Genomic DNA, 88010 nt, shown 5'->3' on the forward strand with positions numbered 1-88010 from the left:
TGCCGCCTCCGGAGGACTGGGTGGGGGTCTCCTCCCAGCGTTCCACGGGCCGGCTCCGTACCGTCAGAGCCAGCCGCGCCTGCGGAACGCGCGGTGCAGGGTGAAGCAGATGCCGGCGATCACGCAGAGCACCGCCGGGTAGCCGTACGTCCAGCGCAGCTCCGGCATGTGGTCGAAGTTCATGCCGTAGACCCCGCAGACCATCGTCGGCACCGCCAGGATCGCCACCCAGGCGGAGATCTTGCGCATGTCCTCGTTCTGCGCCATCGACACCCGGGCGATGTTGGCCTGGAGGATCGACAGCAGCAGCTCGTCGAAGCCGTTGATCTGGTCCATCGCCCGCGACTGGTGGTCGGCGACGTCGCGGAAGTACGGGCGTATCGCCGGGTCCACCGCCAGCATCGGCTTCTCCGCCAGCTGCTGGAGCGGCCGGGCCAGCGGCGCCACCGCCCGCTTCAGCTCCAGCAGTTCGCGCTTGAGGTGGTAGATGCGCGCCACGTCCGCCAGGGCGTGGTTGTCGCCGAAGACGTCCGTCTCCACCGTGTCGATGTCGGTGAGGATGCCCTCGCCCGCCGTCAGGCAGTCGCTGACCACCTGGTCCGCCACCGCGTACAGCACCGCGCTCGGCCCGTGCGCCAGCAGCTCCGGGCTGGCCTCCAGCCCCTCGCGTACGGGCCCCAGCGTGCCGTGCCGGCCGTGCCGGACGGTGATCACGTAGTCCGGGCCGGTGAGCACCGTGATCTCACCGGACTCCACCACCTCGCAGGTGGCGGTCAGCTCGGCGTGCTCGACGTAGGCGACGGGCTTGAAGACCGCCAGCGCCATGTCCCCGAACACCTCCAGCCGGGGGCGCGGGCCGCCCTCCAGGGCGGCCGACACCGCCAGCGGGTGGAGGTCGAACAGCTCGGCGATCGGGGCGAACGCGCGCTCACTGGGCTCGTACAGCCCGATCCAGACGAAGCCCTCGCCCTTGGTGCGCACCAGCCGCACCGCGTCCTGCGGCTCCAGGTCGCCGGGGCGGCGGGCGCCGTCGACGTAGACCACGCAGTTCTCGACCGCGCTGCCCAGCGGGGAGCGGACGGGATGGCTGAGGTCCACCGGTCGGCGGCGCCCCGGCAGTTTGACGACGGAGCGGAGGGTGCGGCGTACGACGGACAAGACTTCCCCTGGGCTGTGGCCTGTAGTGCGCCCAGTGTGCTGTCCGACGGCGGTCGCGGGCAAGATCCGGCCTGCGCGGCCGGACCGCGGCCCCCGCTCAGGCGGCCGGGCCGCCGGCCGCGGCGGCCGCCTCGACGTCCATCCACATGTACGACCACAGGTGGCCGTCGAGGTCGGTGAAGTTGCGCCCGTACATGAAGTCACCCATCTCCTCGGGCTGGCCGTGCTCCTTGGCGCCCGCCGCGATGGCCCTGTCGACGATGGCGTCCACGGCCTCGCGGCTCTCGGCGCTGAGGCAGTTGATGTTCCCGACGTGGGTGGCGGGGTCGGGGATCTCGCGCTTGGTGAAGGTCTTGAAGAAGGGCTCGGTCAGCAGCATGAAGTAGATCGAGTCGCTGATGACCAGGCAGGCGGCGTTCTCGTCGGTGAACTGGGGGTTGAAGGAGTACCCCAGCTCGGCGAAGAACTCCTTCGCGCGGGGGAGGTCCTGGACGGGGAGGTTGACGAAGATCAGCTGCTGGGACATGAGGGGTCCTCCGTTTGCGGTGCGCCCGTGCGGCGCCGGGGTGTGCTTGCACAGGGGTAGACCGGGGGTGGGCGGGGAAGTCATCGCGTTCGGGGAGGGAATCTTCCGCCGGTTCTACGGGACCGGCCTCACGGCTCGGTGAAGACGGTGCGCCGGCGCTCCGTCTCCGGCGCCGCGAACTCCAGCAGCTCCGCGGCCCGCTGCTCCAGCGCCGCCCTCTCCGCGCGCGTGAACGTACGGAACGCGGTGAACTCCACCGTCGCCTCGCGGCGCTTGAGCACCGGCTTCCACAGCCCCGCGACGAATCCGTCCAGCATGATCGCGCCCCGGACGATGCCGTTGTGGGTGAAGACCTTCCGCTCGTACTCCTTGGCGATGATCCGGCTGCGGTCGGCGTGCGAGAGGAGCGCGTTGTCGAAGGGGCCGAGCAGGAAGGGCTCGATCTCCCGACCGGGATCGGGAAGTTCGGTGCCCGCCAGGTCGAACAGCTCGCGCCCCGCCTCGTCGCGGTACGACACCAGCCGGGGCCGCAGCCGCTCGAAGACCGCCCGCAGCCCGGTGAGCGAGGACCACTTCTGGGCGTCCGCGACGGAGGCCGGACCGAAGGCGGCGAGATAGCGCAGGACGAGGTCGTCGGGGGTGGCGTCGGTAGCGGGATCGGCGGCGCGGCCGGTGCCTGCCTCGACGTCGAGCCACTGCTCCGCCAGCGCGTACACCAGCCCACCGCCCTGCCCCCAGACCCCGCGTGGCGGCACCTGAACCAGCGGCAGCAGGCAACGGGCCAGGTACGCCAGCGCGTTGCCCTCATATCCCGGCAGCCGCCCGGCCAGCCGCTCGCCCAACTCCTCGTTGGCCAGTGGACCGTCGGCCAGCACCTCGCGCGCCGCCGCCGTGACGGCCGCCGGATCGACGCCCGCCACCTGCTTGCCCGCCGTGCTGTGGAAGAGCACCGTGTCCAGGAACGGCTGCACGACCGTCCGCATCGGCAGCACGTCGCGGGCGCTCACCAGATGGATGGTCCCGCGCATCAGCACCACCCGGGCCGCCGCCCGGTCCGTCAGGGCATCGGAGAGCGCCCGGGGCGTGAAGCCGTCCAATCGGGCGTGGAGTTGGTAGTACGGCGCGTCCCCCGCCTGCGCCTGCATCCCCGCCAGATGCTCCATCGCCGCCACGGGCCCCACCGCCCCCGCATCCCGCCGCGCCGACAGCCACTGCCGCTCCAACAGCGCCCGGTTCAACGCCCGCCCACCCAGCACGTCCGCCACCACACCCTCCGATCAACCATCGCTACGAGCCGACCGTACGGGGACACCCAAGGAACGGGTGGAGCAGTCGGGCAACGAGTCCGGCAAGGCACCGAACATCCGGGTCGCGGCCTGGGATTCCACGCTGGCGACCACCCCTGTCAGGGGCCCTCGGCCACACATCTGCCGTCACCGCGCGGCGGATAGTGTCCAGGCGCAGGGCAGTCCGAACGGTGTCGGCTACGTTCTGGGCGTGTCCCGAGTCCGCATCGGCCAGCTCTACCATGGATGTTGTCATGAGCCGCGTACGAATCCAGAGCTACGTGCGGATCGGTGCGGAGTTCCAGCCGATCCAGGACGTCGCGGTCGCGTATGCGGGGTTGGTGTTCTTCACCGAACCGCAGCGCATCTGCTCCGAGTATGACGGGGCCGACCCGGAGATCGACATGCTGCGCCCCTGGCCGAGAGCGGCCTGACCTGCCAACGTCCGCATTCGATGTCCACCGAAGTGTCCGCCCTCGCTGTTCCCGCGAGGAGCCGGAGCAGAATCCTGGAGGAGTGTGGGGTCAGTGAGCCAGAGTCCGGCGTCTCTCGCAGAGCTCCTCATCCGGTCGGTGGACTGGGCCGAGTTCGAGCTGCTGACGGGACCCGCTTACGGGTTCGGTGAGAGCCTTGTTGCGTTTGTCTCGCCTGATTCGACTTCGGCGCGAGGCGAGCTCTGGCAGGCCATGGAGAACCACGTCTTTGCGCAGGACGACGTGTTCAGCGCTGCCGAGCCGACGATCCGGGTTCTCCTTGCAGCGCTGGTCGAACCCCGTCCAGACGCTGTGCGGATCGCAGTGCTGGACTTGCTCTTCCACCTCGTGCAGGCCGCCAGTTTCCGAGCCGACGCTCTCGGGCGGCGGTGCATGGAGGCGGCGGCTGAGGGTGGATGGCTCCTGGCTCGCGAGTCCTTGACCGGTGGTCCGACTATTCGAGATGCCTGCCTTGAAGTACTCGACATCTGCGCGCCTGATTGTGCTCGGGCGGCAAGATATCAAGATTGTTAACGTCAGTGAACGACGGCCGCGGCGGGTGGAGCGTCGGGGTCGTCGTTGGGCTGGCTGAGGATGCTGCCGAGGGTGTCGATGGCTTGGCGTTGGAGGCGCAGTCGGACGTGTAATGGCGGCGTCGGGTATTGGAGCTGTCCGAATGCCCTGGTGGCAGCGGTGAAATGGGAGTGCGTCCAAGCGGCGGTCGCGGCAGGATGCGATCATGGTTACCCCCTTGGATGTCCCGCGCTTGGTTGCAGGCGACCGTTTCGTGCTCCGCCCCTGGGAGTTCGGCGATCTGGCTCTCGTTCGGGAGGCGTCGAGCGACGAGCACATCCCGTTGATCACGACTGTTCCCTCGACGTACTCCCAAGAGGCGGGCGAGGCATTCGTCCGGCGGCAGTGGGAGCGGGCATCTGCTGGTAGCGGGTATCCGTTTGTCATCGTGCGGGTTGAGGACGGTCAGCCGCTTGGGACGGTCGGCCTGTGGTTGAAGGATCTGAACGAGGGCCGTGCGTCGTTGGGCTATTGGGTGGTCGAGTCGGCTCGTGGGCAGGGGGTTGCTGCGGAAGCCCTTAGAGCGGTTGCCGCCTGGGCCCTTGGTGACCTGCAGATTCCTCGGCTTCAGCTGTATGTCGAGCCGTGGAATATTGCGTCCCGGCGGACGGCTGAGCGTGTCGGCTTCCAGCGTGAGGGCCTGCTCCGCAGTTGGCAGCGGGTGGGCGAGGCGCGTCGGGACATGATCATGTATTCGATGCTGGCAGTCGACCTGCCGTGATCGGCCGCTGGGTGAGTCGGCCGGTGCTGATCGGGCATCCGGGCCGGCCGCCGGGGAAGAGCCAAGGGGAGGGTGCCGGGCAGCGTGCTGAGCCCGCCATCCCCGCAGCCTCGCCTCGGCCCTCGCGTCCTGCGGACGCAAGACCGCACCCGGTCCGTCATGGACGCCGTTGTCGGCGGCATGCGGGCCGGGTGCGGGCCGGGGGACCGTGTGGTCGAGGAGACCGTGGGTCCGGGGGTTGGTCTGCGGTCAGGCCTTCTTGGTCTCCCAGAAGATGTCCGAGACCTGGGCGATCAGGTCCAGGGCCTTCTGGCCCGTGGCCGGGTCCTTGGACGCCTTCGCCGCGCTCAGCGCCTTCAGCGTCTCGTTGACCAGCTCGCTCAGCTGCGGGTACTTCTCGAAGTGCACGGGCTTGAAGTAGTCGCTCCACAGCACCGAGATGTGATGCTTGGCGAGCTCGGCGCGCTGCTCCTTGACCACGGTGGCCCGGATGGTGAACTCCAGGTCGTCGTTGGCCTGCATCTTGTCCTGGATCGCCTTGACCGACTCGGCCTCGATCCGGGCCTGGGCGGGGTCGTACACGCCGCAGGGGAGGTCGCAGTGGGCGCTGGCCTTCACCTTGGAGCCGAACAGTCGAGAGAACATGGGAGTCCTTCCTTGTGATCCTTCTTGGGTAGGGACACTACTCGCTACGGGTGGCAACGCGCCGGGTGCCCCGGGGGGCTTAGGCCGAAAGTCCGGTGCGAGGGTAGTACGGGGAGGACGATGGACCGAGGAGGTCGAGACCATGCCGCAGCGGATGGACGAACGTGAGCGGGAGGCCGGGCGGCGCGGGCCGCGGCGGCTGGGGCTGGTCGAGGTCTCCGGCCCGTCCATGACACCGACCGTCAACTCCGGCGACACCCTGCTCGTCCGCTACGGGGCGGTGGTGCGCCCCGGTGACGTGCTGCTGCTGCGCCATCCCCTGCAACAGGACCTCTTCATCGTCAAACGCGCGGTGGAGCGGCGCGACGGCGGCTGGTGGGTGCTCAGCGACAACACCCTCGCCGCCTTCGCCAACGACAGCCGCGACTTCGGCCCCGTACCGGACGAACTGGTCCTCGCCCGCGCCCTGTTGCGGCTGCGCCCGCCGTCGGACGTCGCAGCTCAGCGCACGGTGCGCTCGGCGGTGTCCTGGGCGGCCGGGGCCGTGCGGCCGCTCTCCAGGCGCTTGCGGGCGCGGTAGGCCGCGACGTTGGCGCGGGTCGCGCAGCGGTCGGAGCAGTAGCGGCGCGAGCGGTTGGTCGAGGTGTCGAGGTAGGCGTTCTGGCAGGGCGCGGCCTGGCAGATGCCCAGGCGGTCCAGGCCGTGGTCGGTGAGGTGCACCGCCAGCCCCATGCAGGCGCTCGCGGCGTAGCCCGCGCCCGCGTTGACCGGGGCCTCCGCGATGTGCAGGTGCCACTGGGGGTGCCCCTCGCCGTCGCGGTGGTCGTGCCCGGAGATCTGCGGGCTCACCGGGAACTCCATCAGCAGCGCGTTGAGCAGGTCCACCGCGCGCAGCTCGTCCCCCTCGCCGGCCGCCTCGAAGACGGCGCGCAGCCGGGCCCGTACGGCACGCAGCCGCGCTACGTCCGCCTCGGTGGCGCGGCGGGCGGCGTGCCGGCTGGGGCCGAAGAGGTCGCGTACGGCGTCCAGTGAGGTGAGGGTGTCGGTGCCGCGGGCGGGCTCCTCGGTGTTGACCAGGCGCACCGCCAGCTGTGAGTAGTAGGCCAGCTCCACTTTTTGTCCTTACGGGAAGGGGTCTGGGGTCTGTGCCGGGTTGTAACGGGCGACTATTGGTTCAGGGTATTACATGTCGGGGGTGGTGGTCCCGTCGCGCTGCGGGGGCTTCGCCCCCGGGCCCCGGATCGCCGCTTCGCGGCTCTGGCCTCAAACGCCGGCCGGGCTGGAATGGCGCTGCGCGCCTCGTCCTCAAACGCCGGACGGGCTGTGTGGTCGGTTCTTGCTGACAAGTTCGGCCAGAACCGACCACACCGTGCATCCGTGCATCCGCATGCCGAACATCGCGCAACCGCACACCGCGTATCGCCCACCGCGTCGACATACACCCCCCTACCCCTGCGGCGGCGTCCCCCCTCCGCGCTCCCGCGCGTCAGCGGCGGGCTACGCCTTCCGCGCGGGCCGCCGCCGCCACCGCTGCCGTGACCGCGGGGGCCACGCGGGGGTCGAAGGGGGAGGGGATGACCTTGTCGGGGGACAGTTCGTCGGCGATGACGTCCGCCAGGGCCTGGGACGCGGCCAGTTTCATGCCCTCCGTGATGCGGGAGGCGCGGACCTGGAGGGCGCCGGCGAAGATGCCGGGGAAGGCCAGGACGTTGTTGATCTGGTTGGGGTAGTCCGAGCGGCCGGTGGCGACCACCGCGGCGTACCGGTGCGCCACGTCGGGGTGGATCTCCGGGGTCGGGTTCGCCATCGCGAAGATGAACGCGCCGGGGGCCATCGAGGCCACCGCCGCCTCCGGGACCGTACCGCCGGAGACGCCGATGAAGACGTCCGCGCCCGCCAGTGCCGACTCCAGGGAGCCGGTCAGTCCGGTCCGGTTGGTCAGCTCGGCGATCTCGCGCTTGGCCGGGTTCAGGTCCTCGCGGTCGGTGGAGACGAGGCCCTTGCGGTCGGCCAGCGCCACGTCGCCGATCCCGGCCGAGACCAGGATCTTGGCGATGGCGACCCCGGCCGCGCCCGCGCCGGAGATCACCGCGCGCAGCTCGCCCAGCCCGCGGCCGGTCAGCTTCGCCGCGTTGCGCAGGGCGGCGAGGGTGACGACGGCGGTGCCGTGCTGGTCGTCGTGGAAGACCGGGATGTCCACCCGCTCCTGCAGCCTGCGCTCGATCTCGAAGCAGCGCGGGGCGGAGATGTCCTCCAGGTTGATGCCGCCGAAGGACGGGGCCAGCCGGACCACCGTCTCGACGATCTCGTCCACCCCGCGGCAGTCGAGCGCGATGGGGACCGCGTCCACGCCGCCGAACTGCTTGAAGAGGATGGCCTTGCCCTCCATCACCGGAAGGGACGCCTCGGGACCGATGTCCCCGAGGCCGAGCACCGCGCTGCCGTCGGTGACCACGGCCACGACCTGGGACTTCCAGGTGTAGTCGTGGACCAGCTCAGGGTGCTCCGCGATGGCGCTGCAGACCTTGGCCACGCCCGGCGTGTAGGCGAGGGACAGGTCGTCCTTGTCGCGTACGGGCACGGTGGCCTGGATGGCCATCTTGCCGCCGCGATGGAGTGCGAACGCGGGATCGAAGAAATCGTCCTGCGAGGCGCCGGTGTCACTGGGAGGGTTGACGATCTCCGCTGCCACTGTGTTGACCCCTTGGTCTGAAGTGCTGTCGAGGGTGTGTCCGCCTCCTGGTTGCGGAGGCGGGGCGGGCACAACGTCCGCTCGGGCCCTGGGGTTCAACGTGGGGCCCATTGACGCGGACACGCGGACGCGCCGCACACGCGTCCTGCCCCGGATGAGGGGTGTAAGGGTCCTGTCTACCGCAAGATCGCTACGGCTGGCGAGCAAGTATCGGTCACGTCACGCCGGTGAGCGGTGCGGACGCGCTGTCCGGGATTACCGATCCGTGCGCAATCGCTCGTGGGGGCCGGTCGCCTCCGTGCCGGATCGGCGCAGGAAAAAGTGGGGGTAGGGAGTGGTCTGTCCTAGCGTGGTGGCATAGGTGAGGTGCGCTCCGTGATCTAGCTCTCGTACGAACGCGGGCGGTGCCCGTATCGCCTTGTCATGGGGCGTCTCCCGCACTCACGGCGAAAGCCCTGTTATCGGATCTTGATGCGGGCGGCTCACTGAATGCTCAACTCCGGATGTAAAGATGCCCTCAATCACACCGGGGTTCGATTGTTCGCCCGCGCAGTCGGGAGCCACATCGGGCCACGCTCATGATCTGCAGGAGGAACCAGCATGACCGCAAGCACCACCCGGCGTACCACCGCTGCGAAGTCGCGTCTGGCAGCGGTCGGCGCCCTCGCGGCGGCCGGCGCTCTCGTCCTGTCGGCCTGCGGAGACCAGACGGACAAGGCCGAGAGCGGCGACGCGGGCACGAAGGACTCCTCCGCCTCGGCCCCCGCGTACGACCTGCCGCAGAAGATCAAGGACTCGGGCGTCGTCAAGGTCGGCTCCGACATCAACTACGCGCCGATGGAGTTCACCGACAAGGACGGCAAGGCGACCGGTGTCGACGTCGCCATCGGTGCCGCCCTGGGCAAGGAGATGGGCGTCGAGTTCGCGTTCGAGAGCGGCGTCTTCGACAACCTGATCCCGTCCCTGGACACCGGCCGCTACGACGTGATCATGTCCTCGATGAGCGACACCAAGGAGCGCCAGGGCAAGGTCGACTTCGTCGACTACTTCACCGCCGGCGTCTCCATCCTGGCCCAGAAGGGCAACCCGAAGGGCGTCCAGAGCCTCGACGACCTCTGCGGCAAGACCATCGCCTACCAGCGCGGCACCGTCAGCGCCGACGTGGCGAAGGCCCAGAACGGCAAGTGCCCCGCGGGCAAGAAGATCAAGACCCTTGAGTTCGAGACCGACACCGAGGCGCTGCTGCAGGTCAAGCAGGGTCGCGCGGTGGCGGACCTGAACGACTTCCCCGTCGCCGCGTACAACGCGAAGACCTCCGGCGGCGGCAACGACTTCGAGGTCGTCGGCGAGCAGGTCGACGCCGGCCCCTACGGCATCGCGGTCACCAAGGAGAACAAGCAGCTCCGCGACGCCATCGCCAAGGCGCTGGACGCGATCATCGCCAACGGCGAGTACGAGAAGGTCCTCAAGGAGTGGAACGTCGAGCAGGGCGGCGTCGACAAGGCCGCCGTCAACGGCGGCTCCGAGTAATACCCCCGTCGGAAAGTTCTCCCCGTGACTGACAAGAACGCCCCGGACCCGGCCGACACCCCCCCGGCCGGGTCCGGCCCCGCCAAGGCCGACGCCGCCACCCCGGTGCCGGCGCAGGCCATCCGCGCCATCCCCGTACGGCACCCCTGGCGCTGGGTCAGCGCCGTGGTGGTGCTCGGCCTGCTCGCCATGCTGGGCCTCGCGTTCGCGAACGCGAAGATCCAGTGGAGCGACGTCCCCGAGTACCTCTTCAACGACCGGATCATGACCGGCGTGCTGAACACGGTCAAGATCACCGTGTACAGCTTCGTCCTCGGCGTCGTCCTCGGCGTCGTCCTGGCCGTGATGAAGCTGTCGAAGAACCCGGTGGTCTCGCTCTTCGCCAACGGCTACATCTGGCTCTTCCGCGGCACGCCCGTGCTGCTGCAGCTGCTGATCTGGTACAACCTCGCGCTGATCTTCCCGGTCCTCAACCTCGGTCCGATCTACAAGGACGAGATGACCGAGGTCATGACGCCGTTCCTGGCCGCGCTGCTGGGACTGGGCCTGAACCAGGCCGCGTACATGGCCGAGATCGTCCGCTCCGGTATCCAGTCCGTGGACGAGGGCCAGACCGAGGCCGCGCACGCGCTGGGCATGAGCTCGGGCCGGACGATGCGCCGCATCGTGCTGCCGCAGGCCATGCGCGTGATCGTGCCGCCGACGGGCAACCAGTTCATCGACCTGCTGAAGACCTCCTCGCTCGCGATGGTGATCACCTATCCCGAGCTGATCTACGTGGCCAAGTCGATCTCCACGGGAACGCTGAACGTGATGGAGATGTACTTCGTCGCGGCCATCTGGTACCTGGCGCTGACCACGGTCTTCAGCATCGTCCAATTCTACGTCGAGCGGCACTTCGCCAAGGGGTCCGTCCGCAACCTGCCGCCCACCCCGTGGCAGAAGGTGAAGGCGAACCTGCGCACCCCGCCGCGCCTGCTCGGAACGAGGTCCCCGCGATGACGACACCCATGGTCAGGGCCGAGGGCGTCCACAAGTCCTTCGGCGCCGCGCACATCCTCAAGGGCATCGACCTGGAGGTAGCGCCCCGCGAGGTCTTCTGCCTGGTCGGCCCGTCCGGCTCCGGCAAGTCGACCTTCCTGCGGTGCATCAACCACCTGGAGAAGATCGACGGCGGCCGGCTCTCCGTCGACGGGCACCTGGTGGGCTACCGCCAGAAGGGCGACAAGCTCTACGAGCTGAAGGAGAAGGAGGTCGCGGCGCAGCGCAAGGACATCGGCATGGTGTTCCAGCGCTTCAACCTCTTCCCCCACATGACGGCCCTGGCGAACGTCATGGAGGCCCCCGTCCAGGTCAAGGGCGAGTCCCGGGCGGTCGCCCGCGAGCGGGCGCGCAAGCTGCTGGACCGGGTGGGCCTGGCCGACAAGGCCGGCCACTACCCCTCCCAGCTCTCCGGCGGCCAGCAGCAGCGCGTCGCCATCGCCCGTGCGCTGGCGATGGAGCCCAAGCTGATGCTCTTCGACGAGCCCACCTCGGCGCTCGACCCGGAGCTGGTCGGCGAGGTGCTGGACGTGATGCGCGATCTGGCGGAGTCCGGGATGACGATGATCGTCGTCACCCACGAGATGGGCTTCGCCCGGGAGGTCGGCGACTCGCTGGTCTTCATGGACGACGGCGTGGTGGTCGAGTCGGGCCGTCCCCGCGACGTCCTGGGCAATCCGCAGCACGTGCGCACGCAGGCGTTCCTGTCGAAGGTGCTGTAGGCGGCTTTTGCATCCTCACGTCCGGGGGCGGTACGGATCCACGTGGTCCGTGCCGCCCCCGCGGCGTTGTGCGGCAGTGACCTACACCGCTTCCGTATCCGGGGTGTGGAGCAGACCCCCGTACAGCGCGTAGTTTCGGCCCCATGTTCGCCGCCTACGCAGCCCGCATCGACCCTGCCCAGCCGCTCGACGGCCTCGAACTGGGCGAGCGCCCCGAACCCGACGTGCCCCCCGGATGGCAGGTGGTCGACGTCCGCGCCGCCTCCCTCAACCACCACGACCTGTGGACCCTGCGCGGCGTCGGCATCACCGCCGACCGGCTGCCGATGATCCTGGGCTGCGACGCGGCGGGGGTGGACGCCGACGGCAACGAGGTCGTGCTGCACTCCGTCATCGGCGAGAGCGGCCACGGCGTCGGGCCCGGCGAGCGGATGTCGATCCTCACCGAGAAGTACCAGGGCAGCTTCGCCGAGCGGGTGGCCGTCCCCGCGTGGAACGTGCTGCCCAAGCCGAAGGAGCTGAGCTTCGAGGAGGCGGCCTGCCTGCCGACCGCGTGGCTGACGGCGTACCGGATGCTCTTCACCAACGGCGGTGTGCGCCCCGGTGACAGTGTGCTGGTGCAGGGCGCCGGCGGCGGGGTGGCCACGGCGGCGGTCGTGCTGGGCGCGGCGGCCGGGCTGCGGGTCTTCGCGACCAGCCGCGACGAGGCCAAGCGCCGCCGGGCCGTGGAGCTGGGCGCCGAGGGCGCCTTCGAGCCGGGCGCGCGGCTGCCGCACCGGGTGGACGCGGTCATGGAGACGGTGGGCGCGGCGACCTGGTCGCACTCGGTCAAGTCCCTCAAGCCCGGCGGGACGCTGGTGATCTCCGGCGCGACCAGCGGCACCACGCCCGCGGTGGGCGAGCTGGAGCGGATCTTCTTCCTGCAGCTGAAGGTCGTCGGCTCCACCATGGGCAGCCGCGACGAGCTGTCCTCGCTGCTGAGCTTCTGCGCCGCGAAGGGCGTCCGGCCGGTGATCGACAGCGTGCTGCCGCTGGAGCGGGCGCGCGAGGGCCTGGCGCGGATGGCGGGGGGCGACCTCTTCGGCAAGGTCGTGCTGACGAACGGCTGACCTCCGGCCGTACGCCCGCACCCGCATGTCAACCGAAGTTGACACACCTCCCGGTGTCAATGTAGGTTGACATGCATGACAGAGGCAACGGATCTCGCGGAGCGCGCCGGCGACCGCGACCCCCGGGTGGGGCTGCGGGCCGTCGCCGCGCTGCGGCAGCTGCTGGAGCGGCTGGAGGCGGTGCAGGTGCGCTCGGCGCGGGCACAGGGCTGGTCGTGGCAGGACATCGCCGCCGAGCTGGGCGTGAGCCGGCAGGCGGTCCACAAGAAGCACGGGAGGCAGTGATGTTCGAGCGCTTCACCCAGACCGCGCGCGACACCGTGCGCGGTGCGTGCGAAGGGGCCGAGCGGGCGGGGGACCGGCGGGTCACCGAGGAGCACCTGCTGCTCGCGCTGCTGCGGCAGGACGCCCTCCCGCTCCTCGGCGGGCGGCGCGCGGCGATCGAGGAGGGGCTCGGCGCCGCGCGCCGCCGGGCCGGGATCTCCCGGGCGGACGCGGCGGCGCTGGCGGAGATCGGGATCGACGTCGAGGAGATCGTCGGCCGGGTCGAGGAGACCCACGGAGCCGGCGCGCTGGCGCCCCGCGGGAGGTCGCGCGGGCAGCGCAGCCGTTTCAGCCCCGAGGCCAGGAAGGTGCTGGAGCGCTCGCTGCGGGTGGCGCTGGGGCGCCGCGAGAAGCACATCGCGGCGGAGCACCTGCTGCTCGCGCTGATCGGCGTCCCCGGGGTGGCGGCGGAGGTGCTGGCCGAGAACGGCGTGACGTACGCGGCGGTGGAGGCCGCGCTGGACGGCGGGGGGCGGCGGGCCTCGTAGCACTCAAGGGGCGCGAGGTGTACGGGGCCGGGCGGCCGGGACGGGCTGCCCGGCCCCGTACGTCCTACCGCTCTTCCGGGCCTACCGCTGCCCCGGCGTCTTCAGCAGCGCCACCACGTGCGCCGCCGCCGTCGACACGTGGCGCCGGGCCTCGCGCAGTTGGCCGGCGGAGACGCCGTGGTCGCGGGCCGCGTCGCGGACGTCGTCGCGGAAGCGGTCGAGCAGCCGCTCCAGTTCGCGGATGCGGTCCGCGGGGGAGTCGGGTGCGGCGCCCTCCTTCGCCCAGCCGGGCAGGTCGACCGGAGCCGCAGCCTGCGCAGCCTCCGGCGTCCTCGCCGCCTCCGGGACCTCTGGCCCTTCCGGCGCCTTTGGCCCTTCCGGCGCGGGATGGCCCGCGCGGCGGCCCGTGAAGGAGCCCATCTCGCGGCTGAACTCCGCCATTCCCTCGCGCAGCGCCCCCTGCCAGTCGCCGGAGCGCACGTGCGTCTGCACCTGCTCCTGGACCCGGCGCGCGATGCGCTGCATCTCCTCCTGCGACTCGGCCCGCGCGTCCTCCTTCGCCCGCCGCACCTGCTCCTTCCACTCCTGCTTCGCGCGCCGCAGCTCGTCCTTGGCCACCCGCCACACCTCCCGCTCGGTGTACGGGGCGCCGGAGCCCTTCGCGGCGCCGCCGCGCGCCTCCTTGGCGGCCTGGCGCATCTCGCGGCGCAGATCGCGGGCGGAGCCGCTGACGTCGGCGCGGATGTCGGCGGCCAGCTCGGCGACCGACTCGCGGATCTCCAGCTCCAGCTCGGCCAACTCGTCCTGGCGCGCGGCCAGTTCCTCACGGCCGGCCCCGGTGAGGGAGTAGACCTTGCGGCCCCCCTCGGAGGTGTGGGTGACCAGGCCCTCGGCCTCCAGCTTGGCCAGCCGGGGGTAGACGGTGCCGGCCGAGGGCGCGTACAGGCCCTGGAAGCGCTCCTCCAGCAGCCGGATCACCTCGTAGCCGTGCCGGGGCGCCTCGTTGAGCAGCCCCAGCAGATAGAGCCGCAGTCGGCCGTGGGCGAAGACGGGGGCCATGGCTAGAGCACCTTTCCGGAGGCGGGGGCGCTGCCGTCGGGAGCGCTGTCGTCGGGAGCGCTGTCGTCGGGGTCGGCGTGCGGTGGGCGGCGCAGCAGGGCGACGGCGCCCGAGACGGTGGTGACACGCACCTTCCCCCTGCCCCGGCCGATGCGCCCGCTGACCTGCCGGGCGCCCCAGCGCCCCGAGACGTCGAGGCCCTCGAAGGCCACCGAGACCGGGCCGCCGGTGGTGTGCGCCTCGACCTCCAGGTCGGCGCTCTCCGGCAGCCGCAGCGCCGCGTCCCCGGAGACGGAGTTGACGGTGACCTCGGCGGCGCGGGCGGCCGGCACGAGGTCGACCAGGATGTCGCCGGAGACGGAGGCCGCGCGCACCTGCGCACTGCCGCCGTCGATCACGGTCAGCTCGCCCGAGACGGAGTTGAAGGACAGATCGCCGCTGACGGCCTGGGCCTCCACCCGCCCCGAGACGGTCCCGGCGCGCACCTCGCCGGCGATCCCGACGAGCGTCGCGTCCCCGCTGACGGAGCGGACCTCGACGGGGCCGGCGATCCGGGAGACGACCGCGGCGGCGTCCACGACGCCGACCTCGACCCGGGTGCCGGCCGGCACCACCAGGCTGACCGTGGCGCGGCGCCGGCGCATCCGGTGCGCCAGGGGGCTGCCGCCGCCGTCCAGCCAGCCGAGGAAGCCGTGCCAGCTCAGGTCCTCGTACGCGACGGTGAGCGTGCCCTGCTCGCGGCTGACGCGCAGCGGCGGCCCCTTGATGTCGCGCACCTCCAGGCGTGCACCCGGCGTGCTGGAGCCGACGATGTTGACGGCGCCGCTCACCAGGCGGACCTTCAAGGTGTCGATCGGCGCGTCCTCAGCCGTCCAGTCGATCGTCGCCGGCCCCGCCACCTGCTGCTCGTCGGGCATCCGCCGTCCTCCCCGGGCACTCCCGGGACGCGCTGTATCGCGTCCACTGCATTTTCACGATATATCGCGGATCGGCGGGAGGGAAGTGGGTGCCCGGAGCGCCTGCGGACCTACTCCTCGTCGTCCTCGTCGTCCAGCCGTGCCAGCCAGGTGGCCAGGCGCTCGACGGGGATCTCGAAGTCGGGGTTGAGGTCGACGAAGGTGCGCAGCTGCTCGGCCAGCCACTCGAAGGTGACCTCCTCCTCGCCGCGGCGCTTCTCCAGCTCTTCGATACCTCGGTCGGTGAAGTACATGCCTCGCGCTCCGTCGGTTCGTGGGTACGGGCCAAGCGTATGGGGTGTCCCCTGGGGCAATCCCCGGGCGGGCGGCGCCGAGGGCCGCTGTGGTACGTGGCGGAGCCGCGGTAGGTAACAGAGCTGATGCGGTGGCGGGGAAGTCCTTGCCGCGCCCCCGGCGAGCGCTGAATGCTTGGGAGCGGACAGGCCAAGGGGGAGGAGGGGTACGAAGTGCCCTATGAGATCCGTGAGTTGGAACTTCCTGACGGGCAGCTGATCCTGGCCAGGGTCAGCCTCGCGCAGGAGGCCGAGCTGCCCGGTGAGCAGAGCGGCGGGGAGGGGGGCGCCTTCCAGGACGTGGGGGCCCGCGACCGGCTCGCCGCCTGGGCGCGCCAGCTCGACCGGCTCATCGCCGGCGTCGGGCGCTCCGTGCACGCGGCGGCCCTGCGCAGCGCCCCGCAGGAGGTGAGCGCGACCTTCGGAGTGGAGCTGGTGGCCAAGCCGGGCAAGGCCGTCGCCGCCGTCATCGCGGATGCCGAGGGCAAGGCCAGCATCTCCGTCACCCTCACCTGGCGTCCCGGTGAGACCTGCCGGCCCGAGCGGCGTCCGCCTCCCGGCGCGCAGCCGCACACCCCGCCCGTCCCGGCCCAGCCGCCCCGGCCGGCCCCGTGACGGATCCCCGCGAAGATCCCGGGCGCCTGCTCGAAGACCCGGTGCGCCGGGGCGTGGTGCGCATCGTAGGGACGGCGGCCGGGTATGAGCGCCCAGGTGGCTCCTTCTGGGGCAGTGGCTTCTTCATCGCACCCCAGTTGGTGGTTACCTGTGCGCATGTGGTGGGGAAGGGGGGCTCCGGCATGGGAGGCACGGGGGACGCACTCGAGGGTCGGACCGTCGGCGTCGTCACGGCGCAGGGCCGCCGGCTCGCCGGCTCCGTACTGCATGCCCTGCCCGCCGCCCGCGGCGGGGAGGGTGCCTGGCCCATGCCTGATCTGGCCCTTGTCCGCGTGCCCGCCGCCATGGACGCCGACTGCCTCTGGCTGGCCGACCGCTACAGCGGCCCTGACGACCGCATCCGCTGGTACGGGTGGAGCGTCGAGGTCGACGGAGGGCCCGCCTTCCTCAGCGGCGGCGGCACCCTCACCGGCTCCCGCGACATGCCGCACGTCCTGCGCACCACCCGGGGCAGCCCGGTGCTGCACGGCATCTCCGGCGGGCCCGTCCTCGACGAGCGCACCGGTGCCGTCATCGCCGTGGTGAAGGGCGCCGGTCGGGAGGACAGCAGCCTCGCCACCCCCGTCACAGGACTGCGCGCCCTGTGCGACGAGGGCACCGAGGCCGCCGCCCACTGGCACCGGGCCGTCGCCGCCCACGACCGCCACCACCGTGCCCGCTACCTCGGCGGCAGGGGCTGGCCGCGCCTGCAGCGCCGGCTGGCCGCCGGGCAGAAGGGCGGGTCCGCCCCCGCCGCGGGCGGTCTGGACCCGGGCGAGCGCACCGAGCTGTACGCCGTCTTCGCCCAGTTGCCCCCGCCGGCCTGCGCGGGCGACGTACTGGAGCTGGTCCGGATCGCCCGGCGCGAGGTCCTGCGCCCGACGTACGACATCAACGACCACAACCCGCGCTCCTGGCGCGACGGCGCCGCCCTGCTGCGCATACCGCGCGACAGCAGCGCCGAGGGCGCCCAGCTGGCCCTGGAGGCCGTCGCCGTCTACGCCGCCCTCGTGCACGACTGGGTCGGCACCTGGGTCGGTACTCCTCTGCTGCCCGCCGGTACGCGTCCGCCGCCGGCGCTGGCCGCGCTGCGGGAGTGGATCCTGCGGTTCGTCCCGCGGCTGGACAACGAGGTGATCCAGGAGCGGATTCCGGCCATTCTCGACGGCGCGCGCCGCCCCGCCGGCGCCCACGCGAACGTACTGGTCGAGGTGGAGGCGGAGCCGGGGGAGCCCGGCGCGGACGTGTACGGCTGGCGCGTGCAACTGCTGGACGCGCAGGGCAGGGTCGTCAGCACTCAGATATCCGCCCGCTCCGTCCCCCGCGAGTGGCTGGAGGAGGAGCTGCGGGCCGCGCTGCGGCTCCAGTTGAGCAAGGGCGACCTCGGCGTTGCCGCGGCGCGGGTGGACTTCATGCTGCCCAGGGAGCTGTTCGACGAGCCCGTGGAGCGCTGGACGCCGCACCCGGCCACGGGGGAGCGGGTGCCGCTGGGACGCCACCGGGTGGTCGTCCTGCGGGATGCCGAGCGCCGGGCGAGTGGCTCGTACGAGCGGTGGCGGGCACGCTGGGCGGGCCTGGCGGCCGGTCCGCTGCTGCCGTTCACACCCCCCGACCCGGAGGCCGAGTCCCGCAACGGCGCCGGAGCCCCCGTCCCCGTCGACAGCGCCGGCATCACCAGCCAGGAGGGTGCCCGGCGGCTGGCCGCGCTCCTGGACGGCGGCCATCCCGCGGCCCTGTGCGTACGGCACCGGATCGACGGCGCACGGGGCGAGACCTTCCACCGCGAGGCCCACTCCCTCGTCACCCGTGCGGGTGACGGCGCCGGGCTCTGCGCACAGGCGTGTGCGCTGCGCACAGCGGCACAGGACGGCGCGGCGGACCATCCGGCGGCGTGGGCCACGGATCTGATCGTCCTCTATGATCCGCCGCACAGCCCCCCACTTCCCGCCGAGGACCTGCTCGAACCCCCTTTCCCCCCTGGGCACTTGTCATGACGACCTCGCGATCCCGCACGGACCGAACCGTGAACGGCTGGAGGAGCGCACCGTGAGCGACTGGCGTATCTACCGGGGAGCCGGCACGCCCCACGAGGGGATCTCCCGCCTGCCCAAGCCGCCGCCCTGGCGGGACTTCGCCCCGCGTGCCGAGGCAGGGGAGCGCGACGACACGGCCCGGCGCCTGGGCGTGCAGCGGCGACTGGTCGAGAGCCTGCACCCACGCCAGCACGAGGTGGAGGCCGTCAACGCCGCCCTGTACCTGCGCCGCCCGCTGCTGGTGACCGGCGACCCCGGCACCGGCAAGTCCACGCTTGCCCACGCCGTGGCGTACGAACTGGGCCTGGGGCGCGTCCTGCGCTGGCCCATCGTCAGCCGTACCACCCTCCAGGACGGCCTCTACCGCTATGACGCGATCGGCAGACTCCAGGACGTCCAACTGGACCGCGCCCGCGCCGCCGCCCGCGAAGCAGCCCCCGTCCCTGCCGTCGAGGCCCTTCCCGCCCCCGCGTCCGGGGAGGCACCCCCCGGTGGGGAGGCGGCCGGACGCCCCTCCATCGGCGACTACATCCGCCTCGGCCCGCTGGGTACCGCCCTGCTGCGCGCCCCCGAGGGCAGCCAGCGGGTGCTGCTGGTGGACGAGCTGGACAAGGGCGACACCGACTTCCCCAACGACCTGCTCAACGTCCTGGAGGAGGGCGAGTTCACCATTCCCGAACTGGAACGCTCCCCCGAGGAGCGGGTCCGGGTGCGCACCGACGACGGAGAGTGGGCCACCGTTGAGCGCGGCCGGGTGCGCTGCGAGGCGTTCCCCTTCATCGTGCTCACCTCCAACGGCGAACGGACCTTCCCCGCCGCCCTGCTGCGCCGCTGCATCCCCCTCGAGCTGGTCGCGCCCGACCCCCAGCAGCTCGCCGCGATGGTCACCGCGCACCTGGGGCCCGACGCGCTCAGCGACGGCGCGGAGCTGATCGGGGAGTTCCTGCGCCGGGAGCCCGGCGAGGTCATCGCCAACGACCAGCTCTTCAACGCCCTGTTCTTCAACCAGCGCGCCCATGGTGCCGAGCCCGCCACACGGCGTCGGATCGCGGAGATGCTGCTGCACCGACTCGACCGTTCGAGGTGAGTCGGTATGGGGACGCCCGCGGACCGCGGGCCCGGCGGGGAGCCGGCACGGGACAGCGCTGAGGCGGAGCGGGGCGCGGCCCCGGCGCCCGGCTGGCTGACGGCCTTCCTCGCCGCGCTGCGTGACACCACCGGGGGCGCGCCGGCCGCCTGGGAGGTCGCGGACTTCCTGTGGCTGGCCGCCCGTACGGGCTCCGGCACGTCCGCCCCCGGCGGGGCTGTACGTGCCGGCGACACGGAGACAGGGGATCGCCCGCGCCCCGGCACCGCCCCCGCCGACCAGCCGGCCCCCCGTCCCCCCGCCGCGGGAGCCGGGCCCCGCGTCCCCACCTCCTTCGGCCTGTACGTCACCGCCCCCGCCGGCCGTACCGGCACCGCCCTTCCCGTCCGCGCCCCCGCCCCACCGCCCGAGTCCGCACTGCCCGCCGGCCGCAGCCTGGAGCGCGCCCTGCACCCGCTGCGGGGCTACCGCCCGCCGCTGCCGCCGGGGACCGGCGCGCTGGACGAGACGGCGACCGCCGAGCTGAGCGCCCGCAGCGGCACCCTGCTGCCCGTCTACCACCCAGCCCGGGAGCGGCGCAGCGAACTGCTGCTCCTCATGGACGCCTCCGCCACCAGTGCGGTCTGGCAGGACACCTTCGAGGCCCTGCGCTTGAGCTGCGAGCGCCTGGGCGTCTTCCGCGACGTCCAGGCGCTGTACCTCTACGACCGGGAGCACGACCGGCAGCACGACCGGGAGCACGAGCGCGACCGGCAGCACGACCTCACGCGCGCCCCCGGAGCCGGCCGGGACCCCGCCGAGGCGGCCGGCGGTCTGCTGGTGGGCACCCAGCCGCCGCCCGAGCCGGGTCGGCTGCGTCCTGTGGAGCAGTACCGCGACCCCGCCGGGCGCCGGGTCGTCCTGGTACTGAGCGACTGCGTGGGCCCGCTGTGGCGCAGCGGACGCGGCCACCGGCTGCTGCGGGAGTGGCTGGCGGACGCCCCGCTCGCCGTCGTGCAGCCGCTGCCCTTCCGGATGTGGCGCCGCACCGCCCTGCCGGCCGTTCCGGGCCGGCTGAGCCGCACGCCCGGCACCCCCGTCCTGGGCTTCCGCGCTTCCGCCGCCGGCGCACCCCCGGCCGGCCCGCGGGCGGTGCCCGTGATGGCACTCGACAGCCGCCAACTCGGCGGCTGGGCACGGCTGGTGGGGGGACTGGGCGCCGACTCCTGCAAGGGTGCCGCCGCCTGGCTGCCCCCCGGCGGACAACTGCGCAGGTCCGACGCCGGGGCCCGGCAGCACCCCCGCCCCGAGCCCACCCCCGAAGAGCTCCTCGACGCCTTCCGCGCCACTGCCTCTCCGGTGGCCCTGGAGCTGGCCTGCGCGCTGGCCGCCGCACCGCTGGTGCTGCCCGTGATCCGCCTGGTCCAGGCGGCCGTACTCCCCGGCAGCGGCTCGGCGGAGCTGGCCGAGGTGCTGTTGGGCGGCCTGCTGCACCGCCTCCCCGACCCCGAGGGACTGCCCGGGCCGCGCTACGAGTTCCGCCCTGGGGTACGGGGCCTGCTGCTGCAGTCCCTGGACCGCGGCGCCGCCATCCTCGTCAACAAGTACGTCTCCGACTACGTCTCCCGCCGCTTCCACCGAAGCGCCCGCAACTTCCCCGCCCTGGCTGTCGCCCGCCTGGAGCGCGACACCGCCGTCCCGTACGAGGCCCGGACGGCCCCGGACGGTGCGGACGGTGCGGACGGTGCGGACGGTGCGGACGGGACGGTGGACGACACCGACGACGAGCTGTTCGCCATCGTGGCTGCCGAAGTGATCCGCTCCTACGAGCCGCCGCCCGACCCCGCCCCGGACCTCCAGGAGGCCGAGCAGCTGCTGGACCTGTGGTGGACCCGCCGCGACCGCCCCTCGCTGGAGCGCGCCCGCCGGCGCGCCGAGGACGCCGTGCGCTCCGGCGGCGGCGAGCGGGCCCGCCTGGTGCTGGCCCGCGCCCTGCGCGCCCTCAGCCGCTCGGACGCCGCGCCCTCCCTGCTGCGGCGGTCCGAGGGACTGCTGAACGGCACCGACCCAGCCACGCTGCGGGAACGGGCAGAGGTCCAGCGGGAGTTGTGGGAGCTGAGCGGCGATGTCGCCCATCTGCGGGACTCGGTGGCGACCCTGCGCGCCGCCGCCCCACCCCCCGGCTCCCCCCACCCGACGGGCACGGCCGCGGACGACCTCGCCCCGGACCTCCGGGAGGCCGAGCGCCGCACCCGGCTGGGCCGCGTGCTGCTGGAGCTCGCCCGCACCGGGACCGACCCCTCACCCCACGCCCGCGAGGCCCTCACCGAACTGGCAGCCGCCGAGGTCCGGTACACCGCCTGCGGCGCGGCCGACCAGCGCCGCCGCCTCTGCGCCGTCCTGCGTCTGCAGGCCGCCGCGCTGCGGCTGCTGGGCGCCCCGCCCCAGGAGCTGCTCCCCGTCCTCGAACGCGCCCTCACCGCCGCCGGCGACGACCTTCCGCAGCGGCTGCTGTGCCTGGGCGACATCGCCCGCGTGCACTGGGAAGCCGGCGACCACGAGGCCGCCGACCGCGCCTACGCCCAGGCCGAACCGCTCGCGCCGCCCGACAGCTGGCAGCGCAGCGAACTCCTTGCGGACTGGGGCGAGTCACGGCTGGAGGACCCCGGCCGCACCCGCAGCCCGGAGGGCGTCCTGCGTGAAGGGCTGGCCACCGCACCGGGCGCCGGGCCCGTCACCGCGCGGCTGGGCCTGCTGCTCGGCCGCGCCCTGCTGCGGCGCTGGCAGGAGGAGCACTTCCTGCCCGACCTGTACGAGAGCTGCCACCAGCTGGAGCGCGCGGCGAACTCCGCCGCCGGGCCCGGGCTGCGGGCCGAGTCGTGGCGGCGGCTGGGCCAGGCGCACGCCGCCTTCCCCGACCGCGAACGCGACACACGCGCCGCGGTGGAGGCGTTCCGCGCCGCGGTGGAGAGCGCCCGCGAGACCGGGGAGGGGGAAGGGGAGGCGCCAACCCCGCGGACGGTGGAGGGCGCCCGGGCACTGCACGCACTGGGCGGGCTGCACGAGCGCGACGGCCGCCGTCCCGAGGCGCTGGAGGCGTACCGTGCCGCCGCCGCCGAGTGGGCGCGGCTCGGCGCTGACGGCGGTGAACTGCCGTGGTCCGAGGTGAGGGAGACGCGGCGGCAGGTCGTACGGCTGGAGGCCGGGTAGCGTCCACCGGTGTTTCCGCGCGGGGGCGTTCGGGGAATGAGTCAACAGCCGCGGGGGGACCGCGTGGAGCGGTGGAGGAGGGACGAGCGTGCGGATGAACACAGACGCCGGGCGAGCCGACGCGGACGGCGCCCTGGCACCCCCGCTGCCCGACCTCTCGGGCGTCGGCCTGGTCGCCCTGCGGGATCTGCACACCCCTCAACTGGCCGCCGCCGTCGACTGGATACTGCTGCGTGGAGCAGCGGCCGAGGAGGGGTACGAGCAGCCCTACGACCAGCCGGACGCCGAATAGGCGGGAGCGTCGCCATGGCATCGTGGATAGCGCGCCTGGGGTCCACCCGCCCGGGCCCCGGCGACGTGGCCGACTGGGAGTGCTGGCTGCACCACCGCAGACTGCTGCTGCTCAGGGCGGTCCACGAGCAGACCACCCGCCCCGGCACCCCCGCCGCCGCCCGTGCGGCGTTCGCCTGCGCCTGGAGCCGGCTGGAGCGGGCGGAGCGCGCCTCGCCGGCGGCGGTCCGCGAGCTGCTGGGCTATCCCGCGACGGGCAACCGCCTCAGCCGCCTGCTGCGGGTCGCGGGCGGCGAACTGGTAGCGGAGACCGCGGAGTTCGCCGAACTGGCGGCCCGCCACGACCCGGCCACCGCCACCGCTGCCGCCCCCGCCCTGCCCCGGCTCCCCACCGCGCGTGGCCTCCTGGACCGCGTGGACCCCCATCGCACCCCCCGGGACGCCGCCGGCCGCCCCCGCTGGCCGGTCGCCACCCCGGCCGAGGCGCCCGCCGTACCCTGGCTGGCGCAGTGGGAGCAGGCCCTGCGCTGGCTCGGCGCCGTCGACCCGGCCCGTGCCGCCGAGGTGCGTGCCCTCACCCGCAGCCTGGTCCCCCTGCGCCGCGCGCCCGGCCCCGGCAGCGGGACCCCCAACAGCGCCACCGGCCGCGCCGCGCCCGGCGCCGTACTGTGCGTACCCCAACCCGATGCCCCCGCGCTGGCGGCCTTGCTGGTGCACGAGATCCAGCACACCAAACTCGCCATCCTCTTCGACGTCCTCCCCCTCTACCGCCCCGGCGGCGCCGCCCACCACCGGGTCGCCTGGCGGCTGGACGACCGCCCCGTGCAGGCCGTGCTCCAGGGCACGTACGCGCATCTCGGCCTGGCGGACCTCTGGCACCGTGTCGCGTGCGCCGCCTTTGAGCGGCCACCCGCCGGCGCCGAGGACGCCCGCAGCGGATTCCCGGGCCGAACTGTCGCGCAAAGCGAGGCACACGACCGCTGCGAGGACTACCGTGAGCAGGTCGGACAGGCCCTGGCCCTCCTGCACCGCACTGCGGAACTCACCCCCGCCGGTGTGAGTTTCGTCCAGGGCATGGCAGACCACCACGCCCGCCTCGGGAGTGGTGTCGGGACGGTCTACCGGTGAGGTCGTGTGAACAAATCCCGCTCGTCCGCGCCCGGCGCGGACGTGTACATGGGCACTGAGACAGGCGAGTTGGAGACAGTGCCGCAGCAGGCCGCCGGTGAGCCGCGGGAGTACCTCGTGGTCTTCCCCGGCTTCCAGCGCCACTGGGCCACGTGGGTGCTGCGGGTCCTGGAGAGCCACGGCCACCAGGTCGGCATGCAGCGCTGGGACCCGCCGCGTGAGCACTCCCTGGAGGAGGCGCTGAGCGACCTGCTGCTGGGCGACGCGCAGGTGGTGCTGGTTCTCAGCAAGTGGTTCTTCCAGCTCGGCCCGCGCCCCGACGGCGACTGGGAGGCCGTGCTGCGCGGCTTCGTCCACGAGCACAAGGACCGCTTCGCCGCCGTCAACGTCTCCAGCGGTGCCCTTCCCACCCCGGCCCGGGTGCTGAGCCCCACCGAGCTGTGGGGCGTGGACGCGGAGGAGGCCGAGCGCCGCCTGCTCACCCGGCTGCGCCTGCCCACTGAGCCCCAGCGCGCCCTGGCCGGCCGCCGCCCCTTCCGCTACCCCAGCGACCCGCCCGAGGTCTGGGGCGACGTCCCCCGCCGCAACCCCTCGTTCACCGGCCGCGACGAGCTGCTCAGTGACCTCTACCAGAGCCTCACCGACGCCCCGCCCGGCGCCGCGCTGGCCGCCCTGGTCGGGACACCGGGCATCGGCAAGACCCAGGTGGTCGCCGAGTACGCCCACCGCTACAGCGCCGAGTACGACGTGGTCTGGTGGGTGAACGCCGAGAGCGCCGCCATGCGCCGCGAGCGCTTCGGCCAGCTGGCTACCCGGCTGGCGCTGCCCACCGACACCGCGAGCCCCGGCGAGCGCATCCGCGCGGTGAAGGAGGCGTTGCGGCTGGGCTCCCCGTACCTGCACTGGCTGATCATCTTCGACGGCTGGGACGACCTGCGTGACCTGGAGACCCTGCTGCCGGCCGGCTCCGGCCACGTACTGGTCACCACGCGCAACCGGCACTGGGGTGAGAGCGCCGAGCTGGTGCCCGTCCCCGCCTTCAACCGCGCCGAGGCCACCGGCTTCCTGATGCGCCGCGCCCGCCGCATCACCTCCCGGGAGGCCGAGCGGGTCGCCGAGCGGCTCGATCACGTACCCCTGGCACTGAGCCAGGCCGCCGCCTACCTCGACGAGTCCGACCTGCCGGTGGAGGACTACCTCCGCAAGACCGAGTCCGCCTACAGCGACGTGGACTTCGAGGGGGAGGAGGCCCTGTCCTATCCGGCCTCCTCCCTCGTCTCCTGGTCCCTGCTGATCAACCAGCTCCGCCAGGAGCACCCCCGGGCGGTGGACCTGCTCGCCCTGTGCACCGGCTTCGCCTCCGGCCGCATCCCGCTGGGCCTGGTGCGGATGCTGCCGGACCGGGACCTCCCCGAGGAGCTGCGCTGGCTGGTCCACGACCAGGCGGCCTGGTCGCAGGCGCTGGACGCCCTCGCCAACTTCTCCGTCATGACGCTGGAGCCCACCCAGCGCTCCGGTCCCGACGAGGTGGGCCCGGTGGAGATGGCGGTCCGCATGCACCGCCTCGCCCACGGGATCGTCAGCCGCCTGCTGGCCCCGGAGGGCCGCGCCTGGCACCAGCGGGTGGTACGCCGCGCACTGGCCGAAGCCGATCCGGGCCGTCCGCAGAACATCGCGGACTGGCCCCGTTACGCCGACCTGATGTTCCACCTGGAGCCCAGCGACGCGCTGCACAGTACCAACCCGCGGGTGCGGCAGCTGGTGATCAACTGCGTGGCCTACTGCATGCACAGCGGCGAGTTCACCCTCGGCGCCGCCCTGGCCGCCCGGGTCCGCGAGAGCTGGCACGGCAAGGTCGACCCCGACGATCCGCTGTGGTTCCAACTCACCGACTACCAGAGCCGGATGCTGCGCGACAGCGGCCGGTTGAGCGAGGCGCTCGCCCTGGACGAGGCCCAGCTCCTCCGGCTGGAGGCCCAGGCCCCGCCGCCCCGGGCCGACCTGGCGCGCGCCCACCGCAGCGTGGCCGCCGACCTGCGCCGCCTGGGCCGCTTCCAGGAGGCCCTGGAGCACCAGGACCGGGGACTGGAGCTGGCCGAGGGGCTGTACGGGCCCGACGACCCGGTCGCCCTCAACATGCGCGACAGCTACGCCGTGACGCTGCGCCTGCTCGGACGGTACGCGGAGGCGTACGAGCTGGACATCCAAGTGCTGCGGGCGCTCGAGGTGGTCCTGCCGCCGCGCGACGCCACCACCCTGCGCGTGAGCAACAACTGCGCTTTCGACCTGCGGCTGCTGGGCCGCTTCCAGGAGGCCCTGACCCGCCAGCAGCAGGGCACCCGACTGCAGGTGCAGGTCCTGGGGGCCGACCACGTGCAGACCCTCGCCGCCAGCCGCCAGCTCGCCCTCTGCCAGTACCGCGCGGGCGGTCCCCGCGAGGAGGTCGGCGTGGTGCTGGGCACGCTGCTGGACCGCTACCGGCGCGCCCACGGGCGTCGCGCCTACCGCACGCTCATCCTCACCAACGACTACAGCGCCTTCCTGCGCGAGCAGGGCCGGCTGGACGACGCGCTGGCGCTGGCGAAGGAGGCGGAGGAGGGTTTCCGCGCCCTGCTGGGCGCCGCCCACCCCGTCTCCACCGGCATCGTCTCCAACGTCGGGCTGATCCTGCGCGCGCTGGGCGACCGCACCGGCGCGCTCAACCTCTTCGAGCAGTCCCTCGCCGGCATGCGCTCCCTGCTGGGCGACCGCCACCCCTGGACCCTGGGCTGCGCCCTCAACGCCACCATGGGCCGCAACGCCGACGGACGGCTGACCGAGGCCGCCGAGTTGTCGGAGCAGACCCTGGCCCACGCCGACGAGGCGCTGGGCGGGAAACACCCGCTGACGCTTGCCGCGATGACCGCGATGGCCGCGGACCTACGGGCACTGCAGCGGCTGGCGGAGGCCGCGTCCTACGAGGAGCAGGCGCTGGAGATCCTCAAGCAGACCATGGGCGTCCAGCATCCGCACACGGTCGACGCCCGCAAACGGGTGCGCCCGCACTGGGACTTCGAGGCGAACCTGGGCTGAGGCAACACCATGGCCGGGGCCCGTGCGGCTCTCCGCACGGGCCCCGGCCATGGTGGGCGCTCGAACCGCTCAGAGGTCGAAGACCTCCGCCACCAGCGCCGCCTGCTGCGCCTGGTGGCGCTTGGCGGAGCCCACGGCGGGGGAGGACGACGAGGGGCGCGAGACGCGGCGCAGCCGGTCGGCGTTGGGCACCGGGTCGGAGCCCAGGACCAGGTCGAGGTGGTCGATCAGGTTCAGCGCGATGAACGGCCACGCGCCCTGGTTGGCCGGCTCCTCCTGGGCCCAGACGAACTTCTCCGCGTTCGGGTACTTCGCCAGCTTCGCCTGGATCTCCGCGCTGGGCAGCGGGTAGAGCCGCTCCAGCCGGATGATCGCCGTCTGGGTGTCCCCGCGCTTGACCCGCTCGGCGTCCAGGTCGTAGTAGACCTTGCCGGAGCAGAAGACGACCTTGCGGACCGCCTGCGGGTCGACCGAGTCGTCCCCGATCACCGGACGGAAGCCGCCGGTGGTGAACTCCTCCGCCTTCGAGGCGGCGGCCTTCAGGCGCAGCATCGACTTCGGCGTGAAGACCACCAGGGGCTTGTGGTGCGGGTTGTGCGCCTGCCAGCGCAGCAGGTGGAAGTAGTTCGACGGGAGCGTGGGCATCGCGACCGTCATGTTGTTCTGCGCGCACATCTGCAGGAAGCGCTCGATGCGCGCGGAGGAGTGGTCCGGTCCCTGGCCCTCGTAGCCGTGCGGCAGCAGCAGCGTGACGCCGGAGGTCTGGCCCCACTTCTGCTCGGCGGAGGAGATGAACTCGTCCACCACGGTCTGCGCGCCGTTGACGAAGTCGCCGAACTGCGCCTCCCACATCACCAGCGACTCGGGGCGGGCGAGGGAGTAGCCGTACTCGAAGCCCATCGCCGCGTACTCGCTCAGCAGCGAGTCGTAGACGTTCAGGCGGGCCTGGCCCTCGGCCAGGTAGTTCAGCGGGGTGTAGTCCTCGCCGGTCACCTGGTCGACCAGCACGCCGTGGCGCTGGCCGAAGGTGCCGCGGCGGGAGTCCTGGCCCGCGAGGCGCACCGGGGTGCCCTCCAGCAGCAGCGAACCGATGGCGAGGGTCTCGCCCATGCCCCAGTCGATCGTGCCGTCCTCGACCATCGCCGCGCGGCGCTGGAGCTGCGGCTGCAGCCGGCGGTGCACGGTGACGTTGTCGGGGACGTTGACCTGGGACTCGGCGATCCGCTTGACGACCTCCTGGGAGATCGCGGTGTCCGAGGCGACCGGGAACTCCGGCAGTACGGGCGGGGTGTGCACCGGGGCGGGCGCGGCGGAGGCGTCGCGGACCTCGGTGAAGACCTTCTCCAGCTGGCCCTGGAAGTCCTGGAGCGCCTGCTCCGCCTCCTCCATGGTGATGTCGCCGCGGCCGATCAGGGACTCGGTGTAGAGCTTGCGCACCGAGCGCTTCTTGTCGATCAGCGCGTACATCTGCGGGTTGGTGAACTCCGGGTTGTCGGACTCGTTGTGCCCGCGGCGCCGGTAGCAGATGAGGTCGATGACGACGTCCTTGTTGAACGCCTGGCGGAACTCGAAGGCCAGCCGGGCCACGCGGACCACGGCCTCCGGGTCGTCGCCGTTCACGTGGAAGATCGGCGCCTCGATCATGCGGGCCACGTCGGTGGCGTACATCGAGGAGCGGGCCGACTCCGGGGGGGCGGTGAAGCCCACCTGGTTGTTGATGACCACGTGCACCGTGCCGCCGGTGCGGTAGCCGCGCAGCTGCGACATGTTCAGCGTCTCGGCCACGACGCCCTGGCCGGCGAAGGCCGCGTCGCCGTGCAGGGCGATCGGCAGGACGGTGAAGTCCGTGCCGCCCTTGCCGATGATGTCCTGCTTGGCGCGGGCGACGCCCTCCAGGACCGGGTCGACCGCCTCCAGGTGCGAGGGGTTGGCGGTGAGCGAGACCTTGATCTGCTCGCCGTCCAGGCCGGTGAAGGTGCCGTTGGCGCCCAGGTGGTACTTCACGTCGCCGGAGCCGTGCATCGAGCGCGGGTCGAGGTTGCCCTCGAACTCGCGGAAGATCTGCGCGTACGACTTGCCCACGATGTTCGCCAGGACGTTGAGCCGGCCGCGGTGGGCCATGCCGATGACGGCCTCGTCGAGGCGGGCCTCGGCGGCGGCGTCGATCACGGCGTCCAGCAGCGGGATGACGGACTCGCCGCCCTCCAGCGAGAAGCGCTTCTGGCCCACGTACTTCGTCTGCAGGAAGGTCTCGAACGCCTCCGCGGCGTTCAGCCGGCGCAGGATGCGCAGCTGCTCCTCGCGCTCGGGCTTGGAGTGCGGGCGCTCGATGCGCTCCTGCAGCCACTTGCGCTGCTTGGGGTCCTGGATGTGCATGTACTCGACGCCGGTCGTGCGGCAGTACGAGTCGCGCAGCACGCCGAGGATGTCGCGGAGCTTCATCATCGACTTGCCGGCGAAGCCGCCGACGGCGAACTCGCGCTCCAGGTCCCACAGCGTCAGCCCGTGCTCGGTGATGTCGAGGTCGGGGTGCTTGCGCTGGCGGTACTCCAGCGGGTCGGTGTCGGCCATGACGTGGCCGCGGACCCGGTAGGAGTGGATCAGCTCGAAGACGCGGGCGGCCTTGGTGACGTCGTCGTCGTGGGAGGCGTCGATGTCCTTGAGCCAGCGGACCGGCTCGTAGGGGATGCGCAGCGCCTCGAAGATCTCGTCATAGAAGCCGTTCTCGCCGAGCAGCAGGTTGGCGACGACGCGGAGGAACTCGCCGGACGCCGCGCCCTGGATGACCCGGTGGTCGTACGTCGAGGTCAGCGTCATGACCTTGGAGATGCCCAGCTTGTTCAGGGTGTCCTGGGAGGTGCCCTGGAACTCCGCCGGGTACTCCATCGCGCCGACGCCCATGATCACCGACTGGCCGGGCATGAGGCGCGGGACGGAGTGGACGGTGCCGATGCCGCCGGGGTTGGTCAGCGAGACCGTCACCCCGGTGAAGTCGTCCATCGTCAGCTTGTTGGTGCGGGCCCGGCGGACGATGTCCTCGTACGCCTGCCAGAACTCGAAGAAGTCGAGCGTCTCGGCTTCCTTGATCGCCGCGACCACGAGCTGGCGGTCGCCGTTGGGCTTCACCAGGTCGATGGCCAGGCCCAGGTTGACGTGCTCGGGCTTGACGAGGGTGGGCTTGCCGTCCACCTCGGCGAAGGAGTTGTTCATCGACGGCATCAGCTTCATCGCCCGCACCATGGCGTAGCCGATGAGGTGGGTGAAGGAGACCTTCCCGCCCCGGGCGCGCTTGAGGTGGTTGTTGATGACGATGCGGTTGTCGAAGAGCAGCTTCACCGGGACGGCGCGCACGGACGTGGCCGTGGGCATCTCCAGCGAGGCGTTCATGTTCTTCGCGACGGCGGCGGAGGGGCCCTTGAGCGGGACCAGCTCGGCGCCTCCGACGGCCTTGGGCGCCTTGACGGCGGCCTTCGGCGTGGGCGCCGGGCGCTCGGCCGGGGCGGCGCTCTGGGCGGGCGCGGCCTTCGGGGGCGCGGCCTGCGGCGCGGGCGCGGCGGCCGGGCCCGCGGCGGGCACGGCGGTCGGCGCGGCGTTGGCGGACTCCGCCAGCTCGGCGGGGGACGCGCTCGGCTTGTAGTCGGCGAAGAAGTCCCACCAGGCCCGGTCGACCGAGTTGGGGTCCTGGAGGTACTGCTGATAGATCTCGTCTACCAGCCACTCGTTCGGCCCGAACGCGGTGGCCGGGTCCGGGCCCTGGCTGGGGTCTTCGGTCGAGACGCTATTCAGAGACTGTGACGACACGGCGGTATCCGCCCTCTTCCGCTTCACATAGGTGATGGACAGCGGAGAACAAGGCTACGCCTCCCCGCCGGGTCCGTGCAGGCCCCACCCGCCTCCAGTCGCCTAAGTCACAAAGAATTTATGGTTTGGTTCGCAAACAGGCCGGGAAACACATGAGGTTTGCCTACGCGTCGCAACGCAGCGTAGGGACACCGCTTCCCGTAGTCCTCCCGCGACCGGCCCTGGGCGACCGGTCTCCCGCGGCCGGCCCCCGGCTCAGTCCGCGCTGACCGGCCTGACCGGCCTGCCCGGTCTGCCCGGCAGGCTGACCTGGATACGGCAGCCGCGGGGGGACTCCGCCACCCCGATCAGGCCGCCGTGCAGGTCCACCGCCCAGCGGGCGATGGCCAGCCCCAGCCCCGTGCCCCCGTCGCGCAGGGCACCCGGACGGGTGGCCTCGGTCGAGCCCCGGGTGAAGCGCTCGAAGACCCGGTGGCGCTGCTCCTCCGGTATGCCCGGGCCCTCGTCCAGCACCTCCAGCGCCAGGCTCGTCGGCGTCGCGCCGCGGCGGGCGCTGACCGTGACGCGGCCGTGCGGCGGGCTGTGCTTGACGGCGTTGTCGACGAGGTTCGCCACGACCTGGTGGAGGCGCTCGGTGTCGGCGTGCGCGGTCAGCCCCGGCGGCTGGACGTCCAGGTGCAGGCTCACGTCGCCGCGCGAGGCGGGCGTGCTGCGCGAGGAGCCGGCGGCGGCCATGCCCGCCTCGCGCAGCACCCCGGAGAGGTACGGCCAGACCTCGAAGCTCCGCGCCCGCAGCGGGACCGCGCCGGAGTCCAGCCGCGAGAGGTCGAGCAGCTGCTCCACCAGCCGGCCGAGGCGCTCGGTCTGCCGCAGCGCGGTGCGCATGGTGTCGGGGTCGGCCGTGGAGACGCCGTCCACCACGTTCTCCAGGACCGCGCGCAGGGCGGTGATGGGGGTGCGCAGCTCGTGCGAGACGTTGGCCACCAGCTCCTTGCGGTGGCGGTCGACCGCCTCCAGGTCGGCGGCCATGCGGTTGAAGCTCCGCGCCAGCTCGCCGAACTCGTCGAGCCGCCCCGCAGTCATCCGCCGGCTGTAGTCCCCGTGCGCCATGGACCGGGTCACCTCGGTCATCTCGCTCAGCGGGGCCGTGAGCCGCTGGGCGACGAACTGCGTGAGCAGCAGGGAGGCGACGAGGGAGAAGACCGTGATGATCCGCAGCTGGGTGGAGGAGACGATCGCCACGTACACCAGCCCGGTGGCAATGATCACAGAGCCGATGACCAGGGCGCTGAGCGCCGCCTTCACCGAGCGCATCGGGTCCACCGGGCGCAGCGCCACCCACAGGCGCCGCAGCGCTCCGGGACACTGCCTGCCCGCGGCGGGCGCGGGATACCCGCGGCCCGAAGAGCTCGGCACGGGGTATCCCCTCCTCGAAGAGCTGGGCGTGGGGTATCCCCTGCTCGAAGAGCTTGGGGAAGAGGCGCGCGCGCTCACGCCGGGTCCACTTCCAGCGCGTAGCCCACGCCGTGCACGGTGCGGATGCGCTCGGCGCCGATCTTGCGGCGCAGCGCCTTGATGTGGCTGTCGACCGTCCGGGTGCCCGAGGCGTCCGCCCAGTCCCAGACCTCGACCAGCAGCTGCTCGCGGGAGAGCACCGCGCGCGGCCGGCAGGACAGGCAGACCAGCAGCTCGAACTCGGTGGGCGTGAGGTGGACGTCCTCGCCGGCCACCCGCACCCGGCGCTCGGCGTGGTCGATCTCCAGCGCGCCCAGCCGCAGCACGGCTCCCGGGCGCGGGGCGGCGGCCGCCGCGGCGGCGCGCTCCACCCGGCGCAGCAGCACGTGGACCCGGGCGGCCAGCTCGCGCATGGAGAAGGGCTTGGTCATGTAGTCGTCGGCGCCCACGCCGAGGCCCACCAGCATGTCCGTCTCGTCGTCGCGGGCCGTGAGCATCAGCACCGGCAGCGGCCGGCGGGCCTGGACGCGCCGGCAGACCTCCAGCCCGTCGAAGCCGGGCAGCATGACGTCCAGGACCAGCAGGTCCGGCTCCCACTCCGCGGCGGCGGCGACCGCGGCGGGACCGTCCTGCGCGCCGCGGACCGCGAAACCCTCCGCCTTCAGCCGCGCGACGACCGCCTCACCGATCGTCGGATCGTCCTCCACGACCAGCACGCGCCGCTGCGGGACGCCCGCCGGCCCGTCGGGCGGACGGGCGTACGGCTGGGTGTGTGCCTGTGTCATGGCCTGCCCCCCGGTCTCGCGGTGCCTGTGGTGCCGTGCCTGTGGTGCTGACACGCAGGGTATGCGGCGCCCCGGGCGCGCGGCTACGGCCTGTGGACAACCCTGCGCCGGCGGCCGTCCGCCCAGGTGGCGGCGGTCCTCCGGCCGGGCCCGTACCGGGGGTTCGGCTACCGCTTGCGTCACGGACGGTGCTCGAAGAGGTGCGTACGGCGACGTTCGCTCCCTGCGAATTCCCTGTGAAGGCCCCGTCCGGGTCCGTTCACCCGGAGTCCGTCCGGCCTTCAACTTGACGTGAGCGAAGCCACCCCGTTCGCCGGAACTGTCTGGCTCGTCAGTGAACCCGGACGTGTGGCACCGGGCTCCGCCGACGGACCTCCGCCGCGGGATGTACCAGCGACGCCCGGCACGCACGCTGCACGCACGCGGCGGAGGTCCGCCGAGGGGGCTTGGCGCGCGTACCGGCGGCGGAGGGGGTGGGGCCCATGGCTGGACCGCGTTTTCTGTACGTACCGACCGTCGCGACCGGCGAGGACGGCGGGGGGGAGCCGGTCACCGGGGTGACCTGGCGGCTGGTCGGCGGCAACAACCGCGAACTGGGGCGCGCCGCCGCCGCGTTGGCCGACCTGGCGACCTGCCGGGCGGAGGTGGCGGAACTGCGCGCGCAGGCGGCGCGGCTGTGCCCGGTGCTGGCGATGGCCGGGGGCATGGGCATGTGGGCCTGGCGCGTCGCGCTCGACAAGCGGCTGGTGGCCGTCGCGCCGCGCCCGTACCGGCGCCAGCGCGAGGCCCAGTACAACCTCGGCCAGTTCCTCGCCGCGCTGCCCGCTGCCGTACTCCCCGAGGGGGTGTCGGTGCGGCCCCGGCTGCGCGACCTGCACCTGGGCACCCGGCTCAGACCGGCCCCGGGCGACGGCCGCGCCCCGCGCTCGCTCGCGGTGGGGGAGGGCCGATGAGCAGGCGCACCGCGCAGCCGCCCGTCGTGTGGGACGGCCCCGGCAGCCCCGGCAGCCCCGGCAGCCCCGACGGGGCTGCCGCCGACCGGCCGCGGGCGATACGCGGCGCTCTGGGACCGGCCGACCGGGCCTTCAGGGTGCTGGCCGGCGGCAGCGGCAGCGCGGTACTGGCGATCATGCTGCTGGTCGGCGGCTTCCTGGCCTACCAGGCGTCCAGGGCCCTGGACGTGGCCGGCTTCTCCTTCCTGACCACCGCCGAGTGGAACCCCGACTCGGGGCGGTTCGGCATCGCCGCGGTCCTCACCGGCACCTGCCTGATCGGCCTGGTCGCCGTCTCCTGCGCGCTGCCGCTGGCGCTGGGCACCGCGCTCTACATCTCCGAGTACGCCCCGCGCCGGATCCGCTCCACGCTGATCAGCCTGGTCGACCTGATGGCCGCGGTGCCCAGCGTGGTCTACGGGCTGTGGGGGTTCTTCTTCTTCCAGACCCACGTGGTGGGCCTGGCGCGCTGGATCTCCACGTACTTCTCCTGGATCCCCCTCTTCGAGGTCGACGGCGCCGACCCGCGCGACCCGCTGGCCACCGCCACCGTCTACACCTCCTCCACCTTCATCGCCGGCCTGGTGGTGGCGCTGATGGTCACCCCCATCGCCTGCTCGGTGATGCGCGAGGCGTTCTCCCAGGCACCGTCCGGGGAGCGGGAGGGGGCGCTGGCGCTGGGCTCCACCCGCTGGGGCATGATCCGCGCGGTCGTCCTGCCGTACGGGCGCGGCGGCATCATCGGCGGCACGATGCTGGGCCTGGGGCGGGCGCTGGGCGAGACGATCGCCGTCTACATGATCATCTCGCCGGTCTTCGAGATCCAGCCGCACCTCCTGCAGAACGGCACCAACTCCGTCTCCTCGCTGATCGCCCTGCGCTACGGCTCCTCCAGCCCCGAGGGGATCTCCGCGCTGATGGCCGCCGGCCTCGCGCTCTTCGTCCTGACGCTCGTCGTCAACTTCATCGCTTCCTCGATCACCGCGCGCTCCCGCGCCGGGGCGGGGGCGGAGGCCTGAGATGCCCGAGACGCTGACCGACCAGACACCGCCCGGCACGGCGCCGTCCGGCACGGCGCACCCCAACGGGGCCGCACCGGACGGGAGTCGGGCCAAGGTCACCACCATCGTGGTCCGCCCCGCCCGCCCCGCCGGCGAGGAGCCCCGGCGCAGCACCGCCACCGTGCACCGGGAGGACGTCCTCGCGCTGCTCGGCGCGCTGGCGGCCGCGCTCTCGCTGACCTGGCTGGTCTTCGCCCGCATCGCCCCCTTCGACGCCCCGCTGGGCTTCACCGCGGTGGCGTACACGCTCTTCGTCCTGGCCTACGGGGCACTCGTCTCCTTCGACAACAACCGGGTGACGGTACGCGACCGGATCGCCGCCGTGGTCTGGCACAGCCTGGCGCTGCTGCTGCTCGCCGCGCTGGCCTTCGTCATCCTCTACGCCCTGTGGCGCGGCCACCGTGCGCTGGGGCACCTGAACTTCCTCACCCAGGACCTCTCCTCCGCCGGCCCCCAGGACCCGCTGACCAGGGGCGGCATGCTGCACGCCGTCGTCGGCACGCTGGAGCAGATCGGCCTGGCGCTGGCGGTCACCATCCCGCTGGGGATCGCCTGCGCGGTCTTCCTCAACGAGATGCCCGGCCGCTACGCCCGCTTCGTGCGCACCATCGTCGAGGCGATGACCGCGCTGCCGTCCATCGTGGCGGGCCTGTTCGTCTACGCGGTGATCATCTTCACGCTCAAGCAGCACCAGGCCGGCAACCTCTTCTTCCACCTGGACAAGTCCGGCTTCGCCGCCGCCCTGGCGCTGTCGGTGATGATGCTGCCGATCATCATCCGCGCCTCGGACGTGGTCATCCGCCTGGTCCCCGGCTCGCTGCGGGAGGCCTCGCTGGCGCTGGGCGCGAGCCAGTGGCGCACCGTGTGGACGGTCGTGCTGCCCACCGCCCGCTCCGGGCTGACCACCGCCGTCATCCTGGGCGCCGCGCGCGGTATCGGCGAGACCTCCCCGGTGCTGCTCACGGCGGGCTACGCGGCCGGACTCAACGCCGACCCCTTCTCCGGACCGCAGGTCTCGCTGCCGCTGGCCACGTTCGAACTGGTGCGCTCGCCCCAACCCGACGCCATCGCCCGCGGCTTCGGCGCCGCCGCCCTGCTGCTGGCGCTGGTGCTGGTGCTCTTCGTGGTGGCCCGCCTCATCGGCGGGCGCGCCCCCGGCCACCTGAGCCGCGGCCAGCGCCGCCGCCGGGCCCGCCGCTCCTACCGCGACGCGCGGCGCATCGCGGGCCGCGCCCGGGCCCGTACGGCGGCCGACCCCCCGCCCGCCCCGACCGGCGGCGACGGCTGAGCCGCGCCCCGTACGAGCCCGCATCCGCCCCCGCACCACCGACGACCGGGAGTCACCCCTCATGTCACGAACCGCGCCTGCCCGCCGGGCCAGGGCGGTGGCCCGCCCACTGCTGACGGCCCTGCTGGCCGCCCTGGTCGTGCTCTGCCACCAGCTCCCCACCTCGCCCGCCTTCGCGGCGGGCTACGTGAAGGTCTCCGGCGCCGGCTCGACCTGGAGCCAGAACGCGCTGGACCAGTGGCGGGCCAACGTCAAGCAGTACGGCATGACCGTCAACTACTCCGGTACGGGCTCCTCCGACGGCCGCAACCAGTTCCGCAACGGCACCGTCGACTTCGCCGTCTCGGAGATCCCGTACGGCATCAAGGACAACGGCGTCGTCGACCAGCCGCCGCCGCGCAGGTACGCGTACATGCCGATCGTGGCCGGCGGTACGGCGTTCATGTACAACCTGAGGATCGCGGGGAAGCGGGTGACGAACCTGCGCCTGTCCGGCCAGGTCATCGCCAAGATCTTCACCGGCGGCATCCGCACCTGGAACGACCCCGCGATCAAGGCCGACAACCCGGGCCTGGCCGCCGCGCTGCCCGCCCGCCGGATCGTGCCCGTGGTGCGCTCCGACGGCTCGGGTACGACCGCGCAGTTCACCACCTGGCTGGCCGACCGGCACGGCGGGATCTGGGACGCGTACTGCAAGCGGGCCGGCGTCAGCACGATGCCCTGCGGGACCACCTCGAACTACCCCACCGCGAGCGGGCTGGGCTTCGTCGCCCAGTCCGGCTCCAGCGGCGTGGCCGGCTACGTGGCCGGCCCGGCCAACGTCGGCACGATCACCTACGTCGAGTACTCCTACGCCAAGGAGACCACCGGCTTCCCGGTGGCCAAGGTGCTCAACGAGAACGGCTACTACGTCGAGCCCACCGCCTCCAACGTGGCCGTCGCCCTGACCCACGCGCAGATCGAGACGGACAGGTCCTCGCCCCGCTACCTGACCCAGAAGCTGCACCCGGTCTACACGCAGAGCACCGACCCGCGCGTCTACCCGCTCTCCAGCTACAGCTACATGATCGTCCCCACCGCGGTGGAGAACAACTTCAGTGAGGCCAAGGGGCGTTCGCTGGGCGCCTTCGCCTACTACTTCCTCTGCGAGGGCCAGCGCAACGTCGACGACCTCGGCTACTCGCCGCTGCCCGTCAACCTCGTCAAGGCCGGCTTCGAGCAGGTCAAGAAGATCCCCGGGGTCGACGCCCAGCGCATCAACCTCCAGGGCTGCCGCAACCCCACCTTCTCCTCCGACGGCACCAACACCCTCGCGCGCACCGCCCCGCGCCCGCCGGCCTGCGACAAGAAGGGCCCCACGCAGTGCTCCACCGGCACCGGCGGCGCCACGCAGCCCACCCAGGTCAACGGCTCGGGCGGCGGCAACGGGGGCTCGGGCGGCGGCTCCTCGAACGGAGGCTCCGCCACCGGCGGCTCATCGGGCGGCGGCTCCACCACCGGCGCGGACGGGGGCGGTACGGGCGGGGCCGACGGCGGCGGCACGGACGGCGGCTCCGCCACCGGCGCCATCGACCCCGACACCGGCCTGCCCGTCAACGGCGCGGACACGGGCGGCGGTTCGCAGGACGGCGGCGGTGAGGCGTTCGCCGTACCGGTGACCACCTCCGCCGCCATCAGCGGCGGCCTGCGCACCGCACTCATGGTCATCGGCGGCGTGCTGCTGGTGGGCCTCACCTTCGGTCCGCCGCTGCTCGCCCGCCGCCTGAAGGGAGGACAGCGATGAAGCGCCCCGCGCTCCGCCGCATCCGCGGCCCGATCCGCCGCCCGATCCGCGTTCTGCTCCCCGCCCTGGCCGCCTTCGCGCTGGCCCTCCCGGCGGCGCTGCTGGCCCCCGGCCCGCAGGCGCTCGCCGACAGCGGCTCCGCCCGCACCGTACGGGGCGCCGGCGACTTCGCGGACCTCGAGGTGACCGTCGCGCAGACCAGGCAGCTGGTCAACCAGATCGTCAAGGTGTCCTGGAAGGGCGCCGCACCCACGATCGACGACACCAGGTACGCCGCCGACTACCTGCAGATCATGCAGTGCTGGGGCGAGAAGGAGAGCGGCCCCGACCCCGAGCAGTGCCAGTTCGGCGGCAGCGCCGCCGCCGGCCCCGGACTGCCGAGCCGGCAGGCGGGCGCCTGGACCAACACCCGCCAACTCGACTACGGCGGCCTGCGGGACACGGCCTGGCGGGACGGCGAGGCACCACCGCGGTGGATGCCGTTCCGCACCCCGGACGGCGAGGAGCACGAGGGCAACTACAACGCCTTCTACGACCTCAACTCCACCAACGAGGTGCCCTACGCCCGCACCGGGAACTCCGGGAGGGGCGAGGTCTTCTTCGAGATGCAGACCAGCGCCGAGGCCCCGGGCCTGGGCTGCGGGGAGGTCGCCGCGGCCGGTGCGAAACCGCGCGGCTGCTGGCTGGTGGTCGTACCGCGCGGCGAGAAGGAGGTCAGCGGCGGCCCGTACCGCACCGACGGGGACAACGGCATGCTCGCCTCCTCCCCGCTCAGCCCCAGCAACTGGGCCCAACGGCTGGTCGTACCACTGGAGTTCGAGCCGATCGGCATCCACTGCCCCCTCGGCGCGGCCGAGCGGCCCACCTCCGGGCACGAGCTGATAGCGGAGGCGGTGCTGCGCTGGCAGCCCACCCTGTGCGCCGGCGCGCGCAGGACCGTCTACGGCTTCAACCAGCTCTCCGATGACACCGCCCGCTCCCGGCTCGCCTCGGACGACCCCCGGCTGGTCTTCCTCAACCGCCCCGCCCCCCTGGACACGCTGCCGCAGGGCGCCGAGCCCCTCTACGCGCCCGTCGCGCTCTCCGGGCTCACCCTGGCGTTCTTCATCGAGAGCCGGTCCCCCTCCGGCGCGCCCGAGGAGGTGCGCTCGCGCGACGGCAACCGGATCACCTCGCTCAACCTCACCCCCCGCCTGGTGGCGAAACTGCTCACCCAGTCCTACGGCTTCGGCAACCACCCCTTCGCCGAGAGCACCCGGGGCAACCCGCTCAACCTGATGGGCGACCCGGAGTTCCTGGAGCACAACCCCGACTTCGAGGGGCTGGACTTCAACGGCGCGCTCGGCGACGCCATGGTGCCGCAGAGCATCGCGGACTCGACCTGGCAGCTCTGGGAGTGGATCAACTCCGATCCGGCGGCCCGCGAGTTCCTCAACGGCATCCCCGACACCAAGGGCGAGCACGGCGAGGAGTCCTACACCGGGATGAAGGTCAACCCTAACTACCGGGACCTCGCCCTGCCGATCAGCGACTTCCCCAAGAGCGACCCCTTCTGCGTGCGGTTCGACGACCGCCCCGACAACCCGCTGTGCACCATCGACCGCCACCCCTACGCCCTCGACATGCACACCACCGCGCGCTCAGTGGCCCGGGGCGACACCCTGGCCCGGATGGAGTGGGACCCGGGCAGCCCCGGCACCTCCGTACCCGGCTACAAGAAGAGCCCCCCGCAGGCGGCCGGCCAGCGCGCCCTCCTCGGTGTCACCGACACCACCTCCGCCGCCCGCTACGGCCTGGTCACCGCCCGGCTGCAGAACGCCGCCGGCAACTTCGTCGCCCCGACCGGGCGTTCGCTGCTCGCGGGCGCCGCCGCGATGCGCCCCAGCGGCGTCCCCGGCGTGCTCTCCACCGTCCCCACCGCCAAGGACCCCCAGGCGTATCCGCTGCCGCTGCTGTCGTACGCGGCCACGGTGCCGGAGAGGCTGACCAAGGCGGAGGGCGCGGACTACGCGGCGCTCCTGGACTACGCGGTGGGTGACGGCCAGCGCCCCGGCACGGCGAACGGCACCCTCCCCGCGGGCTACGTCCCGCTGCCCGAGGGGCTGCGCGCGCAGACCGCCGGCGCGGCCGACGCCCTGCGCGCCCGCGCCGGGACCGGCCCGCACTCCACCCCCGGCCCCGACGACGGCTCGGCCACCCAGGGCGCCTCGGGCACCTCCACCGCCGGCGGCGGCGATGCGGGCGGCGTCGGCGGTACGGACACCTCCGGCGGCGGTGACGGCGCCACGGGCGCCTCCGGGGACGACGGCGCCGCGGGCACCCCGGCGGGCGGCGACTCCGCCGCCCCCGTGCCCGTAGCCGATGCGCAGCCGACCGCCTCCACACCCGGGCACCTGCTCGGCGCGGTCCGCTTCGCGCTCCTGATCGCCCTGATCACCGGACTGGCAGCCGCGGTCTGCGGACCGCTGCTGCCCAGGATCGCGCCGCGGCTGGCCGCGGCCCGGCGGTCGGGGAGAACAGCACCCCTCCCCGCGCCCGGCGAGCAGGGGACACCCCACGGCCCGGAGGTGGTGCCCGCGACCGAATGACCCTCTCGCGCCAACGAAAGACCACAACTGCGCCGGGCACCACCCGGCTTCAGCCTAAGAGGTGAGTAGCACATGAACAAGCGACGAAGGCTCGCGACCGTCCTGGCGGGCGCCTGTCTCATCGCCGGGAGCATCGGCACGGGTATGGCCATCGCCGACCCGAGCGGCTCCCCGCAGTACCGCGACCTGGCCGGTGTCGGCTCCGACACCACCGAGGGCGTGGGCAACGGACTGGCCGCCGCCGTCACGGTCAACGGCGTCAGAGTGATCGGTTCGTACGACGCGACCGGTTCGGCGACCATCACCACCAAGGACCCCGTCGCCAAGCCGGCCTGCAAGGACCTCGCACGTCCCAACGGCTCGGGCGCCGGCCGGACCGCCCTGATCAACTCGCAGGTGGCCGGGAACGGGTGCATCGACTTCGCCCGCTCCTCCAGCCTCAACCTGACGGCGGCGCCCGTGGGGCTGACCTACGTCCCCATGGCCACCGATGGCCTCACCTACGCCGTCGCCTCGTCCTCCACCGTGCCGCGCAAGCTGACGATGGCGCAGCTGCAGGCGATCTACCACTGCGACCCGGCGTTCGTGGGCACCGCGCCGAACTACGCCATCAACCCGTACCTGCCGCAGTCGGGCTCCGGCACCCGGAGCTTCTGGATGTCGACCATGGGCATCACCGAGACCCAGATCACCAACGGGCAGTACCCCTGCCTGAAGGACAAGGCCGGCGGCGTGCCGGTCCAGGAGCACGACGGCCGCTTCCTCGGCAACAAGGACCTGGTGCCCTTCTCCATCGCGCAGTACCAGGCGCAGGCCGGCGGCACGATGAACGACTTCCGCGGCTCCGCGCTGCTGGGCTCGATCGACGGCATCTCGCCGACCACGCTCAACAGCGACTTCACGGTCAAGCGCGACGTCTACAACGTCATCCCGACCGCGAAGGAGGGCACCGCGCCCTGGAGCACCACCTTCGTCGGGCCCGGCTCGCTGGTCTGCCAGCAGCGGGCCGTCATCCAGCGCTACGGCTTCGCGCTCAGCCCCGAGTGCGGCTCGACCGCGAAGCGCACGTCGTGACCCGGGCGTCCCTGCGCCACCCACCTGCCAGTCGAACTGAGGGAAGAGAGAGCACAGCTGTGTTCACCTACAGAATTCCGCGCGCCGTGGCCGGTGCGGCGGTGGCGCTCACGGCGGCGCTCGGCGCCGCCCTGCTGGCCGCCCCCCCGGCCGCCGCGGCGACCGTCATCGGCGGCGGTACCGCCAACCCGTCCTCGGGCAGCAACTACACGCTGTTCGACCTCGACACCGACGCCATGTGCCCGGAGGAGGCGACGCACGTCGTCACCTTCGTCAAGGGTGCGGGCTTCACGGCGCCGGAGGGTGTGATCGTCTCCACTCTCGCGGAGAAGGAGAACTACTCGGCCAACACCATCGGCGGCTTCAGCGTCCCGCTGGCCCGGCACATGCAGGACTTCGCCAGCATGAGCGGGTTCACGGACCTCTCCGGGCGCTACGACTTCACCGTCCACTGCCAGGACCTGTTCGGCATGAACTCGTACGGCGACTTCGCCATATCGATCTGGTTCACCTCACCGACCACGTTCCAGAGCAGCGACCCGACCGCGGTCAACGACACCACCACCGCGCTCTCGCTGAGCGCCGCCGGCCCGGTGGACCAGGGCACCGCGGTGACCCTCACCGCCGACATCACCCCGGCGGGCGCGAGCGGCACCGTGCAGTTCCGCGACAACGGCGACGCACTGGGCAGCCCGGTCAACGTCTCCGGCGGCAGGGCGGAGCTGACCACCAGCAACCTGGACGCCGGCACGCACGCGCTGACCGCCGAGTTCACCCCCTCCACCACCTCCTACCGGGCCTCCTCCTCGACGCCGCGGACCCTCCAGGTCAACTCGGTGCCGGCGACGCCCACCACGACGGCCCTGGCCGTCTCCCCGGCCGACTCCGCCGCCCAGCACTCACCGGTGACGCTGACGGCCGCCGTCACGCCCGCCGGCGCGGCGGGCACCGTGAAGTTCCAGGACACCGCGGGCGGCACCACCACCACGCTGGGCACGGTCAACGTCTCCGGCGGCCAGGCGGTCCTGACCACCAGCGCGCTGGCCGTGGGCGACCACGCCCTCTCGGCGGTCTTCACCCCGTCCTCCGGCGCCTACCTGGGCTCGGACGCCGGTCCGGTCTCCTTCGGCGTCACCCCCTTCCAGGGCGTGTCGGCGGGCGAGAACATCACCACCACCGTGGAGTCCGGCGCGCTCGCCATCAGCGTCGAGAACCCGAACGTCACCCTGCCGGCGCCGGTGCTCAACAGCGACGCCACGCTGCTGACCACCGCCGGCCCGATCAACGCCGTCACGCTCACCGACACCCGCGCCGGCAACCCCGGCTGGTCGCTGAGCGGCCAGGTGACGGACTTCACCGACGGCGGCAGCCATGTCATCAACGGCCAGAACCTCGGCTGGACCCCCAAGGTGATCGACAAGGCCGCCGGCCAGACCGCCACCCCGGGCGCCGTCGTCGCCCCGGCGGCGGGCGTCGAGGCATCCGACCCCGGTACGGCGGGTCTGAAGTCCTCCCGCTCGCTGGCCGTCGGCACCGGGCTGGGCACCGCGCACTTCGGTGCCGACCTGGCGCTGAACGTGCCCACGTCGACGGTCGCCGGCACCTACACGGCGACGCTGACGCTGACGGCGATCTGACGGCTGCCTGACGGCTGCCTGACCGCCGTCGCGGAACCGTCCGTACGACGTACCGACCGTCGCCCGGCTGACGGACCGGGGTGGCGCCGCACCCGGCGGCGCCACCCCGGTCCCTCCGGGGCCCCACCCCGGCCCCCCGTACCCGCCTCTCGTCACCCCCGCCCCGATCGGACGAACCGCCATGATCAGGAACCTGGTTGCCCGTGCCGCCGCCCTCGCCGGCCTGCTCGCCCTCGCGGTGCTGCTGACGGACGGCGCGCGGCCCGTACCGCAGGCCACCGCTCCCGTGGCGTGGTCGCACAGCCCGACCGCCACCGCCACCGCCACCGCCGCTGCCACCGCCGCCGCTGCCACCACCACCGCGGCCCCGGTCGCGTGGTCGCGGTCCGATGAGGGGCGCACCACCTTCGGCGTGCAGCCCTCCGGGCCGCGCAAGCCCGACCGGCGGCCGAACCTCAGCTACGGCGTGACGCCGGGCGCCACCGTCACCGACCACGTGGCCGTACTGAACTACGGCAGGAAGCCGCTGACCCTGCGCCTGTACGCCGGCGACGGCTTCACCACCCCCGACGGCGGCTTCGACCTGCTCGCCGCCAAGCACAAGGCGAAGGACGCCGGTTCCTGGGTGAAGCTCCGCCGGGGCCGCCTCACCCTCGCCCCCGGCGCGCGGGCCATCGTCCCCTTCCGCCTCACCGTCCCCCGGCACGCCACCCCGGGCGACCACGCCGGCGGCATCGTGGCCTCCGTCAGCGCGATGCGTACCACCGCCGGCGGCGACCGGGTCGCCGTCGAGCAGCGGGTGGGCGCGCGGCTCTACATCCGGGTCGCCGGCGAGCTGACGTCGGTGCTGGACGTGCACCGGGTCAGTGCCTCCTACGAGGCGAGCGCCTTCGGCAGCGGCACCGCCACCGTCACCTACTCGGTGCGCAACACCGGCAACGTACGCCTGGGCGCCACCCAGGCGGTGCGCGTCTCGGACTGGTTCCAGGCCCAGCGCGCCACCGGCCACCGCGAGGAGCTGCCCGAGCTGCTGCCCGGCGCCTCCCTGACCTTCACCGCCCAAGCGAGCGGCGTGCTGCCGACCTTCCGCGACACCGCGACGGTGGTCGTCACCCCCAAGCCGGTCAAGGGCGACGTCCCGCGCGGCGCGCTGACACCCGTCACCGACGAGAAGGGCTTCGCGGCCGTGTCCTGGGTGTATCTCGGGCTGCTCGTCCTTCCGTTGGGGGCGCTCGCCCTCTGGCTGGTACGGCGCCTGCGCCGGCGCCGTGCCCTGGCGCGCCCCGCCGTGGTCTTCGCCACCTGCCTCGCCGCGCTGCTCGCCGTCCCCCTGCTGCCCGCGCCGGCCGCCCGCGCGGCCGACGGCTCGCTCACCATCACGCCGCGCAGGGGCACCGACCGCTCACTCATCTCGCTGACCCCCTCCGCGCCCTGCCCGGACGGTACGACCTACGTCATCGCCTGGATGCGCGGCAAGGGCTTCCCGGCCGAGGGGCAGATCGTCGTCACCCTCTCCGAACTGGCCATCTACCCGCCGGGGGACAGCGGAGGACCCGTACTGCCGCTGGGCGCGATGCCGCGGGACTTCGCCTCGATGGCCCGGGTGGCGAAGTTCACGGGCACCTACACCATCACCGTCCGATGCCTGAAGGACCCCTTCCAGCAGAAGGCGCTGCGGGAGTTCACCGGCTCGCTCACCTTCACCTCCCCGACCGTGTACGGCGGCGGCACCCGGGCCCGGGTGGAGCGCGCGCCCGCCTCCGCCCCCGGGAGCGCCGCACCCTCCGCCCCGCCCGCCGAGGACCCCTCCGCCGCGCCCGCCTCCGCCGCTCCCGCCCCGCCCGCCAAGGACCCCGCCGCCGCGCCCGCGGCGGCCGTCGCGGGGGAGGACGGGGGCGGCGGGGTGCCCGTACCGGCGCTGTCGCTGACCCTCGCGGCCGTCCTGGCGCTCGCCGGGGGCGCGTGGTGGTGGCGTACGCGGCCGGCCGCCCCCGCGGCCGAGGGGCGGGTGGAGTGGGACGACTGAGTGCGTCCGCCCCGCCGATCCGCAGATCCAGAATGGAGACCGAGAACGTGTTGTCCCAGCGAATCGCCCGTCCGGCCGGCCTCGCGCTCGCCGCCGCCGCCCTCGCCCTGTGCCTGCCCGCGACCGCGCACGCGGAGACGCTGGGCACCCTGACCACGAGTGTGAACGAGGGGACGGACGAGACACTCTTCGACCTCCACACCTCCGCCCAGTGCCCCGCGGAGGCCACCCACATCGTCAACTTCATGACGGGTGCGGGCTTCCCCGGCAGCGGCGAGATGGTCACCACCCTGACCGAGATCCCCAACCTCTCCTGGACCCAGGAGGGCGGACTGGTGATACCGCTCGCCCTGCACATGCGGGGTTTCGCCAACAGGGCCGGTGTCACCACGCTGCAGGGGAGGTACGAGTTCACGGTCACCTGCCGGGCCATGTTCGGCGAGGCCGACTACGGCGAGTTCAAGGGCGCCATCTGGTTCACCTCCAACACCTCCTGGCAGAACACCGATCCGGCCAACGGCGAACCGACCCCGACCGGCACACCCACCCCGAGCGCCACCCCGACCCCGAGCGCCACCCCCGATCCCTCCGCCACGCCGACCGACCCCACCCCCGAGCCGTCCACCGACGAGCCCACCCCCGACCCCGTTGACACGTCGACCGACCCGGCGGCGGGCAGCGGTACGGACGGCGGTACGGAGGACATCTCCACCCAGGTCGACGGCGGCGGCTCCGGCGGCGGTGACGGCGACGGCGACGGCGGCGGCCTGGCGGACACCGGCTCCGACGCCCTGGCGCTGAGCGGTTTCGCCGCCGCCCTCGTCCTGGCGGGCACCGCGGCGATGCGCTGGGCGCGCCGCCCCGACTGGGCGTCCCTGCGCGCGCACTGGGCGGACGAGGCGGACGGCGGTACGGGCCCGGCGTGCGGCCGTACGGACGGCAGCGCGGACGACCGGACGGGCGGGCGGCACCGGTGACGACCACCCTCACACCGCCCCGGAGCGGCCCCGACCGGACGGGCGGCGCCCCGCCGCCCCCGCGCCCCGCGCCCGTCCCCCGCCACCAGCCGGGCCCCGCCTCCCGCACCGTCGGCACCGCGCTGATCATCCTGGCCGTGCTGCTCCTCGCCGTCGTCGCCGAGGCCGGACCGCTCGGCACGCTCCAGCACAGCCGCGACCGCCAGGTCGACTACGCCGTCCTGCGCGCCCAACTCGCCGCCGGCACCGCCCCGGTCAGCACCGCCACGTCGGAGGGCGTCACCCCGCTGGCGCCCGGCGTGCCGATGGCGGTGCTGCACATCCCCGGCATCCGGCTGCGCGAGGTGGTCCGCGAGGGCACCACCGCGGGGCAGCTCGCCCGGGGCCCCGGCCACCGCCGCGACACCCCGCTGCCCGGACAGGCGGGCACCAGCGTCGTCTTCGCCCGCCAGGCGATGTACGGGGGCTCCTTCCGGCGGCTGAAGGAGCTGCTGCCGGGGGAGGAGTTCACGGTCGTCACCGGCCAGAGCGAACGCCCGCACCGCTACCGGGTCACCGCCGTACGCCGGGCCGGCGATCCGCAGCCGCCCGTACTGGCGGACGGCAAGGGGCGGTTGATGCTCGTCACCGCCGACGGCACCCCCTTCCTGCCCACCGACGTGCTGCGCGTCGACGCCGACCTGGTCTCCGCCCCGGTCCCCGGCGCCAAGCCCGCCGTGGCACCCGGCGCGCTCCCCGCGGAGGAACGGGCCATGGGCGCCCAGGAGTCGGCGTGGATGCCGCTGGTGCTCTGGCTGCAGGGGCTGGCGCTGGCGGTGGCCGCCCTGGTGTGGATCCGCACCCGGCTGGGCCGCGGGCACGCCTGGCTGATCGGCCTGCCGGCCCTCGCCGCGCTGAGCCTGGCGGCGGCGGACGCGGCGCTGATGCTGCTGCCGAACCTGCTGTGAGCGCCGCGACGCGACCGCGGCCCGTACGACCCGAACCGACCCGCCGAGGAGAAGGACACCCCCGTGACTGACCCGAACGCCCCGACCGCCACGCTGCCCGCCCCGGGCGAGGCGCCGGCCGCCACCGGCTCCGGGCTCGAAGCCCGGGCGGTCTCCGCCTGGTTCGGCGACCACAAGGTCCTCGACCGGGTCTCCCTCGACATGCCCGCCGGCCTGGTCACCGCCCTCATCGGCCCCTCCGGCTGCGGCAAGTCCACCTTCCTGCGCATCCTCAACCGCATGCACGAACTCGTCGCCAGCGCCTCCCTGGCCGGCGAGGTGCTGCTGGACGGCGACGACATCTACGCCCCGGGGCGCCGCCTCATCGAGGCCCGCCGCCGGATCGGCATGGTCTTCCAGAAGCCCAACCCCTTCCCGGCCATGTCGGTGTACGACAACGTCACCGCCGGCCTGAAGCTCACCGGCACCCGGGTCAGCGGCCCGGCCCGGGACGACCTGGTGGAGGAGTGCCTCACCAAGGGCGGCCTGTGGAAGGAGGTCCGCGACCGCCTCCGCCAGCCCGGCGGCGCGCTCTCCGGCGGCCAGCAGCAGCGCCTGTGCATCGCCCGCTCCCTCGCGGTGCGCCCCAGCGTGCTGCTGATGGACGAGCCCTGCTCCGCGCTGGACCCCACCTCCACCCGCCGCATCGAGGAGACGATCCGCGAACTGGCGCACGAGGTGACGATCGTCATCGTCACCCACAACATGCAGCAGGCCCACCGCATCTCCGACCAGTGCGCCTTCTTCCTCGCCGAACAGGGCACCCCCGGCGCGATCCTGGAACACGGCCCCACAGAAGCCATGTTCACCACCCCGAAGGACCCCCGCACAGCGGACTACGTGGCGGGCCGCTTCGGATAACCCCCCACCCACCGTGAACCGCACGCCCCTCCCCGATCGATAAGGGGACGTGAGACCCTTCCGGCCCATGAGCGCCCCACCCGACGAGCTGGGCATACCGCAGGGCACGGTGAAGACCCGCGCCATGCGGGCCCGCCGTGAACTGCGCTCTCTTCTCAGCACGTTGGAGGGCACGGCATGAGCTGGCACCTGGACGAGCGGCTAGCCCGCGCCTACGCCGAGGGGACACTCCCGCGCGCGGAGTTGCCCGCCGCCGGGGCGCACAGCCGCCCCGGCAGCGGACTCACCCCGGCCGCCGCGCCAGGTGCACGGCGTCCGGTACGCCCCGGCGGACCGGGATCTCCTCCGTGCGTACGTGCGTGAAGCCGGCCGCGCACAGGGCGTCCTCGAAGGCGGGGGAGGGCTGCGCGGACCAGACGGCGAGCACGCCGCCCGGGGTGAGGCGGCGCAGGCAGGCGCTCAGGCCGGCGGGGGAGTAGAGGGAGGCGTTGCCGTCGGTGACCGTCCAGTCCGGGCCGTTGTCGATGTCCAGGCACAGGGCGTCGTAGACCGCCTGCGCCTCCCGTACGTACGCCACCAGGTCGGCCTCGACGATCTCGGTACGCGCATCGCGCTGGGCGGCGCCCGAGATCCGGTCGAGCGGTCCGCCGGTGTGCCAGTCGACCACCGCCCGCTCGCGCTCCACCACCGCGATCCGCCCCCAGCGCGGCTCGGCCGCCGCCTCCGCCAGGGAGAAGCCCACCCCGAGGCCGCCGATGAGGACGGCCGGCGCCGGGCGGTCGTCCAGCTCCGCCAGCGCGGCCCGTACCAGCAGCCGCTCCGAGCGGCCGTCGGAGGTGTCCATCAGGAAGCAGCCGTTGGCGATGATCTCGTAGTCCGCGCCGCGCTGCCGCAACGCGACCTCGCCGTAGGGGCCTTCACGGTGGTCGAGGGTGATGACGTCGTCCATGCCACAGCAGGGTAGTACCGTCCGCGCGCCCTCCCGGAGGGGGGCGTTTCCTGGTAGGACACGGCCATGAGGACACGACGCGTGCCGGTGGCCGTGGTGCTGGCGCTGCTCCTGGCGGGGTGCGCGGGCGCCACCCCGGACGGCGAACCCGCCGAGACGGGCGTCCGCTCCTCCCGTACGGCCGACTCCCGTACGCCCGACTCCCGTACGCCCGACGTCGCCCAGCCGACCGCGCCCGGTGCCGTGCTGATCGGCTTCACGGAGAGCGGTGGCATCGACGGCCGCCGCAACGAGCTGCTGGTCCGGGTCGACGGCCGCTACACCCTCACGACCCGCCGGGGCACCCGCACCGGCCGGCTGGCCCCGGCGGCGGCCGAGCGCCTGCGCGCGGCGCTGCGCGCGGTGCGCTTCGACGAGATCGACGCCTCCGACCTGGGCCGGCCCGCGCCCCGGGGCGCGGACATGCTCACGTACTTCGTCGAGTACCAGGGCCGCAACCTCATCCTCGGCGAGGGCTGGGACATCCCCGGCATGGGCGAGGTGCTCGCCGCCCTGCCACCGCGCGCGTGATCGCTGTGAGCGAACACGCCCCTTTCCCGGGAACAGCGCGGCACCCTCCTGCATTGAGTCCACATAACTCAAGTTGCATGCTGAAGGGTAGATCATGGCTACTGAGTCCCCGTCGATCACACCGCTGACCCTGCCCGTCCTCCCCCTCGACGACGAGGCCGTCCTGCCCGGGATGGTCGTTCCCCTGGATCTGACCGACCCCGAGGTCCGTGCCGCTGTGGAGGCCGCCCAGGCCGTCGCGCGGGAGTCCAAGAGCAAGCCCGAGGTGCTGCTCGTCCCGCGGATCGACGGGACCTACTCCGGCATCGGCGTGCTCGGCCGCGTGGAGCAGGTCGGCCGACTGGCCGACGGCGACCCCGGCGCGCTGATCCGCGGCGTGAGCCGGGTGCGTATCGGCTCGGGGACCACCGGCCCCGGCGCCGCGCTGTGGGTCGAGGGCAGCGCCGTCGACGAGCACGTCCCCGACCCCCTCCCCGGCGCCGTCACGGAGCTGATGAAGGAGTACAAGGCCGTCGCCGCCGGCTGGCTGCGCAAGCGCGGCGCCTGGCAGGTCGTGGACCGCGTCCAGCAGATCGACGACCCCGGCGCCCTCGCCGACAACTCCGGCTACTCGCCCTTCCTCACCGTCGCCCAGCGCGTCGAGCTGCTGGAGACCGCCGACGCCGTCGCCCGCCTGAAGCTCGCCGCCCGCTGGCTGAAGGAGCACGTCGCCGAGCAGGACGTCGCCGAGTCCATCGCCAAGGACGTCCAGGAGGGCGTCGACAAGCAGCAGCGCGAGTTCCTGCTCCGCCGCCAGCTGGAGGCCGTACGCAAGGAGCTGCGCGAGCTGAGCGGCGAGCCCGAGGGCGAGGAGAGCGACGACTACCGCGCCCGCGTGGAGGCCGCCGACCTGCCGGAGAAGGTGCGCGAGGCGGCGCTCAAGGAGGTCGACAAGCTGGAGCGCTCCTCCGAGCAGTCCCCCGAGGGCGGCTGGATCCGCACCTGGCTGGACACCGTCCTGGAGCTGCCCTGGAGCGAGCGCACCGAGGACGCCTACGACATCAAGGGCGCCCGGGCCGTCCTGGACGCCGACCACGCCGGCCTGGAGGACGTCAAGGAGCGCATCACCGAGTACCTGGCGGTGCGCAAGCGCCGCGCCGACCGGGGCCTGGGGCTGGTCGGCGGCCGGCGCGGGGGCGCCGTGCTCGCCCTCGTCGGCCCGCCCGGCGTCGGCAAGACCTCGCTGGGGGAATCAGTCGCCAAGGCGATGGGCCGGAAGTTCGTCCGCGTCGCCCTCGGCGGCGTCCGCGACGAGGCCGAGATCCGCGGCCACCGGCGGACGTACGTGGGCGCGCTGCCCGGCCGGATCGTCCGCGCGGTCAAGGAGGCCGGCGCGATGAACCCGGTCGTCCTGCTCGACGAGATCGACAAGCTCGGCTCCGACTTCCGCGGCGACCCGGCCGCCGCCCTGCTGGAGGTGCTGGACCCCGCCCAGAACCACACCTTCCGCGACCACTACCTCGAAGTCGAACTCGATCTCTCCGACGTCGTCTTCCTCGCCACCGCCAACGTGCTGGAGGCCATCCCCGAAGCACTGCTGGACCGCATGGAGCTGGTCCGCCTCGACGGCTACACGGAGGACGAGAAGGTCACCATCGCCCGCGACCACCTGCTGCCCCGCCAGCTGGAGCGCGCCGGACTCGCCCCCGGCGAGGTCACCGTCGAGGACGAGGCGCTGCGCAAGCTCGCCGGGGAGTACACCCGCGAGGCGGGCGTACGGACCCTGGAGCGCTCCCTCGCCCGGCTGCTGCGCAAGATCGCCGCACAGCACGAGCTGGGCGACGGCGAGCTGCCCCGCACCGTCGGCGTCGAGCAGCTGCGCCCGCTCATCGGCCGCCCCCACCACGTACCGGAGGCGGCGCAGGAGGCCGCCGGGCGCCGCACCGCAGTCCCCGGCGTGGCCACCGGCCTGGCGGTGACCGGCGCGGGCGGCGACGTGCTCTACATCGAGGCGTCCCTCGCCGACCCCGAGTCGGGCGCCTCCGGGCTGACCCTCACCGGCCAGCTCGGCGACGTGATGAAGGAGTCCGCGCACATCGCGCTCTCCTTCCTGCGCTCGCACGGCGCGGAGCTGGAGCTGCCGGTCGGCGACCTGAAGGACCGCGGCATACACCTGCACGTCCCCGCGGGCGCCGTGCCCAAGGACGGCCCCAGCGCCGGCATCACCATGACCACCGCGCTGGCCTCGCTGCTCAGCGGGCGCCAGGTGCGGCCGGAGGTGGCGATGACCGGCGAGGTCTCCCTGACCGGCCGGGTGCTGCCCGTCGGCGGCATCAAGCAGAAGCTGCTCGCCGCGCACCGGGCGGGGCTGCGGACGATCGTCATCTCCCAGCGCAACGAGGCCGATCTGGACGACCTGCCCGAGGAGGTCCTGGCCGAGCTGGAGGTGCACCCCGTCACGGACGTCCGCCAGGTGCTGGAGATCGCCCTGACGCCCGCCGCCGCCCAGCACCGGGCGCCGGTGGCGGCCTGACGGCCCGAGCGGGCGCCCTGCGGCGGGCGCGCCGAGCGGTCCGGCCTGAGCGGTCCGGCCCGTCGGCCTTCCCGGAGGAGCAGCTCCGGGAAGGCCGACGGCTCGTAGCCAGACCGTAGGCGCAGCCGGCGGCCCGGCGGAAGGGCATCGGCGGATGCCGTTGGTCTAGGCCTGCGAAATACTGGAGGAGCTGCGGCGATACGCCGTTTACGCAGGCAGGTTTCACGGACTGACGGCTGGAAGAGGCGCTGACGTGCAGGAGACCGGCCCCGAGGAGCGGCCCCACCCCACCGGGGTGGACCGCGAGGTACTCGCCCTGGAGACCGAGCTGGGCGTCTTCTACCGGCGCGCCCGGGCGGCCGTCGGCGAGCTGGCCCGCGCCGTCCACCCCGACCTCGACCCCGCCGCCTACGGGCTGCTCTCGCTGCTCGCGGAGGACGGCGAGCGCCGGGCGACGGACATCGCCGCCTACTTCGGCGTCGGCAAGGCCACCATGAGCCGCCAGCTGCGCGCCCTGGAGGAGGCCGGCCTGCTCGAACGCCGTACGGACCCGGCCGACGGACGCGCCTTCCTCGTCCGGCTCACCGAGGACGGCGGACGCCGCTTCCGCACGGTCAGCGCCGAGCGCCGCGACCAGTGGCTGCGCCACCTCGCCGCCTGGGACCGCGAGGACGTGGTCGCACTGACGCGGCTGCTGCACCGGTTCAACGAGCTGAACGCGCGGTAGCGCAGCCCCTGTCGGCGGCCCCATGGCAGGTGCCCGCTCACAGCTCCGCGAACACCGCCGAGGCGTCGTCGTGCCGCTTCCCGCGCGGATACGCGGCCCCGTCCGGATCCGCCGCCTCCGCGGCCCGGATCCGGGCGACCACCGCCCGCGCCCCCTCCTTGCGCAGTGCGGTGGACAGCTGCGCCCAGTCCCCGAGCCGCAGTACCTCGGTATACCGGGTCACCCCGTCCGTCAGCGCGGCCAGCGCCGCCACCTCCGGGCGCGCCAGGGTCCCGGCCACCGCCCGCGCGGCCACCGACGGATCCGCCGCCGCCGTGAAGAAGCCCCCCTCCGCGTTGCGCAGCGCCTCCACGGCCCGCCCGTACGCACGCCCCGCGGCCTCCCGCTCCGGTGAACCCGCGGGCAGCGCGCGCACGGCCGCCCGCTGGGCCCGTACCGCCTCGGGCAGCTCGGCCAGCCGCCGGTCCAGCACCGCCGCCACCTCGCCGTCCGTGCGCTCCACCAGCAGGGCGGCGTCCGAGAGGACCAGGTACTCCACGCGCTCCGCGTCCCACCGCGCCATCGCCACCGTGGCCTGCGGCGTCCGTACGTGCCGCAGGTCGCAGCCCGTGCCGTGCCGGGCGGCGGTACGGGCGACGGCCTCGGCGAGCGCCTCGCGCAGCGTGCCCGTACGGGCGGTGAGCAGCTCCTGCAGCGCGCCCCCGAGCCGGGCGGTGAACCACGGCACGTCGTGGACGCAGCCCGTCACCCCGTCACGCGGCGGCGTCACCCCGTCCAGCGCCAGCACCGCCCCGCCGACGCCGCCCGCCGGGACGACCGCCGCCGCCAGGTCCTCGTTCGGGCGGCCGGCCGTACCGGGCTCGCTGACCAGATCGATACGCATGGCGCCCAGTCTGCCCCAGCCACTCCGCACGGCGAGCGGGCACCCGTACGGCACGTGTCCCCCGCACGTAGGTACGACGCATAGCACGCCCCCACTCTTTCGGGTGAGGCTTTGGCATACGCCCCATCGGCCCCCATCACCCCTGCGAAGGTCTGAAACCGGGCACCCCACACGGTCTGTTACGGGCAGCGGGCGCCCCGTATATGGCAGCCAGAGCAGAAGGAGCTCGGGTGCACACGCAGGAGAAGCCACACACCGGACGGGCCGCCGCGCGGCGCGACAGACGCCGGGCCGCCCAGCGGCTGCCGGGACGGCTGCGCTCCGCCCTGCTGATCGTGGGGATCGCCGTGCTGGCGGCCGGCGCCCCGGGCGTCGCGGCCTCGTACCGGGCGAGGGGCACGGCACGGACGGCGGCGCTGCGCGACGAGGCCGCGGGCGAGCTGCAGCTGCAGTGCGTGCTGCTGGTCCTGTGCCTGCTGCTGGCCGTGGGCGTCGCCGTCTACGCCTGGCGGGCCGAGGTCCGCCGGCCGGTCGCCGCCGACGACGCGGAGGGCGCCGCCCAGCTGGCCGCCGCGCGCACGGAGCTGGCGGACGCCCGCGACGCCCATGTGCGCGAGCGCGACACGCTGCTGCGCGAGCGCGCCGCCCTCACCCAGCGCATCGCGGGACTGCAGGACAACCTCCAGGGCACCTTCGTCGGACTCTCGCGCCGCACCCTCGGCCTCGTCGAGCGGCAGCTGAGCTTCATCGACACGCTGGAGGAGCACGAGCAGGACGCCGACCGGCTGGACACCCTCTTCAAGCTGGACCACCTCGCCGCCTGCATGCGCAGGCACAGTGAGAACCTCCTGGTCCTGGCCGGCGCCGACCAGCGCGGCGCCAAGCGCGAGCACGTCGCGCTGATCGACGTGCTGCGCGGCGCGGTCGGCGAGATCGAGGCGTACCAGCGGATCGTCATCCGCCCCGGGCTCCCCGAGGTCCGGCTGAATGGTTTCGCCTCCGGCGACACCAGCCACCTGATCGCGGAGCTGCTGGAGAACGCCACCGCCTGCTCCCCCCCGACCGCCCCCGTGGAGCTGGGCGGCCGACTGCTGGAGAGCGGCGAGCTGGTCCTGACCGTACGGGACGAGGGCATCGGCATCACCCCCGCCGAGCGGCTGGCCGGGTTCAACGAGCTGCTGGCCCGGCCCGAGCCCGGCCCCCCGCCTGGCGAGGAGCGCGGCCTCGGGCTGTACGTGGTGGCGCGGCTGGCCGGGCGCCACGGCGCGCGGGTGCGGCTGCACACCCAGTCGGTGGGGCTCACCGCGGAGATCCGCGTCCCGGCCCGCCTCGTCGTCGCGGCAGCGGCCGTCGTACCCGGCGCGGACGGACACGCCGTACCGGCGCCGCAGCCGGCCGTACTCCCCGCGGAGGCCCCCGCACACCACCCCGCACACCACCCTGCGCCCCACCCCGCCGAGCACTCCCGCACGCCGCTGCCCGAGCCGTCCGCCCCCGCCCGCCCGGCGCCCCGGCCTGCGCAGTGGGAGCCGGCCCCGCGCCCCGCCGAGCACGCACCGGCCGCCCCCTTCGAGGCCGCGGATCAGGCCCGCCCGCGCGAGGCCGCCCGGGACACCGCGGACACCCCGCCGCCAGTCGCGGGCAGCGTCCTGCCACGGCGTAAGCGCGGCGCGTCCACCGCCGCCCCGCGCCTCCCCCTCCAACCGGCCTCCCCCACCGCTCCGTTGGACGCCGCCCAGGTGCGGCGGCGACTGGCCGGGCTGCAGCAGGGCTCGCGCGAGGGCTGGAGGGCCGCCGCCGCGGAGGCGGGCAACCGCGACCCGGAGAGCAGCGACCCGCCGGGCGAGGGGAAGACCGTGGAGATCGGCACCTTGACACGCCGCGGGAGCGACACCGAGCAGGGGGACAGATGAGCACGGCCGAGATCCGCAACCTCCGCTGGCTGCTGGACGACCTGACGGTCCAGGCACCCGGCGTCCGCTCGGTGGTCGTCGTCTCCTCGGACGGACTGCCGCTGCTCTCCACCGACCGGCCGCCCGCCCCCGGCGCGGACGCGGACCCGGGCGAGGACGGCGCCGAGCTGGCCACGGTGGTCTCGGGCCTGGCCAGCCTCACCCTGGGCGCCGCGGAGCTGATGGGCGGCGGGACGGTCAAGCAGACCATGGTCGCCATGGACGAGGGCTGCCTGCTGGTGATGAGCGCCGGCGAGGGCGCCCTGCTCGGCGTGCTCACCACACCCGACGCGGACATGAGCGTGGTCTGCTACCACACCGCCCTCTTCGTCGGCCGCGCCGGCCACGTACTGACCCCGCAGCTGCGGGGCCAGCTCCGCGCGGGGCTGGCGACGTCGGGGGCCTGAGGGCGGCCCGTCACTCCCCGCCGCCCTCCGCGGGCTCCTCGCGTACGGCATCCTCCCCGCCCGCCGCCGCACCGTCCGTCTCCGCGTCCCCCTCCGGCGTCTCACCGTCAGCTACCGAGCCGCCCGCCGCCGCACCGTCCTCCAGCACCCCGCGCGACCTGAGCGCCTTGTCCACGGTCGCCAGCTCCGCCGGGCTCAACGAGGCGATCAGCTCCTCCACTTCGGTGACCTGCTCGCGTACGGTGTGCCCCTGCTCCCGCCGCCGCTCGGCCAGGGACCGCTTCTTGTCGAGCGCCGCCCGCGCGGCCGCGGCGCGGCGGTCGAGCCGCCGCTCGGCGACGTACAACCCGCGCAGGATCGCCGCCTGGTGCTCGGAGGCCCGCGCCAGCACCTCGCCGCCCGCCAGCGCGCGCTGCGGATCACGGGAGAGCAGCAGCACGAGAGCGGGGCTGAAACCGCCCGTGCCCCGGTACTGCTCACGGGCCAGTACGGACGCCCTGCGCTGCCCCTCCCGCAGCTCCGCCCGCGCCCGCGCCAGCGCCCGACCGGCCCGCAGCGTCACCGCGCGCTGGGTGCGCAACTGCTCGCTGAGGGAGGCGTACTCGACCTCGGCCGCCTGCCGGCGCTCGTACAGCTGCTGGAAGCGGGTGAGGACACCGCCCTCCGGCTCGTCCGCGGCGGCGGAGCCCAGGGAGGAGGCGAGCAGTGCGGCGCAGAGCGCCAGGGCGGGAAGGGAGCGCATGCCAGCGAGGGTCGCATGGTACGGCCGGGAGGCGGCGACAGCACGCTGGCGGATAATCAGATCGGCGGATCGGGTGATACCGCCCGCTCGGGAAGGCCGTGTGGGCCGGGAAGGCCGTCAGCGGCCCCAGGGCCACTTCGGCCGGCGGTCGCGCCCCTCGGGCACGTACACATAGCGCCAGCCGCGCACCAGCCGCAGCCGCCTGCTGTACCCCGACACCTCGCGCAGATAGCTGTGCACGACCGTCGGCCCGCCGTCGGGATCGGGCACGGGAATGTCGTACCACTTGGGCGGATGCCCGGTGAGGCCCTTCATCACCGACAGGGAGCGGCCGTCCATCGGACCCCCCGTGAAACCCACGTCCTCGTACACCCGGTCAGTCTTCCGCGAGGAGGTGGGTCGCTTCGAGGACCACCGGGGCGACGCGCCGGGCGAAGTCGCCGACCGCACCGTCCGCGGCCTCCACCGCCAGCGCACGCCCGATCACCTCGGCGCACTGCGCGTCCGCGGCGGCGGTCGTGACGAGCAGCCCCACGAAGTGGTCCACCAGCCAGTCCCGCAGCTCCGACAGGGCCGGCTGCTTGCCCTCGTCCAGCCATATCAGCGAGGCGCCCTCGACCGCCGTGATCCAGGTGCGGACCATCAGCCGCAGCCACACGCCCGAGTCCGGCACCTGCAGATGGCGCAGGATCTCCTCGGCGGCCGAGCGCCGCACCTCGTCCACGATGGCCGTCGTCCGGCTGGTCTCCACCACGCTGCCGCCCTGCAGCAGCGCCTTGAAGCCGGCGTCGTGCTCGTCGACGAAGGCCAGATAGCTGTCCAGCGCCCGCGAGAGCCGCACGGTCAGCGAACCCGTCTGCGGCTGGGCGAAGCAGCCCTCCAGCTGGTCGGCGGCACTGCGCAGCGCCGCCTCGTACAACTGCTGCTTGCCACCGGGGAAGTAGCGGTAGACGAGGGGGCGCGAAACGCGCACGGCGGCGGCGACGTCGTCCAGCGAGACGTCCTCGGGGGCCCTGGTGGCGAAGAGGCCCAAGGCGGCCTCCAGCAACTGGCTGCGCCGCTGCTCCACGCTCAGTCTGCGGTAGGCGACCTGGCTCATGCGGTGCAGCGTAGCCCCCGGCGCCGACAACGGCCCCGGCGGGGCGGCGGGGAAATTCCGGGAAGCGGTCGCATCCTCACCGCCGGTCCCTCCCGGGCTCCCCCTCACCGTCCGCGAGCGCGGCCTTCATCACCGCGCGGGCGATGGGGGCCGCGGAGCCGCCGCCGCTGATGTCCGAGCGGCGTGCCTCCGCGTCCTCGACGACCACCGCCACCGCCACCCGCGCCACCCGGTCGTCCGGTGCCTTGGCCCAGGAGACGAACCAGGCGTAGGGCTTGCGCGAGTTGTCCACCCCGTGCTGCGCGGTCCCGGTCTTCCCGCCGACCAGCGCGCCGGGGACGGCCGCCCTGCGGCCCGTACCCACGCGCACCGTGTCGGCCATCATCTCCTGCAGCCGCTGGGCGGTGTAGCCGTCCACCACCGGCCCCCCCAGCGCCTCGGGCCGCGTCTGCGTGACCGTCTCGCCCGAGCGGTCGGCGATCCGGTCCACCAGGTACGGACGCATCCGGATCCCCCCGTTGGCGACCGTGGCCGCCACCGACGCCATCTGCAGCGGGGTGGCGCGGGTGTCGAACTGCCCGATCGCCGAGAGCGCGACCTGCGCGGCGTCCATCCGGCTCCCGAAGTGGCTGGGCAGCACCGGCGCCGGGATGCGCAGCCCCTCGTCGTCGAAACCGAAGGCGGCGGCCGTACGGGCCATCTCCTCGGTGCCCACGCTCGCCCCCAGCTTGGCGAAGACGGTGTTGCAGGAGACCACGAAGGCGGTGTGCAGCGGGGCGTCGGCGCAGCCGGCGGACTCGTTGCGCAGCAGCGTGCGGGTGCCGACCAGGTTGTACGGGCTCGGGCTCACGGTGGGCGCGTCGATGTCCTCCACCACCCCGGAGCTGAGCGCCGCCGCCGCCGTGACCACCTTGAAGGTCGACCCCGGGGGGTAGGTCTGCCGGGTCGCGCGGTTGAGCAGCGGCTGGTCGGGGTCGGCCAGCAGCCGCTGCCAGGCCGCCCGCACCTTCGGGGAGTTCCCGGCGAGCTCGCGGGGGTCGTAGCCGGGGGCGCTGACCAGCGCCAGGATCCGCCCGGTGGCCGGGTCGAGCGCGACGACCGCGCCCTTGCGCCCGCGCAGCCCCGCGTAACCGGCCTCCTGCAGCCGGGGCTCGATCGTGGTGTGCACCTGCGCCCCCGGCTGCGGGCTGCGGGTCAGCTCGCCCCACAGCGGCAGCGGGGCCAGGCGCGGGTCGCGCCCGGAGAGGGAGGCGTCCTCGGTGTCCTCCAGCATCGTGGTGCCGTACGACTGCGAGGCGAAGCCGGTGACGGGCGCGTAGAGCGCCCCCTGCTCGTACGTGCGCTCGTAGCGCAGCCCCTCGCCGGTGTCCACGGAACCGGTGAGCCGCACCCCGCCGGCGTAGATGTCGCCGCGCGGCTGCGCCCAGTGCGCGAGGGCGTGGCGGCGGTTGGCGGGGTTCGCGCCGTACTCCTCGGAGTTGAGGACCTGCACCCGGGAGGCGTTGGCCAGGAGCGCGACGAGCAGCAGCAGGCCGACGGCGGAGACGTGGCGGATGCAGCGGATCATGCGGGGGAGTCCTCACCGGCGGCAGGGGCGGCAGGGGTCGCCGTATCGGCGGGGGAGTCCTCACCGGCGGCCGGGGCGCGGGGCGGGCGCCGAGCCGCGTCGCTGAGGCGGACCAGCAGCGCCACGATCGCCCAGTTCGTCACGACCGAGGAGCCGCCCTGCGCGAGGAAGGGCATGACCATCCCCGTCAGCGGGATCAGCCCCGTCACCCCGGCCGAGATGACGAACGCCTGCAACCCCACGACCACCGCCAGCCCCGTCGCCAGCAGCGTCCCGAAGGCGTCGTCCCGCAGCGTGATCGCGGTACGCAGCCCCCGGCTGACGAAGAGCGCGTACAGCAGCAGCAGCGCCGTCAGCCCGGAGAGCCCCAGCTCCTCACCGGCGGTGGCGAGGAGGAAGTCCGACTTGCCGGCGAAGCCGATGAGCACCGAGTGCCCCTGCCCCAGCCCCGCACCGAGCAGCCCCCCGTGCGCGAAGGCGAAGAGCGACTGCGCCAGCTGACCGGCGCCCTCGCCCTCCTCGATCCCGGCGAACGGCGCCAGCCAGTCCGCCACCCGCACCCCCACGTGCGGCTCCAGCGTGCCGACGACGAACGCCCCGGCCACCGAGAGCAGCAGGCCCACCGCGATCCACCCCGGCCGCGAGGTGGCGACGTACAGCATCACCACGAACATGCCGAAGAACAGCAGCGAGGCGCCCAGGTCGCGCTCCAGCAGCAGCACCGTCAGGCTGATCAGCCAGACCGCGAAGATCGGCCCCAGCACGCCGCGCGGCGGCAGGTGGACGCCGCGGATGCGGTGGCCGTCGACGTAGGTGAGCGCCGGGCGGTTCGCCGCCAGGTACGCCGCGAAGAAGACCGCCAGCAGCACCTTGGCGAACTCGCCGGGCTGCAGGGAGAGGCCGGCGAGGCGGATCCAGACCCGGGCGCCGTTGACCGGCGGGAAGAAGATGGGCGCCGCCATCAGCACCAGCGCGGCGATCGCGCAGGGGGTGCCGTAGCGGGCGAGGCGGCGGTGGTCGGGCAGCGTGATCAGCAGGGCGAGGAAGACGGCGATCCCCAGCCCGGACCAGAGCAGTTGGGCCGGGGCGGCCTGGTGGTCGCTGACGCGGTCCAGGCGGTGGATGAGGATCAGGCCGAGCCCGTTGAGCAGGAAGGGGATCGGCAGCAGCAGCGGGTCCGCGTACGGGGCGAAGCGGCGTACGGCCAGGTACGCCGCCAGTGCGATTCCGGCCAGCAGCGCCGCGCGGTCCCAGGCGTCGTACGGCAGCCGTCCGTCCAGCGCGAGGCCGGTGGAGACGTAGCCGAACCACACCACCGCGACCGCAAGGACGAGCATCAGCAGCTCCGCGCCGCCCCGGCGTCGGGGCGGGCGGGCGTCCGGGGCGCCGGCGGGCACCTGCTCGGGAGCGGGTGCCCGCGCGGTCGTGGTCATGCGGGGACGGTAACAAGGGGTGGGTGCTTTATCCCGTATATCCGATTGTCGGAGTCGAGGTCGGCGTGGAGGCCGGCTCGGGGGTCGACTCGGGGATCAGCGGAGCTCGTCGCGCAGCAGCCCCATGGTGAACATGTCGTACCAGTCGCCGTCGCGCCGGAAGACCTGGCGCAGCCGGCCCTCCTCGACGAAGCCGACCTTCTCGTAGGCGGCGCGGGCCGCGTGGTTCTCGGTGACGACGGTCAGTGTGACCTTGTGCAGGCGCATGTCCTCGAAGCCGTAGCGGCACGCCGTGCGCACGGCGTCGGTGGCGTAGCCGCGGCCCCAGTACGCCTTCTCGCCGAGGTAGATGTCGAGCGTGGCGATGCCCTTCTCCGGCTCGGTGTCGTGCAGCATCACCAGCCCGATGAGCGTGCCGTCCTCGCGCGACTCGATGCCCAGGAGCAGGTCGCCGTAGGAGTTGCGCGGCCGGTCGGCGAGGAAGGCGCGCGTCGACTCCACCGTGCCGGGATAGTTGTCGTCCATCCACCGCATGACCTCGGGGTCGTGGTTCCACCGCCACAGCGCCTCCGCGTCCTGTGGCCCCATGGCCCGCAATATCACCAGTTCTCCGCGAGGCATACGGGTGCCGCCCTTTCGTCCGATCCGCAGGTCCGCGCGGCCGGCCGGCCGGCGCCCGCCGATCCGCCCGCGCCGCGAACCAGGTATCCGTATCACGCCGTTGCCCGCCGCTCCCAGGGGTTTTCCGCGTACGGCGGTGCTCTCTCCGGGCCCCCGTGTCCTCTGGGCCCTCTGCGCTCTCTGCGCCCTCTGGCGGCGGCCCGCGGCGGGGCCGTAGCGTGCCGGGATGCCTGCGAACCGCGCCGCGCCATCCGTCCTCGTCGTCCAGAACGGGCCCGGCGGCGGCCCCCGCCGCCTCGGCGACTGGCTCCGCGCGGACGGCCTCGCGCCCGACGTGGTGCACGCCTACCGCGGTGAGGCGCTCCCCGCCACCCTGGACGGCCATGACGCCCTGGTGGTGCTGGGCGGCGGCGCGATGCCGGACGACGTGGCGCGGATGCCGTGGCTGGCCGGGGCCCGGCTGCTGGCCGCCGAGGCGCTGGAGCGCGCCGTCCCGTACCTCGGCATCTGCCTCGGCGGGCAACTGCTCGCGCAGGTCGGGGGAGGGCGGGTCGAGGCGGAGCACGGGCGGCCGGAGGCGGGCAGCGTCACGCTGACCCTGCGCGCCGAGACGCACGCCGACCGCCTGTTCGCCGGCCTCCCCGAGCGGCCGACCGCGATCGAGCGGCACGTCGACGCGATCACCGAACTGCCCGCCGGGGCGGCGTGGCTGGCGCGGAGCGAGCGCTGCCCGTACCAGGCGTTCCGCTGCGGCGAGGCGGCCTGGGGGCTGCAGTTCCACCCCGAGGTGGACGCCGCCCGGCTGCGTACCTGGGATCCCGGTTATCTGCGCTCCCTCGGCTACGAACCGGAGCGGGTCGTCGAGCGGGCGGAGCGGGACGAGGCGGGTGCCGTGGTGGTGTGGCGGGAGCTGGCGCGGCGGTTCGCGCGGGTGATGCGCGGGGGGTGAGGGGCGGTTCGCCGACCGGCCGGCCGGCCGACCGACCGCCGACCGACCGACTGCCGACCGACCGCCGCCCGACCACAGTGCGGGCGACGGGGATGGGAGTTTCGCTGGCATTGAAAATTCGAACACCAGTATGGTTGCCGGTGTGGACGACTACAAGTTCCCGGATGACCTGCTGCAGGCGAAGAGGGAATGGTTCGCCGTGGAGCGGCAGTTGGACGCGCTGCCCCCGCGCCCGTGGACGGACGCCGACGGCGTGACGCACCGCGACGGCCGCGACTGGACGGCGGAGCTGGCCAGACAGGAGACGGCGCTGCGCAGGCGGTTCAGGGAGTTGTCGATCCAGATCTCCGTCCACCCGTACTGGGAGACGCTCCCGGCGGGGGTGGTCGCCGCCCGCATGGAGCTGCGGGCGGTCGCGGGCCGGCCTCCCCGGGAGGAGGCCGGCCCGGTGGAGGAGCGCGCGGGGCAGCCGGTCAGAGCGCCGTAGCCGTCCCGCTGACCCGCACCCGCGGGTCACCCGCGCGCAGTTCGACCTCAAGCAGGCTGGGGCGCCCCATGTCGTGGCCCTGGTGCAGGGTGAGCAGCGCCGCCTCCGGTGCGAGGCCCAACTCCCGCAGGTACGCCCCGAGCGCGGCCGCCGCCGCCCCGGTCGCCGCGTCCTCCACCACGCCGCCCACCGGGAAGGGGTCGCGTACGTGGTAGACGCTCTCCGACTCCCGCCACGCCAGCTGCACGGTGGTCAGCTCCAGCTTCTCCATCACCGTGCGCAGCCGCTCGAAGTCGTAGTCCAGGTCCGCCAGCCGCTCGCGGGTGGCGGCGGCCAGCACCAGCTGGTTGACACCGGCGTTGGCGATCCGCGGCGGAAACGCCGGGTCCAGCTCCGCGGCGGACCAGCCCAGCGCCGCGAGCACCTCCGCCACCTCGTCGGCCGCCACGGGCTTCACCTGCGGCTCCACGCTGGTGAGCGTGGCCTTGAACGCTCCCCCGTCCTCGGCCACCGAGACCGGGACGACGCCGGGATTGGCGTGGAACACGTACGTGCCGGGACCGACGTGCTCGCCCAGCGCGACGGCGGCGGCGACCGTGGCGTGCCCGCAGAAGTCGACCTCCGCGAGGGGGCTGAAGAAGCGGATCCGGTACGAGCGGGGCGCGGCGTCCGGGGCGGGGGAGAGGAACGCGGACTCGGAGTAGCCCAACCCGGCGGCGATGGCGAGCATCTCCGCGTCGTTGAGCGCGGCGGCGTCCAGGACGACACCTGCCTGGTTGCCGCCGGCGGGGTCGGTGGAGAAGGCCGTGTAGCGCAGTACGTCAGTCATGATCGGTCAACTCCGCGCGGGAGCAGGGTTATTCCCGCTGTTCAGCGGCGGTGCGGCGGTGCGGCGGCGGCGAACTGGTGGTCGCTGTGCGGTGGCCGGGTGACCAAGTTGTCCACAGTCTCCGCGTTATCCACAGGGGAGGCGCGAGGCGTCCCCGCCGCGCAAGACTTGACGCCATGAACCTGCACATCACAGCCACTTCGGCCGCGCACCGACCTGGAGCTGGGCCTGGCTCCAGCACGAGCTGCTGGAGCGCTGCTGGTACGTATCGGGGCGCGTGGGCCACGAAGTGGGCCTGACGACGACGGCGGCGGACTACGTAGCCACGGTGCTGACGCCGGGGAGCTGACGGGCCCGGCTTCGCCGGCCGCCCCTGATTGCCGCCCGCCCCCGGCCACCGTGAGGCGGCGACCGGAGGCGTCGTGGCACGACCGGCGCGCGCCGGCCGGAGTTTCGCCCTCAGGCCCGGAAGGGCCCGGTCACCTCGTAGGTGATGCCCCCGGAGGAGGACCCGCTCGTCCCCCGCTGGCTGGAGAAGTAGAGCCGCCGCCCGTCGGGGGAGAAGGCGGGACCGGTGATCTCGGAGGAGGACTGCCCGGAGATCCGCAGGAACGGGGCGACGACATCGTCCGGGGTGATCAGGCAGATCTCCATGCTGCCGCCGTCCTCGGCCACGTACAGGTCGCCGGAGGAGGCGCCGGTGACGTTGTCGACCCCGGTGAGCGGCGCGCCGCCCCCCGTGACGAGGGAGTCGTCGTAGGCCAGCTCAAGGGCCTGCGTGACGGCGTTGTACTGCCAGACGCGGTTGTCGCCCTTGGTGGTGAACCAGCAGGTGTCGTCCGCGTAGTAGCAGCCCTCGCCGCCGTTGAAGCGCTTGGCGCCGGAGACCTGGTTGCGGGTGGCGGTGGCGCCGCTCGGGTCCGGGACGACGGCCCAGGTGACGGTGCCGGAGGTGCCGGAGCCCATCCTGGCGACCTCAAGCGTGCCGGAGGAGAGGTCGCCCCAGGTGGTGGGCCGGAAGCGGTAGAAGCAGCCGTCGGAGACGTCCTCGGTGAGGTAGACGACCTGGCGCACGGGGTCGGCCGCGGCGGCCTCGTGCTTGAAGCGCCCCATGGCGTCGCGCCGCACGGCGGCCTTCACGCCCCAGGGGTCGGTCTCGTAGACGTAGCCGCGGTCGACCTCCTCGCAGGACAGCCAGGTGTTCCAGGGCGTCGCGCCGCCCGCGCAGTTGTTGCGCGTGCTGGACAGGATCCGGTAGGCGCCGGTGATGGCCCCGGTCGAGCTGAAGCGAACCGCGCCGGCGCCCCCGCTCGGACTGACCTCGGAGTTGGAGACGTAGATCCACCCGCTCCCGTCGGCGAAGCAGGCCCCGCCGTCGGGGGCGCTGTGCCACTTGTACGAGGTGCCACTGACGTTCTGCCCGGACCGCGCGACGACACGGCTGCTGAACCCGGCGGGCAGCAGAATCCCGTTGGCGTCGGCGCTTCGCAGCGCTCCGTAGGGCCCGGCTCCGGGCTGAGCGGGGGCGGCGCTGGCCACGCCGTGCCAAAGACTGCCGCCGAAGGCGGCCACGGACCCGCCGACGACGGCACCACGCAGAAAGGTGCGACGCTCCACGATGTCTCCCAAGTGGGGGTTGATCCCCGCAACCGACCGGCCGCAGGGCCAAGCGCCGAAACCCTAGAACCCCCAAGTTGACTGCCCACCAACAACCAGCAACGCCCTCATGACACTCAGCGAACACCGCATGGCCCCCGCCCCCGCGCCCGCTCCCCCCAACAAGACCCCCACCACCCCTGACCTCGCAAAACACCCCCGCACCCCCCAACGAAAACCAGGTTCACAGCCACCCCGCAGAAGCTGGTAAGGTTCTACCCGTCGCCGCAACACCAACGACACGCCCCCGTAGCTCAGGGGATAGAGCAACGGCCTCCGGAGCCGTGTGCGCAGGTTCGAATCCTGCCGGGGGCACTCGCCCAGGATCAGCAGGAATCAAGCGCTGACCAGGGCGGATGCCGACATGAGAGAGCGGGAACCAGTCTCACTGGGTCCCGCTCTTTCTCATTGCTGATCACGGTTCACGCGTGAGTGGCGTGTGAGACCGAGGGGCCTCGCGTCACCGCTCAAGTCGACCGAGGGGAGCGGGCAGGACCTCGGCGATTCACACCAAGGGCACTCTTTGTTGCCTGTGGCAAGCCACCCACTAGGATCGGCCGCAGTTCCAGGGGGGGTAATGACGGAATCATTGGGGTCAGTTGCGCCAATCGGCCTCAAGGTCAGTGACGTATTTTCCGTGATGCGTGGCAGGTCCTATCGCGATCCCAAGGCTCCGCCCGGGAAGAGCGGCACCGTCCGAATCCTTAGGCTTCCCGACCTCGGCCGCAGCGGTGGCGTCGGCCCGCCTAATGACAGGACCGAGTGGGTGCCGGCAGGGCGAGAGGCTGAACTGCTTCAGCCTGGCGACATCCTCGTGACGCGCACCTTCGCACCCGGTCTAGGCCGGGGGGTGGTGGTCCGCGAGGCCGATCTACCTGCCGTTGCCAACGAATACCTGCTCTACCTACGCCCGAAGTCCGAGGTTCCGGAGCTATACGTTCAACTCATCCTCACCTACCTCCGATCTGGCGTGCTGGACCGCATCGCCACTCGAACGGCGAATATGTCACGCGTGAGTTTGCCTACGTTGGCGGATGTTCGTCTCCCGGAAAGAGACGACACTCTCACGGAGGCACTCGAAGAGATCGTTGTTGCTGGTGAGGAGCTACGGCGCTGGAGCGAGGAAGCCGGAGCCGTCGTCGGAGGGATCTTCGGCTTCGATGGCAGCACTCGCCCCCGAGCCCGAGGCAGAGTCATTGAAGCTGGACAGCTGCTACGCCTTCGAGCCGACGCTGCCAGCCAACTTGATGACTTCGGGTACACCGTACGAACGCGCTTCCCTTACCCAATCGCGCTGCGATGGCGCGAGGTGGAGGCGAGGGTCAGCTCCGAAGACCTTCGCCGGGCCTACACCGCAGTGCTGGCAGCGGCAGAGATCCTCTTGGCTTACTGCGCCCTACTCACCGCGGCGCTCGCACGGGAGGCTTCGATCGAGCTGTCGAACGTTGCTGCCCTGCGCAACAAACTCATCGGCCGGGGCGGCGGAGGGCCGGGAATCGGCGAGTGGACGGTGATTTTGCAGGAGATCAGCGGAGAGAGGAAGCGTCGGGGCCTTCCCGATGAGCACCCGCTCCACGACCTCGGGCAACTGCTCAACGATGACGATGCCGAGGAGGCGCGGAAGAGGCTCGCGAAGCGTCGCAACAACGAGTCGCATGAGCGCCGGGTCGATGATGTCGACCTGCCAACAGCACTGGCCGGAGCCTTGGAGGATCTGAAGCTGCTGCTACGGCGCGCCATGTTCCTCGCAGACATGCCGCTGATCGAAGTCACCTCGGTCGACTGGAACTCATTCCGCAACGAAGCCGCACTGGGCTTCCGCCGCCTGATGGGCGATCACCCGGTCGTACCCACGGAGACGATGAAGCATGGCAGCAGTGCGGTCGAGAGACACAGCCTGTACCTCGTCGGACGTGATCGGAGCTTGCACCTGCTGAGACCGTTCCTCGTCGGCAAGGTCTGCTCTGAGTGCCGGACTTGGTCCACCTTCCACGTCGACAAGGTTGAGGGCAAGATCGTGATGAAGACCCTGGAGCACGGACATCTTCAGCGTGAAGCTGACGAGGTATCCCTGCAGGAGGCCGGACTCCTGTAGGGAGCCATTGCGGCCAAAGGAGGGGCATGGAACTCACGCCAGAGCCGTATAACCACGACGGCACAGAGCTTGACATTCTTGAACAGTACGGAAGTTTCGAAGCCTTTTGGAACGCACAGCGTGCTGGGCTTCATCAGCATCCAACAAACAACCAACCTGACGTCGAGACGGAAAACACCGACGTCGCTGACCGCTGGAACCAGGATCGCCCACAGCCGCTGGCTTGGGACGTCTATGAGCACTGGCTGGTGCAGGAGTGGCGCCGACTGCTGGATTCAGAACCAAGTGAGCTTGAGGTTCAGAGATTCTTAGAGCAGCACCCCTCACTCCTGCCAGGAGCCAGCAACGACGTTGGGCGAGGGCACCACGGCCCATGCTGGGACGCAGTCATCACCCAGCCGTCACTGAAGGGTGCGAGTGCAGATCGGGTACCCGACTTCATGTGGGTGAGGAGCGACACTTCTACGGTGTATGCACTGTGCATCGAAATAGAGGCCCCGACGAAACCGTGGTTCACCCTGGACGGTCAGTCAAGCGCCCATCTGACGCAAGCCCTTGACCAGATATTGGAATGGAAGGTCTGGTTCTCACTGCCGGAAAATATGCTGGCCTTTCGCCATGCATACATTCCCGTCGATCTCGGTTACCAAAGAATTGAAGTGCAGTTCATACTTGTCTATGGGCGCGACAGGGAGTTCCGACAGGACGAGAGTCGCCACAGAGACCCTCTATATCTCAGAAGGAAACGCGATCTCATACCCCGGTCCTCGGAGTATCTGTACACCTTCGATCAACTCCGGCCAGAACGGGACGCCGCAGATGCGGTCACAATCAGTGGACGACGCGACAGCTTCAATGCCGTTGCCGTGCCCCCTACTTTCACCACAGGACGAGGAACAAAGCAGCTCGCTTCCCAAATTCCTGATATCTCGTCGGCTTTGACGAAAACCCCTCTGATCCCTGAAGAGCGAAAGGTATACCTGGCCGGCCGGTGGGATTACTGGCGACGTAGCGCAGCACCCCGCCCAAGTCTTCGCTTTAATAACGCTCGGGAACACTCCGGCGAGTAGCTTTCTTGTCAACAGTGCGGACTTCGACGCCAAGCAGAAGTCCGCACCGCACTCACTACTTCGGGCTCCAGCCCATCGCCATCTCTATCTTCTTGTTGTTCTCCTCTTCGCTGTCGTCGATACAGCCGGCATAGCGTCGGTGGATGACCTCCGGCGAGTTACCGGCACGGCGGGCTACCTCAGCTACCGGCAGGCCAGCCCGGAGCCAGTTCGTGATGCACGTAGCCCTGAGGTGGTACGGCTTGCGGGCCAAGGGTGAGCCAACCTTGTCCGGCGGGAGCGCCAGCGGTCTCGCTTCCTGCCACACTCGCCAGTAACTGGACGTGCCGAGCAGGTCCCCCCGCTCGTTGGGGAAGAGTCGTCCGTCCTTGGCCGTCCCGAATTCCTCCCGGTGTGCCCGGAGCATCGCCACGAGGACCGGCGGAATCGGTACGGGCCGGTCGGTGCCAGGATCCCTTGCCTTCAGCCCCCGCTTGTCGTGACGGTCTCCTGAGTCAGTCCACTTCTTGCCTGAGATAGGACGCGTCTCGCGAAGTGTGAGAGTTCCCCACCCCTGTTCGGGAAGGTGGCAGTCGTCCAATCGGAGCCCGACTACTTCCGCCGGCCGCATCGCGGCGTACAGCATGCAGCCGAAGAAGGCGACAAGGCGCCTTCCACGATTGCGGTGCACCGAGCCGATATAGGAGACGGCCGTGAGGAGTTGCCGCGCCTGCACATCGTTGACCAAGACTCGGGGGTCTACGGCGTCACTGCCTTGGGAGTTGGGCCGCTTCACTCCGGTGAGGGGGTTTTCGTCGAGGTATCCCTCTTGGATGGCGTACTCCATCGCGGTGTTGAAACCGCGGCGGCGGCGCTTGTATGTGTCCGTGGCGGCCGGAGTGTCGTCGAGCCTGAACGACAGCCGGTAGTGGATGTCTCGAACGACACGGGAGTCCCTGAAGGCCGAAAGAGGCAGAGAGTGAGCGGCGAGCCACGAGCAGGCTTTCTCCAACTCCGCAGGGGGCTCTTCGACTTTGTGAGCCGGAACGACGGCCCAGCGCACGGCCCGCCGTACGTCTTCCGGCTCCGGAGCGCCGGGGCTCTCCCCCAGCATGCCAAGGGCCACGGTGGCGAGGCTGTCAGCCAGTCCCTCACGGGTCTTCGCTGCTGCCGTGCACCACCGGACCGCCATGTACTCGCGGGAGAAGTCCCACCAGGACGGGTCTGGTCGGGTACTCGCTTGCGCCGCTGCCGCTCGGAGTTCGGACTCGGGAAGTCCTGTCTCCACGTCGAAGGCCTCACCTTTGCGCATCGCTTGCCACAGCTCCGACCGGCGGCTCTCGGCAAGCGCCGACGTTGTGAACGTGGCGTGCCTCACCTTTCCGGCGACCACCCAGCGGAGTTGGTAGGGAGCGGTCTTGCTGGATATCCGGCTGACCTTCCAAACCCGGACGTCCGTGGAGAGTGTGGGTTCTTCGCGCCCGGCCGGGCGCTCGCCGTTGCGAGCGCCCGGGATTGCGCTGGTCTTACGGTCGTTCACGCGGCCTCCTCCAGAGCAGTAATCCAGCGCTCCAGCTCAGAACGGCGAATCCGTACGGCACCGTTGGGGAGCTTGATTGCCCTTGGTCCCTTCTTGAGCTGTCGCCAGCGATAGAAGGTCGACAGGGGTACGCCGATTTCCTCGACCACCTCAGAGATCGTGAGCATTTCTTCACGCGCCACGGTTGGCCTCCCCCGAGTTCTCGTCAGCGGGCTGGGAGTCGGACAGGTGGGACAGTCCCGATTCCGGCTGTCCCACCTGCTTGCGCAGGTCAGGTGATGGACTGGGACAGTCGGACACCTGGGACACCCCCGGCGTGCCCTCTGTCCGAGTCTCGGTGTCCGGGTAGTACCGGCCGGTGCCGTCCTTGGTGAGCTGTCCGTCCGCAGCCATGCGGGAGCACGTGCGGCGGACGTTCTCGGCATCGAGCTGCGGCAGCGCGGCGACGATGTCCTTGGGCCGGGCGCCGGGATGGGCGCGAACGTGGCGGAGGATCGCGGCGCGGGTGTCGCCGATGATGTGGTCGGTTACCGGGCCATCGAGCATCTGCCAGGCGCCGGAAGCAGCTTGGAACTGAAGCGCGTACTCGGCTTCGTCAACGTCGCGTCCGGTGACGTGCAGGATGCCGTCCGCCTGCCCGCGTGCCCGCTTGAGGACGAGCGTGGCGTCCGCAGCTCCGGCGATGCCGTTGGTGCCGGATACCTCGGTCAGGAAGTCGTCCGAGCCTGCCTTGCGGACGTGGTGGACGAGCACCACGGCGATGCCGTAGTGGTCGGCGATCCGCTTGGCGTAGCCGACGGCCACGTAATCCGCGTCGTACGCGGACACGCCCTGCGGAGCGGGGCCACGCATCTTGGCGAACACATCGATCACGACCATGCGAGCGTCCGGGTTCCGGTCCAACCATCCGGCGATGGCGTCGCTGCCGCCCTGAGGGAAGGGCGGGCATTCGGTGACCAGGGTCAGCCCGGCCGGGGCCGCCTGCCCACCCAGCATCTTGCCCATGCGGGTCTGAAGACGGCGCGGGGTGTCCTCCAAAGCGAGGTAGAGCACCGGGCCGCCATCGACAGGCAGCGAGTCGAACGCGTGGCCCCCGGAAGCGACCGCAAGGGCCAGACCGAGGGACAGCCAGGACTTGCCCACCTTGGGCGGTCCGGCGAGCAGATTGACGCCCTCGGCGAGGATGCCGGGCACGGCCCATTTCGGCTCCGGGAAGTCCGCGGCCATGAGCTGATCCGCAGTCCATGCCGTGCGCGGGCGCTCTCGCTTCGGCAGCTCTCGCGGGGCCGCCTCGGGGTCGCTGGGCACGGAGTACAGGTGCAGCGGGGGAATCGGGTTCGTGCTCATGCTGCGACCTGCCGGGGGCGGTTGGCTCCGGCGCGCAGGCCAGAGGCGATGGTGCGGCGCGCTTCGCGCTCGCCCTGGCCGACGCTCAGCGCCGCCTCGACAAGCTTCTCGGTCACCTCGTACGCGTCCAGCTCTCCCCCTGCGACCAACTGACCGAGGGCGACGGAGGCGATGTAGAGCGCGTTGTTGTGCTGGTGCTCGCCGGAACCGGTGACCCGCGCCAACTCGCCGTTGACTGCGGCGTTCAGGAACTTGCCGCGCCGGTCGCGGGCCGTGAGCGGGACCGTGACCGGACGCTGCGGGGGCAGCGGCGCCGGGCGCAGCAGTTCGGCGAGCCAGCCGGGCAGCGTCGCCACGGGGGCGTGGTGAGCCACCGTGTACGGCTCTCCGGCGAAGGTGCTGCCAGCGCCGACGACCAGCCCGCCGACGGCGCGGGTGTCGACCTTCCAGCCGAGCCCGCGGGCGCTGTCCCCGGCAGTGTTGCGCAGGGGCTTGCCCTGGGGTGCGGCGAAGTACAGGTGCGTGCCGCCACTCCAGGTACGGACCGTGTACGTATCGGCGGGGAAGGGCTGGCCGTGGCGCTCGCAGAGCAGGGCGAGCACGTCGGCGCCGTCGGTGACGCCGTGCTCGGCCCATTCGGCCGGCGGGGTGTCGTCCGGGCCCTTGGGGGTGTCGAGGTCGACGACGACCAGGCCGGAGCGGCCGGTGGCGATGCCGACGTTGTAGGGGGCGTGCGTCCAGCACCGGGTGATGCGCTCGCGGTCGGTGGTGGCGCGGGTCTCCCAGTTGCGGACGGCGGGGCGCTTGGCGCCGGGGATGAGGGGAAAGACGTGCCAGCCGCGCGACGCAGCGTCAAGCGCCGCGCTGAGCTGGGCAGAGCCGTCCAGTTGAGGCATGCTGGAGGTTCTCCTGTTCTGTCGAAGGGACAAGGGAGCCGGGGCGGGCGCGGTCTTGTGGTGAGAGGCGCCCGCCCCGGGCGCGTCTAGAAGGGCGGTTCGTCGCTGAACCCGGAACCGGAGCCCTTAGCGGCTCCGGCCGCGACGGGGGCGGCGGTGCTCCACGCGTCGGTGGCCGGGCCGGAGGCGGCGCCGTTGCGCTGGACGCGTTCGACCTTGGCCGTGGCGAAGCGCAGCGAGGGGCCGATGTCGTCGACTTCCAGCGCGAGCATGGAACGGTTCTCGCCCTGCTCGGTCTGCCAGTTGTGCTGACGCAGACGACCGGTGACGACCACTCGCGTGCCCTTGGTCAGGCTTTCGGCGACGTGGTTGGCCAAGTCGCGCCATGCGGTGCAGCGCAGGAACATCGCGGTGCCGTCGCGCCACTGGCCGGTGGCCTTGTCGTAGGTGCGCGGGGTGGAGGCCACAGAGAACCGGGCGATGGCGTCGCCCCCGGTGGTGAAGCGCAGTTCGGGGTCTGCGGCGAGATTGCCGACGATGGTGATGGGGGTCTCTCCCACGGACATGTGGATCACTCGCTTCCGGTGTGGGTCGGGTTGTTGCTGGAGGCGTGGTGGTCGGCGATGAAGTACAGCCGGGTGCGCTTGCCGTCGCGGGTGGGGTACTGACGTGCCGGGCCGGTGTCGAACGCGGCGGCCAGAGCGGTGCCGACGCGGTCGGCGTCGTCCGGCGTGCAGATGACGCGGATCTCGAACACGGCTCAGTCCGTCTCGGCGGCCATGTCGTCGACCTGCATGAGCAGGTCTCCGAGCTGACGGCGGGTGATGTCGCGGCTGTAGGTCTCCGGCAACCCGTCGTTGTCCCAGCGCAGTTCGACGGCGACGATTTCGTCCGGGTCGATGTCCACGTCAGTGCTCCTTGCTCATGTCGAGGACGGGCAGTTCGGGAAGTCCGGCGCGTTCCAGGGCGGCGGGGTCGAAGCCGGGCAGCGCGGCGCGGGTGACGAGTGCCTGCGCGAGCTGTTCGGCGTAGGCGGCGCCGGTGCGGGCCACCTCGATCTGCGTGGTGCCGCGGATGGTCTCGACACGCTCGATGTGGGCGCGTTCCTCGCGCCGGTCGCTCACCTGCCGCTCGTAGGCGACGCGCTCACGCCGGTCGGTACGCCAGTAACGCGCGGCAAGCCCGTAGGCGACGGCGGTGGCCAGCGCCCACAGCAGCAACGGCAGGGACCACCCGTCGGCGTATCCGGCGACCCCGGCGAGGGCGAGCCCGCCGGAGGCGGCGAACGCGGTCCCGGCAAGCACGGGGTCTCCGGCACGGCCGACGCTCGCGCACGCGCCGGCCGCAGCGGCGGCGAGAGACAGGGCGGTCATGAGCACGGCGTTGCCGACGGAGTGTTCGGCGCCGTTGGCGTTCCAGATCCGGGCCAGCCCGAGCACGGTCGTGGTGGCGAGGGCGGGCGCGGCCTTGGGTGCGGCGAGGTTGAGCCAGTGCCGGGCGACGATGGGTTCGTTCATGGCCGTACTCCTCACAGGTTCGGGAGCGCGTTGACGACGGCGGTCATGAGCTGGTTGACCGTGTCGGCGGCTCCGGTGGAGGCGAGGTAGAAGCCGAACATCACGGCCACGAACGCGCTGCCGGGGCCGAGGGTCTTGGAGCGCAGCAGCATGAAGAGCACGAAGCCGAAGAGCAGGGCGAGGGAGATGGTCACGGCCATGCCGCAACCTCCTTTCCATGGGGTGGGGTTGGGGTCAGCGGCTGCCTGTGCGGTAGGTGCGGGCGGCGCGGTTGTAGAGCCAGCGGCCGACGCGTATCCGCTTGCCGTGGCCCTTGCAGCGGCGGCAGTTCTTGCCGCGCTTGGGCCGTCCCTTGCGGTCGGTGGTCATGGCGAAGCCGAAGCCGTTGCACTTGCGGCAGTTGCCGAACGGGCTCGCCGCACACACCGAGGCGTAACCGAACGTGATGAACAGCAGGAGTGCGATAGCGAGCAGGATCGGGGTCACGAGAGCCCTCCCGGGGCGGTTTTCAGGGGTTTCCGCAGGTGGGGACCTATCAGCTAGCTTGCAGATCAGAGCCCGCATGGGGCGCTAGCGGGACCTCTAGCGCTAGAGGGTTGGACCCCTAGCGCTAGAGGCTCCCGAGAGTCAGCCCGCGTCCCGATTTCGGTCACGCTCCGCAATCGCCGTAACGATGTGGGCGCGCTCGAACCCGGTCCGGTTGACGGTCTTGCCGTTGATCCGCCGGGCCACCTGGCCCGTGGTCACGCCGTACGGCTTGAGCGCGGTGGTGAGCTGCCGCGCCTTGTCCGCCGGGGCCATCTCCCCCCACGGCCCGTATTTCTCCGGCCGCAGTTCGGCGAGCCGGTCGACGGTGACGTCGTTCCACGGCTTGGCCTCATCCGCCGGCACGACGGCGAGGATGTCTTCAAGCAGCGGATCGACCGCCTCGCGCCGCTCCGGGGTCTCGCCTGCGGCGATGCCGCGCAGCGTGCCCGCGTCGATGCGCGCCTTGCGGGCGCGCTCGCAGATGGCGTCCGCGGCCGGGTTGTCGAGGTAGTAGCCGCGCACGATCTGCGGGTCGTCGGCGGCGCCGACCAGGTAGCCGATGCCCTTGTCGGACTTGGTGAACGACGTGGCGCGGATGCCGTTGCGGTACATCGACGTGCCCAGGATCATGTCGTTCTCGATCTGGCCCATGACCCGCAGGCAGAACCGCGTGCCCACGTTCGCGCTGATGGCGGGCGGGAGCGAGTCCTTGTCCGGGCGCTGCGTGGCCAGCAGCAGGATCACCCCGAGCGCCCGGCCGCGCTTGATGATGGCCGTGCACAGCGCCCCGGCTTCCTTGCCGTACTTGTCGTGGCTGAACAGCTCCTGGCACTCGTCAATCGCGAGAATGAGCGGGTGCAGGCCCAGGGAGCGGTTCGCGGCCAGGGACGGGATGACCTTGTTCTCCGGGCACTTGTCCTTGGGCAGTGAGCTGATGACCTTGGCCCGGCGCTCCAGGTCCTTGTAGACGTAGCGGATCGAATCCAGCGTGGCCGCACACGTGTCGTCGTCCGGGCCGGAGCCGTAGTCAGCCGCCACCTTCTTCAGCGGGTCCAGGTCGCCGGTGCCCTTCAGCTCCCAGATCAGCAGCTCAGCCGTCACGTCCAGCGCCGCGGCGAGCAGCGGCGTGCGCAGGCTGAACGTCTTGCCCATGCCGGGCATGGCGCCGATCAGGACGTTGTCGTACATCAGCGTCAGGTCGACGTTCCGGCCGCGCTGGTCGGTGCCGAACGGCAGCGGCTTGAACAGCGACGCCGACCCCGACTTGGCCAGCGGCCACGGCGGGGCGGCCACCTTGTTCAGCGCCCGGTCGCCGACCCAGAGCATCATGCGGCCGGCGTGTTCGTCGGCGACCGGCTCCGGCCACACGCAGCCCAGCGGGCGGCGCAGGCCGGAGGCCAGCTTTTCACGCCGGTCGAGGATGTCCGGCACGGTCACGCCGTACGGGAGGTCGACATCCGCGCGCCAGCCGGGGCCGTCGCGGGTGATCGGGGCGGGGAACTTGATGCCCTCCCCGCCCTTGGCGAGCGCCTTGTTGATCTCGGCGATACCGAGCGCCCCCAGCGCCCGTTCCACGATGCCGCTCGTCAGCCGCTCGACTTCGGTCGTGACGACTGCACGGGAGATGACGGGCTTGTCGGACGGCGCACCGAGGAAGCCGAACCCGGCCGTCAGCAGCGCCAGCGTCAGCACTTCGAGCCACGTGGGGGCGAGCAGGAACAGCACCAGGGCGAGCGGCAGGCCGACGACCAGGGCGAGCAGCATGAGGATGCTGCGCAGCTTGACGCGGTTGTCGCGCTGCCGGGACAGCTTCAGGTACTCCTCGACGTTCTCGCGCCCGGCGGCGACCTGCCGCAGCGGCTCGCCCTCGGTGTCGGCAACCCAGCGCATCGCGCCGCCGATGAACTTCGCGACCCCGGCCGGGGCCTGGAAGGCGAGCCGGAGCGAGTACCAGGGCAGGCGCACCGCGTGGAAGGCGGTGGTGTGCCAGGCGTAGCCGCCGAGCCAGCCGAGCGCGGTGACGAACTCCGGCTTGGACTTCGCCCACGCCGAGATCACCTCGCGCCGCTGCCCCGACCGGAGTCGGTCCATCAGGCCCGGACCGGACGGGGCCGGACCGTCGACCATCACGGTCGACCGGTCGTCGGGGTCGTCGTCGACCGAGTCGGCCGACCGGTCGACGCTCAGGGCGGCCGACTCGGTCGGCCGGGAGTCGGCAGCCGGGTCGGCCGACTCGCCGCGCGCCGATCGGGCCTTGTTGAGGTCGACTACCTCGGCGCCGGAATCGGCGGCCATCTCGGCTTCGAGTCGGTTGAACAGTTCGTTGTCGTCGGGGTGGTTCACTGAGATTCCTTCTCTCGGGGAGGGGTGACGAGGCCCGGCCGCTGTCTTGGCGGGCAAGGCCGGGCCCTGTCGGCTACAGGTCGAACAGGCCGCACTGATCCGTAGAAGCCGCGGGCAGCCGCTTGCGGGCGAGCCGGGCGGCGGCGCCGTGGCAGTCGGAGCACCACGCGCGCAGCTCGCTCGCCAGGAGACGGGCGGCGGCGACGTCGGTGGCGAGCGGGTCGACCGGGGCAGCCATCAGCCGTACCCGGCGCCCGTGCTTGCTGGTGTAGTGGTCGTGCTCGTGCTGGCACCGGCCGTCGCCCTTGGTGTGGGGGTTGCCGCACTCGCCGCTGCACTGGCAGCGGTAGCCGGCCGTCTCCATCACGGCGGTGAAGACGGCGGCGCCGACGATGGGCTGAGACTTCATGCCGCGGCCCTCCCCCATGCCGGAGGTTCGGACCGGCTGAGCAGGATGCGCAGGGCGGCGACGGCTTGCGGCCAGACCACACCGTTGCCGAGCGCCTTGAGCTGGGCGGTGCGCGACAGGCCGGGCACGGCGGTCACGTGGCCGTCGTCCAGGGCCATCAGCCATTCGACGAACGGCGGGTTCAGCCGTCCCAGATCGTCAGTTGGCCGGGGGGCGGGACGGCCGATGACCTGCGCCCACCTTTCGATGGCCGCGGCGTACGGCCCCCAACGCTGCGGGCCGCGTCCGTCAGGGTCTCCCCGTGTCCCCAGGCCGGGTTCGCTCCGCTGCTGCTCTTCGCGTCCGTTGCGGTCGGTGTCGGCAGCAGCTCCCCTACCTCCGCGGCCAGGCTCTTGCCGTGCCTGCCTGCCTCCTGCGAGGGACTGCGCTTGGTCTGCCGGTTCTCGTTCGCCGACGCCCGCGGGGTGGGCAGCAGCGAGACGACGTGCCGCAGGTTCATCCCACCCTGTGCCGCGTGCCCTGCCCCCGTGTTCTCCGAAGTCGACGGCGTCGGCAGCAGCGCCACGGCGGTGGGCAGTTGTCCTCTCTGCCCACCCCCGCGCCAGTCCCGGGCCGCCGGAGTCGGCAGGCCAGGCGTAGAAGAACAGGCGGTTGCGCTGGTGTGCGGCGCCGATATCCGACGCGCGTACACAGCACCAGTCCGCATCGAACCCGAGGGCGGCAAGGTCGCCAAGGACGGTGTCGAAGCCGAGTGAAAGGTGCCCTGCGACGTTTTCAAAGACCGCGAGCCGGGGTCGTAGAACCCCAAGGGCGCGGGCGATGTGCGGCCAGAGGTGCCGGGCATCCTTGGTTCCCTTCCGTTTGCCCGCGGTGCTGAACGGCTGGCACGGATAGCCGCCGATGTAGATGTCGACCGGCTCAACGTCGTGCCATTCGACGGCGGTGATGTCCCCGAGATTGGGCACCTCGGGATGGTGGTGGGCGAGGATGAGCGCGGCGCCGGGGTCGTTGTCCGCCACCCACGCCAGCTCCCCGCCGAACACGGCCTGGACGGCGATGTCCAGACCGCCGTAGCCGGTGCACACCGAACCGATCCGCGGGGCCGTCATGCCGCCACCCCGATCACAGGCGCATCGGTCCGGGCGCTGGCCCGGCCGGCGCGGCGTCCGGTGACAGTGGCGAACAGCCAACCAAGCCCGGCGCGGCGCATTCCGGCACGGGCCTGCTTGGCCGCGTACATCGCCTCATCCGCGCGCCGCAGCAGCCCGGACAGGTCATCGGCGGGGAAGTCCGCTGCGCGCACCCAGCCCAGCGAAACCGTGGTGTGCACGTCCGGGTCCTGGCCGTCGACAGGCCGGGCGAGCACGCCGTGCAGCACGGCAAGCAGGTCCCCGGCGGTGTTGTGGTCGTCGATGAGGAGGGCGGCGAACTCATCGCCCCCCAACCGCCCGGCGACCCCGGTACGGCCGACGTGATGGGCGAGCCGGTCCGCGGTCGCCTTCAACAGGGCGTCCCCGGCCGCGTGCCCGTAGGTGTCGTTGATGTGCTTGAACTTGTCGACGTCGGCCAGCACCACAACCGCGCGCGGGTCCTTGAGCAGGGCCGTGGCGCGGCGGGTGAAGCCGTCGCGGGTGCGTAACCCGGTGAGCGGGTCTCGCCGGGCGGTGTTCAGGCAGCCGCGCAGCCACCACACGTGAACCGCCCAACCCGCGGCGAGCGGCAGCGCGGACAGCAGGACCGTGGCCAGGGTGTTCACGCTGCCACCCCCTCGGCGGCGTCGCCGGACGCGTCCGGCTCGGGGCTGTCGACGGGGTGCAGGGCGCGCCCGTCGGCCCGCTCGGCGAGCAGGGCGTCACGCACCTGCCGGGCAGGGCCGGAGCCGCAGTGCAGTTCCTTGCGCAGCGCCTCGGCGTTGATCTGGCCGTCCTGCCAGCCGGCCGTGATCGTGCGCGCCTCGGCGAGCAGTTCGGCCGTCGTGCGCTGCGCCGTCTTGGCCTTACCCGTCGTCGGCCGCTTGCGTGGCGGCTTCGGCGCCTCGCGCGTCGGCTTCTCGGGGGTCTGCGGCGGCTCCGGGACGGCGGGCACGTCAGCGCCGGCGGGGGCGAGTTCGCCCATGCGCAGCATCACGCGCTCACGCCGCGGGGTCCTCCAGCGCCACGCCACCGGACCGAACCGCTCATGCAGGTCCGCACGGGCCAACAGCCGCTCACGCTCGCAGGCAAGGGCGTCGGTGTAGGAGGTGACCTCCCACAGCGTCATGCGCCGCCACAGCGCGAACGTGGACAGCGGAGCCAACAGCCAGCGAGAAAAGCGGATCTTGTCCATGCGCCGTCCGGTGACGGCACCGATGCGCACGGCGTAGACGTGGGCGCCGATCTCGGAGAACACCACCCACAGCAGCGGCATCGTGCCGTGCGCCACCTTCGCGGACAGCGAGTGCCCGGCCGCGATGTTCAGCCAGCAGGTGACCAGGGTCAGCACCCAGGGCACGAACCGCACCCATGCCAACGCCATGTCCAGCCGGATCAACAGCAGGTTGGCCAGGGTGAACACCGGGATGGCGATGTCGATGGCGATGGGCAGGGTGTGCGGGTTGCTGAAGCCCCACCGGGCCGCAGCCAGGGACACCGCGTCAAAAGAGGAGTACAGGCCCAGGGCGCCGACCGCGGCGGCGGCGAGCGCACCGATTCCGGCAAGGCCCATCTCCGGGCGGGTCAGCGGCGGCACGGCCGGACGCTCGATCGTCTGCGTTGTCATGCCGCACCCCCGTGCGTGGCGGGCACATCGGTGTAGCCGTGCAGGTGCACCACGGCGCCCGCGTAGTCGGTCGTCGCCTTCAGCACGCGCGTCATGCCGTCGCCCTGCACCCCGTGCGTCACCTTCTCCGGCGGCACGGCCAGGGCCTCCCGCCACGCCTCGAACGCGTTCAGACCCTCGTGGAACCGCAGGGTCAGCCGATCGGGGTAGATGCGGGACAGGTCGATGTCCGGGGCGGGCAGGTGCCCGAAGTCAGCAGCCAGCAACCGCAGCACGCGCAGCGGAGCAGCCAGCGCGTCCAGCGTGAGCGGCTCGTTCATGCCGCCGCTCCCTTCCGGGACGGCCGGCGGCGCCCGGCCGGGCGGGCCAGCGGGACGACGTTGAACAGCTCCGGGGCGTGCGCCTCGATCACCTCGGCGGCGATGCGGGCCACGTCGTCCGGGAGCTCCGGGTTGTCGGCGAGGATGTCGCGCGCGGCGTCCAGCCGGGCCGCGCGCTCTTCGCTGGTCTCGCCCTCTTCCCCGAGCCACAGCTCAACCGGGGTGCCCAGGGCCAGTTCGATGAAGTCGTTGACGGAGACGGCCTGATGACCGCCGATGTACGTGCGCATGCGGCGCTCCTGATGTCGAAGGGACAGGGAGATGCCGGGCGGTCGTGGCATGGTGGTGAGAGGCGACCACTCGGGATGTGCAGCCCCAAGCCGCATCGGCGGCAGGGCAGCGCCCCGGAGGCAGATTTAATCTGCCGCCATCACGGCTGTCCGGGGCCGCAGCGCCGGAGCACTGCGAGGGTTGGAGTCGTGCAGGTGCGCGGTCTTGCATCCGCGCGGCCGTCACTGCGGGGAGACGGCTCAGAGGCCCACTTATGTACGCCTGTGACCAGGCGTTTATCAAAGACCAGCCGCTTCCTTCAGACCCGTTTCACGGGGCCCTCCGGGCGTGAGTTCAGATTGACTTATGTCAATCTGCCCTGTCAAGGAGGTCCGACGGGAAAGCCGAGATTGACTTAGTCCGGCTACTCTCGAACCCATGGAGCACAGCTCAGAAGCGCCCAGGCAGGCGCCCACGGCCAAGGACATCGCTGCGGACTTCCGAGCGAAGATCACAGGCCCGAAGCCCGAGTACGAACCGGGAGATCGACTCCCAGCGGCTCGCACACTCGCCAAGCAACTTGGCGTGCAGCTCCTGACTGTTCAGAGCGCGTACGGCCAACTCCGCGACGAGGGGTTGGTCCTCACCCAGCAAGGCCGCGGGACGTTCGTCCGAGACCCCTCGATGCCGCTCGGCACCGAGCCGGGCAGCAGCCCCGCCTTCACCGCACTGGCCGCAGAGCTCAGCTCGATTCATGACGCTCTTCGTCTGCTCGGTGAGCGACTCGACCGCCTTGAACAGCTTGTCGGTGACGGGACTCCAACCTCGCCGTGAGTTCGTCCGCACGCCGCAGCAGTCGTTCAACCGTGGCGCGCGCCTCGCTCAAACTTGCTTCGATCAAAGCAAGTTCCGTGGGAGTCAGCCCTCCCAACTCGCCGCTTTGCTCATTGATCCCTGACATGGCAATGAGCATGCGGCCGGAAATTGAAGAGGACCCGGACAGACTGTCCGGGTCCTCTTTCCCTGCAGGTCAGCCAGGTTGACGATTCGTCATCGAGTGGCTTCCTCCACGGCGGCCAGCACTGCGGCCCATGGGAGTTCGCGCCCCGCCGGCGCCTCCCTCGGCTCATACAGCGGCCAGACGTCCGGGCCGTAGACGACGAGCACTCCCCCAGCACGAAGAGCATCGATGTGCCCTTGCCACGCGGGATGGCGCGCGTGCGCCGCGTTCACCCGCGGGAAGACGACGACTGGCAGACCAAGAGTGCCGATAGCCTCGCCAACCTGGGTCAGTGCCTGATTGTCCATCACGCCAGTCGCGAGCTTGGCGACCATGTTGGCGGACGCGGGAGCGACCACGTAGCAGTCAACTGGCGGATGCGGCCGGGCCTCACCAGGTAGGCGCGGTTCGTCACGTACGGCTAGGCCGGTGAGCTTCTCCAGCCGCTCAACCTCCCCGCTCATCCGCAGCCACTGGCCTGCGGTCGGCGTCAGCGTGACGGCAACCTGCCATCCGCGGTCCATCGCGGGTTCGACGAGACCGGTACGCAATGCCTCTACCCCCCCGGCCGCCGACCCGACAACTCCGAGCACCCCGCGCTTGCCTGAACTCACTGCACCGCCCTGCACCGTTGTGCCATCACGAACACCTCGGACGAACGCGAACCGCCGGTCACGGGAGACTGCTTGATCAGGTCCCGCAGCGTCTCGCGCACTCTCGGATTGTTGCGTACGAGCTGCGGCGACGTGCGCTCTGCCGTCCGCAGCTCCGCAAACGCTTCGTCTCCGTGGCCGGCGAGCGACAGAGCCCGCGCGTAGTCGATGCGGTGGGAGACGCTGCGCTCCTGCGGCATGTGGTCGACGTTGATCCGGCCGTGTTCCACCACGTACGAGACGTTGTCGAGGTCCAGCTCAACGGACAGGCGATGGAGCAGCACGTTCGTTGGCCCGAATCCGGTCTGCCAGTAGTTCTCATCCGACCCGAGGTCGTCCGCGAGTTCTTCGGCACGGTCCAACAGCCCCGTGGCGGTAGGCCGGTCCTGATGCCGCGCTGCCGCCACTGCGGCACGCAGGTGGATCATCCCGAGCAAGCTGAGCGCGGCCGGGTCGTTCTCTGTCACCTGGGACGACAGCCACCTTGCCGCTGTGTTGCCCAGTTCGAGAGCGTCGTCGTAGCGCCCATTGGCAAGCAGAGCGTGCGTGCCGGACCGGGCCGCGGATGCCAACACGAGCGGGTCGTCTGACTCGTCAGCGGCTCGCATCGCGCGCTCGGCAGCGAGCCATGAGATGTCAGACTCACCGATCTTCGCGAGTGTCGTGGCGGCGAGATGGTGCGTACGGGCCGACACTGCCCAGCAATCGCTACGGTCGTCGCCTCGACGCGCCGCGCGATCCTCCAACTCCTGTGCGGTCTGAAGCAGCGCGGGAAGAGCGGCGATGACACTGCCGAGCCGTCCGCCCTGGTAGTCGTTCCATGCCTGCTCCACCCGTACGGCCACCGGGGCAGGTGTCGGCAGCTGAGTCTCAGCCTGGGGGCCGAAGAGCAGACGCGAGAGGCGACGCGGGGTCATGAGGGCGTCGCGCACGGCGGGGACGTCGTCCTGTTGGCGCTCGTCTTCCATGAGGACGGTCTGTCCGAGCAGGTCTCCGAGGGGCACGCGCAGGATGCGCGACAGCTCCGCCAGCATGTCGATGCGGGGCGGCTTCCGGCGCCCGGTCTCGATCTTCGCAAGCCAGTCAGTGCTACGACCGACCAGACCGGCCAGCACCTCTTGCGTGTAGCCACGGCGCTTCCGGTAGAACGCGATGCGCTCGCCGATGCTGAGGTGATCTCCAAGACCACGCATTGCGTGTTGCCTCCTGGTTCTAGGGGCTAGCTTCACGGTACCGAGCCGGTCGTCACGCTGGACAGACGGTCTTTCCTCTCCAGCCGACCGAGCATGAGGCACCGAACGGCAGCGGACCCGGACAAAGTGTCCGGGCCCAGTCGTTCGGTTGAGATCCAAGGTGGAGGGGAGGGGTGTCCCGACTGTCCGACTGTCCCAGTAGCCGGGGTGACCTGCGAAAACAGGTGGGACAGCGGGAGACCCACCTGTCCCACCTGTCCGACTCAGCGCTGAAACACCCGGGGGTGTTTCAGCCCATGGGAGTCCGAAAGTTAAGTGCCAGAGTCGGCGGAGAGCCCAGGGATTGGCGACACAGCTGGCAAGCGGTCATGCACGTTCGCCAGTTTCTGAAGCAGGTAGCGAGTAACTGACGGAACCCTTTCTCGCTTCGGCTTTGCAAGCTGTTCCGTCAGGCGACAAATGAGCGATTCAACATCATTCGCTCGCACGCATTGATCATCTCCACTTAGGACATTTGTTTGCCGGATGGCAACTAGCACCAGCTCAAGACGGCGCACCAGGACGTCGGATTTTCCGCCCTCTTCGAATGAGGAGCACATAACTAGCGTGTTCCGAATCGCCATGCGGAGCACCACGCCAAACGCAACTTCATGATGATGACCCCCAGCGACCCTCACCGAGTACTCCGCTGGCATGAAGACGAAGGCAGGCAACACCGGGAAGAGGGTACGCGCTTCGTCCCAGACAGGGAACATAGCATCCAGCGCCGGGCGGCTTACCACGACCGGAACTGATTCGGAGCCGCGAATACTCACAGCGACTTCTTTTAGATTCTCCAGAAAACGGGAAGTCCACATTGCCGCCTGAAGACCAGGATAAAAAGAGTCCATCCCCCAGCGGTCCAACACCACTTCGAGTCGACCGCGCTCATAGCACCAATCGTGGACCGAGAGCCCACTACTACCGAAAGCGTTGAGAGCATTCCTCTCGCGCAGCGCGCGGACTCCCTGCGGCGGATCGCTCTCATCAAGGAAGCGCGCAAGTTCTGGCATCTCGGCTCGAAGCGCCATCAATGCACAGTCGAACCCCACCATGAATGCGTAGGCCCGCTCGATTCCATCAGCAAGATCTTCTACCGCAGTGGTGTCCTCGCCGACGCAAATTAGCTCGCGATCTTCATCCCATTCGAAGTCTTCGTGAGCGGCTCCGTTTCGGACAGCCGGCAGTATCGCCTGTGCTGCATCTTGAAGGACTGGATTCCCATCAGCTACTAGCTGATCGCGCAATGATGCAATCTCGGGCAGCCTTCCAGATCGCCCTCGCAGCTCAAGGACCGTCCATGCACAAGGTCGGAGCTGGCCCTCGACCACCCTGCGATAGATGTCGAGCATGCAGAAGGCCCGCTGCTGAGCAGTTGATGCATTCCTGAGGTTCTGCTGGGCTTGAACGATCCCCTGATGGTTAGCCGCGCTTCGGTCGGTCCGCGCCCTCAGGCGCCTAATCGGCTCTGCGAAAATCGGGTCTGCCGAAAATCCGCTTCTTACGATGCGCGAAGCAAAGAATGCCGAGCGCAGCACCAACAGGGGCCTTCCACTCTGTGTATAAGCCCACGCGAGATCGACTGCACTTTCGACTTCCAGTGGCTTCTTCGCTAGCTCGGAAAGCATAGAAGATAGGCGTTTATAGAGCACGCCAATACGCCCCCGATAGTTCGCCAGAAGGCGCGACGGCAAAAAGATCCCTCGTTGATCACAGATTTCATCGCGCGCAACGCCAAAGATCTGAACGCACGTTTCACTCGGCAGACTTGGCGTGGTGCTTGTGATCGAATCCAGCTTGGCCTGCAGCTCATCCACATGCCGCAGGCCATCAGGAAATCCACAAGCAGCATCATCAAGAACTTGGATCGCAAAATTATGCAAGCACTCCCGCAAGTGCAGCACTTCCTGCGAGAGTCCAGATTTGAGCACGGCCAAGTACCACAGATTTTCTTCTCGCGACTTTACGTCATGCACCAAGTCGAGCGCGCGTTTCTTGATCTCCTTAGCGTTCCCCTCCGAAACAGCGGTCGCCAGCGCATCCATTGGGCCACCAAGAAGCCACTCCTCTTCACAGAGCCCTGCATCCCACAGGGACTGCTCCCAGTCGTCCTGGGCCACGGGAACACTGGCCCGCGGCGGTTCAGTCAGCTGACCGAGTTCGTTTCTCGCTGCCTGCAGGATGCGCGCCAAGGCTTCTGTCGGGAGAGACATGGCTTCATGGTCTCGAAGCTTGCCGTTCCGAGCCATCGGTTTGTGGTCACGTCAGGCTGAAGGTGTAGGCGGCAACGGGCTGTTGGCCTGGACAGGCATACCCTCAAACTGTCTGATGTGACTGATCTTGAGGACGCATACACGAGCTGGCTCGCCTCCCTTCATCGCCTGGTCTCGGATCCACTGAGCCTCGCTCAGTGGCAGGACCGGCGGTTTGCCTTCGCCCATCAGGTGGGTGACTTGCTGACGCGCGCGAACGGCCGGCGCTCCCCAGTGACCGGGCCTGTCCTGTACGGGGTCTTCACCAGTGGCGGGCTGTGCTACGTCGGTCAAACTCAAGAGGGGGAACGGCGGCTTCGTGATCTCCCTGTCGGAGAGAGTCACCACGTCGCCAACACCGTCCCTCCGGAACTCTGGGAAAGCGTCGTCGTGCTGCGGTGGCCGGAGCTGCTGGCACATATCAGCGCGTCGGAACGTGTGACCGCGTCTGCACTCGGGCCCGTTGTCTGCGGCTTGGTCCTCGAGCACCGTCTTCAAGTAGCCACATCGCCGCCGCTCAACAGTCGGCGCAGAGACAGCCGCGGTGGGTGGCGTGCAAGGAATCATGTGGCCAGTCGGTCACGGGGCGCCGTTCATGCGGCGTCCCTACCAGAGTTGTGGCAGTGCACTTGGGAGGCATGGACCACACTGGCCAACCTCGATGCCCCGGGCCTCAACCTCTTTCGCGCGGACGCGGGAGCGGGGCACATAGTGTTTCCCGGGGCGCTGCACAGAAGCCAATCGGACACGTCCTGACGACGGGTTCTCCGCTTGGACTAGGCATGGCGCCGCACGGCCATCGTGTGAGGGGCGTGTGGATCGGGAGAGCGTGCGATCTTCCCGAAGGATTCATGCAGGTCAGAGCAATATTTTGACACTGGGGGATCACGCTCTCCGGAGCCGTGTGCGCAGGTTCGAATCCTGCCGGGGGCACCTCGCACAAGGTGCCCGAAGACCCCGCCACCAGCGCTTTCGCTGAGGACGGGGTCTTGGCGTATGCGTAGCCGTGTGCAGCCCTGAGCGGCCGTATGCCGGCGCCCGTGGACTATTGATCCGTAGTAGCCGCCGAGCCTCGCCGTCGTCGATCCCACGGATCCGCACCCGCTCAATCACCAGGACAGCCAGGCGGATATTTCGCCCCGACTCCGGGTCGGGACGGTTGAGCATGGTCGGAGATCCGGATCTGATGCGGCTACTTCCGGCGGGCGATCGTGATGATCTCCTGACTCGTGCCGGTCACGGGTCCGCGGTGCCAGTCACCGTACTGGGCCTCGATGACCAAGCCTGCCCCGGCAAGGAACTCGTCAAGCCGCACGACGTCGAGGAAGCGCAGGCACGTGCGGTCGACGCGGAGCACCGAGCCATCCATCCCAGCTGTCGTACCGGTGAAGGTGACCACGTCGCCGACCACGGACTCGACCTCGTGCCAGACACGCAGGGCACGACCGGATGCGTCGGTGACGTCGGACACCCGGGACGGGTTCCAGCCCTCCCAGGCGCGTGCCTGCGGGTGGCGCGTCTCGAACGCGAAGCGGCCCTCCTCGCGAAGTGCCGAGCGGATCGCCGCGAGCGAGGCACTCAGTTCATCGTCGGTGATGAGGAATTGGAACGCGTGGCTGGCCATCGTTGCAAGGTCGAATTCGGCGTCCCACCCCGCGTCCGCCGCGCCGCCCTCGACCCACTCGATGTCGGTACGCCGCCGGGCCCGGGCAAGCGCGGCGCGATCCGGATCGAGACCCGTGAGGCGTCCGGTGTGACCGCGCTCGCGCGCACGGTGCAGCATGCCGCCGGTTCCACAGCCGACATCCAGGACCGATCCCGCGGCCATGACCAGCTCGTCGTAGAAGGCATCGCTGGGCCAGAGCGCGGGATCCCACGGATTCAGCAGGTCATACAGTGCGGCGGCATCAGCATCAGAGAACACCGCGACAGTATCCACGCATTGGCATCCGCTACCAACCAATTGGCCATGAAGCGATGCCACTTAGAGGATGTCTCATGTGGTCGTTCGCTGATGCGGCATGATGTTGGACTGTGGGTGCTGATCTGTCGCGT

The 88010-nt window shown here is 71.8% G+C and carries 81 protein-coding genes, 1 tRNA gene and 2 pseudogenes; 40 read left to right on the top strand and 44 right to left on the bottom strand.

Annotated elements, in window-relative coordinates:
* Positions 1-63: 63 nt before the first annotated feature.
* The 3 genes from ACFQLX_RS17075 to ACFQLX_RS17085 form a co-directional block, all read right to left on the bottom strand.
* On the bottom strand, positions 64-1158 hold the full coding sequence (locus ACFQLX_RS17075; RefSeq protein ID WP_386416033.1) for a magnesium and cobalt transport protein CorA: 1095 nt from the start codon (positions 1156-1158) through the stop codon (positions 64-66).
* A 97-nt stretch (positions 1159-1255) separates the two neighbouring features.
* Positions 1256-1684 (bottom strand): VOC family protein, encoded by a 429-nt coding sequence (locus ACFQLX_RS17080; protein WP_386416036.1) that lies wholly within the window; start codon positions 1682-1684, stop codon positions 1256-1258.
* 128 nt (positions 1685-1812) lie between these two features.
* Positions 1813-2949, bottom strand: coding sequence for a winged helix DNA-binding domain-containing protein (locus tag ACFQLX_RS17085; RefSeq protein WP_386416038.1), 1137 nt, complete (start codon positions 2947-2949; stop codon positions 1813-1815).
* Positions 2950-3224: 275 nt separating this feature from the next.
* Between ACFQLX_RS17085 and ACFQLX_RS17090 the strand changes: the two genes are divergently transcribed.
* Positions 3225-3404: a hypothetical protein gene (locus ACFQLX_RS17090; RefSeq protein WP_386416041.1), complete on the top strand. Its 180-nt coding sequence runs from the start codon at positions 3225-3227 to the stop codon at positions 3402-3404.
* Between the two features lie 575 nt (positions 3405-3979).
* Here ACFQLX_RS17090 and ACFQLX_RS25815 read toward each other — a convergent pair.
* Positions 3980-4087, bottom strand: a pseudogene (locus ACFQLX_RS25815) (tyrosine-type recombinase/integrase); the annotation flags it as partial.
* A gap of 95 nt (positions 4088-4182) precedes the next feature.
* On the opposite strand from ACFQLX_RS25815, the gene ACFQLX_RS17095 reads away from it, so the two are divergent.
* On the top strand, positions 4183-4737 hold the full coding sequence (locus tag ACFQLX_RS17095) for a GNAT family N-acetyltransferase (RefSeq protein WP_386416042.1): 555 nt from the start codon (positions 4183-4185) through the stop codon (positions 4735-4737).
* A gap of 249 nt (positions 4738-4986) precedes the next feature.
* Here the strand turns inward: ACFQLX_RS17095 and sodN are convergent, their stop codons facing one another.
* Positions 4987-5382: a superoxide dismutase, Ni gene (gene sodN, locus ACFQLX_RS17100; RefSeq protein WP_386416043.1), complete on the bottom strand. Its 396-nt coding sequence runs from the start codon at positions 5380-5382 to the stop codon at positions 4987-4989.
* 142 nt (positions 5383-5524) lie between these two features.
* Between sodN and sodX the strand changes: the two genes are divergently transcribed.
* On the top strand, positions 5525-5962 hold the full coding sequence (gene sodX / locus ACFQLX_RS17105) for a nickel-type superoxide dismutase maturation protease (protein ID WP_386416045.1): 438 nt from the start codon (positions 5525-5527) through the stop codon (positions 5960-5962).
* Here the strand turns inward: sodX and ACFQLX_RS17110 are convergent.
* Positions 5884-6495 carry a CGNR zinc finger domain-containing protein gene (locus ACFQLX_RS17110; protein WP_386416048.1) on the bottom strand — a complete coding sequence of 204 codons (612 nt, stop codon included), beginning with the start codon at positions 6493-6495 and terminating at the stop codon, positions 5884-5886. The genes sodX and ACFQLX_RS17110 overlap by 79 nt on opposite strands.
* Before the next feature lie 373 nt (positions 6496-6868).
* Positions 6869-8074, bottom strand: a complete 1206-nt coding sequence (locus ACFQLX_RS17115) for an NAD(P)-dependent malic enzyme (protein ID WP_386416051.1) — start codon at positions 8072-8074, stop codon at positions 6869-6871.
* Positions 8075-8674: 600 nt separating this feature from the next.
* Here ACFQLX_RS17115 and ACFQLX_RS17120 point away from each other — a divergent pair.
* The 6 genes from ACFQLX_RS17120 (at position 8675) to ACFQLX_RS17145 (ending at position 13288) form a co-directional block, all read left to right on the top strand.
* A complete protein-coding gene (locus ACFQLX_RS17120; protein WP_386416052.1) occupies positions 8675-9604 on the top strand; it encodes an ABC transporter substrate-binding protein in 930 nt (309 codons plus the stop codon).
* 24 nt (positions 9605-9628) lie between these two features.
* A complete protein-coding gene (locus ACFQLX_RS17125) occupies positions 9629-10606 on the top strand; it encodes an amino acid ABC transporter permease (protein WP_386416054.1) in 978 nt (325 codons plus the stop codon).
* Complete coding sequence (locus ACFQLX_RS17130) at positions 10603-11367, top strand: amino acid ABC transporter ATP-binding protein (RefSeq protein WP_386416056.1); 765 nt, start codon at positions 10603-10605, stop codon at positions 11365-11367. The genes ACFQLX_RS17125 and ACFQLX_RS17130 overlap by 4 nt, the downstream gene beginning before the upstream one ends.
* Before the next feature lie 143 nt (positions 11368-11510).
* Complete coding sequence (locus tag ACFQLX_RS17135; RefSeq protein ID WP_386416058.1) at positions 11511-12476, top strand: zinc-binding dehydrogenase; 966 nt, start codon at positions 11511-11513, stop codon at positions 12474-12476.
* A 75-nt stretch (positions 12477-12551) separates the two neighbouring features.
* Positions 12552-12761, top strand: a complete 210-nt coding sequence (locus ACFQLX_RS17140; protein WP_386416061.1) for a helix-turn-helix domain-containing protein — start codon at positions 12552-12554, stop codon at positions 12759-12761.
* Entirely contained in the window at positions 12761-13288 is a 528-nt protein-coding gene (locus ACFQLX_RS17145) for a Clp protease N-terminal domain-containing protein (protein WP_386416064.1), read from the top strand. Before ACFQLX_RS17140 ends, ACFQLX_RS17145 begins: the two co-directional genes overlap by 1 nt.
* 81 nt (positions 13289-13369) lie before the next feature.
* Here ACFQLX_RS17145 and ACFQLX_RS17150 read toward each other — a convergent pair whose 3' ends face one another.
* The 3 genes from ACFQLX_RS17150 to ACFQLX_RS17160 all read right to left on the bottom strand — a co-directional run bounded on the left by ACFQLX_RS17150 (position 13370) and on the right by ACFQLX_RS17160 (position 15557).
* Positions 13370-14347, bottom strand: coding sequence for a PadR family transcriptional regulator (locus ACFQLX_RS17150; RefSeq protein ID WP_386416067.1), 978 nt, complete (start codon positions 14345-14347; stop codon positions 13370-13372).
* Between the two features lie 2 nt (positions 14348-14349).
* A complete protein-coding gene (locus ACFQLX_RS17155) occupies positions 14350-15264 on the bottom strand; it encodes a DUF4097 family beta strand repeat-containing protein (RefSeq protein ID WP_386416069.1) in 915 nt (304 codons plus the stop codon).
* 110 nt (positions 15265-15374) lie between these two features.
* The gene (locus tag ACFQLX_RS17160) at positions 15375-15557 is read right to left on the bottom strand and encodes a DUF6104 family protein (RefSeq protein ID WP_386416072.1); all 183 of its coding nucleotides are present in this window, start codon (positions 15555-15557) and stop codon (positions 15375-15377) included.
* A gap of 213 nt (positions 15558-15770) precedes the next feature.
* Here ACFQLX_RS17160 and ACFQLX_RS17165 point away from each other — a divergent pair, with 213 nt between their 5' ends.
* From ACFQLX_RS17165 to fxsT, 7 genes are all read left to right on the top strand, one after another.
* Complete coding sequence (locus ACFQLX_RS17165; RefSeq protein ID WP_386416074.1) at positions 15771-16211, top strand: CU044_2847 family protein; 441 nt, start codon at positions 15771-15773, stop codon at positions 16209-16211.
* A gap of 56 nt (positions 16212-16267) precedes the next feature.
* Positions 16268-18244 carry a VMAP-C domain-containing protein gene (locus ACFQLX_RS17170; RefSeq protein WP_386416196.1) on the top strand — a complete coding sequence of 659 codons (1977 nt, stop codon included), beginning with the start codon at positions 16268-16270 and terminating at the stop codon, positions 18242-18244.
* A 52-nt stretch (positions 18245-18296) separates the two neighbouring features.
* On the top strand, positions 18297-19370 hold the full coding sequence (locus tag ACFQLX_RS17175) for an AAA family ATPase (protein WP_386416076.1): 1074 nt from the start codon (positions 18297-18299) through the stop codon (positions 19368-19370).
* A 6-nt stretch (positions 19371-19376) separates the two neighbouring features.
* Positions 19377-22559, top strand: coding sequence for an SAV_2336 N-terminal domain-related protein (locus ACFQLX_RS17180; RefSeq protein WP_386416078.1), 3183 nt, complete (start codon positions 19377-19379; stop codon positions 22557-22559).
* Between the two features lie 94 nt (positions 22560-22653).
* On the top strand, positions 22654-22851 hold the full coding sequence (locus ACFQLX_RS17185; protein WP_386416198.1) for a hypothetical protein: 198 nt from the start codon (positions 22654-22656) through the stop codon (positions 22849-22851).
* 14 nt (positions 22852-22865) lie between these two features.
* Positions 22866-23978, top strand: coding sequence for an aKG-HExxH-type peptide beta-hydroxylase (locus ACFQLX_RS17190; protein WP_386416081.1), 1113 nt, complete (start codon positions 22866-22868; stop codon positions 23976-23978).
* A 48-nt stretch (positions 23979-24026) separates the two neighbouring features.
* Positions 24027-27050 (top strand): FxSxx-COOH system tetratricopeptide repeat protein, encoded by a 3024-nt coding sequence (gene fxsT / locus ACFQLX_RS17195; protein WP_386416083.1) that lies wholly within the window; start codon positions 24027-24029, stop codon positions 27048-27050.
* 69 nt (positions 27051-27119) lie between these two features.
* On the opposite strand, the gene ACFQLX_RS17200 is transcribed toward fxsT, so the two are convergent.
* The 3 genes from ACFQLX_RS17200 to ACFQLX_RS17210 form a co-directional block, all read right to left on the bottom strand.
* Positions 27120-30851 carry a multifunctional oxoglutarate decarboxylase/oxoglutarate dehydrogenase thiamine pyrophosphate-binding subunit/dihydrolipoyllysine-residue succinyltransferase subunit gene (locus ACFQLX_RS17200; protein ID WP_386416085.1) on the bottom strand — a complete coding sequence of 1244 codons (3732 nt, stop codon included), beginning with the start codon at positions 30849-30851 and terminating at the stop codon, positions 27120-27122.
* Between the two features lie 255 nt (positions 30852-31106).
* Positions 31107-32204, bottom strand: coding sequence for a sensor histidine kinase (locus ACFQLX_RS17205; protein ID WP_386416200.1), 1098 nt, complete (start codon positions 32202-32204; stop codon positions 31107-31109).
* A 137-nt stretch (positions 32205-32341) separates the two neighbouring features.
* A complete protein-coding gene (locus ACFQLX_RS17210) occupies positions 32342-33091 on the bottom strand; it encodes a response regulator transcription factor (protein ID WP_386416087.1) in 750 nt (249 codons plus the stop codon).
* 482 nt (positions 33092-33573) lie between these two features.
* Here ACFQLX_RS17210 and ACFQLX_RS17215 point away from each other — a divergent pair, with 482 nt between their 5' ends.
* The 12 genes and pseudogenes from ACFQLX_RS17215 to ACFQLX_RS17270 all read left to right on the top strand — a co-directional run.
* Complete coding sequence (locus tag ACFQLX_RS17215; protein WP_386416090.1) at positions 33574-34044, top strand: hypothetical protein; 471 nt, start codon at positions 33574-33576, stop codon at positions 34042-34044.
* On the top strand, positions 34041-35102 hold the full coding sequence (gene pstC / locus ACFQLX_RS17220; RefSeq protein WP_386416092.1) for a phosphate ABC transporter permease subunit PstC: 1062 nt from the start codon (positions 34041-34043) through the stop codon (positions 35100-35102). Before ACFQLX_RS17215 ends, pstC begins: the two co-directional genes overlap by 4 nt.
* Before the next feature lies 1 nt (position 35103).
* A complete protein-coding gene (gene pstA / locus ACFQLX_RS17225) occupies positions 35104-36432 on the top strand; it encodes a phosphate ABC transporter permease PstA (RefSeq protein WP_386416094.1) in 1329 nt (442 codons plus the stop codon).
* Positions 36433-36493: 61 nt separating this feature from the next.
* Positions 36494-38215 (top strand): phosphate ABC transporter substrate-binding protein PstS, encoded by a 1722-nt coding sequence (gene pstS / locus ACFQLX_RS17230; protein ID WP_386416096.1) that lies wholly within the window; start codon positions 36494-36496, stop codon positions 38213-38215.
* A complete protein-coding gene (locus tag ACFQLX_RS17235; protein WP_386416098.1) occupies positions 38212-40803 on the top strand; it encodes a hypothetical protein in 2592 nt (863 codons plus the stop codon). The genes pstS and ACFQLX_RS17235 overlap by 4 nt, the downstream gene beginning before the upstream one ends.
* Positions 40804-40875: 72 nt before the next feature.
* Entirely contained in the window at positions 40876-41877 is a 1002-nt protein-coding gene (locus ACFQLX_RS17240; RefSeq protein ID WP_386416100.1) for a hypothetical protein, read from the top strand.
* Between the two features lie 59 nt (positions 41878-41936).
* Positions 41937-43514: an Ig-like domain-containing protein gene (locus tag ACFQLX_RS17245; protein WP_386416101.1), complete on the top strand. Its 1578-nt coding sequence runs from the start codon at positions 41937-41939 to the stop codon at positions 43512-43514.
* A gap of 181 nt (positions 43515-43695) precedes the next feature.
* A complete protein-coding gene (locus ACFQLX_RS17250; RefSeq protein WP_386416103.1) occupies positions 43696-45540 on the top strand; it encodes a WxL protein peptidoglycan domain-containing protein in 1845 nt (614 codons plus the stop codon).
* Positions 45541-45587: 47 nt separating this feature from the next.
* Complete coding sequence (locus ACFQLX_RS17255) at positions 45588-46517, top strand: hypothetical protein (protein ID WP_386416105.1); 930 nt, start codon at positions 45588-45590, stop codon at positions 46515-46517.
* Positions 46514-47464 carry a sortase gene (locus ACFQLX_RS17260; RefSeq protein WP_386416107.1) on the top strand — a complete coding sequence of 317 codons (951 nt, stop codon included), beginning with the start codon at positions 46514-46516 and terminating at the stop codon, positions 47462-47464. Before ACFQLX_RS17255 ends, ACFQLX_RS17260 begins: the two co-directional genes overlap by 4 nt.
* 93 nt (positions 47465-47557) lie before the next feature.
* Positions 47558-48364, top strand: a complete 807-nt coding sequence (locus ACFQLX_RS17265) for a phosphate ABC transporter ATP-binding protein (protein WP_386416202.1) — start codon at positions 47558-47560, stop codon at positions 48362-48364.
* Between the two features lie 88 nt (positions 48365-48452).
* Positions 48453-48545: pseudogene (locus ACFQLX_RS17270) on the top strand (RNA polymerase subunit sigma-24); the annotation flags it as partial.
* Positions 48546-48647: 102 nt separating this feature from the next.
* On the opposite strand, the gene ACFQLX_RS17275 reads toward ACFQLX_RS17270, so the two are convergent.
* Positions 48648-49313, bottom strand: a complete 666-nt coding sequence (locus ACFQLX_RS17275) for a spermidine synthase family protein (protein ID WP_386416110.1) — start codon at positions 49311-49313, stop codon at positions 48648-48650.
* 66 nt (positions 49314-49379) lie between these two features.
* Between ACFQLX_RS17275 and ACFQLX_RS17280 the strand changes: the two genes are divergently transcribed.
* The 3 genes from ACFQLX_RS17280 (at position 49380) to ACFQLX_RS17290 (ending at position 53122) form a co-directional block, all read left to right on the top strand.
* The gene (locus tag ACFQLX_RS17280) at positions 49380-49883 is read left to right on the top strand and encodes a hypothetical protein (RefSeq protein ID WP_386416112.1); all 504 of its coding nucleotides are present in this window, start codon (positions 49380-49382) and stop codon (positions 49881-49883) included.
* Between the two features lie 94 nt (positions 49884-49977).
* A complete protein-coding gene (gene lon, locus ACFQLX_RS17285) occupies positions 49978-52395 on the top strand; it encodes an endopeptidase La (protein WP_386416114.1) in 2418 nt (805 codons plus the stop codon).
* A 253-nt stretch (positions 52396-52648) separates the two neighbouring features.
* Positions 52649-53122: a MarR family winged helix-turn-helix transcriptional regulator gene (locus ACFQLX_RS17290; RefSeq protein WP_386416117.1), complete on the top strand. Its 474-nt coding sequence runs from the start codon at positions 52649-52651 to the stop codon at positions 53120-53122.
* Between the two features lie 37 nt (positions 53123-53159).
* Here the strand turns inward: ACFQLX_RS17290 and ACFQLX_RS17295 are convergent, their stop codons facing one another.
* Entirely contained in the window at positions 53160-54005 is an 846-nt protein-coding gene (locus ACFQLX_RS17295; protein WP_386416120.1) for a protein phosphatase 2C domain-containing protein, read from the bottom strand.
* Between the two features lie 230 nt (positions 54006-54235).
* Here ACFQLX_RS17295 and ACFQLX_RS17300 point away from each other — a divergent pair, with 230 nt between their 5' ends.
* Both ACFQLX_RS17300 and ACFQLX_RS17305 read left to right on the top strand, forming a co-directional pair.
* A complete protein-coding gene (locus ACFQLX_RS17300) occupies positions 54236-55918 on the top strand; it encodes a sensor histidine kinase (protein WP_386416122.1) in 1683 nt (560 codons plus the stop codon).
* Positions 55915-56364 (top strand): roadblock/LC7 domain-containing protein, encoded by a 450-nt coding sequence (locus ACFQLX_RS17305; RefSeq protein ID WP_386416124.1) that lies wholly within the window; start codon positions 55915-55917, stop codon positions 56362-56364. Before ACFQLX_RS17300 ends, ACFQLX_RS17305 begins: the two co-directional genes overlap by 4 nt.
* A gap of 10 nt (positions 56365-56374) precedes the next feature.
* On the opposite strand, the gene ACFQLX_RS17310 is transcribed toward ACFQLX_RS17305, so the two are convergent.
* The 6 genes from ACFQLX_RS17310 to ACFQLX_RS17335 form a co-directional block, all read right to left on the bottom strand.
* On the bottom strand, positions 56375-57106 hold the full coding sequence (locus tag ACFQLX_RS17310; protein WP_386416127.1) for a hypothetical protein: 732 nt from the start codon (positions 57104-57106) through the stop codon (positions 56375-56377).
* A gap of 117 nt (positions 57107-57223) precedes the next feature.
* The gene (locus ACFQLX_RS17315) at positions 57224-57445 is read right to left on the bottom strand and encodes a hypothetical protein (protein WP_386416204.1); all 222 of its coding nucleotides are present in this window, start codon (positions 57443-57445) and stop codon (positions 57224-57226) included.
* Between the two features lie 37 nt (positions 57446-57482).
* Positions 57483-58205: a TetR/AcrR family transcriptional regulator gene (locus tag ACFQLX_RS17320; RefSeq protein ID WP_386416129.1), complete on the bottom strand. Its 723-nt coding sequence runs from the start codon at positions 58203-58205 to the stop codon at positions 57483-57485.
* A 76-nt stretch (positions 58206-58281) separates the two neighbouring features.
* Positions 58282-59772, bottom strand: a complete 1491-nt coding sequence (locus tag ACFQLX_RS17325; protein WP_386416131.1) for a penicillin-binding transpeptidase domain-containing protein — start codon at positions 59770-59772, stop codon at positions 58282-58284.
* Positions 59769-61205, bottom strand: a complete 1437-nt coding sequence (locus ACFQLX_RS17330; RefSeq protein ID WP_386416133.1) for an FtsW/RodA/SpoVE family cell cycle protein — start codon at positions 61203-61205, stop codon at positions 59769-59771. The genes ACFQLX_RS17325 and ACFQLX_RS17330 overlap by 4 nt, the downstream gene beginning before the upstream one ends.
* A gap of 96 nt (positions 61206-61301) precedes the next feature.
* The gene (locus ACFQLX_RS17335; RefSeq protein WP_386416135.1) at positions 61302-61826 is read right to left on the bottom strand and encodes a GNAT family N-acetyltransferase; all 525 of its coding nucleotides are present in this window, start codon (positions 61824-61826) and stop codon (positions 61302-61304) included.
* A 226-nt stretch (positions 61827-62052) separates the two neighbouring features.
* On the opposite strand from ACFQLX_RS17335, the gene ACFQLX_RS17340 reads away from it, so the two are divergent.
* Both ACFQLX_RS17340 and ACFQLX_RS17345 read left to right on the top strand, forming a co-directional pair.
* On the top strand, positions 62053-62775 hold the full coding sequence (locus ACFQLX_RS17340) for a type 1 glutamine amidotransferase (protein ID WP_386416138.1): 723 nt from the start codon (positions 62053-62055) through the stop codon (positions 62773-62775).
* A gap of 142 nt (positions 62776-62917) precedes the next feature.
* Positions 62918-63262 (top strand): hypothetical protein, encoded by a 345-nt coding sequence (locus ACFQLX_RS17345; RefSeq protein ID WP_386416140.1) that lies wholly within the window; start codon positions 62918-62920, stop codon positions 63260-63262.
* On the opposite strand, the gene ACFQLX_RS17350 is transcribed toward ACFQLX_RS17345, so the two are convergent.
* Positions 63249-64091, bottom strand: a complete 843-nt coding sequence (locus tag ACFQLX_RS17350; protein ID WP_386416143.1) for a PhzF family phenazine biosynthesis protein — start codon at positions 64089-64091, stop codon at positions 63249-63251. The two genes, ACFQLX_RS17345 and ACFQLX_RS17350, sit on opposite strands and share 14 nt — an antisense overlap.
* A 244-nt stretch (positions 64092-64335) precedes the next feature.
* On the opposite strand from ACFQLX_RS17350, the gene ACFQLX_RS17355 reads away from it, so the two are divergent.
* The gene (locus ACFQLX_RS17355) at positions 64336-64440 is read left to right on the top strand and encodes a hypothetical protein (protein WP_386416207.1); all 105 of its coding nucleotides are present in this window, start codon (positions 64336-64338) and stop codon (positions 64438-64440) included.
* Positions 64441-64550: 110 nt separating this feature from the next.
* Here ACFQLX_RS17355 and ACFQLX_RS17360 read toward each other — a convergent pair whose 3' ends face one another.
* Positions 64551-65708 (bottom strand): alkaline phosphatase PhoX, encoded by a 1158-nt coding sequence (locus ACFQLX_RS17360; RefSeq protein WP_386416146.1) that lies wholly within the window; start codon positions 65706-65708, stop codon positions 64551-64553.
* 282 nt (positions 65709-65990) lie between these two features.
* On the opposite strand from ACFQLX_RS17360, the gene ACFQLX_RS17365 reads away from it, so the two are divergent.
* The 3 genes from ACFQLX_RS17365 to ACFQLX_RS17375 all read left to right on the top strand — a co-directional run bounded on the left by ACFQLX_RS17365 (position 65991) and on the right by ACFQLX_RS17375 (position 68912).
* Positions 65991-66062, top strand: a tRNA-Arg gene (locus tag ACFQLX_RS17365).
* Between the two features lie 262 nt (positions 66063-66324).
* A complete protein-coding gene (locus tag ACFQLX_RS17370; RefSeq protein WP_386416148.1) occupies positions 66325-67842 on the top strand; it encodes a restriction endonuclease subunit S domain-containing protein in 1518 nt (505 codons plus the stop codon).
* A gap of 26 nt (positions 67843-67868) precedes the next feature.
* A complete protein-coding gene (locus ACFQLX_RS17375) occupies positions 67869-68912 on the top strand; it encodes a Shedu anti-phage system protein SduA domain-containing protein (protein ID WP_386416150.1) in 1044 nt (347 codons plus the stop codon).
* 55 nt (positions 68913-68967) lie between these two features.
* On the opposite strand, the gene ACFQLX_RS17380 is transcribed toward ACFQLX_RS17375, so the two are convergent.
* The 17 genes from ACFQLX_RS17380 to ACFQLX_RS17460 all read right to left on the bottom strand — a co-directional run bounded on the left by ACFQLX_RS17380 (position 68968) and on the right by ACFQLX_RS17460 (position 80838).
* On the bottom strand, positions 68968-70431 hold the full coding sequence (locus tag ACFQLX_RS17380; protein ID WP_386416152.1) for a tyrosine-type recombinase/integrase: 1464 nt from the start codon (positions 70429-70431) through the stop codon (positions 68968-68970).
* A complete protein-coding gene (locus ACFQLX_RS17385; RefSeq protein WP_386416209.1) occupies positions 70428-70598 on the bottom strand; it encodes a helix-turn-helix transcriptional regulator in 171 nt (56 codons plus the stop codon). Before ACFQLX_RS17385 ends, ACFQLX_RS17380 begins: the two co-directional genes overlap by 4 nt.
* 4 nt (positions 70599-70602) lie before the next feature.
* Positions 70603-71778, bottom strand: coding sequence for an AAA family ATPase (locus tag ACFQLX_RS17390; protein WP_386416154.1), 1176 nt, complete (start codon positions 71776-71778; stop codon positions 70603-70605).
* Positions 71775-72674: a bifunctional DNA primase/polymerase gene (locus ACFQLX_RS17395; protein WP_386416156.1), complete on the bottom strand. Its 900-nt coding sequence runs from the start codon at positions 72672-72674 to the stop codon at positions 71775-71777. Before ACFQLX_RS17395 ends, ACFQLX_RS17390 begins: the two co-directional genes overlap by 4 nt.
* An 86-nt stretch (positions 72675-72760) precedes the next feature.
* On the bottom strand, positions 72761-73240 hold the full coding sequence (locus ACFQLX_RS17400; RefSeq protein ID WP_386416158.1) for a single-stranded DNA-binding protein: 480 nt from the start codon (positions 73238-73240) through the stop codon (positions 72761-72763).
* Between the two features lie 5 nt (positions 73241-73245).
* Positions 73246-73431 carry a hypothetical protein gene (locus ACFQLX_RS17405; RefSeq protein WP_386416160.1) on the bottom strand — a complete coding sequence of 62 codons (186 nt, stop codon included), beginning with the start codon at positions 73429-73431 and terminating at the stop codon, positions 73246-73248.
* A 3-nt stretch (positions 73432-73434) separates the two neighbouring features.
* The gene (locus ACFQLX_RS17410) at positions 73435-73581 is read right to left on the bottom strand and encodes a hypothetical protein (protein WP_386416163.1); all 147 of its coding nucleotides are present in this window, start codon (positions 73579-73581) and stop codon (positions 73435-73437) included.
* Position 73582: 1 nt separating this feature from the next.
* On the bottom strand, positions 73583-74191 hold the full coding sequence (locus ACFQLX_RS17415; protein WP_386416165.1) for a hypothetical protein: 609 nt from the start codon (positions 74189-74191) through the stop codon (positions 73583-73585).
* A gap of 11 nt (positions 74192-74202) precedes the next feature.
* Positions 74203-74391, bottom strand: a complete 189-nt coding sequence (locus ACFQLX_RS17420; RefSeq protein ID WP_386416167.1) for a hypothetical protein — start codon at positions 74389-74391, stop codon at positions 74203-74205.
* A gap of 34 nt (positions 74392-74425) precedes the next feature.
* A complete protein-coding gene (locus tag ACFQLX_RS17425; RefSeq protein WP_386416169.1) occupies positions 74426-74677 on the bottom strand; it encodes a hypothetical protein in 252 nt (83 codons plus the stop codon).
* Positions 74678-74818: 141 nt separating this feature from the next.
* Positions 74819-77062 carry a P-loop NTPase family protein gene (locus ACFQLX_RS17430; protein ID WP_386416171.1) on the bottom strand — a complete coding sequence of 748 codons (2244 nt, stop codon included), beginning with the start codon at positions 77060-77062 and terminating at the stop codon, positions 74819-74821.
* A 73-nt stretch (positions 77063-77135) separates the two neighbouring features.
* The gene (locus ACFQLX_RS17435) at positions 77136-77471 is read right to left on the bottom strand and encodes a hypothetical protein (RefSeq protein ID WP_386416173.1); all 336 of its coding nucleotides are present in this window, start codon (positions 77469-77471) and stop codon (positions 77136-77138) included.
* Positions 77468-78580, bottom strand: coding sequence for a DNA cytosine methyltransferase (locus ACFQLX_RS17440; protein WP_386416176.1), 1113 nt, complete (start codon positions 78578-78580; stop codon positions 77468-77470). The genes ACFQLX_RS17435 and ACFQLX_RS17440 overlap by 4 nt, the downstream gene beginning before the upstream one ends.
* Complete coding sequence (locus ACFQLX_RS17445) at positions 78577-79227, bottom strand: GGDEF domain-containing protein (protein WP_386416179.1); 651 nt, start codon at positions 79225-79227, stop codon at positions 78577-78579. The genes ACFQLX_RS17440 and ACFQLX_RS17445 overlap by 4 nt, the downstream gene beginning before the upstream one ends.
* Positions 79224-80228: a DUF2637 domain-containing protein gene (locus ACFQLX_RS17450; RefSeq protein ID WP_386416181.1), complete on the bottom strand. Its 1005-nt coding sequence runs from the start codon at positions 80226-80228 to the stop codon at positions 79224-79226. Before ACFQLX_RS17450 ends, ACFQLX_RS17445 begins: the two co-directional genes overlap by 4 nt.
* Positions 80225-80548 (bottom strand): hypothetical protein, encoded by a 324-nt coding sequence (locus tag ACFQLX_RS17455; protein WP_386416183.1) that lies wholly within the window; start codon positions 80546-80548, stop codon positions 80225-80227. Before ACFQLX_RS17455 ends, ACFQLX_RS17450 begins: the two co-directional genes overlap by 4 nt.
* Positions 80545-80838: a hypothetical protein gene (locus ACFQLX_RS17460; protein ID WP_386416184.1), complete on the bottom strand. Its 294-nt coding sequence runs from the start codon at positions 80836-80838 to the stop codon at positions 80545-80547. The genes ACFQLX_RS17455 and ACFQLX_RS17460 overlap by 4 nt, the downstream gene beginning before the upstream one ends.
* 418 nt (positions 80839-81256) lie before the next feature.
* Here ACFQLX_RS17460 and ACFQLX_RS17465 point away from each other — a divergent pair, with 418 nt between their 5' ends.
* Positions 81257-81652 carry a GntR family transcriptional regulator gene (locus ACFQLX_RS17465; protein ID WP_386416186.1) on the top strand — a complete coding sequence of 132 codons (396 nt, stop codon included), beginning with the start codon at positions 81257-81259 and terminating at the stop codon, positions 81650-81652.
* Positions 81653-81868: 216 nt separating this feature from the next.
* On the opposite strand, the gene ACFQLX_RS17470 is transcribed toward ACFQLX_RS17465, so the two are convergent.
* The 4 genes from ACFQLX_RS17470 to ACFQLX_RS17485 all read right to left on the bottom strand — a co-directional run bounded on the left by ACFQLX_RS17470 (position 81869) and on the right by ACFQLX_RS17485 (position 87894).
* Positions 81869-82432 (bottom strand): flavoprotein, encoded by a 564-nt coding sequence (locus tag ACFQLX_RS17470; RefSeq protein WP_386416188.1) that lies wholly within the window; start codon positions 82430-82432, stop codon positions 81869-81871.
* Entirely contained in the window at positions 82429-83664 is a 1236-nt protein-coding gene (locus ACFQLX_RS17475; RefSeq protein ID WP_386416190.1) for a helix-turn-helix domain-containing protein, read from the bottom strand. The genes ACFQLX_RS17470 and ACFQLX_RS17475 overlap by 4 nt, the downstream gene beginning before the upstream one ends.
* A gap of 311 nt (positions 83665-83975) precedes the next feature.
* Positions 83976-85916 (bottom strand): hypothetical protein, encoded by a 1941-nt coding sequence (locus tag ACFQLX_RS17480; RefSeq protein ID WP_386416192.1) that lies wholly within the window; start codon positions 85914-85916, stop codon positions 83976-83978.
* A gap of 1231 nt (positions 85917-87147) precedes the next feature.
* On the bottom strand, positions 87148-87894 hold the full coding sequence (locus ACFQLX_RS17485) for a class I SAM-dependent methyltransferase (protein ID WP_386416194.1): 747 nt from the start codon (positions 87892-87894) through the stop codon (positions 87148-87150).
* Positions 87895-88010 lie beyond the last annotated feature (116 nt).

The sequence above is a fragment of the Streptomyces polyrhachis genome (genome assembly GCF_042663125.1).
GTDB classification, from domain to species: Bacteria; Actinomycetota; Actinomycetes; order Streptomycetales; family Streptomycetaceae; genus Streptomyces; species Streptomyces polyrhachii.

Coding starts and splice junctions, on each gene's coding strand:
- ACFQLX_RS17475 (WP_386416190.1), bottom strand. CDS start 83,664: ATGCGTGGTCTTGGAGATCACCTCAGCATCGGCGAGCGCATCGCGTTC.
- pstC (WP_386416092.1), top strand. CDS start 34,041: ATGAGCAGGCGCACCGCGCAGCCGCCCGTCGTGTGGGACGGCCCCGGC.
- ACFQLX_RS17375 (WP_386416150.1), top strand. CDS start 67,869: ATGGAACTCACGCCAGAGCCGTATAACCACGACGGCACAGAGCTTGAC.
- ACFQLX_RS17120 (WP_386416052.1), top strand. CDS start 8,675: ATGACCGCAAGCACCACCCGGCGTACCACCGCTGCGAAGTCGCGTCTG.
- ACFQLX_RS17185 (WP_386416198.1), top strand. CDS start 22,654: ATGAACACAGACGCCGGGCGAGCCGACGCGGACGGCGCCCTGGCACCC.
- ACFQLX_RS17435 (WP_386416173.1), bottom strand. CDS start 77,471: ATGAAGTCTCAGCCCATCGTCGGCGCCGCCGTCTTCACCGCCGTGATG.
- ACFQLX_RS17135 (WP_386416058.1), top strand. CDS start 11,511: ATGTTCGCCGCCTACGCAGCCCGCATCGACCCTGCCCAGCCGCTCGAC.
- ACFQLX_RS17400 (WP_386416158.1), bottom strand. CDS start 73,240: ATGTCCGTGGGAGAGACCCCCATCACCATCGTCGGCAATCTCGCCGCA.
- ACFQLX_RS17315 (WP_386416204.1), bottom strand. CDS start 57,445: ATGGACGGCCGCTCCCTGTCGGTGATGAAGGGCCTCACCGGGCATCCG.
- ACFQLX_RS17190 (WP_386416081.1), top strand. CDS start 22,866: ATGGCATCGTGGATAGCGCGCCTGGGGTCCACCCGCCCGGGCCCCGGC.
- ACFQLX_RS17080 (WP_386416036.1), bottom strand. CDS start 1,684: ATGTCCCAGCAGCTGATCTTCGTCAACCTCCCCGTCCAGGACCTCCCC.
- ACFQLX_RS17455 (WP_386416183.1), bottom strand. CDS start 80,548: ATGAACGAGCCGCTCACGCTGGACGCGCTGGCTGCTCCGCTGCGCGTG.
- ACFQLX_RS17465 (WP_386416186.1), top strand. CDS start 81,257: ATGGAGCACAGCTCAGAAGCGCCCAGGCAGGCGCCCACGGCCAAGGAC.
- ACFQLX_RS17340 (WP_386416138.1), top strand. CDS start 62,053: ATGCCTGCGAACCGCGCCGCGCCATCCGTCCTCGTCGTCCAGAACGGG.
- ACFQLX_RS17350 (WP_386416143.1), bottom strand. CDS start 64,091: ATGACTGACGTACTGCGCTACACGGCCTTCTCCACCGACCCCGCCGGC.
- ACFQLX_RS17180 (WP_386416078.1), top strand. CDS start 19,377: ATGGGGACGCCCGCGGACCGCGGGCCCGGCGGGGAGCCGGCACGGGAC.
- ACFQLX_RS17295 (WP_386416120.1), bottom strand. CDS start 54,005: ATGCGTATCGATCTGGTCAGCGAGCCCGGTACGGCCGGCCGCCCGAAC.
- ACFQLX_RS17090 (WP_386416041.1), top strand. CDS start 3,225: ATGAGCCGCGTACGAATCCAGAGCTACGTGCGGATCGGTGCGGAGTTC.
- pstS (WP_386416096.1), top strand. CDS start 36,494: ATGTCACGAACCGCGCCTGCCCGCCGGGCCAGGGCGGTGGCCCGCCCA.
- ACFQLX_RS17240 (WP_386416100.1), top strand. CDS start 40,876: ATGAACAAGCGACGAAGGCTCGCGACCGTCCTGGCGGGCGCCTGTCTC.
- ACFQLX_RS17235 (WP_386416098.1), top strand. CDS start 38,212: ATGAAGCGCCCCGCGCTCCGCCGCATCCGCGGCCCGATCCGCCGCCCG.
- ACFQLX_RS17480 (WP_386416192.1), bottom strand. CDS start 85,916: ATGTCTCTCCCGACAGAAGCCTTGGCGCGCATCCTGCAGGCAGCGAGA.
- fxsT (WP_386416083.1), top strand. CDS start 24,027: ATGGGCACTGAGACAGGCGAGTTGGAGACAGTGCCGCAGCAGGCCGCC.
- ACFQLX_RS17415 (WP_386416165.1), bottom strand. CDS start 74,191: ATGAACGAACCCATCGTCGCCCGGCACTGGCTCAACCTCGCCGCACCC.
- ACFQLX_RS17320 (WP_386416129.1), bottom strand. CDS start 58,205: ATGAGCCAGGTCGCCTACCGCAGACTGAGCGTGGAGCAGCGGCGCAGC.
- ACFQLX_RS17150 (WP_386416067.1), bottom strand. CDS start 14,347: ATGGCCCCCGTCTTCGCCCACGGCCGACTGCGGCTCTATCTGCTGGGG.
- ACFQLX_RS17130 (WP_386416056.1), top strand. CDS start 10,603: ATGACGACACCCATGGTCAGGGCCGAGGGCGTCCACAAGTCCTTCGGC.
- sodX (WP_386416045.1), top strand. CDS start 5,525: ATGCCGCAGCGGATGGACGAACGTGAGCGGGAGGCCGGGCGGCGCGGG.
- ACFQLX_RS17145 (WP_386416064.1), top strand. CDS start 12,761: ATGTTCGAGCGCTTCACCCAGACCGCGCGCGACACCGTGCGCGGTGCG.
- ACFQLX_RS17155 (WP_386416069.1), bottom strand. CDS start 15,264: ATGCCCGACGAGCAGCAGGTGGCGGGGCCGGCGACGATCGACTGGACG.
- ACFQLX_RS17440 (WP_386416176.1), bottom strand. CDS start 78,580: ATGACGGCCCCGCGGATCGGTTCGGTGTGCACCGGCTACGGCGGTCTG.
- ACFQLX_RS17395 (WP_386416156.1), bottom strand. CDS start 72,674: ATGCCTCAACTGGACGGCTCTGCCCAGCTCAGCGCGGCGCTTGACGCT.
- ACFQLX_RS17450 (WP_386416181.1), bottom strand. CDS start 80,228: ATGACAACGCAGACGATCGAGCGTCCGGCCGTGCCGCCGCTGACCCGC.
- ACFQLX_RS17460 (WP_386416184.1), bottom strand. CDS start 80,838: ATGCGCACGTACATCGGCGGTCATCAGGCCGTCTCCGTCAACGACTTC.
- ACFQLX_RS17305 (WP_386416124.1), top strand. CDS start 55,915: ATGAGCACGGCCGAGATCCGCAACCTCCGCTGGCTGCTGGACGACCTG.
- ACFQLX_RS17275 (WP_386416110.1), bottom strand. CDS start 49,313: ATGGACGACGTCATCACCCTCGACCACCGTGAAGGCCCCTACGGCGAG.
- lon (WP_386416114.1), top strand. CDS start 49,978: ATGGCTACTGAGTCCCCGTCGATCACACCGCTGACCCTGCCCGTCCTC.
- ACFQLX_RS17140 (WP_386416061.1), top strand. CDS start 12,552: ATGACAGAGGCAACGGATCTCGCGGAGCGCGCCGGCGACCGCGACCCC.
- ACFQLX_RS17325 (WP_386416131.1), bottom strand. CDS start 59,772: ATGATCCGCTGCATCCGCCACGTCTCCGCCGTCGGCCTGCTGCTGCTC.
- ACFQLX_RS17250 (WP_386416103.1), top strand. CDS start 43,696: ATGATCAGGAACCTGGTTGCCCGTGCCGCCGCCCTCGCCGGCCTGCTC.
- ACFQLX_RS17310 (WP_386416127.1), bottom strand. CDS start 57,106: ATGCGCTCCCTTCCCGCCCTGGCGCTCTGCGCCGCACTGCTCGCCTCC.
- ACFQLX_RS17160 (WP_386416072.1), bottom strand. CDS start 15,557: ATGTACTTCACCGACCGAGGTATCGAAGAGCTGGAGAAGCGCCGCGGC.
- ACFQLX_RS17420 (WP_386416167.1), bottom strand. CDS start 74,391: ATGGCCGTGACCATCTCCCTCGCCCTGCTCTTCGGCTTCGTGCTCTTC.
- ACFQLX_RS17330 (WP_386416133.1), bottom strand. CDS start 61,205: ATGACCACGACCGCGCGGGCACCCGCTCCCGAGCAGGTGCCCGCCGGC.
- ACFQLX_RS17390 (WP_386416154.1), bottom strand. CDS start 71,778: ATGAGCACGAACCCGATTCCCCCGCTGCACCTGTACTCCGTGCCCAGC.
- ACFQLX_RS17095 (WP_386416042.1), top strand. CDS start 4,183: ATGGTTACCCCCTTGGATGTCCCGCGCTTGGTTGCAGGCGACCGTTTC.
- ACFQLX_RS17385 (WP_386416209.1), bottom strand. CDS start 70,598: ATGCTCACGATCTCTGAGGTGGTCGAGGAAATCGGCGTACCCCTGTCG.
- sodN (WP_386416043.1), bottom strand. CDS start 5,382: ATGTTCTCTCGACTGTTCGGCTCCAAGGTGAAGGCCAGCGCCCACTGC.
- ACFQLX_RS17280 (WP_386416112.1), top strand. CDS start 49,380: ATGAGGACACGACGCGTGCCGGTGGCCGTGGTGCTGGCGCTGCTCCTG.
- ACFQLX_RS17370 (WP_386416148.1), top strand. CDS start 66,325: ATGACGGAATCATTGGGGTCAGTTGCGCCAATCGGCCTCAAGGTCAGT.
- pstA (WP_386416094.1), top strand. CDS start 35,104: ATGCCCGAGACGCTGACCGACCAGACACCGCCCGGCACGGCGCCGTCC.
- ACFQLX_RS17210 (WP_386416087.1), bottom strand. CDS start 33,091: ATGACACAGGCACACACCCAGCCGTACGCCCGTCCGCCCGACGGGCCG.
- ACFQLX_RS17215 (WP_386416090.1), top strand. CDS start 33,574: ATGGCTGGACCGCGTTTTCTGTACGTACCGACCGTCGCGACCGGCGAG.
- ACFQLX_RS17335 (WP_386416135.1), bottom strand. CDS start 61,826: ATGCCTCGCGGAGAACTGGTGATATTGCGGGCCATGGGGCCACAGGAC.